At 63.9% G+C, this 111384-nt stretch carries 119 protein-coding genes and 4 pseudogenes (2 of these 123 only partly in view); 57 read left to right on the top strand and 66 right to left on the bottom strand.

Going from position 1 to position 111384, the window contains the following annotated elements:
* Positions 1 to 1873, top strand: partial view of a magnesium-translocating P-type ATPase gene (mgtA, locus tag ACWEFV_RS22545; protein ID WP_450071915.1) — the 3' portion only. Its footprint begins 761 nt before the window's first position; 1873 of the gene's 2634 nt are visible here — the last part of the coding sequence; the start codon falls outside the window, past its left edge; it ends in the stop codon at positions 1871 to 1873.
* A 31-nt stretch (positions 1874 to 1904) separates the two neighbouring features.
* On the opposite strand, the gene ACWEFV_RS22550 is transcribed toward mgtA, so the two are convergent.
* Positions 1905 to 2837: a L,D-transpeptidase gene (locus ACWEFV_RS22550; protein ID WP_450071800.1), complete on the bottom strand. Its 933-nt coding sequence runs from the start codon at positions 2835 to 2837 to the stop codon at positions 1905 to 1907.
* Between the two features lie 380 nt (positions 2838 to 3217).
* Between ACWEFV_RS22550 and ACWEFV_RS22555 the strand changes: the two genes are divergently transcribed.
* From ACWEFV_RS22555 to ACWEFV_RS22565, 3 genes are all read left to right on the top strand, one after another.
* Complete coding sequence (locus ACWEFV_RS22555) at positions 3218 to 4735, top strand: multicopper oxidase family protein (protein WP_450071801.1); 1518 nt, start codon at positions 3218 to 3220, stop codon at positions 4733 to 4735.
* Between the two features lie 122 nt (positions 4736 to 4857).
* Positions 4858 to 5247: a BlaI/MecI/CopY family transcriptional regulator gene (locus ACWEFV_RS22560; RefSeq protein WP_135454656.1), complete on the top strand. Its 390-nt coding sequence runs from the start codon at positions 4858 to 4860 to the stop codon at positions 5245 to 5247.
* Positions 5244 to 6182 carry a M56 family metallopeptidase gene (locus tag ACWEFV_RS22565; RefSeq protein WP_450071802.1) on the top strand — a complete coding sequence of 313 codons (939 nt, stop codon included), beginning with the start codon at positions 5244 to 5246 and terminating at the stop codon, positions 6180 to 6182. The genes ACWEFV_RS22560 and ACWEFV_RS22565 overlap by 4 nt, the downstream gene beginning before the upstream one ends.
* Positions 6183 to 6184: 2 nt before the next feature.
* Here the strand turns inward: ACWEFV_RS22565 and ACWEFV_RS22570 are convergent, their stop codons facing one another.
* Complete coding sequence (locus tag ACWEFV_RS22570) at positions 6185 to 6604, bottom strand: hypothetical protein (RefSeq protein ID WP_450071916.1); 420 nt, start codon at positions 6602 to 6604, stop codon at positions 6185 to 6187.
* 21 nt (positions 6605 to 6625) lie between these two features.
* A complete protein-coding gene (gene ripB, locus ACWEFV_RS22575) occupies positions 6626 to 7360 on the bottom strand; it encodes an NlpC/P60 family peptidoglycan endopeptidase RipB (protein ID WP_450071803.1) in 735 nt (244 codons plus the stop codon).
* Positions 7361 to 7641: 281 nt separating this feature from the next.
* Here ripB and ACWEFV_RS22580 point away from each other — a divergent pair, with 281 nt between their 5' ends.
* Both ACWEFV_RS22580 and ACWEFV_RS22585 read left to right on the top strand, forming a co-directional pair.
* Positions 7642 to 8031 (top strand): hypothetical protein, encoded by a 390-nt coding sequence (locus ACWEFV_RS22580; protein ID WP_450071804.1) that lies wholly within the window; start codon positions 7642 to 7644, stop codon positions 8029 to 8031.
* A gap of 289 nt (positions 8032 to 8320) precedes the next feature.
* Complete coding sequence (locus ACWEFV_RS22585) at positions 8321 to 8722, top strand: hypothetical protein (RefSeq protein ID WP_135454665.1); 402 nt, start codon at positions 8321 to 8323, stop codon at positions 8720 to 8722.
* 27 nt (positions 8723 to 8749) lie between these two features.
* Here the strand turns inward: ACWEFV_RS22585 and ACWEFV_RS22590 are convergent, their stop codons facing one another.
* Genes ACWEFV_RS22590 through ACWEFV_RS22600 form a run of 3 tightly spaced genes read right to left on the bottom strand, consistent with a single transcriptional unit; the run spans position 8750 to position 12003 of the window.
* Positions 8750 to 9868 (bottom strand): hypothetical protein, encoded by a 1119-nt coding sequence (locus ACWEFV_RS22590; protein ID WP_450071805.1) that lies wholly within the window; start codon positions 9866 to 9868, stop codon positions 8750 to 8752.
* 15 nt (positions 9869 to 9883) lie between these two features.
* The gene (locus tag ACWEFV_RS22595) at positions 9884 to 10978 is read right to left on the bottom strand and encodes a phosphotransferase (protein ID WP_450071806.1); all 1095 of its coding nucleotides are present in this window, start codon (positions 10976 to 10978) and stop codon (positions 9884 to 9886) included.
* Positions 10975 to 12003, bottom strand: a complete 1029-nt coding sequence (locus ACWEFV_RS22600; RefSeq protein WP_135454671.1) for an NADP-dependent oxidoreductase — start codon at positions 12001 to 12003, stop codon at positions 10975 to 10977. Before ACWEFV_RS22600 ends, ACWEFV_RS22595 begins: the two co-directional genes overlap by 4 nt.
* A gap of 122 nt (positions 12004 to 12125) precedes the next feature.
* Here ACWEFV_RS22600 and ACWEFV_RS22605 point away from each other — a divergent pair, with 122 nt between their 5' ends.
* From ACWEFV_RS22605 to ACWEFV_RS22615, 3 genes and pseudogenes are all read left to right on the top strand, one after another.
* Positions 12126 to 12806: a TetR family transcriptional regulator gene (locus ACWEFV_RS22605; protein ID WP_450071807.1), complete on the top strand. Its 681-nt coding sequence runs from the start codon at positions 12126 to 12128 to the stop codon at positions 12804 to 12806.
* 38 nt (positions 12807 to 12844) lie between these two features.
* A pseudogene (locus ACWEFV_RS22610) lies at positions 12845 to 12934 on the top strand (phytanoyl-CoA dioxygenase family protein); the annotation flags it as partial.
* 36 nt (positions 12935 to 12970) lie between these two features.
* Positions 12971 to 13333 (top strand): metallopeptidase family protein, encoded by a 363-nt coding sequence (locus ACWEFV_RS22615; protein ID WP_450071808.1) that lies wholly within the window; start codon positions 12971 to 12973, stop codon positions 13331 to 13333.
* A gap of 4 nt (positions 13334 to 13337) precedes the next feature.
* On the opposite strand, the gene ACWEFV_RS22620 is transcribed toward ACWEFV_RS22615, so the two are convergent.
* On the bottom strand, positions 13338 to 14423 hold the full coding sequence (locus ACWEFV_RS22620; RefSeq protein WP_450071809.1) for an SDR family oxidoreductase: 1086 nt from the start codon (positions 14421 to 14423) through the stop codon (positions 13338 to 13340).
* Positions 14424 to 14589: 166 nt separating this feature from the next.
* Between ACWEFV_RS22620 and ACWEFV_RS22625 the strand changes: the two genes are divergently transcribed.
* Positions 14590 to 14976, top strand: a complete 387-nt coding sequence (locus ACWEFV_RS22625; RefSeq protein WP_450071810.1) for a hypothetical protein — start codon at positions 14590 to 14592, stop codon at positions 14974 to 14976.
* A gap of 149 nt (positions 14977 to 15125) precedes the next feature.
* Positions 15126 to 17468 carry an arylsulfatase gene (locus tag ACWEFV_RS22630; RefSeq protein WP_450071917.1) on the top strand — a complete coding sequence of 781 codons (2343 nt, stop codon included), beginning with the start codon at positions 15126 to 15128 and terminating at the stop codon, positions 17466 to 17468.
* A gap of 12 nt (positions 17469 to 17480) precedes the next feature.
* On the opposite strand, the gene ACWEFV_RS22635 is transcribed toward ACWEFV_RS22630, so the two are convergent.
* Positions 17481 to 18056, bottom strand: a complete 576-nt coding sequence (locus tag ACWEFV_RS22635; RefSeq protein WP_450071811.1) for a TetR/AcrR family transcriptional regulator — start codon at positions 18054 to 18056, stop codon at positions 17481 to 17483.
* A 45-nt stretch (positions 18057 to 18101) separates the two neighbouring features.
* On the opposite strand from ACWEFV_RS22635, the gene ACWEFV_RS22640 reads away from it, so the two are divergent.
* The 3 genes from ACWEFV_RS22640 (at position 18102) to ACWEFV_RS22650 (ending at position 19976) form a co-directional block, all read left to right on the top strand.
* Positions 18102 to 18956, top strand: coding sequence for a phytanoyl-CoA dioxygenase family protein (locus tag ACWEFV_RS22640; protein WP_450071812.1), 855 nt, complete (start codon positions 18102 to 18104; stop codon positions 18954 to 18956).
* 222 nt (positions 18957 to 19178) lie between these two features.
* Entirely contained in the window at positions 19179 to 19730 is a 552-nt protein-coding gene (locus ACWEFV_RS22645) for a DUF5994 family protein (RefSeq protein ID WP_450071813.1), read from the top strand.
* A 42-nt stretch (positions 19731 to 19772) separates the two neighbouring features.
* Complete coding sequence (locus ACWEFV_RS22650; protein WP_450071814.1) at positions 19773 to 19976, top strand: hypothetical protein; 204 nt, start codon at positions 19773 to 19775, stop codon at positions 19974 to 19976.
* Positions 19977 to 20145: 169 nt separating this feature from the next.
* Here ACWEFV_RS22650 and ACWEFV_RS22655 read toward each other — a convergent pair whose 3' ends face one another.
* From ACWEFV_RS22655 to ACWEFV_RS22675, 5 genes are all read right to left on the bottom strand, one after another.
* Positions 20146 to 20691, bottom strand: coding sequence for a DUF5994 family protein (locus ACWEFV_RS22655; RefSeq protein WP_450071815.1), 546 nt, complete (start codon positions 20689 to 20691; stop codon positions 20146 to 20148).
* A 189-nt stretch (positions 20692 to 20880) separates the two neighbouring features.
* Complete coding sequence (locus ACWEFV_RS22660) at positions 20881 to 22002, bottom strand: carboxylate-amine ligase (protein ID WP_450071816.1); 1122 nt, start codon at positions 22000 to 22002, stop codon at positions 20881 to 20883.
* A 187-nt stretch (positions 22003 to 22189) separates the two neighbouring features.
* The gene (locus ACWEFV_RS22665; protein WP_450071817.1) at positions 22190 to 22594 is read right to left on the bottom strand and encodes a hypothetical protein; all 405 of its coding nucleotides are present in this window, start codon (positions 22592 to 22594) and stop codon (positions 22190 to 22192) included.
* 130 nt (positions 22595 to 22724) lie between these two features.
* Positions 22725 to 22904 carry a DUF6131 family protein gene (locus ACWEFV_RS22670; protein WP_450071818.1) on the bottom strand — a complete coding sequence of 60 codons (180 nt, stop codon included), beginning with the start codon at positions 22902 to 22904 and terminating at the stop codon, positions 22725 to 22727.
* A gap of 50 nt (positions 22905 to 22954) precedes the next feature.
* Entirely contained in the window at positions 22955 to 23326 is a 372-nt protein-coding gene (locus ACWEFV_RS22675; RefSeq protein ID WP_450071819.1) for a CsbD family protein, read from the bottom strand.
* A 183-nt stretch (positions 23327 to 23509) separates the two neighbouring features.
* Here ACWEFV_RS22675 and ACWEFV_RS22680 point away from each other — a divergent pair, with 183 nt between their 5' ends.
* Both ACWEFV_RS22680 and ACWEFV_RS22685 read left to right on the top strand, forming a co-directional pair.
* Entirely contained in the window at positions 23510 to 24253 is a 744-nt protein-coding gene (locus ACWEFV_RS22680; protein ID WP_450071820.1) for a TetR/AcrR family transcriptional regulator, read from the top strand.
* Between the two features lie 115 nt (positions 24254 to 24368).
* Positions 24369 to 25526, top strand: a complete 1158-nt coding sequence (locus tag ACWEFV_RS22685) for a fatty acid desaturase family protein (protein WP_450071918.1) — start codon at positions 24369 to 24371, stop codon at positions 25524 to 25526.
* 70 nt (positions 25527 to 25596) lie between these two features.
* Here the strand turns inward: ACWEFV_RS22685 and ACWEFV_RS22690 are convergent, their stop codons facing one another.
* The 7 genes from ACWEFV_RS22690 to ACWEFV_RS22720 form a co-directional block, all read right to left on the bottom strand.
* The gene (locus tag ACWEFV_RS22690; RefSeq protein WP_450071821.1) at positions 25597 to 25932 is read right to left on the bottom strand and encodes a hypothetical protein; all 336 of its coding nucleotides are present in this window, start codon (positions 25930 to 25932) and stop codon (positions 25597 to 25599) included.
* 46 nt (positions 25933 to 25978) lie between these two features.
* Positions 25979 to 26710, bottom strand: a complete 732-nt coding sequence (locus ACWEFV_RS22695) for a GAF and ANTAR domain-containing protein (protein WP_450071822.1) — start codon at positions 26708 to 26710, stop codon at positions 25979 to 25981.
* Positions 26711 to 26776: 66 nt separating this feature from the next.
* On the bottom strand, positions 26777 to 27538 hold the full coding sequence (locus ACWEFV_RS22700; protein WP_450071823.1) for a GAF and ANTAR domain-containing protein: 762 nt from the start codon (positions 27536 to 27538) through the stop codon (positions 26777 to 26779).
* Between the two features lie 1425 nt (positions 27539 to 28963).
* Complete coding sequence (locus tag ACWEFV_RS22705) at positions 28964 to 29365, bottom strand: hypothetical protein (protein WP_450071824.1); 402 nt, start codon at positions 29363 to 29365, stop codon at positions 28964 to 28966.
* 367 nt (positions 29366 to 29732) lie between these two features.
* The gene (locus ACWEFV_RS22710; protein ID WP_205265376.1) at positions 29733 to 29912 is read right to left on the bottom strand and encodes a DUF6131 family protein; all 180 of its coding nucleotides are present in this window, start codon (positions 29910 to 29912) and stop codon (positions 29733 to 29735) included.
* A 47-nt stretch (positions 29913 to 29959) separates the two neighbouring features.
* Positions 29960 to 30133, bottom strand: a complete 174-nt coding sequence (locus ACWEFV_RS22715; RefSeq protein WP_205265375.1) for a CsbD family protein — start codon at positions 30131 to 30133, stop codon at positions 29960 to 29962.
* A complete protein-coding gene (locus ACWEFV_RS22720) occupies positions 30120 to 30641 on the bottom strand; it encodes a hypothetical protein (protein WP_450071825.1) in 522 nt (173 codons plus the stop codon). Before ACWEFV_RS22720 ends, ACWEFV_RS22715 begins: the two co-directional genes overlap by 14 nt.
* A 217-nt stretch (positions 30642 to 30858) precedes the next feature.
* Here ACWEFV_RS22720 and ACWEFV_RS22725 point away from each other — a divergent pair.
* The 6 genes and pseudogenes from ACWEFV_RS22725 to ACWEFV_RS22750 form a co-directional block, all read left to right on the top strand.
* A pseudogene (locus ACWEFV_RS22725) lies at positions 30859 to 31062 on the top strand (TetR/AcrR family transcriptional regulator); the annotation flags it as partial.
* Positions 31063 to 32161: 1099 nt separating this feature from the next.
* Positions 32162 to 32616, top strand: a pseudogene (locus ACWEFV_RS22730) (DDE-type integrase/transposase/recombinase); the annotation flags it as partial.
* A gap of 208 nt (positions 32617 to 32824) precedes the next feature.
* Positions 32825 to 33541 carry a hypothetical protein gene (locus ACWEFV_RS22735; RefSeq protein ID WP_450071826.1) on the top strand — a complete coding sequence of 239 codons (717 nt, stop codon included), beginning with the start codon at positions 32825 to 32827 and terminating at the stop codon, positions 33539 to 33541.
* A 110-nt stretch (positions 33542 to 33651) separates the two neighbouring features.
* On the top strand, positions 33652 to 34134 hold the full coding sequence (locus ACWEFV_RS22740) for an HAD domain-containing protein (RefSeq protein WP_450071919.1): 483 nt from the start codon (positions 33652 to 33654) through the stop codon (positions 34132 to 34134).
* 540 nt (positions 34135 to 34674) lie between these two features.
* On the top strand, positions 34675 to 35091 hold the full coding sequence (locus ACWEFV_RS22745) for a hypothetical protein (RefSeq protein WP_450071827.1): 417 nt from the start codon (positions 34675 to 34677) through the stop codon (positions 35089 to 35091).
* Between the two features lie 514 nt (positions 35092 to 35605).
* The gene (locus ACWEFV_RS22750) at positions 35606 to 35944 is read left to right on the top strand and encodes a hypothetical protein (protein WP_450071828.1); all 339 of its coding nucleotides are present in this window, start codon (positions 35606 to 35608) and stop codon (positions 35942 to 35944) included.
* Positions 35945 to 36181: 237 nt separating this feature from the next.
* Here ACWEFV_RS22750 and ACWEFV_RS22755 read toward each other — a convergent pair whose 3' ends face one another.
* Complete coding sequence (locus ACWEFV_RS22755; protein WP_450071829.1) at positions 36182 to 37225, bottom strand: endo-1,4-beta-xylanase; 1044 nt, start codon at positions 37223 to 37225, stop codon at positions 36182 to 36184.
* A 421-nt stretch (positions 37226 to 37646) separates the two neighbouring features.
* On the opposite strand from ACWEFV_RS22755, the gene ACWEFV_RS22760 reads away from it, so the two are divergent.
* Complete coding sequence (locus tag ACWEFV_RS22760) at positions 37647 to 37934, top strand: hypothetical protein (RefSeq protein ID WP_450071830.1); 288 nt, start codon at positions 37647 to 37649, stop codon at positions 37932 to 37934.
* A 417-nt stretch (positions 37935 to 38351) separates the two neighbouring features.
* Here ACWEFV_RS22760 and ACWEFV_RS22765 read toward each other — a convergent pair whose 3' ends face one another.
* The 3 genes from ACWEFV_RS22765 to ACWEFV_RS22775 all read right to left on the bottom strand — a co-directional run bounded on the left by ACWEFV_RS22765 (position 38352) and on the right by ACWEFV_RS22775 (position 40165).
* Complete coding sequence (locus ACWEFV_RS22765) at positions 38352 to 38987, bottom strand: TIGR03086 family metal-binding protein (protein WP_450071831.1); 636 nt, start codon at positions 38985 to 38987, stop codon at positions 38352 to 38354.
* Between the two features lie 104 nt (positions 38988 to 39091).
* On the bottom strand, positions 39092 to 39895 hold the full coding sequence (locus ACWEFV_RS22770) for a ParA family protein (RefSeq protein ID WP_450071832.1): 804 nt from the start codon (positions 39893 to 39895) through the stop codon (positions 39092 to 39094).
* A gap of 129 nt (positions 39896 to 40024) precedes the next feature.
* A complete protein-coding gene (locus tag ACWEFV_RS22775) occupies positions 40025 to 40165 on the bottom strand; it encodes a hypothetical protein (RefSeq protein ID WP_450071833.1) in 141 nt (46 codons plus the stop codon).
* A 91-nt stretch (positions 40166 to 40256) separates the two neighbouring features.
* Here ACWEFV_RS22775 and ACWEFV_RS22780 point away from each other — a divergent pair, with 91 nt between their 5' ends.
* Entirely contained in the window at positions 40257 to 40808 is a 552-nt protein-coding gene (locus tag ACWEFV_RS22780; protein ID WP_450071834.1) for a YaeQ family protein, read from the top strand.
* A gap of 644 nt (positions 40809 to 41452) precedes the next feature.
* Here the strand turns inward: ACWEFV_RS22780 and ACWEFV_RS22785 are convergent.
* Complete coding sequence (locus ACWEFV_RS22785; protein ID WP_450071835.1) at positions 41453 to 41914, bottom strand: nuclear transport factor 2 family protein; 462 nt, start codon at positions 41912 to 41914, stop codon at positions 41453 to 41455.
* A gap of 89 nt (positions 41915 to 42003) precedes the next feature.
* On the opposite strand from ACWEFV_RS22785, the gene ACWEFV_RS22790 reads away from it, so the two are divergent.
* The 3 genes and pseudogenes from ACWEFV_RS22790 (at position 42004) to ACWEFV_RS22800 (ending at position 44893) form a co-directional block, all read left to right on the top strand.
* Positions 42004 to 42582 carry a TetR/AcrR family transcriptional regulator gene (locus ACWEFV_RS22790; RefSeq protein ID WP_450071836.1) on the top strand — a complete coding sequence of 193 codons (579 nt, stop codon included), beginning with the start codon at positions 42004 to 42006 and terminating at the stop codon, positions 42580 to 42582.
* 494 nt (positions 42583 to 43076) lie between these two features.
* A pseudogene (locus ACWEFV_RS22795) lies at positions 43077 to 43990 on the top strand (decaprenyl-phosphate phosphoribosyltransferase).
* A 372-nt stretch (positions 43991 to 44362) separates the two neighbouring features.
* On the top strand, positions 44363 to 44893 hold the full coding sequence (locus ACWEFV_RS22800) for a GNAT family N-acetyltransferase (protein WP_450071837.1): 531 nt from the start codon (positions 44363 to 44365) through the stop codon (positions 44891 to 44893).
* A 354-nt stretch (positions 44894 to 45247) separates the two neighbouring features.
* Here ACWEFV_RS22800 and ACWEFV_RS22805 read toward each other — a convergent pair whose 3' ends face one another.
* On the bottom strand, positions 45248 to 45589 hold the full coding sequence (locus tag ACWEFV_RS22805) for a VOC family protein (protein WP_450071838.1): 342 nt from the start codon (positions 45587 to 45589) through the stop codon (positions 45248 to 45250).
* A gap of 105 nt (positions 45590 to 45694) precedes the next feature.
* The gene (locus tag ACWEFV_RS22810; RefSeq protein ID WP_450071839.1) at positions 45695 to 46558 is read right to left on the bottom strand and encodes a helix-turn-helix domain-containing protein; all 864 of its coding nucleotides are present in this window, start codon (positions 46556 to 46558) and stop codon (positions 45695 to 45697) included.
* Between the two features lie 287 nt (positions 46559 to 46845).
* Between ACWEFV_RS22810 and ACWEFV_RS22815 the strand changes: the two genes are divergently transcribed.
* Positions 46846 to 47349, top strand: coding sequence for a ClbS/DfsB family four-helix bundle protein (locus tag ACWEFV_RS22815; RefSeq protein ID WP_450071840.1), 504 nt, complete (start codon positions 46846 to 46848; stop codon positions 47347 to 47349).
* A gap of 515 nt (positions 47350 to 47864) precedes the next feature.
* On the opposite strand, the gene ACWEFV_RS22820 is transcribed toward ACWEFV_RS22815, so the two are convergent.
* The gene (locus tag ACWEFV_RS22820) at positions 47865 to 48380 is read right to left on the bottom strand and encodes a hypothetical protein (protein ID WP_450071841.1); all 516 of its coding nucleotides are present in this window, start codon (positions 48378 to 48380) and stop codon (positions 47865 to 47867) included.
* A 23-nt stretch (positions 48381 to 48403) separates the two neighbouring features.
* Between ACWEFV_RS22820 and hppD the strand changes: the two genes are divergently transcribed.
* From hppD to fahA, 3 genes are all read left to right on the top strand, one after another.
* Positions 48404 to 49621 (top strand): 4-hydroxyphenylpyruvate dioxygenase, encoded by a 1218-nt coding sequence (hppD, locus tag ACWEFV_RS22825; protein WP_450071842.1) that lies wholly within the window; start codon positions 48404 to 48406, stop codon positions 49619 to 49621.
* A gap of 140 nt (positions 49622 to 49761) precedes the next feature.
* Positions 49762 to 51831, top strand: a complete 2070-nt coding sequence (gene hmgA / locus ACWEFV_RS22830) for a homogentisate 1,2-dioxygenase (protein WP_450071843.1) — start codon at positions 49762 to 49764, stop codon at positions 51829 to 51831.
* The gene (gene fahA, locus ACWEFV_RS22835; protein WP_450071844.1) at positions 51828 to 53168 is read left to right on the top strand and encodes a fumarylacetoacetase; all 1341 of its coding nucleotides are present in this window, start codon (positions 51828 to 51830) and stop codon (positions 53166 to 53168) included. The genes hmgA and fahA overlap by 4 nt, the downstream gene beginning before the upstream one ends.
* 17 nt (positions 53169 to 53185) lie before the next feature.
* Here the strand turns inward: fahA and ACWEFV_RS22840 are convergent, their stop codons facing one another.
* Positions 53186 to 54079, bottom strand: coding sequence for a phenylalanine 4-monooxygenase (locus ACWEFV_RS22840; protein WP_450071845.1), 894 nt, complete (start codon positions 54077 to 54079; stop codon positions 53186 to 53188).
* A gap of 585 nt (positions 54080 to 54664) precedes the next feature.
* Here ACWEFV_RS22840 and ACWEFV_RS22845 point away from each other — a divergent pair.
* On the top strand, positions 54665 to 55459 hold the full coding sequence (locus tag ACWEFV_RS22845; protein WP_450071846.1) for an LLM class flavin-dependent oxidoreductase: 795 nt from the start codon (positions 54665 to 54667) through the stop codon (positions 55457 to 55459).
* A 291-nt stretch (positions 55460 to 55750) separates the two neighbouring features.
* Here ACWEFV_RS22845 and ACWEFV_RS22850 read toward each other — a convergent pair whose 3' ends face one another.
* Together ACWEFV_RS22850 and ACWEFV_RS22855 are read right to left on the bottom strand one after the other, a co-directional pair.
* Positions 55751 to 56224 carry a GNAT family N-acetyltransferase gene (locus tag ACWEFV_RS22850; RefSeq protein ID WP_450071847.1) on the bottom strand — a complete coding sequence of 158 codons (474 nt, stop codon included), beginning with the start codon at positions 56222 to 56224 and terminating at the stop codon, positions 55751 to 55753.
* A 2-nt stretch (positions 56225 to 56226) separates the two neighbouring features.
* Complete coding sequence (locus tag ACWEFV_RS22855; RefSeq protein WP_450071848.1) at positions 56227 to 56958, bottom strand: Type 1 glutamine amidotransferase-like domain-containing protein; 732 nt, start codon at positions 56956 to 56958, stop codon at positions 56227 to 56229.
* Between the two features lie 541 nt (positions 56959 to 57499).
* On the opposite strand from ACWEFV_RS22855, the gene ACWEFV_RS22860 reads away from it, so the two are divergent.
* The 3 genes from ACWEFV_RS22860 to ACWEFV_RS22870 all read left to right on the top strand — a co-directional run bounded on the left by ACWEFV_RS22860 (position 57500) and on the right by ACWEFV_RS22870 (position 60004).
* A complete protein-coding gene (locus ACWEFV_RS22860) occupies positions 57500 to 58708 on the top strand; it encodes a serine hydrolase domain-containing protein (RefSeq protein ID WP_450071849.1) in 1209 nt (402 codons plus the stop codon).
* A 150-nt stretch (positions 58709 to 58858) separates the two neighbouring features.
* A complete protein-coding gene (locus ACWEFV_RS22865; protein WP_450071850.1) occupies positions 58859 to 59668 on the top strand; it encodes an LLM class F420-dependent oxidoreductase in 810 nt (269 codons plus the stop codon).
* Between the two features lie 60 nt (positions 59669 to 59728).
* Positions 59729 to 60004 (top strand): GNAT family N-acetyltransferase, encoded by a 276-nt coding sequence (locus tag ACWEFV_RS22870; protein ID WP_450071920.1) that lies wholly within the window; start codon positions 59729 to 59731, stop codon positions 60002 to 60004.
* 31 nt (positions 60005 to 60035) lie between these two features.
* Here the strand turns inward: ACWEFV_RS22870 and ACWEFV_RS22875 are convergent, their stop codons facing one another.
* Entirely contained in the window at positions 60036 to 60971 is a 936-nt protein-coding gene (locus tag ACWEFV_RS22875) for a ketopantoate reductase family protein (RefSeq protein WP_450071851.1), read from the bottom strand.
* A 207-nt stretch (positions 60972 to 61178) separates the two neighbouring features.
* On the opposite strand from ACWEFV_RS22875, the gene ACWEFV_RS22880 reads away from it, so the two are divergent.
* Positions 61179 to 62864, top strand: a complete 1686-nt coding sequence (locus tag ACWEFV_RS22880; protein ID WP_450071852.1) for a GMC family oxidoreductase — start codon at positions 61179 to 61181, stop codon at positions 62862 to 62864.
* 271 nt (positions 62865 to 63135) lie between these two features.
* Here ACWEFV_RS22880 and ACWEFV_RS22885 read toward each other — a convergent pair whose 3' ends face one another.
* The gene (locus tag ACWEFV_RS22885) at positions 63136 to 63414 is read right to left on the bottom strand and encodes a hypothetical protein (RefSeq protein ID WP_450071853.1); all 279 of its coding nucleotides are present in this window, start codon (positions 63412 to 63414) and stop codon (positions 63136 to 63138) included.
* Positions 63415 to 63501: 87 nt separating this feature from the next.
* Positions 63502 to 63882, bottom strand: a complete 381-nt coding sequence (locus ACWEFV_RS22890; RefSeq protein WP_450071854.1) for a hypothetical protein — start codon at positions 63880 to 63882, stop codon at positions 63502 to 63504.
* Positions 63883 to 63969: 87 nt separating this feature from the next.
* Between ACWEFV_RS22890 and ACWEFV_RS22895 the strand changes: the two genes are divergently transcribed.
* Positions 63970 to 64293 carry a hypothetical protein gene (locus ACWEFV_RS22895; RefSeq protein WP_450071855.1) on the top strand — a complete coding sequence of 108 codons (324 nt, stop codon included), beginning with the start codon at positions 63970 to 63972 and terminating at the stop codon, positions 64291 to 64293.
* A 214-nt stretch (positions 64294 to 64507) separates the two neighbouring features.
* Here ACWEFV_RS22895 and ACWEFV_RS22900 read toward each other — a convergent pair whose 3' ends face one another.
* From ACWEFV_RS22900 to arr, 6 genes are all read right to left on the bottom strand, one after another.
* Positions 64508 to 65038: a GrpB family protein gene (locus ACWEFV_RS22900; RefSeq protein ID WP_450071856.1), complete on the bottom strand. Its 531-nt coding sequence runs from the start codon at positions 65036 to 65038 to the stop codon at positions 64508 to 64510.
* A 65-nt stretch (positions 65039 to 65103) separates the two neighbouring features.
* Positions 65104 to 65670: a dihydrofolate reductase family protein gene (locus tag ACWEFV_RS22905; RefSeq protein ID WP_450071857.1), complete on the bottom strand. Its 567-nt coding sequence runs from the start codon at positions 65668 to 65670 to the stop codon at positions 65104 to 65106.
* A gap of 532 nt (positions 65671 to 66202) precedes the next feature.
* Positions 66203 to 66808, bottom strand: a complete 606-nt coding sequence (locus ACWEFV_RS22910) for an LGFP repeat-containing protein (RefSeq protein ID WP_450071858.1) — start codon at positions 66806 to 66808, stop codon at positions 66203 to 66205.
* Between the two features lie 265 nt (positions 66809 to 67073).
* A complete protein-coding gene (locus ACWEFV_RS22915; protein ID WP_450071859.1) occupies positions 67074 to 67502 on the bottom strand; it encodes a cellulose-binding domain-containing protein in 429 nt (142 codons plus the stop codon).
* A 243-nt stretch (positions 67503 to 67745) separates the two neighbouring features.
* Positions 67746 to 68429, bottom strand: coding sequence for a hypothetical protein (locus ACWEFV_RS22920; protein ID WP_450071860.1), 684 nt, complete (start codon positions 68427 to 68429; stop codon positions 67746 to 67748).
* A 575-nt stretch (positions 68430 to 69004) separates the two neighbouring features.
* The gene (arr, locus tag ACWEFV_RS22925; protein WP_450071861.1) at positions 69005 to 69418 is read right to left on the bottom strand and encodes an NAD(+)--rifampin ADP-ribosyltransferase; all 414 of its coding nucleotides are present in this window, start codon (positions 69416 to 69418) and stop codon (positions 69005 to 69007) included.
* A 221-nt stretch (positions 69419 to 69639) separates the two neighbouring features.
* On the opposite strand from arr, the gene ACWEFV_RS22930 reads away from it, so the two are divergent.
* Positions 69640 to 70095 carry a DUF1942 domain-containing protein gene (locus tag ACWEFV_RS22930; protein WP_450071862.1) on the top strand — a complete coding sequence of 152 codons (456 nt, stop codon included), beginning with the start codon at positions 69640 to 69642 and terminating at the stop codon, positions 70093 to 70095.
* A 225-nt stretch (positions 70096 to 70320) separates the two neighbouring features.
* On the opposite strand, the gene ACWEFV_RS22935 is transcribed toward ACWEFV_RS22930, so the two are convergent.
* The 3 genes from ACWEFV_RS22935 to ACWEFV_RS22945 all read right to left on the bottom strand — a co-directional run bounded on the left by ACWEFV_RS22935 (position 70321) and on the right by ACWEFV_RS22945 (position 73128).
* Complete coding sequence (locus ACWEFV_RS22935; RefSeq protein WP_135454781.1) at positions 70321 to 70887, bottom strand: mycothiol transferase; 567 nt, start codon at positions 70885 to 70887, stop codon at positions 70321 to 70323.
* A 98-nt stretch (positions 70888 to 70985) separates the two neighbouring features.
* Positions 70986 to 71675 (bottom strand): cupin domain-containing protein, encoded by a 690-nt coding sequence (locus ACWEFV_RS22940; protein WP_135454783.1) that lies wholly within the window; start codon positions 71673 to 71675, stop codon positions 70986 to 70988.
* A gap of 70 nt (positions 71676 to 71745) precedes the next feature.
* Positions 71746 to 73128, bottom strand: coding sequence for an alpha/beta hydrolase (locus ACWEFV_RS22945; RefSeq protein WP_450071921.1), 1383 nt, complete (start codon positions 73126 to 73128; stop codon positions 71746 to 71748).
* A 243-nt stretch (positions 73129 to 73371) separates the two neighbouring features.
* On the opposite strand from ACWEFV_RS22945, the gene pip reads away from it, so the two are divergent.
* From pip to ACWEFV_RS22965, 4 genes are all read left to right on the top strand, one after another.
* A complete protein-coding gene (pip, locus tag ACWEFV_RS22950; protein ID WP_450071863.1) occupies positions 73372 to 74382 on the top strand; it encodes a prolyl aminopeptidase in 1011 nt (336 codons plus the stop codon).
* A 152-nt stretch (positions 74383 to 74534) separates the two neighbouring features.
* Positions 74535 to 75296, top strand: coding sequence for an alpha/beta hydrolase (locus tag ACWEFV_RS22955; RefSeq protein WP_450071864.1), 762 nt, complete (start codon positions 74535 to 74537; stop codon positions 75294 to 75296).
* Positions 75297 to 75664: 368 nt separating this feature from the next.
* Entirely contained in the window at positions 75665 to 76156 is a 492-nt protein-coding gene (locus ACWEFV_RS22960; protein ID WP_450071865.1) for a DinB family protein, read from the top strand.
* A 54-nt stretch (positions 76157 to 76210) separates the two neighbouring features.
* Positions 76211 to 76642, top strand: coding sequence for an SgcJ/EcaC family oxidoreductase (locus ACWEFV_RS22965; protein WP_135454795.1), 432 nt, complete (start codon positions 76211 to 76213; stop codon positions 76640 to 76642).
* A 10-nt stretch (positions 76643 to 76652) separates the two neighbouring features.
* Here the strand turns inward: ACWEFV_RS22965 and ACWEFV_RS22970 are convergent, their stop codons facing one another.
* Complete coding sequence (locus ACWEFV_RS22970) at positions 76653 to 77087, bottom strand: VOC family protein (protein ID WP_450071866.1); 435 nt, start codon at positions 77085 to 77087, stop codon at positions 76653 to 76655.
* Positions 77088 to 77377: 290 nt separating this feature from the next.
* Between ACWEFV_RS22970 and ACWEFV_RS22975 the strand changes: the two genes are divergently transcribed.
* A complete protein-coding gene (locus ACWEFV_RS22975; RefSeq protein WP_450071867.1) occupies positions 77378 to 77974 on the top strand; it encodes a TetR/AcrR family transcriptional regulator in 597 nt (198 codons plus the stop codon).
* On the top strand, positions 77971 to 78450 hold the full coding sequence (locus ACWEFV_RS22980; protein ID WP_135454802.1) for a DUF6653 family protein: 480 nt from the start codon (positions 77971 to 77973) through the stop codon (positions 78448 to 78450). The genes ACWEFV_RS22975 and ACWEFV_RS22980 overlap by 4 nt, the downstream gene beginning before the upstream one ends.
* 11 nt (positions 78451 to 78461) lie before the next feature.
* Here ACWEFV_RS22980 and ACWEFV_RS22985 read toward each other — a convergent pair whose 3' ends face one another.
* The 3 genes from ACWEFV_RS22985 to ACWEFV_RS22995 are packed head-to-tail and all read right to left on the bottom strand — an operon-like array spanning position 78462 to position 82677.
* Positions 78462 to 80045 carry a diol dehydratase reactivase ATPase-like domain-containing protein gene (locus ACWEFV_RS22985; protein WP_450071868.1) on the bottom strand — a complete coding sequence of 528 codons (1584 nt, stop codon included), beginning with the start codon at positions 80043 to 80045 and terminating at the stop codon, positions 78462 to 78464.
* Positions 80042 to 80401 (bottom strand): diol dehydratase small subunit, encoded by a 360-nt coding sequence (locus ACWEFV_RS22990; protein WP_135454806.1) that lies wholly within the window; start codon positions 80399 to 80401, stop codon positions 80042 to 80044. The genes ACWEFV_RS22985 and ACWEFV_RS22990 overlap by 4 nt, the downstream gene beginning before the upstream one ends.
* Positions 80398 to 82677, bottom strand: coding sequence for a propanediol/glycerol family dehydratase large subunit (locus tag ACWEFV_RS22995; RefSeq protein WP_450071869.1), 2280 nt, complete (start codon positions 82675 to 82677; stop codon positions 80398 to 80400). Before ACWEFV_RS22995 ends, ACWEFV_RS22990 begins: the two co-directional genes overlap by 4 nt.
* A 366-nt stretch (positions 82678 to 83043) precedes the next feature.
* Here ACWEFV_RS22995 and ACWEFV_RS23000 point away from each other — a divergent pair, with 366 nt between their 5' ends.
* The 4 genes from ACWEFV_RS23000 to ACWEFV_RS23015 all read left to right on the top strand — a co-directional run bounded on the left by ACWEFV_RS23000 (position 83044) and on the right by ACWEFV_RS23015 (position 86735).
* A complete protein-coding gene (locus tag ACWEFV_RS23000) occupies positions 83044 to 84369 on the top strand; it encodes an APC family permease (protein WP_286174992.1) in 1326 nt (441 codons plus the stop codon).
* A gap of 177 nt (positions 84370 to 84546) precedes the next feature.
* The gene (locus ACWEFV_RS23005; protein ID WP_450071870.1) at positions 84547 to 85626 is read left to right on the top strand and encodes a PucR family transcriptional regulator; all 1080 of its coding nucleotides are present in this window, start codon (positions 84547 to 84549) and stop codon (positions 85624 to 85626) included.
* 89 nt (positions 85627 to 85715) lie between these two features.
* The gene (locus ACWEFV_RS23010; protein WP_135454814.1) at positions 85716 to 86045 is read left to right on the top strand and encodes an ArsR/SmtB family transcription factor; all 330 of its coding nucleotides are present in this window, start codon (positions 85716 to 85718) and stop codon (positions 86043 to 86045) included.
* 66 nt (positions 86046 to 86111) lie between these two features.
* A complete protein-coding gene (locus ACWEFV_RS23015) occupies positions 86112 to 86735 on the top strand; it encodes a methyltransferase family protein (RefSeq protein WP_450071922.1) in 624 nt (207 codons plus the stop codon).
* Here the strand turns inward: ACWEFV_RS23015 and ACWEFV_RS23020 are convergent.
* The 5 genes from ACWEFV_RS23020 to ACWEFV_RS23040 all read right to left on the bottom strand — a co-directional run bounded on the left by ACWEFV_RS23020 (position 86725) and on the right by ACWEFV_RS23040 (position 91638).
* Positions 86725 to 87120, bottom strand: coding sequence for a tautomerase family protein (locus tag ACWEFV_RS23020; protein WP_135454816.1), 396 nt, complete (start codon positions 87118 to 87120; stop codon positions 86725 to 86727). The genes ACWEFV_RS23015 and ACWEFV_RS23020 overlap by 11 nt on opposite strands.
* Positions 87121 to 87217: 97 nt before the next feature.
* On the bottom strand, positions 87218 to 88489 hold the full coding sequence (locus ACWEFV_RS23025) for a S1C family serine protease (RefSeq protein ID WP_450071923.1): 1272 nt from the start codon (positions 88487 to 88489) through the stop codon (positions 87218 to 87220).
* A 383-nt stretch (positions 88490 to 88872) separates the two neighbouring features.
* Entirely contained in the window at positions 88873 to 89436 is a 564-nt protein-coding gene (locus ACWEFV_RS23030) for a GNAT family N-acetyltransferase (RefSeq protein ID WP_450071871.1), read from the bottom strand.
* Positions 89437 to 89472: 36 nt separating this feature from the next.
* Complete coding sequence (locus tag ACWEFV_RS23035) at positions 89473 to 89883, bottom strand: transglycosylase family protein (RefSeq protein ID WP_450071872.1); 411 nt, start codon at positions 89881 to 89883, stop codon at positions 89473 to 89475.
* Positions 89884 to 90282: 399 nt separating this feature from the next.
* Positions 90283 to 91638: an alpha/beta hydrolase-fold protein gene (locus ACWEFV_RS23040; protein WP_450071873.1), complete on the bottom strand. Its 1356-nt coding sequence runs from the start codon at positions 91636 to 91638 to the stop codon at positions 90283 to 90285.
* 149 nt (positions 91639 to 91787) lie between these two features.
* Here ACWEFV_RS23040 and ACWEFV_RS23045 point away from each other — a divergent pair, with 149 nt between their 5' ends.
* The 3 genes from ACWEFV_RS23045 to ACWEFV_RS23055 all read left to right on the top strand — a co-directional run bounded on the left by ACWEFV_RS23045 (position 91788) and on the right by ACWEFV_RS23055 (position 93917).
* A complete protein-coding gene (locus tag ACWEFV_RS23045) occupies positions 91788 to 92804 on the top strand; it encodes a TIGR03617 family F420-dependent LLM class oxidoreductase (protein ID WP_450071874.1) in 1017 nt (338 codons plus the stop codon).
* Between the two features lie 68 nt (positions 92805 to 92872).
* The gene (locus ACWEFV_RS23050) at positions 92873 to 93262 is read left to right on the top strand and encodes a TA system antitoxin ParD family protein (RefSeq protein ID WP_135454825.1); all 390 of its coding nucleotides are present in this window, start codon (positions 92873 to 92875) and stop codon (positions 93260 to 93262) included.
* 37 nt (positions 93263 to 93299) lie between these two features.
* On the top strand, positions 93300 to 93917 hold the full coding sequence (locus ACWEFV_RS23055) for a zeta toxin family protein (RefSeq protein WP_135454827.1): 618 nt from the start codon (positions 93300 to 93302) through the stop codon (positions 93915 to 93917).
* Here the strand turns inward: ACWEFV_RS23055 and ACWEFV_RS23060 are convergent.
* The 3 genes from ACWEFV_RS23060 to ACWEFV_RS23070 are packed head-to-tail and all read right to left on the bottom strand — an operon-like array spanning position 93867 to position 95814.
* Positions 93867 to 94220: a thiocyanate hydrolase gene (locus ACWEFV_RS23060; protein WP_135454829.1), complete on the bottom strand. Its 354-nt coding sequence runs from the start codon at positions 94218 to 94220 to the stop codon at positions 93867 to 93869. The two genes, ACWEFV_RS23055 and ACWEFV_RS23060, sit on opposite strands and share 51 nt — an antisense overlap.
* 10 nt (positions 94221 to 94230) lie before the next feature.
* Positions 94231 to 94956 carry a thiocyanate hydrolase subunit gamma gene (gene scnC, locus ACWEFV_RS23065; RefSeq protein WP_135454831.1) on the bottom strand — a complete coding sequence of 242 codons (726 nt, stop codon included), beginning with the start codon at positions 94954 to 94956 and terminating at the stop codon, positions 94231 to 94233.
* A 33-nt stretch (positions 94957 to 94989) separates the two neighbouring features.
* Positions 94990 to 95814, bottom strand: coding sequence for an SH3-like domain-containing protein (locus ACWEFV_RS23070; RefSeq protein WP_450071875.1), 825 nt, complete (start codon positions 95812 to 95814; stop codon positions 94990 to 94992).
* 217 nt (positions 95815 to 96031) lie between these two features.
* On the opposite strand from ACWEFV_RS23070, the gene ACWEFV_RS23075 reads away from it, so the two are divergent.
* Both ACWEFV_RS23075 and ACWEFV_RS23080 read left to right on the top strand, forming a co-directional pair.
* A complete protein-coding gene (locus ACWEFV_RS23075; protein ID WP_167857856.1) occupies positions 96032 to 96670 on the top strand; it encodes an FKBP-type peptidyl-prolyl cis-trans isomerase in 639 nt (212 codons plus the stop codon).
* A 48-nt stretch (positions 96671 to 96718) separates the two neighbouring features.
* On the top strand, positions 96719 to 97324 hold the full coding sequence (locus tag ACWEFV_RS23080) for a class I SAM-dependent methyltransferase (protein WP_135454835.1): 606 nt from the start codon (positions 96719 to 96721) through the stop codon (positions 97322 to 97324).
* Here the strand turns inward: ACWEFV_RS23080 and ACWEFV_RS23085 are convergent.
* A complete protein-coding gene (locus tag ACWEFV_RS23085; protein ID WP_450071924.1) occupies positions 97321 to 97845 on the bottom strand; it encodes a putative immunity protein in 525 nt (174 codons plus the stop codon). The two genes, ACWEFV_RS23080 and ACWEFV_RS23085, sit on opposite strands and share 4 nt — an antisense overlap.
* Before the next feature lie 249 nt (positions 97846 to 98094).
* Between ACWEFV_RS23085 and ACWEFV_RS23090 the strand changes: the two genes are divergently transcribed.
* Entirely contained in the window at positions 98095 to 99456 is a 1362-nt protein-coding gene (locus tag ACWEFV_RS23090; RefSeq protein WP_450071876.1) for a TIGR01777 family oxidoreductase, read from the top strand.
* Here ACWEFV_RS23090 and ACWEFV_RS23095 read toward each other — a convergent pair.
* Entirely contained in the window at positions 99446 to 100003 is a 558-nt protein-coding gene (locus ACWEFV_RS23095) for a hypothetical protein (RefSeq protein ID WP_135454843.1), read from the bottom strand. The genes ACWEFV_RS23090 and ACWEFV_RS23095 overlap by 11 nt on opposite strands.
* Before the next feature lie 190 nt (positions 100004 to 100193).
* Here ACWEFV_RS23095 and ACWEFV_RS23100 point away from each other — a divergent pair, with 190 nt between their 5' ends.
* Positions 100194 to 101411 carry an NAD(P)/FAD-dependent oxidoreductase gene (locus ACWEFV_RS23100; protein WP_450071877.1) on the top strand — a complete coding sequence of 406 codons (1218 nt, stop codon included), beginning with the start codon at positions 100194 to 100196 and terminating at the stop codon, positions 101409 to 101411.
* A gap of 44 nt (positions 101412 to 101455) precedes the next feature.
* On the opposite strand, the gene ACWEFV_RS23105 is transcribed toward ACWEFV_RS23100, so the two are convergent.
* From ACWEFV_RS23105 to ACWEFV_RS23125, 5 genes are all read right to left on the bottom strand, one after another.
* Positions 101456 to 102025: a transposase gene (locus ACWEFV_RS23105; protein ID WP_450071878.1), complete on the bottom strand. Its 570-nt coding sequence runs from the start codon at positions 102023 to 102025 to the stop codon at positions 101456 to 101458.
* 47 nt (positions 102026 to 102072) lie between these two features.
* Positions 102073 to 102531 carry a hypothetical protein gene (locus ACWEFV_RS23110; protein ID WP_450071879.1) on the bottom strand — a complete coding sequence of 153 codons (459 nt, stop codon included), beginning with the start codon at positions 102529 to 102531 and terminating at the stop codon, positions 102073 to 102075.
* Positions 102532 to 102684: 153 nt separating this feature from the next.
* Positions 102685 to 104037, bottom strand: coding sequence for an NAD(P)/FAD-dependent oxidoreductase (locus tag ACWEFV_RS23115; RefSeq protein WP_450071925.1), 1353 nt, complete (start codon positions 104035 to 104037; stop codon positions 102685 to 102687).
* A gap of 25 nt (positions 104038 to 104062) precedes the next feature.
* A complete protein-coding gene (locus tag ACWEFV_RS23120; RefSeq protein ID WP_450071880.1) occupies positions 104063 to 105232 on the bottom strand; it encodes an RNA polymerase sigma factor in 1170 nt (389 codons plus the stop codon).
* Positions 105233 to 105640: a YciI family protein gene (locus tag ACWEFV_RS23125; protein ID WP_450071881.1), complete on the bottom strand. Its 408-nt coding sequence runs from the start codon at positions 105638 to 105640 to the stop codon at positions 105233 to 105235.
* Positions 105641 to 105873: 233 nt separating this feature from the next.
* Between ACWEFV_RS23125 and ACWEFV_RS23130 the strand changes: the two genes are divergently transcribed.
* Positions 105874 to 106110, top strand: a complete 237-nt coding sequence (locus ACWEFV_RS23130; RefSeq protein WP_135454854.1) for a hypothetical protein — start codon at positions 105874 to 105876, stop codon at positions 106108 to 106110.
* 26 nt (positions 106111 to 106136) lie between these two features.
* Positions 106137 to 106985 (top strand): SMP-30/gluconolactonase/LRE family protein, encoded by an 849-nt coding sequence (locus tag ACWEFV_RS23135; protein WP_450071882.1) that lies wholly within the window; start codon positions 106137 to 106139, stop codon positions 106983 to 106985.
* 10 nt (positions 106986 to 106995) lie between these two features.
* Here ACWEFV_RS23135 and ACWEFV_RS23140 read toward each other — a convergent pair whose 3' ends face one another.
* The 4 genes from ACWEFV_RS23140 to ACWEFV_RS23155 form a co-directional block, all read right to left on the bottom strand.
* Complete coding sequence (locus tag ACWEFV_RS23140) at positions 106996 to 108552, bottom strand: threonine/serine ThrE exporter family protein (protein WP_450071883.1); 1557 nt, start codon at positions 108550 to 108552, stop codon at positions 106996 to 106998.
* Between the two features lie 64 nt (positions 108553 to 108616).
* Positions 108617 to 109276 carry a class I SAM-dependent methyltransferase family protein gene (locus ACWEFV_RS23145; RefSeq protein ID WP_450071884.1) on the bottom strand — a complete coding sequence of 220 codons (660 nt, stop codon included), beginning with the start codon at positions 109274 to 109276 and terminating at the stop codon, positions 108617 to 108619.
* Between the two features lie 214 nt (positions 109277 to 109490).
* The gene (locus tag ACWEFV_RS23150) at positions 109491 to 110357 is read right to left on the bottom strand and encodes an alpha/beta hydrolase family esterase (RefSeq protein WP_450071926.1); all 867 of its coding nucleotides are present in this window, start codon (positions 110355 to 110357) and stop codon (positions 109491 to 109493) included.
* A gap of 230 nt (positions 110358 to 110587) precedes the next feature.
* Positions 110588 to 111384: the 3' portion of an alcohol dehydrogenase catalytic domain-containing protein gene (locus ACWEFV_RS23155; protein WP_135454859.1), read on the bottom strand. 217 nt of this gene lie beyond the right edge of the window; only the last 797 of its 1014 coding nucleotides appear in the window; its start codon lies off the right edge, out of view — the gene reads right to left on this strand; it ends in the stop codon at positions 110588 to 110590.

Raw genomic sequence — 111384 nt, forward strand, 5'->3', positions numbered from 1 at the left:
GCTGCTCTACGTGGCGTTGACGCTGACCGTGTTCATCGTGCTGGCCAACGTGATGCTGCGCCGGCCGGTCATCGACTCGGTACTGTTCGCGCTGGCGATCGCGGTCGGCATCACTCCGCAACTGTTGCCGGCCGTGGTCAGCAGCGGCCTCGCCGCCGGGTCGCGGGAACTGGCCAAACGCAAGGTCTTGGTCAAGCGTTTGGTGAGCATCGAGGATCTGGGTGACATCGATGTCCTGATCACCGACAAGACCGGAACTTTGACCGACGGCCGCATCAGCTTCATCGATGCCGTTGACGCCGCGGGTGCCCATTCCGAAGATGGCCTGCGTTATGGGTTGCTGGCGACCGACGTGGACCCGGCGACCGGGGGAGCCAGCGGCAACGAGATGGATGCCGCACTGTGGCAGGCGAACGGTGTCGACGCCGGGGCGTTGACTGCGGGCGTCCGCCAGATCGCGGTTCTTCCCTTCGATCACACGCGACGGTCCACCACGACGCTTGTCGACGACCCCGAGCGCGACCAGCGGACACTGATCACCAAGGGGGCACCCGAGCAGGTGCTGGCCAGGTGCGCCCAGGTGCCGGAGTCGGCTCACGAAACGCTCGACCGACTGTTCGCCCAAGGCCGACGGGTAGTCGCAGTCGCGGTCAAGCCTGCGTCCGGACTGGAGACGGTGACCCCATCCGATGAAACCGACCTCCGCCTGGCCGGGTTTCTGTCCTTTGCCGACAACCCCAAGTCGGCCGCGCGAGAGTCGCTGGCCAAATTGGCCGAACTGGAAATCGATGTGAAAGTCGCCACCGGAGACAATCCGCTGGTCGCCGAAAAAGTCTGTGCCGAACTCGGTTTGGCGTCGAAAGGCACGATCACCGGCGTCGAGATGGACAAACTCGACGACCGCGAATTCGATCGGATGGTCACCCAGGCAACCATTTTCGCCCGCGTCACCCCGGAGCAGAAGGCACGGGTGATCGCCTCGGCGCGCAAACAGGGACGTTCGGTCGGTTTCCTCGGTGATGGTGTGAACGACGCGCTGGCCCTTCACGCGGCCGATGTCGGCATCTCGGTGGACTCAGCGACCGACGTCGCCAAGGACGCCGCCGATGTCGTGCTCCTGGAGAAGGATCTCGGCGTTCTCGCCGATGGTGTGTCGGAAGGACGACGCATCTTCGCCAACACGATCAAGTACGTATTGATGGGCACATCAAGCAATTTCGGCAACATGTTCAGCGCCGCCGCGGCCTCCGCAGTGCTGCCGTTTCTCCCGATGCTGCCCGGGCAGATCCTGCTGAACAACCTGCTCTACGACAGTTCCCAGCTGGCCATCCCCACCGACCACGCGGATCCGGAGCAACTGCACGCTCCGTCACACTGGAACATCGCGTTCATCAGGCGTTTCATGCTGACATTCGGGCCGATCAGTTCGTTGTTCGACTTCCTGACCTTCGGCTTGATGCTCGGCGTGCTGCACGCGGCTCCCGCCGAGTTTCGCACCGGGTGGTTCGTGGAGTCATTGGCCACCCAGACGCTGATCATCTTCGTCATCCGAACCCGGCGCATTCCGTTCTTCCGCAGCGTGCCGAGCGGTCCGCTGGTTGCGACGACCTTTGGTGCAATCGCGATCGGGATCGCGCTGACCTTGTCGCCATTGGCATCTCGCTTGGGTTTCGCACCCCTGCCGTGGCAGTTCTTTGCTGCACTCGTGCTACTGACCGTGGGCTACCTGATCTTGGTCGAGTTCACCAAGAAGGTGTTCTATGCCGATCCGCTGCATCTTGCGGGTGCGCCGGTTCGTACCCGCGGGCGTCTTCATCGCGTCGAACGCCGAGCCTCCAGGTTCGTACACCATCCGAGTTCGGCCACCCGATAATGGGCTGCCGCCCTGGGGTCCGGCACATGGATCAGATCTGCCAGTCTTGCGCGCCGTCCGGCTGGTTGTAGAGGCCGACGGAATTCTTGACGACGACAGGGTCGCCACTGCCGAAGTGGTCGAAGAACCATTGCGCGTTCGCAGGGCTGAGATTGGGGCAGCCGTGGCTGACATTGCGTTTGCCCTGAGCGCCGACCGACCAGGGGGCGCTGTGCGCGAAAATCCCTGTGTTGCTGAGGCGGACAGCATTCTCGACTTTGAGCTTGTAACCTTCGGCCGAGTTCACCGGAACTCCGTACGTTGACGAATCCATGATGATGTCGGCGAACTTCTCCAACACATAGTAGGTGCCGTTGGGGGTTTCATAGCCTGGCTTTCCCAGGGAGACGGGAAACGTCTTTTCCAGAACGCCGTTACGGTGGATCTGCATCTGATGAGTGTCGTCATCGATGGTGGCCACAAGTGCATCGCCGACCCGGAAACTGGACTTCGTGCCTGCGGCATCAATGTTTACGACGGTGCCCGAGGGCCAGAAATCGATTGGCCGCCAACGTACTTGAGTGTCGCTCATCCAGTAGAACTTGCCGGGCACCGGAGGGTTGGAAGAGATGTGAATCGCATCCTCGGCCATCTGGCGGTCGGCGATCGGCCGCTGGAACGTGATGGAGATCGGTTTTGCGACACCGACCGTCGACCCGTTGGCAGGGTTGAACGCCGGTGGCAGAAACGGCGGCTCGCCGCTGAACGGCATGGGGTTCTGTCCGGCCGGGGTGCCGACATTGGCCGCCGCGCCGAACGGGTTGAGCCAGGGCATCGGAGCCGGGTCGAGTTGTGGTGCCGGTTCGACGGGCTGGGGCGGGCCCGCGGGCTCTGCCAGGGCAGAAGTGCCGGCGACCGTTGACGCGGTGACCATCACGGTCGCCGCGATCGCGGTGATCCACAGGTGTCTGGTGCGGTGCTGCACTAGGCCTCCATCGACGATGTGTCCTTGATGACCGCGCCCGGTTGGGCGGATTCATGACGCCGCCCAGTCTACTAGCTACGTACGGGGATAGTAGATAGCGTGGGCCGGGGGCGATTGCTCGCCGTCGAGCCTGTCCGCCGAAAATATTTGTTTGCCATAGCATTTGTGAAGAATCCGTAAAGCTCTGCACGTAACCGCCACGGCTCTGACCTGCTAGATCAGAGCGTACGTAGTTATCCAATACGGGGCTTATGCGTAGGTTGTTGTGTGTTCGATATGAGTTTCGGCTCCCGCACCACAAACGCGATGGGCGGTTTTCTTCAACGAACCTTCACAAGACCCATACCGATTCACTGAGCTCTGTGGTCAGGGTGGAGGACATGCCTGACATCGCCAATCCGCCCCGGCTCAGTCGCCGGGGATTTTTCGTGGCGACCGCCACTCTGAGCGCCACAGCTATCGCGGGGTGTCAGCGCGACACCGGTGCCACATCAGCCAGTGCGGGTGCCCGAGATGCGATCGCCGTGGCCGAAGCCCGTCGTCCGCACAGCGGACGCACCGTCTCCACCACATTGACCGCCCAGCGCACGCGGGTGGATCTCGGCGGCACGATCGCCGACACCATCGCATACAACGACATGGTGCCGGGGCCGCTCCTGCGAGCATCGGTCGGTGATGAACTGGAGGTCACGGTACGCAACAGGCTCGGCCATGCGTCCTCGGTGCACTGGCACGGCCTCGCGCTACGCAACGACATGGACGGCGCGTCGCCGGCCACTCCCGATATTGCCGACGGCCGCGACTTCACCTACCGGTTCTCGGTGTCACATCCCGGGACGTATTGGGCCCATCCACACACCGGGCTTGATGCGGACACCGGCCTGTACTTCCCGGTGATCGTCGACGACCCGAATGACCCGGGCCGATATGACGCCGAATGGGTGGTGACGCTTGATGATTGGACGGATGGCGTCGGTCTGAGCCCCGCTCAGATCTATGACCGGCTACGCATGCCGTCGGGAGAAGGGCACGCGATGCCGGGTATGGACGGTGAGGCGGGGATGGGCTCGATGGGTGCCCACGACCGTTCACCGCTCGGCGGCGACGCGGGTGACGTCGACTACCCGATGTACGTGGTCAATGGCCGTAATGCCAAGAACCCCACCAGCGTCCGGGTGCGCCCTGGCCAGCGGGTGCGGATCCGGCTGATCAACGCCGGCTCCGACACCGCGTTCCGGGTCGCGCTGGCCGGGCACCAAATGACCGTCACCCACACCGATGGATTCGCCGTGGTTCCCGCTGAGGTGGACGCCCTGCTGATCGGGATGGGCGAGCGCTATGACGTGGTGGTCACGGCGCGAGACGGGGTATTCCCACTGGTCGCGGTCGCCGAGGGGAAGGATGCGTCGACGCGGGCGCTGTTGGTGACCGCCGAAGGTTCGACTCCGCCGCCCGACTATGCGCCGCCGGAATTGCAGGGCCGGCTCGGTACGGTCAGTTCCTTCACCGCCACCCCGGACGCCACCTTCGACTCGGCAGCCGCTGATGCCGAACTGCCCGTCGAACTGGGCGGCTCGATGGCCACCTATGACTGGACGATCAATGGCCGCACGTTCGTGAACGCTCAGCCCCTGACCGTGCGCGAAGGGCAACGTGTCGCAATGACATTCCGGAACTCTTCGATGATGTGGCATCCGATGCATCTGCACGGGCACACTTTTCAGGTTCTGGGTGACGACGGGCGCCCGGGTGCCCGCAAGGACACGCTCATCGTGCTGCCGATGCAGCGACAACGCGTGATATTCGCCGCTGACAACCCGGGAATTTGGATGTTGCACTGCCACAACACCTATCACCAGGAGGGCGGGATGATGACGAGCCTCTCCTACGCCACCTGACCGGTGTTGAAGCCGGGGGAGTACTACGTACTAGCCTAAGTAGTAGTTACGGAGCTCGCGTCGAGGCGCGTCACGCGCCTCGACGCGAGGTACGCTCAGTTCACCGATCGTGGAGGGGTGCAGTGCGCGTACGAGGGTTCGGCGAACTCGAAGCCGACATCATGGATCGCATCTGGAATCGCGGTGACGCTGCGGTCACGGTCCGCGAGGTCTTCGACGAGCTCGCCGAGGAGCGCCGGATCGCCTACACCACAGTGATGTCGACGATGGACAACCTGCACACAAAGGGCTGGCTGGAGCGCGACCGCGACGGGCGTGCCTATCGGTACTGGCCGACGTTGAACCGCGAGCAGCACTCGGCTCAGTTGATGCGTGCGGCACTCGACGGCGGTGGCCGTTCCGATTTGGTGCTCGGCTACTTCATCGAGCAGATCGACCCGGAGGATTCCGATCGATTGCGTGCCGCGCTACGTTCATTGGCGCGCCGGTCCGCCAGGGCGAAGAAGCGGTGAACGTCGCCGCGGGCCTGCTGATCTACAGCGTGGCGGTGGTGCTGCTGGCACCGATGCTGCTCAGCGCCCTCACCCGCGGCGGTTCAGCCCCGAGATTCGGTGTGGCGGCGTGGTTGACCGCCATCGCGAGCGTATTGGCGACCTGGATCTTGATTCCGATACTGGTCATCGGCGACGTGGTGTTCCACGGAGGCCAGCGCAGATCTCTGTTGGCGTCCTGTGTGGAGTTGCTCTGCGATATCGCGGCCGGCCGCGCCGGCATCGTGGCGCAGGCGACGGTGGTCGTCGTCGCCGTTGCGCTGATCGTGGCGGTTGGTGGTTTCGGGACGCAGGCGCTACGGACCATCCGGCGGCTGCGCGCCCATGCCCATGGTCACGCTCAAGCTGTTCGGCTCGTGGGACGTCCGGCAGGCCCGCGTGATGTCTTCATCGTCGACGCCGATGAGTGCACCGCGTACTGTGTGGCCGGCGCGCCGCCCGCGATCGTGGTCACGACCGGCGCAATTGCCGCGCTCGGCAGCGATGAGCTGGCTGCCGTGCTCGCCCATGAGCGAGCGCACCTGGATGGGCATCATCTGAAGATCGTGACGGCGCTGCGCGGGTTGGCGATGGTGTTCCCAAGGGTCAAGCTGATAACCCGAGGCGCGCTTGATGTCGCTCGGCTGTTGGAGATGTGCGCAGACGATGCCGCGGCGCGCCGCTTTGGGGAGCACACCCTGCTGACCGGACTGATGGCTCTCGCCGGAGCCACACCTGCCCAGGCACTCGGGGCCGCCGATGTGGCGTTGCTGAACCGCGCTGAACGTCTTGCGCTGCCACCCGCACCGTGGACCCGGCTCGGTTCGCGTGCGGGTCTTTTCGGGGCGATGACGGTGATCGCTCTCGCCCCGATCGCAACGTTCGCGCTGGGGGCATCGGGCCAGTTCTGTCGCTGACGTCAGTGCTCGCGCTCGAACACAACGAGCGTGTCCGCCAGGTGGCCGTCGACGAAATACGCCCGGCAGGTGAAGGGATCCGAAATCGCACTGCCGGCCTCGGTCTGCGCGTCGACCGTTCCTGACACGTTCCATACGGTGATACGTGAGTGCTCGACGCCCTTCAGCGGCTCGTCGGTGGTCAACGGGAACAAGTCCCGACTGTCGGGCTCGAGGTCACTGAGCTTCGACTCCACGTCGGTGAGCTGTGCGGTCGCGGGCGTCACCAGCTTGCCGCGCACATCGGTCTCGCAACGATCCTGAGCCTCGCGACCCGCCGCGTCCACGAGACCAAAGCCATGTGTTCTCACGGCGATCACAGCGACGACGCCCAAAATGAGTGCACACGCCAGTAGCCACAACGGGACTCGTCGACCGGTCATGCTCACCTGGCGATTATCGCGTCAGTATTCAATGATGCGGGTGACATTGGGTGTCATCCCCGATTTGCGGACCGGCGAGATCTTGACCGGGACACCTGTCTGCTGGGCCTCGATCATTTGACCGTTGCCGAGGTAGAGCGCCTCGTGTTGTCCACCGCCGGGTCCCCAGAACAGGAGGTCGCCCCGCTTGGCCTGTGACGGCGCGAGTTGGCGTCCCGCGGTGTATTGGTCGCCCGAATAGCGGGGTAGCAGCACGCCGACACCGGCGAACGCGTAACGGGTCAGTCCAGAACAGTCGAACCCGACGGTGCCGGCTCCAGAATCGACCCCTCGGCTGGGCCCGGTCAAGCTGCCGCCTCCCCAGGAATAGGGCACTCCGAGTTGGGTGCCGGCCCTCCGGATGACGTACTCGACAGCCTGTCTGCCATACACACGGTTGCCGCGGAGTACGGGAGCCGCCGCACCGGTGTCAGCCGGTGCGAGTCCCAGGCTCCCCAAGAATTTTCGCCCCATGTCAAAGGTTGTCTGCGCCGCAAAAGCGCTTGCCTGTAACGACGCATTGGCGATGGCCACCGGATCGCCGGGCGCACCCGCGCTGAGCAGGTTGGGCAGAGTGGGATCCCACTGTCCGGCGTTGGGTTCGGCGTGGGCGAGCGGCGACCCTATCAACGCCAGCGAGGCTGCAGCCAAAACCCCTGTGCGCAAAAGTGTTCGACGTTCGCAGGAGATCTGGTCCGAGCGCGGATTGGAAGGCATGGTCCCGCAGTTCCTTTCCGCCCTGGGTCGGCCGTGGCCGATCCGGTATCGGACCATTCAATAACTACGTAGTAACTACGTACGTACGTACTCTACATCACAATAATCACGTGAGTCCCACTCGCAACAAAATTGCACTTCTGTAATTCCTTGTAGAGGTTGCGGTTTGGTATCGAGCCCGGCGACGGCCGGGTCCCCGAATGGCGTAGTCGACTACGCGGTACGCCGCGGTTTTGGCCAATCAGAATTGGAGAGGAGGCGACACCATTCAAGGGGGAGCGATGAATCCCGATCTATTGCCCGAAGACTTGCGGGATGATCGCCGGCTGCGTGCCGAGGAAGCCGACTACCCGATCAGGCAGGTCAATCCCGTCACCGGATACCGCACCGTGCTGTACCGATCTGGTACCGACGTGGATTTCCTCGGCTGGATCGAACTGGTGAATGAGGACCGCACTGCGGGCTACATCTACATCCGGCGGCCCGTGCAAAGCTGCTACCTGGGGCTCGATCGCTACGTGGTGATGGATGTGGTCCCCGAGTTGCTGGAATCGCTGCTGCGGATCTTGCAGAGTGGGGAGCCGCTTCAGCTCAAGTTCTTTCACGGGGCGGCCGAACTCGAGCCGGCCGCGTTCCTGATGCACCGGGGCCAGGTGGACAGTCCCCGATGACCGGGTGCCCCAGAACAGGTAGCGGAATACTCATGGCACCTGCACCGCCGGTCCATACGCTTGTGGACATCGGGATGCAGAAGGGACGCCGGTGATGATCGTCTTGACGGATACCGTCCAAACCTGGGGCCATACGGCCACCGTTCACTACTCGCACGCGCCGCGCTCCGTCGTCGCTCAATCGAACCTTGCGTTGCACATGGAGTTCAACGTAGATCTTCCGCCCAAACCGATTTTCCGGAGCTTCGGGTTCTTTCGTACTGCCGTTGTCGGTGGATCAACCGTCACCGTGAACGGACCGTCTCTTGTCGCGGTCGGCGTGACCGAGCTGCATTTCGACCTCATGACGGACAACGGCGCATCGGTGTCGGTCGTCAATCAGTTCGATACCAGCGGGACCTTCTCCGGCCCGCCACTTCCGGCCGTCAGTGTCCGGAGGATCTCATTTCACCGCCCGGTGAACGGAACAACTGCGTACGCGCACACGACCAAGGTCTATTCCGGTGGGCGCGACATCAGCGAGCACGAAGCTGTCGAGACCGCAACGGCGACACTGAAATCGCTCGGTCTCGACCCCGCCGAGCTGATCATGAAAGTGACGACGGATGCCGATGTTGTGTCTCGGTTGCAGCGGCTCGACCCCGCGACGAATGAACTGGTCGACGAGGTGACCGATCCGCGAATCAGCTAGCGAAGTTCCGCGACGACAGTAGGTGCCTCAGGATCGGTGGCCGTCCAGGAATCCGGTGAGCCCGGATGGCGCGTGCGGGCCGATGGCGATCTGCTCGACGACGCCGATTCCGGTGCGCTCGCCCATCGTTGCTTTGACGACGTTCTGTAGGTGGATCGAGGCGAAGTCGGTCGGGTCGAAGTCGTCGAGACGGATGGATTCCCGGCCGATTTCGAGTTGTCCGTGGTTGGAACCGTGTCCCCAGTGCGGATGCCAATAGCCGATGCCGCGCATCCGGAAGGTGAACAGCTTCTCCACCTCGATATGCGTCTCGCCCTCGACGGGATCGGTGAACCACAGGTGCGCCCGCCGGATTTCGCGTCGCCCCGGCTCCCAGTCGAGTTCGTAGCCGATGTCGTAGCACTCCCGCACACCGACCCGACTGCACGGTGAAGCCCCCGCCGGCAGCGGATCCAGGATCTGCGCGGTCTCCAACCATCGGCGCCCGTCCTCGTGCTCGTGGAAGGCGTAGTGGGTGAAGCGATCTTCGAAATGCAGTGGTGCCCAAAGCCAGAACACCTGGAACGGCATCGGTTGCCGGAGCACCGGCACCTGCTCGCCGACCGGCCGAACTCCCCAGGAACGGTCCCGGGTCCCGGGCACCGAACCCGCGTTGACGGCGGTGTCCTCACCGTCGACGCTGATCGTCCCCTCCCAGGTACCCCATTGGGTCAGGCGGGTGTGGTCGGTCAGGATGATGCCCTCGGCGGTTCGGCGCGTTTGTCGTGGTTCCTCGATAGCGACCGTGGTGGCGCGGAACGTCAGGTCACAGGCGATGTTGTGTTCATTCGAGTCGACGATGTACCGGATGGTCCGCAGCGGTTCGGCCACCTCGATGCGGAACGGGCCGACGGTTGCCGACCTGTCCAGCGGCATGGCCCCGGAGGCGAAGATCGAGTGTTCCACGCCGTCTTTGACCAGACTGAACGCCGCGTCGATGACCCCACGAACCGGATAGTGTCCCATCGCCGCACCGAAGTAGAACTCGCCGTCGCGCTGATGACCGTTGAACCAGTAGCGGTCGTAGTGGTTGGGGTCGGCGCTGGCCGGCGTCGCGACCGGCTCAGCCGAGGAATGGATGGGGAAGTCGTCAAACGGTGTGAGCATCGGTCCTGTTTCTGTTCAGTTGCCCAGCAGGGAGAACGCGTCGAGGTCGGTGATCGCGGTGGCCGACCGTTCGGCCATGACCGTGAACATCCGGTCGCCGCGCTCGGAGGGCTGGCCTACCAGCGCACCGAGCACCGTGACGAAAGGCCCCTGGAACTGCGCGTAACGATAATCGTCCCAGCAACTTTCGAGGCTGTATCCGGTGACGCCGAGTTCGACCAACCGTCGGTGGTAGGCCTCGATGATCGAACGCTCGCCGGCGCGGCGGTCGGGTACTGACAGCCCCGGCGCGACGAGCAGCGCGACATCCCGCAGGGGTAGGCCGGTCGACATGACCTGCCAGTCCACCGCCACCACGGGATCGGCGGCACCCGCCTTGGCGAACAGCAGGTTGTCCAGGCGATAGTCACCATGCAGCAGTGCGAACGGTTCCCGGCGTCCGGCCGCCCAGGACATGAACTCGTCGGAATACCGCCGCAGTACCGTGGCGGTCTCGGGCTGCAGGGTGTACCGCTGCAGGAACTGGTCGGTGGCGTTGGCCAGCAGCTCGGCTGCGAACTCGGGCATCGCCGTCAGGTCGGGGATCAACCAGTCCAGCTCGCGCACCGCGGGGTCGTTCCAGGTGGAGGCGTGCAATCCGGCGGCGTTGACCGCCGCGGCCAGGGCTTCATCCACTGTGCAGCCGGCGATCTGATCACCCTGCTCGGCCGGGGCCAGATCTTCCAACAACAGCGTGAAGCCGTTGGCCTCCGCGTCGGAGGCCACGTAGTAGCAGCGGGGGAGCCGCGCACCGACCCGGTGTGCGTAGTCGCGGTAGAAGCTGGTTTCGCAGCGATAGCTGAGCGTGCCGGCTGCCCGGCTGTTGGCGTCGGTAGCCGGCAGCTTGATGATCAGCCGGTCGGGCCCGGTCCCGTCGGAGTAGTCGATGAACAGTCTTGAGCAGGAACCCATCTGACCGGTCCCAACGCGTTCCGCGGTCACCTGCCGCACGGTCGCAGCGATGCCGGACGAGTTCAGTGCCGCGGTGAGCCAGTGCGTGTCGACCTCGTCGGCAGTATCGACAACTCCCGGTGCAGGTACCGCGCTCCGGTCGGGATCCGTCGTCGTCACGCTTGGCCCGGTTCGTTGATCTTCACCAGCATCTTGCCGATGTTGGCGCCGTTGAACAGGCCGTTGAGGGCCTCGACGCTGGATTCCAGCCCCTCGTAAACGGTTTCGCGGTGCACCAGCAGCCCCGCTTGTTCCCAACCCTGCAGCGCGGCGAACGCCTCGTCGAAGCGCGCCCACTCTTCGAGTGCGATGAAGCCCTGCATCGTCGAGGCCGTGGCGAGCAGGTTCACGTAGTTGGACGGCCCGGGGTGATCGCCGTTGAGATAGCTGGAGATGAGGCCGCACATCACCACGCGCGCCTTGTGCGCAAGGTTGGCCAGCACCGCATTGAGAACATCCCCGCCCACATTGTCGAAGTAGACGTTGATCCCGTTGGGGCACGCTTCCTTCAGCGCGGCAGTCAGGTTGCCGGCCTTGTAGTCGACGCAGGCATCGAAGCCGAAATCCTCGACCACGACCCGGCATTTCTCCGGGCCTCCGGCGATACCGACCACCCGAGCACCAGCGATCTTGGCGATCTGGCCGGCCACCGACCCGGTGGCACCCGCGGCCGCCGAAACGACGACGGTCTCGCCCGCCTGCGGATTGCCGACACCCTTCATGCCGAAGTAGGCCGTCGCGCCGGTCGGTCCGTAGATCGACATCACGGCCAGCGGATCGGTGTATCCGACCACCAGCGTGCTGAACAGGTCATCGCGGATGATCGCGTAATCCTGCAGTCCGGTCAGGGTGGTCACGAGATCACCGACTTTGTAGGCATCACAACGTGATTCGACGACCTCGCCGATACCTGCCACCCGTACCACCTCGCCCAGCTCGAGGGGTGGAAGATAGCCGGGCTCGCCGTCCAGCCACGTGCGAGCGGCGGCGTCGATGCCGACATAGGTGGTACGCAGCAGCGCCTCGCCCTCCGCGGGTACTGGAGCGGGCACCGTCACCATCTCGGTGTCATCGGGAGACACCAGGCCATTGGGGCGGCGGCGCAACAGGACCTGACGGTTCTGGCGGTGCGCGGCGTCAGTCATGTTGCTGCTCATTTCTGTGACAGATCAAGGTGGTCGACTGAATTTTCATATTGATTCTTAGAACTCATATGGATTAACGTCAACCCCCAGATCGAGAGTGTCCCGCCTGGTAGGAGGATTCCGTGACCTCCAACGACCTAACGCCGCGGCGTGGCCGGCCGCCTCGAATCGACCAGAGCGCCATCGTGGCGGCGGTGTTGGAGATCGGTAGCGAGAACGTCACCATGCGCCGGGTCGCCGAGCATCTGGGCATCAGCCTTCCCGGGCTGTACCACCACGTGAAGAACCAGGACGATCTGCTGCGCCTCGCCGCCGAGAGCGCACTCGTCATGTCACCGCCGCCGCGGTACGCCGGCGAGCACTGGGCAACCTGGATGCGCAGTTACGCGTCCTACATCCGGACTGTGCTGGCGTCGGAGCCGGCATTGGTGGAGAAGTTCGTCACGGGCGGGGTGCGCGACGAAATGGAGATGGAATGCAACGGCGATGCGGTCGAGGCGCTCGCCGGGCACGGACTGGCGCCCGATGACGCGATGGCTGTGTGGGCCGCGGTGAGCGCGATGGCGATCGGCAGTGTCACCGAGGCGCATCGCGAACACCTTCACGCCGAAAGCGGACAGCCATGGCTGGCCCGGATCTTCAAACTTCTCGCCAAGCGTCCCGCCACCGATTATCCGACGTTGCGCGCGGTCGCCCAGTCCGGTTATGACCCGTTCAGCGAAGTCACCTTCCAGCAGCGAATGACCATGTTGCTCAACGGCATTGCAGTGCAATATGGACTACCGCCGGAGCCCGCGGGCTAGCTACCAGGCATCCGGCGGACCGGCCCGTCGTCGAGCATCTGGGTTACAGCATCCAGCCGCCGTTCATCGGCCAGGTCGACGGCATGTACCCCAACCGACTGCCCGAACCGGGAGCCCAGCCCGTCTGATGTGATGGTTGCCGCGATTCTGGCACCATTGGAGAGATGGACGCGGATTCGAGACTGGGTCTCAATGACCTGTTCGATGAGGCGATCAACGCCGCGCTGAGGTCGCTTCCGGCCGATCTGCGTGCGGCAATCAGCAACGTCGAGATCGTCGTCGAGGACGAGCCTCCCGACGGCCAGCCGCTGCTCGGCCTGTACCGCGGCGTACCGCTGTCACAAAGGACCAGCACCTACAGCGGAGCGCTCCCCGACAAGATCAGCGTCTTCGCGGGGCCGATCACGCGACTCGCCGCCGGCGACGCGGATCGTCTACGCCTCGAGATCAGGCACGTCGTGCTCCACGAGATCGCACATCACTTCGGAATCAGCGACAAACGACTGATCGAGATCGATCGCTACTGATGTGTCACTGGCCACCGGGCATGCGGCGGACCAGCCCGTCGTCGAGCATCTGCTGGAAGTGCTCGGTCACGGTCTGTTCGGCCGGCCGGTAGGCCAATCCCAGCTCGTCGCGGCTACGACTGTTGTCGAATGCCAACGGGTATCCGATGTTGCGATCGACGAACTGTCGAGTCAGCCCGGCTGCCGGGGCAATGGCTTTCACGAGCAGCTTGGGTGCGGTCATCCTCGGGAACGGATAGAACGGTCCGAACCGGCGGCGCAGCACCTTGCCGATCTCCAGGAGGCTCAGCGAATCGGCGTTGACGATATAGCGGTCGTGGGCCTCGGGGGTGAACCCGGCGCGCAGGTGGGCATCGGCGACGTCACGCACGTCCACCACGCCCATGGTCAACGCGGGAGCGCCGGCGAGCAGGGTGCCATCGGTGAACTGTTTCATCGTGCTCAGGCTGGCCGAATCGCTGGCGGTGGTGAGGGAAGGACCGAGCACCAGGCCCGGGTGGATGGTGACCATGTCCCAGCGGTCCTGCGCCTTTTGATACCGCCAGGCCTCCTGCTCCGCCACGGTCTTGGAATAGGGGTACGGCTGGTGGTCGACACTGCTGGTGGTGTTCCAGTGTTCATCGGTGAAGACACCGCCGGGGACGTCCCGTGTCTCACGGGCATCTCCGTAGATCGCGACCACGCTGCTGGTCAGCACCACACGTTTGACGCTGTCCGTGCGGTTGACCGCGTCCAGCACGTTGCGGGTGCCTTCGAGCGCCGGGCGGATCAGTGCTTCCTGCGCGTCCTTGTAGCCGGAGAGCAGGAACGGCGACGCGGTGTGCATGACGAGCTGACATCCGGCCATGGCCTCGTCGAAGCTGCCGGGCTCGAGCAGGTCCGCCTTGAACAACTTCAGCCGGCCGGGATGGTCAGCCGAAAGCTTGTGTAGGTGCTCGAGTCCGGACGTCTTCTGCGGGTTGCGCACTGTGCCGTGCACCGTGTGGCCGGCCTCCAGGAGATACCGGACGATCCAGCTGCCGATGTAACCACTGGCGCCTGTCACGAGCACCGGTGCGTCCGGGTCGATCGGGGTCCGGGGTGTGCTCATGGGGGTTCCTTCCGTTCGGACATCCGGGCGATATGCGGCCGCTGGCGCTGTCAGCCCCGCGGTGCCATTGGTCAAGTTTGCCCTGCGGCGAGCGCAGGGTGACAACAGTGCTCAATGTTGCTGGTTACTGGCCACTGCGTGGCCGATGTGGGGGACAGTTGCCAGTATGAGTAGCTCGAAAGTTCCCAAACCCAGCGATCTGAAATCAGCCGCTCAGGCGGCGGTCGGGACGGCCCAGTCCGCCGTGGAAGCCGCACAGGCCGTGGCGAGCGGTGCGCTGCGCATTCCACCCGCGTCGGCTCAGCTCGCCGCGCAGTTGCCCGATTTGCTGGAGAATCTCGCCGTCGCGACCGAACGGCTCAACACCACGATCGATCGGACCGAACGGTATATGGCCATGGCCGACCCGATGTTCCGTACGGTGGACCGCCTCCTGCCACAACTCGAATCGTTGATCAACACGGGCAATGATGTCTTCCGGATGTTGACCAACATCCCGGGCATCTCCACCCTGAACCGACTTACCGGCCGCGGTCAGGACGACCGGGGCTGACTGCGGTGGGTGCACCGATTCCCGGTTCACACGAAGACAATCCGCGCCACCGCCATAAGCGACCTCGACACTTGCCAACCTCGTAGCATTCTGGACCAGAGCGCATGCCATTGGTCGGACGTTCAGCGAGGAGGATGGTCGTGGACCAAGTGCAGCAAGGGCGTCAGGTGCTTCCGATTCCTGATGCGAAACACGTCGGCCTGACGACATACGATGCGAAAGATCCCAATACCAAGTACCCGCCGATCGTTCCGTTGCGTCCGCCCGCAGGTGCGCCCAATGTGCTGATTGTCCTGCTCGACGACGTCGGGTTCGGAGCATCCTCGGCGTTCGGTGGCCCTTGTAGCACCCCGGTAGCCGAGCGCTTGGCGGCTGGTGGCCTCAAGCTCAACCGATTCCACACCACGGCATTGTGCGCGCCGACCCGCCAGGCGCTGCTGACCGGGCGCAACCATCACTCGGTGGGGATGGGTGCAATCACGGAGATGGCAACCTCGGCGCCAGGTAACAACAGCATCCGTCCCAAAGACAAGGCCACGATCGCCGAGACGTTGTGGCTCAACGGCTATTCGACCGCCCAGTTCGGTAAGTGCCACGAGGTTCCGCTGTGGGAGATCACCCCGGTGGGGCCGTTCCATCAGTGGCCTACCGGATCCGGATTCGAGCATTTCTACGGGTTCATCGGCGGCGAAGCCAACCAGTACTTTCCCGGCCTGTACGAGGGCACCACCGCTGTAGAACCGCCCAGGACGCCGGATGAGGGCTATACCCTCACCGACAATCTGGCCGATCGCGCCATCACATGGGTCCGTCAGCAGAAGGCGTTGATGCCGGATAAGCCGTTCTTCATGTACTTCGCGCCGGGCGCTACCCATGCACCACACCACGTGCCGAAGGAATGGTCGGACAAGTACCGGGGCAAGTTCGACGACGGTTGGGATGCCCTGCGGGACAAGACGATCTCCCGCCAGAAAGACCTGGGTGTGGTGCCCGACGACGCGGCGCTCACCACGCGGCACGCCGAGATCCCTGGCTGGGACGACATGCCTGCGGAACTGAAGCCGGTCCTGGCCCGCCAGATGGAGATCTACGCTGGCTTCTTGGAGCAGGCCGATGATGCGGTCGGCCGAGTGGTCGACGCCATTGCCGATCTCGGTGTCCTCGACGACACGTTGATCTACTACATCCTCGGCGATAACGGCGCATCCGCCGAAGGGACCGTCAACGGCTGCTTCAACGAGCTGAGCACACTCAACGGAATGCCCGGCATCGAGACCACCGAGTTCCTGCTGTCCAAGATCGATGACTTCGGCACGCCCGACGCCTACAACCACTACGCCGTCGGTTGGGCACATGCGTTGTGCGCGCCTTACCAGTGGACCAAGCAGGTGGCCTCGCACTGGGGCGGGACCCGCAACGGAACGATCGTGCATTGGCCCAACGGCATCTCCGACAAGGGGCAGATCCGCAACCAGTTCCACCACGTCATCGACATCGCGCCGACCATCCTGGAGGCCGCGGGGTTGCCGGCGCCGTTGTCGGTCAACGGTATTCAGCAGGCGCCGCTGGAAGGGGTCAGCATGCTTGCCACCCTGCGCGAGGCGGCCACGCCCGAAACGCATGACCTGCAGTATTTCGAGATGATGGGCAACCGCGGCATATACCACCAGGGCTGGACTGCCGTCACCAAGCACCGAACACCATGGAAGGCCGATACCCCGCCGCCGTTCGACGCCGACGTGTGGGAGCTGTACGCCCCCGGTGACTGGACCCAGGCGCATGATCTGGCGGATCAGAATCCGCAGAAACTAGCTGAACTACAACGGCTTTGGCTGATCGAGGCGGTCAAATACAACGTCGTCCCGCTCGATGATCGCGGGTTCGAGCGGATCAACCCCGATATCTCGGGCCGCCCGCAGCTGATCACCGGTAATTCGCAACTGTTGTTCTCCGGGATGCGGATCAGTGAGGCCGCGGTGTTGACACTGAAGAACAAATCGCATTCGGTGACGGCCAACATCACTGTGCCGGAATCCGGTGCGTCGGGCGTGATCATCACCCAGGGCGGCAGCGCCGGTGGCTGGACGTTGTACGTACATGAGGGCAGGCTCAAGTACTGCTATTGCTTCTTCGGCATGGAGCACTACATGACCACGGCCGACGAGCCGATACCCACGGGAAGCCACCAGGTGCGAATGGAATTCGCCTACGACGGAGGCGGATTGGCCAAGGGCGGCACCGTCTCGTTGTTCTACGACGGCAAACAGGTGGGCAACGGTCGGGTCGAACAGACCCAGCCGATGGCCTACTCCGCAGACGAGGCATGCGATGTCGGAGCCGACACCGGCTCACCCGCCTCCCCGGACTACGGGCCGACCGGAAACAAGTTCAACGGGGAGATCGATTGGGTGCAGATCGACATCGGCGACGACAGCCACGACCACCTGATCACCGCTGCCGACCGCTTCAAGATCGCCATGGCGAAACAGTGACGACCTGTCGGGCTATCTGATGCCGAGGACGGCAGCGGTGAAGCGCCAGAGTGTCTGTGTGGCTTGGTCAGAATTCGGTGTCGGGGTTATTCGGAGCTGTTGTGCGATGCCGTGGCGCAGGCCGCCGATGACGTAGGCGCCTGCGCTGTCGGGGTCGAGGTCGGCCGGCAGTTCGCCGAGTTGCTGGCCGTGGCGGATGTTGGCGGCGGCGTTGTCGATGAGGTCGTGAATGTAGGCGGCTTCGAGTTCGGTTAGCTGCGGGTCGCTGGCGGTGCGGTTGAGCAGGATCGGCGCCAGTGGGTCGGCGAGGTGATAGGCGACGAAACGGTGAGTGCGGTCGCGTTCGCGAGTGGCCCAGTCGCCGGTGGGTAGGTGGGCATCGGCGATCGCGTGGCGCAGTCCGTCGTAGAAGCCGTCGTAGATCGCTGTCAGCAGACCACTCTTCGATCCGAAATGGTGGTAGAGCGCGCCGGTGCTGAGTCCGGCCCGGCGCGTCAGCCCGCTGAGTTCGAAGGCGCCGTTTCCGTGCACGAGTTCGTCGCGGGCTGCATCGATCAGCTGTTGACGTCCGACCGGGGCCCGTGCCATAGTCCGAAGAATAACAGAAGTCAGTTATGTTTCGGTGAGGGCGATATGAGCACTGAAGTGACATCGTTGGCGGAGTTGGCCGGCGACCTGGCCGGTACCTATCGGCGCACCCGCAGCCGCGGTGAGCGGGTTGACCCGGCGGTGGCCGAGGCAGACCTCGCGGCACTACTTCGCGACGGATACGTGATCCTGCCTGATCTGCTCACCGCGGCCGAACTCGACGCGATTCGGGATTCTGTTGGGCCACTGTTGGATCGGCTGGGCCGCAACGGGTTCGAAGGTCACGCCACCCAGCGGGTGTACAGCGTGTTGAACAAGACCCGCAGCTGTGACCGGATCGCCGACCATCCACGCGTGCTGGCGCTGCTGGATCGACTGTTCATGCCGAACTACCTGTTGTCGATGTTGCAGGTGATCAAGATCCTGCCGGGGGAGCAGGCGCAGATGCTGCATACCGACGACAGCTTCTATCCGCTGCCCCGACCGCGAAAAGCGCTGGGTGCAGCCACTATCTGGGCGATCGATGATTTCACCGCCGACAACGGTGCGACCGACATCGTCGCTGGCAGCCATGAATGGGGTGATCGGAAGCCTGAGCCCGCCGAACGCGAACCGGTGGTGATGAGTGCCGGGTCGTGCGCCTTCTTTCTCGGGACGTTGTGGCACGGCGGTGGCGCCAATCGATCCGCGAACGCGCGCCTGGCCCTTACGGCGCAGTATTGCGAGCCGTGGTTGCGCCCGCAGGAAGCATTCACCTTGTCCATGACCCGCGACACCGTGCGGGCGGTGTCCGAGGACATTCGGCGCATGCTGGGCTACAGCATCCACCCGCCGTTCATCGGCCAGGTCGATGGCATGCACCCCAAGCGGCTCCTCGAACCAGGCGCCCAATCGGTCTGATGTGGCCACCAAACTTGTTCGATCACTTTATGATCGACGCGCTTTCGCTGCAGGCATCGAGGGATGCCAGTGCGCCAGCTGAACGCGGTCATGGCGGTCGCTTTTTTGTGTAACTGCGAGTATCGTTAAACGTGTTGGTGTTCCGTCATACAGATTGCCCGTCCGGGTTTGGAGCATCGGTTCAATAGGCCGCTTGGCTCGGCCATAGATGGGAGCGTCAACATGACGCTACAAGCGGTTGAGAATTCGCACCGGGTGCAAGGCCCGTCCCATACTCCGAGATTGCGGTTGAAACCGAAGGCGCCACGCAATGGGTTCGTCGATGGGGCGTGGTGGCCTCGCGGCGATGACCTCAGCGATGAGCTTCCCGACCTACTAGCGGTGCTGTCCGTCAGGCTGGGACACGTCGAACGGGTACTCTACCGATTGTCTGACTGGCGGCCCGCGCCTCGAAAGCTCGACACCGGTGGCGTTCCAGTCAAGCTGGACGGGTATGAACGCCAACCGATTTCAACAATCAGTCTGATAGGCGCTGGTTTCCGTCGACTCGATTTGCTGGTCGTAGCTGTGCACGCGGACGCCTCCGATGCGCACGCGACGATGATGAGGGCTGCACATCCCAGCGACGAGACCCGTGTGGACCGCCTTCTCGGGATCGAACCGCGCGTCCGGATCAGCTTGGACCGAGCCAGCGTTGCCCAGCAGCGCTGGGATTCAGAGATATCCAAACCACGCCGCGCGTTCACCGGATGCCCATCCGGTGACGGCTTCTGAAGAACAAGACGCTGGCGATATCGTCAGGGATCGGATTTGACCATGACTGTACAAGTAACCCGCAACGACGGCGTCACTGATGAGTTTGCACGCTTCGGCGACCGCTATGTCAAACACAACGACGGGTCATTAGAAGTTATCCGAGCCGAAACAATGCCGGCCACGACCTATCCGGTGGGCGGCTGGACTGAGGTGTCCGGAGACGAAAAGCGCAAGCCCCACCGGCTATTTCATCACCGCTCATAGTGCAATCACTACCAGGTGAGCCTTGAGTCAGGTTCGAGATTCGCTCGCTCCTTTGACCGACCCTGATCCTGGTCAGAGTTTCGACCACCAAACCCGATGCGTCACAACGCATCCGTCGCCGGAGGCAATTTGCCATCAGGTGAATGCCGGCCGCTGGGAAGTTTCGGTGTCAGCCGCGTAGCTGCGCTAACTTTGGGGGAACCGTAGTTCCACCTTCTGATTCCCAGCGTTCTTGAGCAGTGGAAGCTTGGGTGCGTCTGTCCCGGTCTCGTTGGCTGATCATGAGCAATCCGTCGACGGTTGCGGCGTTGTGGGGTTGCGCCGCGGTCATCATGGTGCGGTGTGCGTCGTCGGCGTCGGTGTGGGGCGGGATCACCAGTAGCGTGAGCCGGTCACCGTCGAGCCCGAGAACTTCAACGGTGTTGATCGGCTGTCGCCGATACCCATCCAGGCGTACCGCCCGCCCTCCGGTGATGAGCTTTCGTGGTGCTTTCGCCCATGCGCTCAGGTGATACAGCACCCGGTCGATGCGGCCCAGGCGCACCGAGAGCACGGCCAGCAGGTCTGGCAGCTCTGCGCTGAGGTCATCTGTGTGCGGCCACCACGCCCCGTCGACATAGCCACTTTGTGGTGCTTTGGGCTTCAACCGTAGGCGCGGCGTACGCGCCGGCACGATGGAGTTCTGATCATTTCTGCGTGTCTGCTGTGGCGTCATGGAGACGCTCCCGTCTGGACCGCGTGGCGCGGCCCTGTCCTTCAAATCAGCGATGACACACTCGAAATGGTTGCGTGTACGAAGTACCGCCGATAGTTGTGATCCTACGCTGATCCAGTCTGAATGCGGGCCGCGGTCAAGCGATCGTTGGGAAAGGCGAGCCGAAGACTCTCACCACTGTCAGTCCTGTCATGCCGTGTTGCCCAACGCACCTTGGGCACGGGGCGCGATGTCTGCCGTCTCAGCGATGAGGTGATCCACGACGTCGAACAGGCTGTTGCTCATGCGCATGACGCGACGTTGGCGGGCCGCCGAGCTGCCGTCTGCCAGCGCCTGGCGCGCCAACTCCTCAACGGCTTGCCAGTCTCCGGATGCCTGCAGCTGTGGTCGGAGCATCTGCACCAAGTCGGTAACCACATCGCCCGCGGGGCGACTGGCCGGATTTATCAAGTCCACCAGGTCGCCTTCCAATCCCGATCGGGCAGCTCGCCACAGCGCGGCGCGGCCGAGCGGGGGCACCACTATGGCGGCAGGCACCCCGGCGCGTAGTCCCTCGATTTCGCGTTCGACGAGCGCGCGGAAGAGAGCCGCGATGAGCACGATGGTGTCGGCGCGCGGACAGCTATCACACACGCGCAGCTCCAAGGTGGGCGTTCGCAGGGCCGGGCGAACGTCAAAGTATGACATCCCCGCATCGCTGATCACTCCGGTCGCAACCAGATTGGAGATCAACGTGTCGTACTCCGCGGCTGACGTGGCCGGAGGCGCCAAACCAGTGGTGGGCCATCGCTGCCATACCAGTGTGCGAACACTGCTGTAGCCGGTATCAGATCCGTCGGACCAGAATGGCGAACTCGCGCTCAGCGCAAGCAGAGTGGGAACATAGGCGGCCACCCGGCCGGCCACCAGGACAGACTCGTCACGGTCGTCGATTCCAACGTGTATCTGGGTCCCACAGATCAGTTGTTCGCGTGCCAACAGCTGATAGTCGGCAAGCATCTGCTGATAACGGGAAGTCTGGGTCACCTGCATCTCGCTGGGCACCGACAACGGAACCGCGCCTGCGGCAACCACTCCCAACCCGAGAGTGGCGGCGGTACCGACGAGGACTCGGCGCCGCGCTGTCAGATCGGCCCGCAGGTCCGGAAGAGTACGGACAACACTGCCGTTCGCCTCCACGACACAGCTCTGCAATTCGGCCACATAACCGTCAGGCAACAGGTGCAGCACCTCTGGTGCCCGCGTTGCCAGCCGTCGGGTTGTGAGGTCGACAAGGTGGAACTCTTCCTCTATGCCGACCGTCCGGGGCATCGCCGCTCCTGCCTACGCAACGGAAATGACGTTGATGACATCCCATGGGATAGCCGTTGCGCGCGGCGATAAACCAATATCGGGCCGCGGCAGGCGGCAGGCTCAGGCCGGGGGATCAGCCAGTCGCTGCGCGGCCAGGGCCCGGAGTTCGACGCTTGTTTCATGCGAGGCCCGGGGCCGGAGACTCTCAATTGTCTTGGCGTTCCTTGCTGTCGGCATTCATATGCGCGTGCGATGCCTGGGGGACGGTATCCATCGTGTCCGCCCGGTCCCACTGGGTCGTTGAGCTGCTGAGGGGAGTTCGGTGCCTCGTTGCGCTGGAGACCGTCCCGCCGTGACAGACCTCGTGCTGGGGCCGCCCAGACGTTGGCTTCGGACGGCGCGGAGCGTTACGGGCGGCGGTGGCCTCGTCAGCCCACCCCTCGCGCTGTCGAAATTGCGGTGGGCCCTGTTCGACGGATTGGTCGATGTTGTCGGGCGTCGCAGATTGATCTTTGTCGCGTTTGTTGCCCGCCACCCACGCGAAGACAGCGATGGGCACCATCGTCGCGAACACTACGAGGGCGACGAAAACGATACTGCTGGTAGCCATATCGGCTCCTTGGGATTAGTGAGACGTGAGTACTGCACGCAGCCTCGAAGTGGACATGCCCTCGACCATCGGGGCATGTGGCCGATCACGGCCGTCGGCCCAATGTCGTCGGCTATGACCCACGGGCCGGTCAGTAGTAGTGACGCCGGCCGCCGATGGCGTGACCCGTTCGCCCCATCAGCATCATGAGCAGACCGACGACCAGCAGGATGACCCCGATGACCAGGACAACGTGGGCGAAAGCGAATGTGGGGACGAGGCTGGGGAGGAGGAGCCCCAGAACGATCATGATGATTCCGAGGATGATCATGGTATTTACCTAGTTTCGGTATAGATGTTTGGGGGCGGGTTTGCCCGGGATCAGTGTTTGAAAGCGTCTTTGAGCTTGTCGCCTGCCTGTTTGGTGTTGCCTTTGATTTGGTCGGCGCGTCCCTCAGCCCTTCGGCGGGTGTTGCCGGTCATGCGGCCAAAGACTTTCTTCGCGCCGCCCATGGCGGCTTCGGCTTTGTGGGCGGTGCGCCGTACACCGGCCGACAACGCGCTCAAGCCGAGCATCGGAACGCGCCGACGAAGACGTCGAAGAGAAGCGGTGTGCGTCGGCCCGGTTATGTCAGCGCCGCATACGGAGAGATTTGCGGTCGATAGGTGAGTGGGCCCCGTGCTTGTCAGCACCCCGGTGAACCCCACGACCACCGCGGCGAGCAAAACAACCGATCCAACGATCACGATCATGGCGGCGCCTCTACTGATGCTTAGAAGTTCAGTACACGCTCGATCAACGAGGTTGTCAACAGCGTATATCTACGGCATAGTCCTACTCTGTTGACAGCGCGAGTGCTTCGCCATTGTTATGTCTACAGCGTAGGACTACAGTGGAGGTCCACACTGAAGACATACGGAAGGTGGCAGTTTTCCATGACCCAACCGACAGCGGGTCCGTCAGGTCCCGCGCCCGCCGCTCGAAATATCGACGCAAACGGTGACAGCGGGCCGATCACCCGCGCAGCGGTCCTAGCCAGCGCCCTCGCGATTATCGACCGCGACGGCGTCGACAAGCTATCGATGCGGCGGCTCGGCGAGGCGGTCGGGCGCGACCCGATGGCTCTCTATCGGCATGTGCCCAACAAAGCAGCGGTGCTCGACGGGGTCGTCGAGATGGTCTTCGAACAGCTTCCGCTGGACACCACAACGCCGGATTGGGCCACAGCATTGCGCAAGCTCGGCCACGAGTTCCGCGATCTGGCGCGCGCGCATCCCAATGTGGTGCCGTTGTTGGTCACTCGTCCGCTGGCGACACCGCTTGGGATGCGGCCACCAGGAATCCTGCGGCACCTCGAAGAGGTTCTCACTCTGCTCATCGGTGCCGGGTTCACCGGAGCGGATGCGCTGCACGTCTACCGGGCGTTGTTCGGGTTCCTGTACGGGCACGTACTTACCGAACTGCAGGAAATCGTCGAGCGGCCTGAGGAAACCGACCATGTACTGCGGCTGGGACTGCACCGACTTCCGATCGACCAGTTTCGGCACCTTCGTGAGCTCGCGCCAACCTGGGCGTCCTACGACGGCCTGGCCGAACTCGACCGCGGACTCGACATTCTGCTCAGCGGACTGGCCGCTCGACTCGCCGTCCCCAGCGCCGCTCCCGCGCCTACCCCATAGAACGACGGCGGACGGACGTGACCTCGATACCGCACTCGGAGCTTTCCAAACTCACCTTCGTCCTGTGCGAATAGGTATGGACTCACAGGCTCTCTACGGACTTGGTAAGACGACGATGGCAATAACGGACGCAGCCGAATACGCCCACCTTTGCGAGGCCGACGTCGAGCTGCTTGGTGTCGAACTCGAGGCAATCCGTCGCGACATCGAGAATTCGCGCGGTGAACGAGATCGGGCATACATTCAGCGGGCCATCGCGTTTCAGCGCTGCCTCGACATCACGGCACGCCTCATGATCGCCGCCAGCCGAAGCAGACCCGGCTGGGCACTCGGAACCGCCGCGCTGGCCACCGCGAAAAGCATCGAGAACATGGAACTCGGTCACAACATCTGCCACGGTCAATGGGATTGGATGAACGATCCGGAAATCCACTCCAGCACCTGGGAGTGGGACATGGCCGGCGTCTCCTCACAGTGGCGGTACGCCCACAACTACCGCCACCACGTATTTGCGAACGTCATCGGCATCGACGACGACCTCGGATACGGCATCATGCGGGTCACCCGCGACCAGCAGTGGCGGTTGGGCAATCTGCTGCAGCCGCTACGAAGCATATTGCTGGCCATCATGTTCGAATGGGGAATCGCCCTGCAGGGGTGGGAGTCGCAGCAGAAGCGCGCGGCGACTCGCATCGACAAATCCGCGCTCACCCGAGCTTTGGTCCGCAAGGTAGCGCGGCAGGCCGGCAAGGACTATTTGATCTTTCCCGCGCTAAGTCTTCGACGATGGCGCCGCACGCTCACCGCGAACGCGGCCGCCAACGTGCTGCGAAATGTGTGGGCCTATGTGGTGATCTGCTGCGGACACCTCGTCGACGGTACGCAGAAGTTCGCGCCCGCCGCACTGGAGGATGAGTCCAAATCCGAATGGTATCTACGACAAATGCTTGGCACCGCGAACTTTCGTGCCGGGCCGGTGTTGGCGTTCCTCAGCGGAAACCTCTGCTACCAAATTGAACACCACCTCTTTCCGGATCTCCCGAGCAACCGCTACGCGCAGATCGCCCCTCAAGTTCGGTCGATATGCGCCCGCTTCGACCTGCCGTACACGACCGGTCCATTCGCACGCCAATACCTAGGGACCGTGCGAACCATTTTCAAGCTCGCTCTCCCAGATCGGCTTCCTGCGAGGGATTGTGAAGGAATGGCCGGACGCAAACGTGACCACCCGGTTGCTGAGTCCTTCATTCCGGGTATCGGCAATATCGTGTGACAACTCATCGCGAAATCCGTTCCAGCTCAACATAATACGTCACGGTGACGATTGTCTGGCCTCTGGCTGTTCACGGAAAGGGGATAGGCGGGATCGCGGAAGGCAATTGAATCTGGGGAATCGCGGCCGGCATCTCAACTTGCGGCACGTCAGCTGGAAGTTGCGCCCGCGGAATCTCGTTCGGCAGCTGCACAACAGGGACGGCACTCGGCAACGGCACTGGTGGGATGTCGCTGGGCAACGGAAACGGCGGAACATTGGCCGGCATCGGCAGTGTCGCCGTGGGATCGTCGGATGCGGCGGGCTGGTCCGAGTGGGCGTTGCAGCTGACAATCGTCGTCAGTACGGCCACCGCCGACAAGAGCGTCACGGTTCGGCGCCGCGTCCGTTCCGTCTCGATGGGCATTTGGCCGACTCCTCGGGATCTGGAATTACGACGCTTCCAGCGGCGGTTATTGTGCAGGCCCAGGGCTGAGAATCACCGTGGTGTCTGCGCCGCCAACTATTCCACGCGCCAGGTCGGCCAATCTCTGGTTGGTGCGCCTGGCGTGCCCACGTAGCAGGGTGAAAGCCTGGTCCATCCCGATTGCCCCCCGTTCGGCGAGCACACCTTTTGCCTGCTCGATGACCGTTCGGGTGTTGAGAGCATTTTGCAGCTGCTGATTGATGACCTCAGAGCGGGTGAGAATCCGTTGGTGCAGTATCCCAACCGCAGCGACGTCTGACAGCCCTTGTCCGACTGCGATGTCGGTCTCCGACATCCCACCGGGTTCGGCGCGGAACAGATTCACGGCGCCGACACACTCGTTTCGTAACCGTAGCGGCAGCGCGAAGGCCGCTGCGAACCCGTATTCGGCGGCGCGCTCGGCGAACGCTGGCCACCGTTGCCGCTCCTGGTGGATATCAGGTACCAGCACGGGTTCCCGGGTGAGGTAGGCCTCCAGGCAGGGGCCGGCGTTGGCTTCAACCTGCAGTAGTTCAAGTAGCCGGGTGTGCTCGCTGCTGGAGGCGAACACGTGCAGGCGGCCTGTTGCGTCACCGAGCATGATCCCTGCGGCAGAGACGGGCAGCAACGCCATGACGCTGTCAACGAGCCGTTGTGCAAACTCGACTACGTCATAGTCTGCAACGAGCGTGTCCGCTAATCCAACGAATGCCTTGGCAAGTTGTTCGTAGCGGTCCATCACGATCCCTTTCTCCTCTCCGCGATATGAATTCTTCCGTCTCGACCCATGCTGGTCAACGTTTGCTCACGTCGTCACGGATGGGTTCGGATTCGCGCCAGCCTCTGGGTCGGGGTCTGGGTCGGGATTGAACCGCAGTTGGCGGTGAACGATGGCGTGGGCTACTTGGCTCAGCAACATCCCGTGCGAAAAGGCATACGCCTGCAGGCGCACGTAGGCCTCGCGGGCGCTGACTCCAAGTTGCACGACGACCATTCCGGTTGCCTGGTGAACTTCGCGAGTGCCCAGGGGTTGGTCCCATAGAGACCCGAGCGACTCGAGGGGCAGGTCTCCTCGACCTGAGCCCAGCAGAATGGCGGTCACGATCTCTGCTATTGCAATCGCATTGGCGAAGTCGACAGCCGCCAATTCGGCCGCACCATCGCGGTACAGGTCGAGAACACCCACTTGGATCGCGCCCACCTGTAGCGGCAATGCATACATCGCCGCTACGCCGGCGTCGACGGCGTCATTGGCGAACATCGGCCAGCGATCGTGCGCGGCGGCGATGTCCGCCACTATCACGGGTGCGCCTGAGGCGATAGCTTCCATGCCTGGCCCCTCGCCCAGGGTGACCTGAGTCCATTCCACTCGTTCTGCGATGCGATCGCTCGCACACAGTACTTCGATGCCGACACCCTCCACGCTTACCGAGATGCCCGATCGTGTCACCGGGAGGACGGCTACGCACGCCTCGCACAGCCGCGACGGTTCATCCTTGTGGGTCGAGGTTCCCCGGAAGGCTTCGAGAAACCGTGCGCCCACACTCACCGGATCCGATGGGTTCACGGGAGCTCCGCTCTATCCATGGTCGGGCCTGGCCGCGCGCGCCCGAACACGGACGGTGTCCTACACCCTGAACAGTACCGCCCGCAGCGACGTGCAATTGACCATTGCACTGTGTCGTGCACCGAAATTGACGACTCACGATAGTTGTCAGTACAGCTAATTAGCTAACGCCGATGTAAAATATTTCGCAGGCAAGAATAGTGTTAGCTACATGACCGTATGGAAAAGGCGACAGGCAAGGCGTCGCATACTTCGCGGCTGGCGATCCCCGGGTGGGTGCTGACCGCGAACGGCGCAGCGGCGGCCCCCCGGGTACTCCAGGTGGCGCTGTCAACTGGATGCTATTTGACCTGCTATGCCCCTTGCTCTGCAGCGGAATTGGTGGCCGGTTCGTGGCGCGAAACTCTGAGTTGGTGGCCGCCCTGGCGCATTGGACCAATGTTCCTTTGGGCATCGAAGGACTGTCACTGGCGCTCGTTCCGCGAGCGATTGGCAACTATTGAACAATGTGCTAGATTCGCATCAGCCGTAGCTATTTCGTTGAACAGTATTAGCTATAGCTAACCTAATTCGTTTGTCGCCGAGACCCCGTGGCAGGCTCGTTGTCGAGCAAGTGGGGTGGGAAATGGCAACTGAATCCGCATTGGTGCGCGCTTGTTGCGCGCTGGTCTTCGAGCGCGTTATCGCCGCGACGTCGACATGTGCGAGCTGGTACCGCACCGATCCTAATCTCGATCCCGGGACGGATCCATGGTCCAGGGCAGGCGACGACATGAAGTGCTCGCATGGACGAATTCGCTGACGACCCGATCCCCGCCTCACTACCTGGTGCGGTAGCTGTCGAAGCGGGGGGACCGACCATCGATGAGCTCGTCAGGCGACTCGCCCGAACAGGTATGCGGTCTGTCTGGGAACGGTCACCGAACGCCCACAGCGTGGGCGTTCTCGGCCGGGCTTGACCGAACATTCGACCGATACATGCCGCCCGTCGCCGGGAGCAAGGCCGCGCCGTACTGGGATGGTGTCGACGGCGTCGGCATGCTCCATGACGCGAGGATTCTCATCGTCGATGACTGCACGCTCTCAAATGGTCTATGTACCAATATCTCTCGGCCATCCATAGTGCGGCGACGCTAGCTGCCCTGCGCGTCGAGCCGGACTACATCAAGCCGACATTGCCGAAATCGTGGGGGGTCAACCGAGCAACCGTGCCCATCCTGAATTGCCCGCCGGGCAGCGCGGCCGTGTGGGTTGTCCCGGTGGCCGACGTCTTTGCGAATCGTGTTACACCACCGGGTTGATTGCGTCAGGCGGGGATCTAACGACTGTTAAGCGCTGCGCTGCGCTGACGGCTGATGGCACCCCGACACGAAGTATGAGGTCGATCAACGGTTGAGCAGTGCGCTGTGAGGTTTGTTGGAGACGTCAGTGGTCTTGGTGTTCCTTGCGATCTGCAGCCGTGGGTGTTTCGGGTGTCTGAGAGGCCGGGTCCAGCGTGTCCGCGCGGTCCCATTGTTCGTTGAGCTCCTGACGGGAGGTCGCCGCTTGGCTGCGGTGGGTGGCGGCCTGCTGCTGCAGACCGGACGCTTGGGCCGCCTTGACGTCGGACTCGGCTTGAGCAGCACGGGCCCGGGCGGCAGTCTCGTCGGCCTGTGCTTCGCGCTGGCGAACTTGCCGCGTTTCGTCCCTGGCGGACTCGCGAATTTCTTCGGCTGCCACGTGGCGATGTTGGTTGCGTTTATTGCGCGCCACCCACGCGATTGCGGCGATCAGCAAAGCGGCCGCGAACACGATGAGGAGGATGAAAACGATACTGCTGGTGGACATGTCGACTCCTTGGGATTGGTTGAACCTGGATTTTGATCGCGCCAGAGGCTATTGCAGTGCTTCTGGCGACGTGGGTGTGGCACTGGGGTGCAGCCACATTGCCGTTCGTCACTGTGTGGTGGACACCTCCATAGTTGACAGGCTCGGCGATCGCGGTCGACTTCCCCTCAGTGCCGCACGCGGAATCTCCTTGACATTCAGCACTATCGGGGCGGCGGCCCCGTGCCCGAGTCGATGCTGGGGCGCCGGCGCACCCGAAGACTCACAGTGCACGCCGGCGATGCCGGCCCTCCCGCGCCACGGGTGTTGTATTCGCCCGGCGGTCAAGTCGGTCGAGTTGTGTCGTCGAGGTTTGGCTGTGAGGGGCTCAGTAGTAATGGCGACGGCCGCCGATGGCGTGACCCGCTCGTCCCATCAGCATCAGCAGCAGGCCGACCACTAACAGGATGACGCCGATGACCAAGACAACATGGGCGAAGGCGAACGTAGGGACGAGGCTGGGGAGCAGCAGCCCCAGAACGATCAGGATGATTCCGAGGACGATCATGGCGTTTACCTAGTTTTGGTGTCGATGGTTTTGGGCAGGGTCCCCGGTCAGTGTTTGAACGCATCTTTCAACTTGGCCCCTGCTTGTTTGGTGTTGCCCGTGGCCTGGTCGATGCGTCCCTCGGTACGCAGACGGGTGTTGCCCGTGGCGCGGCCGAAGAGTTTCTTCACGCTGCCCTTGGTAGCTTCGGCTTTGTGGGCGATCTTCTTACCGACGCTCATTGCGGACTCCTTGGTTTTCGGTGTTCATGGCCCGCGAGCGCGGGCTGAAGGTATCGACCCGGTTTGGCCGACTAGCCGTGTCGACATTCGTGGTGGGCGTCGGTTGCCGATTGTGCGACCAGCGGCTGAACAGAGAATCTCTCTTCGGATCCGCGATGGCGCGCTGTGTGCCCGCGGGTGCGCCGTCCTGGTGGTGTTCGAGCCGCTGCGCGCGCTCCTGGTTCAGAAACGCCGCCTCGCGTCGGGATCTGGCGAGTTCGTTCCGGGCATCTCGCCCGCGTCCCGCGGTGCGCCGGGCACCAGCCAGCAGCACGCTCAAACCCAACATCGCGGCCGCGCCGACCATGATTCCCAAGACGAACAGCGTGCCGGTCGACCCGGTGATGTGGTAACCGAATACCGAGAAACCGTCGGTCAACGGGTGAGCCGGCCCCGAATTGGTGAGTACCCCGGCGAACCCCACGACCGCCGCGACTAGTAGAACGACCAATCCAACGATGACGATCATGGCGGCGCCTCAATCCGGTGCTAGATGTTCATTACACGCCCCATGGACACCAATGTCAACGATGTATATCTACAGCATAGATCTATGATGTTGAGGTGTGCTGGACACCGTCGTTACGCCTGCAAAACATCCGCACACGATTGCTATGTCTACACCGTAGGTCTACATTGGAGACGCATGGTCAGAGATTCGCGCTCAGAAGGTGGCGTTTAACCCCGTGACCCAACCGCCAACAGGGCCATCAGATTCTGGGCATGTTGCCGAGGCAGCCGACTCCAGCGAGGAGGACGGCGACGGCAGGCCAATCACCCGCGCAGCAGTGCTGGCAAGTGCGCTGGGCATCATCGACCGTGAGGAGGTCGACGCGCTGTCGATGCGGCGGCTCGGCGAGGCGGTCGGCCGTGACCCGATGGCGCTGTACGGATTGTGCTGGTGTGGCGGTGTGACCGGTGGCGCGGTCGTAGTCGGCGCGGTGGGCGGGGTCGCGCAGCAGGGTGTAGGCGGCCAGGAGCTGTTGGAGGAGTTCGTCGTCGCTGTGTGAGGACGGTGTGTGACGGGTGTCGGGGTGGTGGGCGCGTGCACATACTCGCGATCGGCAAGGCGCTGACCGGCCAGGCCGCGTTCCGCTCGGCCTACAACCTGATTGGGGCTATCGAATAATCATGCACACACATGGTCGTTTCTAGAGCATGCCTGGAGCGCGGATTCGAGGTCTTGCATCGTGAGGAAGGCAGCGTGCTCGCAGGCGCGATACCTGATCGCGAATCCACACAACGGCTCATCGAACTCGCCGCCGGCCGAAATCACCATCGACGAATACACAAGCCGAGTTCCTAAAGCGGCTGACGCCGACTACGCCGCCGGCAACACGGTCGCCTCAGCGATCCCGCCTCATCGCCGGTTCGGCCAGCTGCCCGACCTCGTCGTAACCCAACAACTTCGATGATCCGCTTCCTGGCTTGGAAAACCCTACACAGGAAGGCAATTCGGCCACCTAGCTCCGAACTACCGCATCCAGCCACCACACAGGTGCGTCACAGTGACGATTATGCAGGGTATTGCCGATCCTGTTGCGGGGGCGCACGTCTGGCACTCTCAGGTAGTCGCGGACGATCCCGAAGCGCTCAGTCCGACACGGTTCAGATCATCGCGGATTCGGCCGGCAAGCACGGCGGCAACGCGACCACCGCAGATCGAAATCGCGGACTACGCTGCAACAACAGCACTCTTCAGATAGTTCCGGAAAACAGGGCCGTAATCGGGATTACTCGCACGTTTTCCCGGACTAATGTCCGATCCGGAACTAGTTGACAGTAGGGCAATGCGCTGACGTGGGCGCTCTCAAGTAGTTGCGGACGGCCCTGAGCAGATCTGTCCGCGAAGACATGAGAGTGTCGGACGGAATCCGGAAAGGCTTGAGAGTGTCGGGCTGTCAGCGGTTGTTGCCCGGTGCCGGCCCTGGCTTCGTCAGCGTCACGGCTGTCGGCTCCGGTCGAATTTTGAGCAGTTTCTTCCGGAACTTCCTCTGCGCGATCAAAGACGTCTACTCCAACCGTGGGCTACTCGATCGACTCGCGCATGAAGTCCTCGCTGGCGGTGGCCGCGCTTGATCATGCCGTGGCCCTGCGCGTACCGGCCGCGACGATCGTTCATTCCGACGCGGAAGCCGATTCAGGTCACAGAAATTTGTCCGAGCACTGTCGCGCAATGGGTTACGAGGATCGATGGGCTGCGTTGGCGCCTGTGCGGACAACGCGCCCATGGAATGTTTCTCCGCACTTCTCCAACACGCAACGTCCTCGACCGACGGCGCTGGTCCACCTGTCCGTGACAGTCCACCCGAGCCCAACTACGCCTGGCAACAGTGACCTGGATCGAGCGCACCTACCACCGACGCCGCAGGCAACGCGCCCTGGGCAAGCTCACCCCGATAGAGTTCGAAATGCTCCGGACACCTGTCGCAACCGCGGCCTGAAATGCGACTCAACTGAAGTCGGGGCAGTCCCCTATCCATGTGGCCAGGCGACTATTTGAGGCGTGTCGGGCAATCAGGGTCGAGTAGTCGACTACTCACTCATGTCGGTCGCTCCAGTCGTATTTTGTTGTCAGTCGCGCAGATGTGGGGGAGGCGGGCCCATCACATCAATTCCGGCACGCGATCATGACAACCATGGAGGCTTCCAATGAGCGCATCAGGGCACCTCGGCCGCATCGTTCATCACGACCCCAAGTCGCGAGACCACGCATTCATCCGAGCCGCGGGGTTGCCGACCCGGCATGTCCGACACGCAATGAACGCCCCACACGTCGACCAGTTCTTTCTGTCGGGCTGCGTCGGCTTCAGCGGGACGAACATGCTCAACACCGCCCACGCGATTCGCAGCCGTCGCAAGTTCAATGCCGCGGTTCCGATCGGTAATGCAGGGACGAGTTACCTCGGAAACGACGACGGCATCCGCAACTATCATGAGGCCACCTTGCGTGACCCGTACCCCGGCCATTATCCGCCCGACGACGAAGGTTCGAGCGCGATCGGGTTGATGAAATGGTGGAAAGCGGTCGGGGTGATCTCCAGCTACTCCTGGACATTCACATTCGACGATTTCCTAGGCGCCCTGTCCCGCCAACCGGTCCTGTGTGGGACCAACTGGTACGACGACATGTCGTCCACCGGACCGGACGGCATCGTGCAAAGCGCCGCTTCCGGTGAATCCGGAGGGCACGAGTACCTCGCCACCGAGATCATCCCATCCAAGAAACTGCTTGGCTTCGAGCAGAGTTGGGGTCAGCACCCACACGGATTCGGCAACGGCAATGGCCGCTTCTATATGTCCTATGACTTGGCCGAGGAGCTGATCATCCAGCAGCAGGGCGATGTCGCCGTACCCGAGTTGCTCTAAGCCCCTAGACCTCTCGGGGGAGACGCCGGCGGCGTGGCGCACCTAGATGCAATTCCCCGGCTAGGTGAGCTGGCCGAGCTTGATAGGTTGTCGTGGTGGTGGGCAGTGCGATGTTGTTCCTGGACGTGGATGGCACCCTGCTGCCAAGCGGCGGAGCGAAACTCGATGCGACGCTAGTCGATTGGCAGGAATGGCAGAGTCACCGCAACCCGCAGCTGGCGCGAATGGACCGCGCGCATGGTCGACGTCTGCTGGCCCTTGCCTGCGATCTGGTCTGGGCCACGGCCTGGATGCACGACGCCAACGAGGTGATCGCCCCACTGCTCGGGCTCCCACCGTTGCCAGTCGCTGATCTGCCCGATGCGCCCCTGGAAAATCCGATCGGTGCGCTGCACTGGAAGACGGCGGCGCTGGTCGAAGCTGCAGCGGGGCGCCGCTTCGTCTGGCTCGACGACGAGATCTCCGACATCGATCGTGCATGGGTGGGCGCACATCACGGAGGGTCGGCTTTGCTTCATCGTGTCGATCCGAGGTCGGGGTTGACCGAAGCTGATCTCGCCGTGGTCGGCGACTGGCTTGCGTTCGCTGATTGAGCGCGCATGTCCGGTAACAAGACCTGAGTGAAATGAAACTTGTTGTGCTACAACGCACCTCGACGTAGTTTAGCCGACGCGAGTCCGCGCTCCTGGAAGTGCGAGTGGCCGCGCTCGGGGAGCAGCTGTGGCGTGAGCTTGCCATCGAAGTGTTGCGGAGCTGCTCTGGCGACGATGGTTCAGAGTCTGGGCCACGTCCTCCGGCGCGCCAACTGAAGGGATGAGACCAGGTGTCAGTCCTGGGGTGCGGTACGTTCGCTTGTACTGAGTCGGGATTGAAACTGCGCCAAGGCCAGCCGAGTTCACCTGCTGACCGGTCGACTCGAGATTTGGCCAAGATCGTGAATGACGGTGGACGCGAGGGAGTTCGATTTGGCCCACAAACCTGCGAAACCAACTGGACGATGCCTCGGGCCGGGACGATCGATCAGGAATGTGCACGAGCGATGGGTGGGCGTTGCGCCCAGCGAGATCTGGTCGTACTTCGAGTCGCTAGGCAGCGACGCGGACCGAGTATGGCCGGCACACGACTGGCCTCGGATGCGTCTGGAGACAGCCCTGGCGGTCGGTGCGGTGGGAGGGCACGGCGCGGTGAAGTATCACTGCACCCAGTTCGTGCCCCAACGATTGATCGAATTCACCTTCGACGAAGTTGCTGGCCGACAGGTTGATGGCCATCATGCATTCGAATTCCTGTCGCGCAGCGGCGGCACACTCGTGCGTCACACGGTCGACGCTGAGGTGCCCGGTCGCATCACGGCATGGTGGTTTCGAGTGTTTGTCGAGCCCACTCACAACGTCGTTGTTGAAGAAATCTTCGACACTGTCGAGGAACTCGCGACCGGGCGCGTATGCCGACCGTCCCGGTGGTCGCCTTGGGTGCGCTTGCTGAGGTACCGGCGGGGCTTGCCCACACGGCCCACACCGTACGGGCTCGACAGGGAGCGTCGCAGCTGAGCTGACTGCCACCGGCACGGCTTCCGAACTTACGAAATCGATCGCTACGCCAGCGAGGATGCTGCAGTCCGGCCATCATTGTCAGCTCGGAATACCGCTTCGCGGAAGTTTATCGGTTCGCAGGTAGTAGTAACGAACACCGCTTCCGGGAATCCGGTGGATCGTGGTCTGCACGAAACGCAGCTATCGTCGCATCGATTGCCGAAGCGCATCACGGTTCAGTGAGCGCCGATCGGAGCGTGGTCAGACAGCGTTCCGGCTAAAACTACCTCTGATCAGGCCTGACTGAATGAAGCGCACAAATTTATTGGTGTTCGATATGAGTGGATTTATGTGAATTCTGTGCGTTAAACATGGGGCCGCTTTCATCTGATACATGTGAATTCTATGTGTTGAATAGTTCCTGATTCGTATGCATCCGGTGTGAATATCTTGCCGATGTCCGTGCGGCTTCTTAGCCTGGAATCAGCCGCCGAATAAGCGGAAAAACAAAAATGCACACCGACGTGTTCTTGTGAGGGATTTCAAAGTGCCGCGTATATCGGTAACTACTGTGAAGGCTTTAGCCGTCACGACACTGATCGGTGCGTCCGGTCTCGGTCTGGCAGCACCGGCCGTCGCCGCGCCGACAGCGCAAGCGTCGGCCCAGGCGACGATCGCCGAACTCGAAGCTGATGGATATCGTGTCATCCTCAACAAGGTCGGCAATGGGTCCATGGACAAGTGCAGCGTCACCGCAGTGCGTCAGGGGACTTCGGTCAAGCACTCGTGGATACAGCGTGGACCCGCAGGAAACGCTAATCCTCTGGTTCGCTACAAAACCGTCTACGTGGACCTCATGTGCAAGCGTTGACCACGACCGTGTTGACTCAGGCCGTCGCTGGCGCGAGTAAGGATTCGGCAGCGGCGGTCTATCCGTCGCCGACGTCAACGATCGTCTGGAGACACAACCGCGCGGGTACCGATGACGGCAACATTGGACAGTCGCCGCCGTTGCCGCAGGTGTCCGATCCGCAATTAGTTGAGAGTGGGGCGCACAGCAGCGCCATATTGTTCGTCGACATTGTCAACAAGCGGCTTGGCCAGGGGCCTAGCGGTTCTCCAGAGCGTCGATGATTCCTGCCCAGGCAGGTTTGCGCTCATATCTCTGCGAGAGGGGCAGCGCGGCCCCGTAGCCGGAGAATGACTCGGGGTAGTCGGTGATCCACGACCGTTTGTCGGTGAAACCCCAGAGCGTGATACCGGTGCATTTGGGCTGGTCTAAGCAGAGGTCGGTCATGGTCTTGTAGACCTGGCGTTGACGTTCCTGATCGGCGGGATCAGCCTTGCCGTTGACGACGGGAATGCGGACGTCTAGTTCGGTGAACCGGATGTCGAGTCCGAGTTCGGCGAACCGTTGCAGGTTGCTCGCCATGTCTTCGGTGCTGGGTCGCTGGTCTTTGCCGCCGAGCATGTGGCCTTGAAATCCCATGCCGTCGATGAGCGGCCTGGTGGTGGGCTGTCCGTCGATGTCGACGTCGACTGTCGTTTCGCGCAGTCGTTTCACCAGGTCGTAGATGGCGTTGGATTTATCGCTGTGGGTCTCGGCACTGTGGTCGTTGTAGTACAACAACGCTTTTGGATCGACGAGCCGGGCCGCGCGGTAGGCGTCGAAGATGTACTGGTCGCTGCGGGTTGTGTCCCACCACACGGTGGGTTGGAGGTTGCCCATCTGGTCGAACGCCTCGTTGACCACAGTGACCGTGCTTGACTTGCCGGCGTAGCGGCCCATGACGGTCGAGATTGAGTCGAGCATCAGCTCGTGCCGCTGGGCCAGCGGGAGCCCTTTGATAGTGTCCGGCACGATTTTCCACTGCTGCTGGTCGAGTGGATCCCAGATCAGCGAATGGAGCTGGAAGTCGCGTCCGGTGCGTTCGGCCAGTGCTGCGACGGCATCGGCTTCTCGGAAGTCGAACCGCTTCGGGTCTGGCTGCACCGTATTCATCATCGTGCCGATTTCAGTTGTCAGAGAGTTGAACTCGGTGGCGGCGACTTGCTCGTAACACGGATCGTTGGCGGCGTAGGTGCTTCGATACGCGGTGCCGAACGTCTTTCCGCGGTCGGCAGCCAGGTCGGCGATCGTGGGGTCTGACATTCCGCAGGCCTTGTTCTGGGTGGCTGCTTGCTGAGTGAGGTCGGGAGGGGATGGCGGACTGACGCACCCGAGGGGGAGTCCGATCACCAATGCGCCGATGAAAACGCCCGCTACCCTGAGTGTTTTCCTCGCGTCGATAAGCCTCACACCAACCGATTGTGCCGCACTTTATCGACGCTGGGGGGTGCGCCGATTCGCTCGGAGGTACAAAATGTGTCCAAAACCGAAGTGCATCAGTGATTTTCCCGTAAGGCCGCAACCCCGGGGGAGAAGTGTCACAGTGACAAAACCACGCGCTGGGCCACACGCGACATAGACTCTCGGACTGAGTGGCGATGCCGCCGACGATGAACCCGGCGACTTGGCCACCTAGCCAAGTCGCTGCGCAGCAGTGGCTTGTCCAGCAAGGAATCAACAAGTTGTGCATGCCGCCGTCGTCGACAGCATGACCGAAGGCGCGGCACCTGACCGAGACCTCGTACACCGGCTTATCGAACTCGACACCGGGCGGATCGCCATCGTCGAATACAGAAGCGAAGTACTCAAGGCGGCTGACCGCATCGCCGGTTCGGCCAGATGCCTGACCGCGTCCTATCAGACAGCTTCGACGACCGGCTTCCAAATCTGGAAAACCCCGCGCGGGAAGACAATTCGGCCAGTAACCTCGATCTGCCGCATCCGGCCAGACCACATAGATACGTCACTGTGACGATTATGCAGGGTATCGCCGAGCGTCGGAACCCGTTGCGGGAGGACATATCCGGCACTTCTCAGGTAGTCGCAGACGGTCCGGAACGCTCAGTCCAACAGTTCCGATCATCGCGGATTCAGCTGGCGAGCACGGGCGGCCAAGCGGACACTGCGGGTCAAAACCATCGAACCCTGTCAGATGGTGCCGGAAAACAGGGCAGTCCGGAATTACTCTCAACTAGTTCCGGATCGGACAAGAAATCGACCGTGCGCGTCACTCGGAAGCATATCCCCAAGTTGACTAAGTGCCGATAAGCTACATTATGTCAAGTAAAGTGCTCCGTTTTAGATTGTGGCCCAAAGGTTTTGAAAGTCCGCTCGCCCGCCCGTGGCGTCGCGGGCCAGCCGCGATGTCGAACCGCATCTATCCGCTCCGTCAGGATCGGCGGAGCGGATCCCGGCCATTCCAGGCGACGAGGCGGTCGATGGCGGGCGCGTCGTCGGAGATCGGAACAGCCTCGGCGAACGGGACGGCGACTTCGTCGAAACCCCTCGCGGCCGAGATCTCTTCGTAGAGAGCTCGGCGGTTCGCGGCCGGGAGGATCTGCCGCGCCCCGTCGAACGCCGTGGCGACGACTGTGTCGTCCCAGTCGGGCTGCTGACCGGCCGCCGTCGCAAGGTCCCACGTGTGGACGGTCAGCTCGGAGAAGTAGGACACCAGCACCTGGGCGCCGCTGCCTTCGATCCACGGCAGCGCCATGGGTCGTTCGAGCACGGCGTCGTCGCTCCAGGCATCCGCGGCTCGTCTCCCCGACTCCCGCCACGCGTCGGGCCAGCGATCGTCGGCGACAGGTGTGTCGATGACTGCGAAGGGATCCTCGCCGTTGCCGAGTGCGGCTACTCGGTCAAGCACGCCGATGAGGTGGGCGAGCAGTGCTCGCACGTCCATGTCTGTGCATGGCGTCGGGTCCGTGAGTTGCTCTGGTCGGACGCCGGCAATGACGGCCCCTCGCAACAACTTGTTGCGATCTCGCACATGACACGTGGCTGTGCCCGAACCCCGTCGGTGCATCTCTTACCGGGTGAAATACGGCGGAATCGAATATGGTGGGTTACCAGTCACGCACGGCATACAACACTCGTTATCACGTTGTTCCCCAACATATTTCGCCGCCGTCACTGGTCGCTCGTGTTCCGACCCAGCAGGTCGTGTTCCAGGAAATCTCGGAAGATTCGCGCGAGATTCTTCTCGGTTGCGTCGGAGTAGTCACCGAGTCGGTTTCCGAGTTGAAAGGCTTCATTAATGACGGCCCGCCGTGGCAGTTCAGCACGGACGTCATCGCCAAATTCCGTCTGTACCCGTTCCCTGATCGACTGGTCGATGCCGTTTCTACTGTCGAAACCGGATAAAACCACGCCACACCACTTGAGTGGATGCGTTCGTTGGATACGCTCGACTCTGTCACGGGCCTCGCGGGCTTTGCGTACCGCATCAAGGGTCGGAGTGATCGGCGCGTACGCAACATCACCTAGATGCATTGCCAGGGCTTCCAGAGAGCCAGTGCGGCCGCCTGTGTCGATCAAAACAATGTCATAACGGCCAAAGATGCCGGCAGCGTCAAAGATGGCCCGCAACAATCCGGTGTCCGGTACGCCGAAGCCCGCAACACGGCCTAAGGAAGCACCTGCAGGCAGCAAATCGATACCGGGCCATCTAGTTTCAATGATCTCCTCATCGATTCGCTTCGCGCCCTTGTCGGGATTCCCCCAAAAACTGATATCGGCATCCTCAAGCACTGAACCCAAGCCGGTCGAATGCTGCGACACTCCGAAGTGGTTAGACAGATTTCGCTCTGGGTCTGCGTCGACCAACAACGCGGAGATCCCGGCCCGCGAGGCCTCCCCCGCCAGCATCATCTGCCATAGCGTTTTCGCTGTGCCGCCCTTACCCGAAAGCACCAGCGCCGACACAGCTACCATTGCGAGCCTCTATGCAAAGCCTGACTCACCTCGCTGTATTCCTCCATCGTGTTCGCGCTGTTGCCAGACACACCGCAGGGGCCTCGTGTCCTTGACACTGCGCCCGCCGACACCGGTGATCAACTGACCTTAGCCATCGCCGATGACGACATCGACGACGGCGCCTCCCCAGCCAGTCCCGCTCAGGCTCTCGTCGACACCCTTGATGACGCGGCGGACGTTGCCACACGGGCACGGGCCGTCGCCGCAGCCGCAGCGGACCTCGCACACGCTGTGCTCCACGCCGACGGATAGCGCGGCGGCCTGACCACTCAAAGCGGCCCGATTGCTCGGGGTACTCCCCCTGGGTGGACACTATGACGTGGCCCTTTCTGCAACAGTGTTCAAAGTCGAACTTGGCGTCTCCGATGTCGATCACGGTTACTACGCCGATCACACGCTGACCGTGGCCCGTCATCCCAGTGAGACCGATGAGCGGATGGTGGTGCGGTTGTTGGCGTTTGGGCTGCGCGCACACCGACTCAGCAACGTCGACGGCGAGTTGGCGTTCGGGGCGGGCCTGTCCACTCCAGGCGTACCGGACTTGCGGCTCGCCGACTACACCGGCCGGATCCTGGAGTGGATCAACGTCGGCCAGCCCGACGAACGCGCCTTGGCCAAGGCGGCCAGCCAGGCCGACCAGGTGCTGCTGTTCCCGTTTGCCGCCGGCGTGGCCACCTGGTGGCGCACCGTCGGCCCCAAAGTGGCGGGGCTGCCGAACCTGTCGGTGGTGCAGATACCGCACGCACCCGTGCAGCAACTGGCCCAGACTGTCGATCGACGAGTCTCGGCGCAGGTGATGGTGATCGAAGGTCAGGTGACGATGACCGTAGGCGGAGTCGACGTCACCTTCACGCCCGAGCCATTGCAGTGAACGGCTGAACCCCGAGGTGCTAGGCGATGGCGGTAGGGCCCGTTCTGGAATATATGGATCATTGAAGCTCCCCCGGACTCGGACCGGCAGTTGCCATTGACCGCAGTCATCAGCGGGCGAACAGCCGCCTGGCCGGCCAGGCGTCCTATGGGTATCGATCCTGTTGCCAGGACCGCTCCCCCGGCATCCGGTCACACCAACATCCGACAACGGACAAAAACGGCGGGATCGAATATGGCGGGTTACCAGTAGAGGGGGGCTCCGTTTCCATCAAATGAATCATCTCCAGCTATGGTGGTCGCCCCCGATCGGCGCAGGCGCAGCCACTTCGACGCTTCCAGACGAAAGTCGTTGGCCCAGTGCATTTGTTGTCCCGCTCGACCGAAGTCGTTACGCCGGCCGGTGCGACTGGTCGACTCGACGTATCGCACTAGTTTCGGCACGCCCGGTAGGTTTTCCAACCGGTGCCGACGATTGATTTGGCGTGAGCCCGCCGCAAGCCTTTCACCGCTTCCGAGGGTTACTGATCCTCGCTGCCACGGGCCCCAGTAATACCGCGGAATTGCATGCGGCGGGTTACCAGCAATCCAGCAGTGGGCGGCATAACCGCACTGCCGCTGCTGGGCTAACGAAACCAACTCGGGTTACTGAATCGGGAAGTCCACGCCGTGTTCCCGCAGCGGACGCCGGCCGACGATACGTCGGTCCGCCTCCGTGATAGCCACGTCATTGATGCTCGCTTCGCGGCGTGCCATGAGTCCTTCGTCGGTGAACTCCCACAATTCGTTGCCGTAGCTGCGCCACCACTCCCCGGCATCGTCGCGCCACTCATACTGAAAGCGCACAGCGATCCGATTCTCATGGAAGTCCCACAGGCTCTTGCGCAGCGCATAGTCACGCTCGCGCCGCCACTTCGCAGCCAAGAACTCCACGATCTCGGCCCGACCGCGGATGAAGACTCCTCGATTTCGCCAGACCGAGTCGGGCGTATAGGCCAACGACACCAGCTCCGGATCGCGGGTGTTCCAGGCATCCTCTGCAGCTTGGACTTTCTGCGCCGCAGTCAGCGCAGTAAACGGCGGATAGGGCGGGCGACCTTCAGGCATGGCGATTCCTCTCAATGTAGAGAACCAACGTTCTCCATCTAATGGGGTAGCGTAGAGAACGCCTGTTCTCGATGTCAATGGGAGTCCACTTGCCTGCAGCGCTCACCGTCGAACAGAAGGCCGACAACCGCGAAACGCTGCTGGATGCAGCTGAAGCCCTCATCTACGCCAAGGGTGTCCAGACCGTCGGAATGGACGAAATTCGCGAGGCATCGGGCCTACCGCTGAAGCGGATCTACTCGATGTTCCCCACCAAGGAAGACCTGGTCGTCGCGATGCTCCGCCGGCGCGATCAGCGTTGGCGCGCCAACCTGGCCGCATACACCGATGGGTTCGACAACCCAACCCGGCGAGTCCTTGCAATGTTCGACTGGCTACACAACTGGTTCAGCGAACCACAGTTCCGGGGATGCGCGTGGATCAACATCCACGGCGAACTCGGCCCAACCTCCCCAGCAGTGCTCGACGAAGTCCGCGCACATAAGGAAGCATTCCGCCAGCAGATCGCCGCGATAATGGGATCCAACCCGGCGGCCGACATCGCAACCGCCATCTACCTGCTCGCAGAAGGCGCCATCGTTACGGCCGGTATCGACGGTAACCCCGAGAACGCGCACCGCGCCCGAAAGGCCGCCGAACGCCTGCTCGACACCCAACATTCAATCTAGACGTCCGGTCCTCAAGAACTGATCGCGCCGAAATCAAGCTACGTACAAACGATTAGAACAGCGAGGAACCGAAAACCGCACCTCAACGCCACGCGAACTCCAAAGGTCGCACAGCGAAGAACAAAGCCCGGTGGCAGTCGTCGAGCCCCCTTGCTTGTGCGTCAGCGAGTTGACGAACCCCAGGCCCACTGGAAATGCCACAACAAGTGAAACGACCCACGCCACGACCGTCTCATACCCCTGGCATAACCGACGGTGGTACCTGCCAAGTCAATTGAGACCGGACAGACGAGATCCATCTCGTACCCCCCGACACCACTTTCGATCGAACAAACTTGTTGTGTCCGCCCCCGCGTGTTCACCCACGTTTACTACCGACACGAGGCGCGGTTGTCAACGAAACAACGCTCGCGCCGTCGAGACAACCAGTGTCAATTCCACATGATTGTCGGGCGCGCCGGTACGACGTGCGCTGAAATCGCTAATCACGACTTGTGAGCGAAGAAGCATTGACCCACGTCGGGCCGCCTCCCAACCTGGCCGTCGGCATTGTGAAAGCGCTGCGACCTAGGCAATGGATCAAGAACGTCCTGGTGGTGGCTGCACCTTTGGCGACTCTCGGCGGCAATGTCCAATACGACTACCGTGAACTCTTCTTCAACGTAGGTGTCGCGTTCGTGGCGTTCAGTTTGGCTGCATCCTCGATCTATCTAGTCAACGACGCCCGTGATGTGGATGCCGACCGCCAGCATCCCACCAAACGCTTCCGGCCTATCGCCGCCGGGGGGCCTCCCCTGCCCTCGCCTATGCATTGGCAATCGCGCTCGCTGCGACCGCGCTGGCGATCTCGGCGGTGATTGCCCCAACCCTTGCGCTCGTGATCGGGGTCTATCTGGCGATCCAGCTCAGCTACTGCTTCGGCCTCAAACATCAAGCCGTGCTTGATATCTGTGTCGTCTCCTCGGCTTACCTGATGAGAGCGATTGCTGGTGGTGCGGCAACCGGCATCCCGCTGTCGCAGTGGTTCTTGCTGGTGATGGCGTTCGCATCGCTGTTCATGGTTGCCGGCAAGCGCTGTGCCGAACTGCAGCTCGCTGAGCGAACCGGCGCGAAGATCCGCAAATCGCTGGAGAGCTATACCAGCACGTACCTGCGGTTTGTGTGGACGATGTCCGCCACGGCCGTCGTCGTGTGCTACGGGCTGTGGGCGTTCGAGCGCGATGGGCATTCCGGTTCGTGGTTTGCCGTCTCGATGGTCCCGATCACGATCGCAGTCCTGCGCTATGCCGTTGACGTCGACGGTGGCATAGCCGGCGAGCCGGAAGACATCGTCCTGCAAGACCGCGTGTTGCAGGTACTCGGCTTAGCCTGGATCGCAATCATCTGCGCTGCAATCGCTTTCGCTTGAGTTGGGCGTCGGCGCAAACTCGCTAGCCAAGGACTAATCGGCCTCGGTTTCCCCAGGGGTGCGCGTCTGTAACCCGATGTACGTCGGAGCCCTGTTGATCATCCTGGGGCAAGCCGTCTTGTTCGGCAGTGCCGGCCTAGCCGTTTATGGCGTTCTGTTCTGGGCTTCCGCAGCCGCCTTCGTCCACTGGTACGAAGAGACTCTCCTCCACCTCGGACCTCGGCTGACTCGGCGAAATGGCTTGGATCGCTCTGCATCGAACTCCATCGTGGACGCGGGTTAGGCACAGGTCCGCCGTCATCAAAACTGGCAAGAGTTGAGTGTTCAGTTGTCACTAGGGTGAAGGGCAACCAAGAAGGCGGGAGCTGAGCAATGCGCTATGCCGCCATGCAGACCTCACTTTCCACCGCGCGCTTGAATATGGAGCTTCGTGACGAGCGCGACGCCGGATGGAATTACGAACTACTCGGAGAGCATGAAGGCGGAGTATCCGAGTCTCTGCAGAGTGTCCGCGACCGGATGATCGCGCAACGGATCCTGGCCGAACAGAACGGCATCGGGCTGCTCACGATTCGCCGGCGGGCGGACGATGAACCGCTGGGCTATTGCGGTCTCATCGTCGGCCGTTGCACTCTCGATGAGCCTGAAATCGCCTGCGAGATATTCAAACGCTTCCACAGTCAGGGCTACGGGACCGAGGCCGCCCGCGCCGTGATGGACGCGGCCTTCGCCACAGGTCGCCGCCGGATCTGGTCGACCGTCGGTGGGTGGAACACACCTTCGCTGCGCGTCTTGGAGAAGATCGGATTTGAACGCCACCACGAAACCATCGACGATCGCGGCCGTCCGCTGATCTATCTCATGCGACAGGCCAACACCCTGTCGCAGCCGACCGATGGGTGAACCGGCAGGTTGGCCAGCCAGAAAACAATCAGACCGTCTCGAGGCGGTACTCCTACGGCCAAACCGGCTGAAGGACTGCTAGGTCCGCTCTCCTAACAGCGCCGACCGTTTCGATGCCAACAAACGCCGCGATACGCCGAAATCGAATATGGCGGGTTACCAGCAAAGGGTCGCCGTTTTCATTGCAGCACCAAGTTCTTTCACGCACTCGTGGCGTGCCAAACCACCACCGTCGGGCCGCTATGAGCGCACCGCGCGCTAACTGCGGACGCAACCTGTTGCCCGGCCAGGTGATTCACTGAGGTTCCACTACCGAAATCCCGTCTGCTGACGGACACCTTCCCCCAGTCTTGGCTAGCTTGCTGCTTGATGGAGCCCGAACTGCACGCCTTGGTCGTCGGTGCAGGCAGTGAATCGTCCGAAGCCGGGTTCTTCGGGTCGGGCGTCCTCCGCTGTACCACCGAGTGCCCGAACTGATCGCACGGCGGCGTCGATGTCGTCGACGGAGAAATACATGGCGATGCGGGCTTCCGCGTCCTGGTCGTGAAGGCCGCCCTTCGTACTGGGCGTCTTGATCCAGACCTGATCGCCCTCACCAGTCGGCGGGAACTCCCAGCCGAAGAGGCGGCCGTAGAAGATTTGCGCGCGAGCGGAGTCTGGGACTCCGATTTCGAAGAAGGTCAATTCGCCGTGCATGGTTGCTCCTGAGTGTCGATGGGTGAGCGGACGATTTCGACGTTAGGGGCAGCCGCTGGTCATGGTCTTGGACGTTTGTGCCGCCGAACCCGGTGGCGTTGACAGTCAGTTGCCGGCCATGGCCGTGCCGGCGACGTCGATGTCCTGGCTGATAAGGAACTCGGTCGGCGTGCAGCCCGCGAGTTCGCGGAACTCGCGGTTGAAGTGAGCCTGGTCGTAGTAGCCGCAGGTCAGTGCTACCGCCGCCAAGGATCTACGCCCAGGGCGCCGCAGCAGGTCCACCGCATGCTGAAACCGCGCCAGGCCCGACATCGCCTTGGGTGGGAGCCCGACCTCGGCGCGGAAGTTCTCGGCCAGGCGTTTGCGGCTCCATCCAGTCTGCTCGCGCAGGACTTGCATACCGAGGTACCCCCGGGAATCAACGATCTCCCGCCACGCCCCCGCCAACACGGGGTTGAGGCCCGGCCCCTCGTCCGTCCGGGCGGTCACGGCCGCCTCGATCAGCTGGAAGCGATCCGCCCAGCTCACGACCGCCCGCAGCTGGTCGAGCAGCTGCGACGTGTGCGACCAGAGCTCAGCCAACTCGACGATCTGGCCGGTGAGTTCTGCTGCCGTCACGTCGAACACGGCCATCGCTGCCAACGGAGAGAGCTCAACCTCCAGCACGCGTTGGCTGCCGGAATGCGTCGCGACCACGCCTGTCCGGCTGACGCCGATCAGGGCCGCCTGCGCCCGAGTGGGTCCCGATCCCTCGCCTGAACGAGAAAGACAGAGCGGTTCGCCGAGGCTGAGCAGCAGGACAAGGCGCGCTGCGGGCAACTCTTCCCGGATAACCGGCCAGGGCGCTGCCTCGAAGAATCCTCCGTAGCCGGTGACCAATCCGGCCAACCGGGCATCGGGATTAGCCCTGGCAGCTTCCCACCGGACTCCCGCTTCCTCACCATGCTGTGTCCGACTCAAGCTGACCACGCAGCAAGTCTCATGGCCTCGTCTCCCATGAGCAACACCGGTACAGGCCCGGCCGGCAAGCATGCACGGCGCTCGCGTTGCGCACGATCACGACAGTCTCGCAGTCACACCACCGGCTTCCTGCTGCTGGAGCAGCTCGACCCTGCGTAACTCCCCGACGATTTCGATTTCCCCTTCCTCGCCACAGGCCGCCAGCTCACACCGCCCCAGCGTCACATTCGTAGAATCACAACCGAAAACACACACGGCCCGGTTCGTCATTGCATCGCCGGGCGAAGGAGTGGTCAATGGGCGTTCCTACGTCAAAAGCCGAACTGCTTCACGCACTAAACAAGACCTTTATGCAACTCAGCGCCGACCTCGACCGGGTTCCGCCCGAATTAGCCCGGGAACCGCTTCTCACAGGTCACGTCAAGAACAATATGATCAGCCCAGCCGATCTAGTCGCCTATCTCATCGGGTGGAACCAGCAGGTGCTGACCTGGCATCAACGTCGGGCCGCCGGACAGCCTGATGAATTTCCTGCTCCTGGGATTAAGTGGAACAAGCTGGGAAGGCTCGCGCAGCGCTACTACGCCGAACATCGGGCCGACACCTGGTCACAACTTCGTACTCAGCTCACCGATTCCAACGAGCACGTTGTCGCCATAATCCAGAAGTGCTCCGACGCCGAACTCTACGGCTCTCCCTGGTACGGCAAATGGACTATGGGACGCATGATCTCGCTAAACACATCCTCGCCCTACGCCAACGCGCGTCGCCGAATCCGCGCATGGCTGCGCACACTCTAGGCAGCACCGGACAGGCCGCCGTGTAGCACTTCGCCTACGGCGACGGGGTGAGGACGCCGCAGTGCGCCGAGGCATCGGTGTTTGGCCTGAAACCCAGCGAACAGATCGGTCCGTTCGCCGCTGCACGATGACGCATGACGCATGACGGTTGTACGGACCGCTACGAAACCCATAAGCGACGGTGGACCGTCGGCTGCTGCGGCCCGGAATTGCCGCTTAGGCGAGTGTGTTTCTTCCTGTGGGCCAACGTGTTTCGACCGCTACTGACCCGACGCAGGGCGTCACTGATCGGTATGGTCGCACTTATCTGCATTAGCGAGTTCGACCGCATGACGCGCTGACGATTGGAGCGACCGCAGCTCTGCCCTCAGCCCCTACGGACACTCGACTTTGGAGGCTTGAACGACGCGGCCTGTTCAGGCCATGCATGAGGTCCATCCTCGCTTCGGCGTCCTCACGATATTCGAGCAGCCGGCGATCAGGTTGCTGCTGCGAGACCGTGTACTACACGTGGGTCATCGTCGCTGTGCGGCAGCGCGGTGCACAAGCTCTAGGACCAGACTTGTCCAGTCCTGTTCGTTGAGCGGTTTGCCGCGATCTTCCGCCTTCAATTTCCAGGCGATGAGCGTCGCAAGGACGTCGTCATCTCCGCGGTTGCGGTACTCGCCAGCGCCGGTGGCATCGCCTGCGGCTTCGGCGAGTAGCCGATCTTCGTGTTCGAGATAGGCGTCGATGAGGTCGTCGGCGCAATGGGCCGGGGTGAATGTTGATGGTTGTGCGCTCATACCCCACGCTACCAGGGCATTTATCGCAATGTCCCACACGCGACCGAGGATGCAACTGACCTGGCACCACGGCCAATGAGTCTGTCCCCTCCACCCCCACGCGTGATGAAGCGCGGCCGCCGGACCGCCCGGCGGGGGTTTGCCGTTGACCGCGCGGTCGCTGACCACTTGGTGGAGATCGTCGGGGTGCACGGCGGTGTGCTCGCGCAAAGCGAAGTCGTCGAGCAATCCCGACATCGGGATCATGAACAAGAGAGAAGAATGTCAACATGACGAACCAGATCGCCCTGACTGACGAGGAGAAGCAGGCCCGCCTGGACGTCAATCAGCTCAAGCAGCTAGTGGGCCTGGTGGATTACGACCTGACAAACGACCCGTTTCCCGTAACCGGCTGGGATTCCATTGTTTTTGTGGTCGGAAATGCCACCGAGGCCGCGAGTTATTTCCAATCCACGTGGGGCATGGAACTGGTCGCGTACTCGGGACCGGAGAACGGCAACCGCGACCACAAGGCGTTCGTGTTGCGTTCGGGCTCCGTCCGGTTCGTCCTGAAGGGCGCGGTGAGTCCCGACAGCCTGCTTGTGGCTCACCACGCCAGACACGGTGACGGCGTTGTCGATATCTCGTTGGGGGTTCCCGACGTCGACAAGTGCATCTCGCAGGCCAAGCTGGCCGGCGCTACGGTCCTAGACGAACCTCACAACCTGTCTGATGAGCACGGCACCGTGCGAGTAGCGGCCATCGCAACCTATGGGCAAACGCGACATACGCTCGTTCAGCGGTCGGTCAACGGCACCCGCTACGACGGTCCCTACCTGCCGGGCTATCAGCCGGCGACGAGCGGCTACCTCAAACGCGAGGGTGCCCCCAAGCGTCTATTCGAAGCTTTGGATCACGTCGTCGGCAATGTCGAACTCGGCAAGATGGACGAATGGGTCGGTTTCTACAACCGGGTCATGGGGTTCGTGAACATGGCTGAGTTCATCGGCGATGACATTGCCACCGACTACTCGGCGCTGATGTCGAAGGTTGTGGCCAACGGCAACCACCGGGTGAAGTTTCCGCTCAACGAACCGGCGGCCGCCAAGCGCAAGTCTCAGATCGACGAGTACCTGGAGTTCTACCGCGGTCCCGGCGTTCAGCACCTGGCGCTGGCAACCAACGACATCCTGCGCGCCGTCGACGAGCTACGCAAAGAGGGCGTGCAGTTCCTCGATACCCCGGATGCCTACTACGAGGACCCGAAACTCCGTGCCCGTATAGGCGAGGTGCGAGTATCGGTGGAGGAACTGCAACAGTGCGGCATCCTTGTCGACCGCGACGAGGACGGGTATCTGCTGCAGATCTTCACCAAGCCGTTGGGAGATCGGCCGACGGTCTTTTTCGAACTCATCGAGCGCCACGGTTCGCTCGGTTTCGGCAAGGGCAACTTCAAGGCCCTGTTCGAGTCGATCGAGCGTGAGCAGGAAAAGCGCGGCAACCTGTGATGCACGCGGAAACCCGGCTACCGGCGGCGCGGATCCTTACCGACCGCATCGTCGACGACGCGGGTCTGTTTCCGCCGGAGGCACTCGATATGGCTTCCGCGCTAGCTCGGCACCGCAGTGACCAAGCAATCTTGAATCCCGTGTTGTCCCAACGGTTCGTGTGCCCGGCCGCCCGATTTGCCGAACTGCACCAGCAGCTCGACGACGGCGATCGGATCCAGGTGATAGCCCTGGGACCTGCCGTGCCGCAGACCGAGGCTGACGTGGGGTCGCTGGAGGCCGATGACCGGACCCCGGTTGTGGCACTGGAGACGTCCCTGCCGGTTGATAACCACCGCAAAAAGCAGGCGCTCGAGGTCATCGACCAGATCGCTGCCACCAGACCCCACCTCGGTGTTTTCGTCGAGGTGGGGCTTGGCCCGGCCATGGAAGTTGACCTGGATCTGCTGCGGCGCCACGGTCTCGCCGCCAAGGTGCGCTGCGGCGGGGTGCGCCGTGAGCTGTTTCCGCGCCCGTTCGATCTCGCCCGGTTCGTCCACCACGCCATAGCCCGGGAAGTTCCGTTCAAAGCGACGGCAGGCTTGCACCACGCGATCGCCCACCACGACGGGTACACCGGGTTCGATCACTTTGGTTTCCTCAATCTACTTCTGGCCGTTGCCGCCGCCCAGAAAGGCGCCGGCACAAACGAAGTCGAGCACATCATCGCTGAGCGTGATCCGAACGTTGTGCTGCAACACATCACCGGCCTGACCACAAGCGACGCACGTCAGATCAGGGCCGCCTTTCATTCGGTGGGTAGCTGCAGCACCAAAGTGCCCATCGACGATCTGCGGCGGCTCGGCCTCATCACCGACCCCCACCTGACCTCAACGACGAAGGAGGAGAAGAACGTGATGACCGATTATCTGTCCGGCTTTGGCAACAGCTTCGAAAGCGAGGCTCTGGCCGGCGCGTTGCCGGTCGGCCGGAACTCCCCTCAACAGTGCGCCTACGGCCTCTACGCCGAACAGCTCAGCGGTTCACCGTTCACCGCGCCCCGCGCCAGCAATGAACGGTCGTGGCTGTACCGGATTCGGCCGAGCGTGGCCCATTGGGGCCACTTCACTCCCGTTGACGCCGAGGGAGTTGCGTACTGGCGCTCGGCCCCCGACGACGCCCTGCCCGTGCCGATCGCCCAAATGCGGTGGAACCCATTGTCGATGCCGAATCCCGCGGTCGAGGACACCACGTTCATCACCGGCGTTCGCACGATCACGACCGGCGGGGACGTCGGGACCCGCACCGGGTTTGCCTGCAGCATCTACACCATCACATCGTCGATGGTGGATGCCTACTTCTACAACGGCGACGCCGAGATGCTGTTCGTCCTGGAGCGCGGCGACGTTCGGTTCTGGACCGAGTTCGGGATCATCGACGCCGAACCCAGCGAGATCGTCGTCATCCCCCGTGGCGTGAAACTTCGCGTCGAAGTGCCCGGCGGTCCGGCCCGCGGCTACCTCTGCGAAAACTACGGTGGCTCTTTCACTCTCCCCGAACGCGGCCCGATCGGCGCCAACTGCCTGGCCAATCCGCGCGACTTCCTCACCCCGGTCGCGGCCTACGAGGACCACGAAGTCCCGTCCACGATGTATGTGAAGTGGGGTGGCACGCTGTGGCAGGCCGAGGTGGGCCATTCACCGCTGGATGTTGTTGCCTGGCACGGAAATTACGCGCCGTACAAGTACGATATGCGGCGCTTCTCCCCCGTGGGCCCACTGTTGTTCGATCATGCCGACCCGTCCATCTTCACGGTGCTCACCTCGCCCAGCGAGACACCGGGAACCGCCAACGTCGACTTTGTGTGCTTCCCCGAGCGGTGGATGGTCGCCGAGGACACCTTCCGGCCGCCGTGGTACCACATGAACATCATGAGCGAGTTCATGGGACTCGTGCACGGCGTCTACGACGCCAAACCAGGCGGCTTCGTGCCGGGCGGCTTCAGCCTGCACAACTGCATGACCCCACACGGCCCCGACGCCAACGCATTCGAAGCCGCCAGCACCGAAGAATTGAAACCGGTCAAACAGGAAGACACCCTGGCCTTCATGTTCGAAACCCGGTTCCCGCAGAAGGTCACCACCTACGCCGCGAATCTTCCACAGCGGCAGCAGGACTACGCGGACTGCTGGAGCGGTCTGACCAAGCGATTCCACCCGGACAAGCCATGACCTCGCCAATGCCTGCATTGGACATCACGCATGACCCGCGCTCGCGCAGCTGGGTTACCTCCGCCGATGCCACCAGCGACTTCCCGCTGCAAAACCTGCCGTTCGGCGTGGTGACCGGCACGACCGGCGTCACAAAACACGACGCGCCCCATGGCGCCGTCCGTATCGGAGATGCGGTCCTGGACCTGCGAGAACTCGCCACATCGGGGTTGCTCACCGGTGAGGCACAGGCGGCGGCGGAAGCTGCCGCGCACGGAACGCTTAACGCCCTGTTCGCCTTGGGATCCGGCCCGCGGATCGCGCTGCGCAGGGCACTGCATTCGCTGCTCGCCGAGGGAGCACAGCACCAGCAGACCATTGCCAGGTTCCTCACCCCACTGTCGGAGGTCGACGTTCTGCTGCCCGCCCGAATCGGTGACTACACCGATTTCTATGTCGGTATCCACCATGCCCGCAATATCGGTGCTCTGTTCCGGCCGAACGACCCCCTGCTGCCCAACTACAAATGGGTTCCGATCGGCTATCACGGACGTGCCTCCAGCGTGCGTGTCAGCGGCACTCCGATCACCCGCCCGCACGGGCAACTGAAGTCCGGCGATGCGCCGGCACCCGTGCTGGCACCAACTCGGCGGATGGATTTCGAGCTGGAGCTCGGTGTCTGGATCGGCCCCGAGAATCGCCTCGGCGAGCCAGTGAGTCTCGATCACGCCGAATCCCACATTGCCGGTTACTGCCTGCTCAACGACTGGTCTGCCCGCGACGTGCAAGCCTGGGAATACCAGCCGCTCGGTCCCTTCCTGGCCAAGAACTTCGGCACCACGATCTCCCCCTGGGTCATCACCCCAGAAGCGTTGGCGCCGTTTCGGATTCCGGTTGATCGACCCGAGGAAGATCCCGACCCCCTGCCGTACCTCGACAGTCCCCTGCACCGCGCGCATGGCGGACTCGACCTTGAGCTGTACGTACTTATCAGCACGGCGCAGATGCGCAAAGACGGCGAGGCGCCGCACCCGATCTCCCGCTCGTCCAGCCGCCACATGTACTGGAGCGTTGCGCAAATGATCACCCACCACACCAGCAACGGATGCGACCTCCAGCCCGGCGACTTGCTCGGCAGCGGCACCATCTCCGGACCCACCGTGGGCTCCGAAGGCAGCCTGATGGAACTTAGCCATGACGGAAAAGACCCGGTCACACTGCCCAACGGTGAAACCCGCACGTTTCTCGAAGACGGTGACGAAGTCATCCTGACCGCCAAAGCCCATCGCCCGGACGCGGCCACCATCGGATTCGGCGAGTGCGTCGCCGTCGTACAACCAGCGATCACCTACCCATGATCTGGCTACGGGCTTGCTTACGCTGGTGTCGAAGCGTCATGCACCAAGCGCTCCACAATGTCGTCATCAGCGTCGGCGAAAAACGCCCCGACCACGTCTTCGATCTCGTTGAATCCGTCGGCGCAGAAGAGCACCGGCTGGTAGTGCGTGATGTCGTATGGCTGAACACCCATCCGGCCGACGTTCAGCGGCCGGAGTTCGGCCGCTTCGATCTGCTGGATCTCCCCGTATGAGGAAAGCAGGCCGGCGCCGTAGGCGCGCACTTCGCCATGCTCACGTACCACCCCGAATTCCAAGGAGAACCAGAAGACCTTCGAGAAGAATTCCAGCGCCTCAGTCGTTTGCACACGCCGAGCCGCCTGTCCGGCCAGCCGGTACAGAGTCGCGAAACGATCATGAGCCAAGCAATTGCCGTGGCCGACCACCTCGTGGATCAGATCGGGCTCTGGCGTGTAGAGCGGCACGGAGTGGTGCCGGATGTACTGAGTGGAGTGGAAAATTCCGTCTGCCAGGAATCCGTAGAACTCACGTAGGGGTACCAGCCCGGCCGCTGGCACGTACTGAAAGCCGGTGAGCGGCCTGAGCATCTCGTTGACCTCGACCAGTTGTGGGATCCGGTTCTCGGGAAGCTGGAGCCGTTCCCGGCCCTGCAGGTACACGGCGCAGGCCAGCCGCTGGTGCAGCCTGTGAAGCTCGGTGCAGACGATGCGCCAGACCTCCTGCTCGGCGTCGGTATAGGTCGCGATTGGTGGTGGTGTGCCAGGCTGCCAATCCATCGCGAGGGCGGCCAACGCGTTGCGGCGGGCGCGGTATTCCGGGTCCACCGCACCCGGGTGGTCGGCAGCCAGGTGGACGGTGACGTCATCTCCGGAGCGCGTCACCGGTGCATAGAGCCGAACTTCTTCGAACATCGCTGCCTCCGGATGTCCGGGCGTCGCATAGCGCGTCGTCGTTCATGGCTGGCCGTCGCTTTGGGATGTTGTAGCGGCAGCCATTTGGGCCGGAATTGTGGTCCCAATATCAGGATATGCGCCCTGGGCCAGTAGATGAACGGGCATCAGCCGTGCCCCGTGCGCTCCCCGCGTCGATGAACAAATCGGCGAACATCGCGTCCGGAAACCGCTCGAAGCAGTCCCGAGCGACTCGCTGAAAAGATCCGCCGGCGCCGAGAGCCACGACCAACTTCCCGCCGCAAGCCACCATCAACCATCCCCTGTCACGTCCCACGCTCGTCAGGAATGCGGCGGGATCGAATAGGGCGGGTTACCAGTAGAAGGCTCCGTTTTCATCTGATGAATCACCGGCACCGCGAGGGACTCTCCTCCCGCTCGGACTTCGGCTGGCTCGGCGAAATGACCTGGATCGCTGCATCCATCTCGGTCGACGGGCTGCGTTTCGTCAATTGATCGGGCCCGTCGTCGTCATGAATTTTGGCCCGCCATAGTGGTCGGTGATGTTGGCGTGGAGGGCAATAGGCCCACCGTTACGGTGGGTTGATGCATCACGCGATCTATGTGCCGTTGTTCGGAGCGTTGTCCGATCCGTCTGCGATCGCTGACATCGCTGCTGCAGCCGAGCAGTCCGGATGGGACGGGCTGTTTGTGTGGGATCACGTGTTGAGTCCGGTCGAGGGGCGGTGGGAGATCGCTGATCCGTGGATCGCACTGGCCGCGGCGGCGATGGTGACGGACCGGATTCGTTTGGGCCCCATGGTGACTCCGCTGCCGCGGCGACGCGTGCTCAAGCTGGCGCGTGAGACGGTCACCCTGGATCGACTGAGCCGAGGACGTCTAATTTTGGGGTTGGGCACTGGCGGTGACATCGCGCGGGAGTACTCGGCGTTCGGAGAGGACTGCGACGCACACCGGCTCAGCCGGGTGCTCGATGACGGTACCGCTGTGCTGACGGCCCTGTGGGCGGGCGAAACGGTGACCTCCCAGGGAGCAGTGGTCGTTGAAGATGTAGCGGCGATTCCCGCCCCGGTTCAACGGCCTCGGATCCCGCTGTGGTTTGGCACCGCACGCACGGCCGGTAGGCCGATCGACCGGGCCGCCCGCTACGACGGCATCTTCCCGCTCGGAGCTGACGCCGCGAGAGTCGCGGGCATTGCAGAAGCCATCGAGCAGGTACGGGGAAGCCGTGAAGGCTTCGATATCGCGGTAGCGGCGCGACCGGGTGACGATCTTGACGGGTTGACCGCTGCGGGTGCTACCTGGGCATTGCACGCCTTTTGGCCCGGCCATCGACCAGATCAGGTGCTGCGGGTCATCGGCCGAGGCGCACCGGGTTAAGGTGGCCCACGCCCGCTACTCTGGGCAGGTCAACTTTCAGAAACCCTTAAAGGGTCAATTTTCAGAAACCGTGGATAACAGGGAACACGCAACACGGCTCTGCAGGAACGTGTCTCGGAGTTGCCCGCTCCCCTCCCCTAGTCACCGAAATGCTGGGCTACAGCTACGAAGTCGCCCACAGGCAGCCCGACGCCGCTGGCAACACCTGGGCGCAGTACGTCCGGTACAACCTCAAAGTCGGGACGCTACTGAACAACCTGGACCTTGATAATGCTGACTGGAGGGCATCTGTTAACCGGGTGCCGTTGGATGCGCCAGCATTTCGATGCGTTGATGCGATGTGCCGCTCACGCCGGCGACTTCCTCTCTCGCGACTTCGATGAAGCCCAGCCGACTGTAGAGGCGATAGGCGCCGGCGTTCACTCCCAGCACGTTGAGCCGCACGCACTTTCCTTCAGCAAATGCGTCCTTGAGAACGTTGCGCAGGATGTGGCTGCCAATACCGAGGCCCTGCATGGGGCGGTTGATCTCGATTAGGCCGACATACACCTCCCGGTCGCGATGCTGGACGGTTAGCCTGCCGGCGTCCACGCCATCGATGACGATGACCTGACTGTTCTGTACGCTGAGGGCGCGACCCAGGTAGTCACGCTGCTCCTCGTCCACCCACCCCCAAACGGCATCGACATAAGGTCCCAAAGTGGCCTTGTGCAGCTCGAAAATGAACTCGAAGTCCTCATCGATGGCGGGCCGGAAACCGATCATGTTCAGCACTGCAACCGCCGGACATCGAGGGCGGTCTCGATCACCGCAGCGCCACGTCGTTCGACGAAATACGCTCCCGCTGTGTCTTTTTCGGCGACGGCTTCCACGAACTGAGTACCGCGGTAAACAAGGCCCGCGCCGTCATCGGTGGCAAACGCTGACGGCAGAACTCCGGTACCAACTAGCTCATGCAGTAGCGGCCGGCGCTGATCCTCAGAATCGTAGTGCACGCCGTTGGCGTAAGGCAGGAACCCCAGCCCGTTGGTAACAGGCTGTAGTTGCGGGCCGAACGAATCGGTGGTGCCGCCAGCATGCCAGCAGATGGAGCCGGCCGAGATGCCGGTCAATACCACCCCGGCGTGCCACGCAATGCGGAGCGCCTCATCCACGCCATGCAGCCGCCACATCGCCAGCAGCCCCGCGACGCTGCCGCCGAACACCCACACCACATCCTGCTCCAGTAGATGCGTGGTGACATCGTCGACCGTGGGCATCGGGAACAACGCCACGTGCGACGGGACAAAGCCACGGACCTGCGCCGCCTCGGTGAGATAGTGCAGCACCGCTTTGTCGTCACCCATCGCCGTCGCCAACAGGCAGACGCGCGGAGGCCGCCCGGTGACACCGGATAGCTCGACCGCGTAATCGGTCATGGCGGTGAACTCGAACCGCGTGCGCTGGCCCATGCCAATTCCGCCACTGGTCGCCAGAATGGTGGGCGCATCCGCGGGCATAGGTTCGACGGTAAGCGCACCGTCCGCTGGTGGGCAATCCAGTTTCAGTTGGCAACGTCGGCACGCAACCGAGGCTTGCTCCGCAGGGCCGTCACTTGAACAAAAGCTCCAGCAAACTATCGACACCTTCAGCGGTGCCGAGACATGCAACCCACAGACCCGAACAGCAGGACCCAAGTAGTCTTCCCCAGCCTCCGCTAAGAGATGCCGCTACACGTCACGTTGCCACCACTAATACGGCGGATTCGAATATGGCGGGAAACCAGCAGATGTCGCCGTTTTCATCAGATGAATCATCTCCAGCCTGGTGGTCGCCCCCCCCGATCGGCGCAGGCGCGGCCACTTCGACTCTTCCGGACGAAAGTCGTTGGCCCACTGCATTTGTTGTCCCGCTCGACCGAATCCGCTACGCCGTCCGGTGTGACTGGTCGGCACGCCCGGTAGGTTTCCCAATCGACGTCCAACGATCGATTTGGCGTGAGCCCGAGTTTGTCGTTGAGCTGTTCGTTGAGGGCGGCCACGGCGCGCCGATTCGCGGCTGGTGTGCGCGATCAACACTCGACCAAGACTAGAACGTGTTCTAATTCGGCGTATGTCCAGTTCAGCGGCGGGGCACGCTGACCCCGCTTTTGCGGAAGTGAAAGCCGTCTTTGAAGCAGGTTTAGCCAACGGCGACGATCTCGGCGCCGCGGTTGCGGTATTCGTCGACGGTCGTGCGGTGGTGGATCTGTGGGGAGGCATCGCCGACCGACGGACCGGACGCCCATGGACGCGCGATACGGCTTGTCCGACCTTTTCCTGCACCAAGGGTGTGACGGCGACCGCGGCCCTCATGGTCGCCCAGCAATGCGGCCGCAGCGCCGACGAACCGGTGAGCGCCTGGTGGCCGGAATTCGCACAACACGACAAGCACGAGACCACACTGAGCGACCTGATGGCCCACCGCGCCGGGTTGCCCGTCTTGGAGCGCCCGGTTTCGGTGGCCCAAGCCTCAGATCCCGCGGCGATGGCCGACCTGTTGGCGCGCCAATGCCCGCTCTGGCAGCCCGGGACCGAACATGGTTATCACGCTTTGACTTTCGGATGGCTGGTCGGCGAATTCGTGCGCCGCCACACCGGTATGACGGTTGGCGAGTTCACCCGGCGACACTTGGGCGATCGGCTGTTCATCGGCGCTTCCGGAGCGGCGGTGCGCGAGGCCGCCCGGATCAGTTCGCCACCGCCCGAGCAGCGTGCCTGGAGCGCCGAGAACGCGCCGCCGATACCGGACGACACAGTCGCCGAGATGGTGGCCGCGATGTCCGATCCGGAATCGCTGTTCATCCGGGCAGCATCGAATCCCGTTGCAGCCTATAATGATCCAGAAGTATTGGCGGCCGGCTGGCCCGCGGCCGGCCTAGTCACCACCGCTCGTGATCTGGCCAAATTCTATGGCGACCTGATCAGCGGAACCCTGGTCGCGCCGGGTCCTCTGCGGGAAGCGATCACAGAACGCGTACGCGGCCGCGACCGGGTGCTGCGCTTGGAAAGTGCATTCGGGCTCGGCTACATGCTGCCGTCGCAGAACTTCGTGGTGCCCGAACCTGCGCAATCGACTGTTTTCGGCCACCCTGGAGCCGGCGGCTCGGTGGGACTGGCGGATCTCGAACACAAGGTCGCTTTCGCCTTCGTGCCCAATCTGCGCCGCGACTGGCTCGCCGGCGATCGCCGTGCCTATCGGCTCATCGCCGCGGTGTACGACGCGCTGTGACACCGCGACGCAACTGACACGCCCGGCGCTCCATCCCGGTCGTTAGCTCGACGGACGCTCTACCGGCATTGATGTGCCGCTCCGGAATAAACCCGCACCCGGGTGAACTTGGCTCTGGAGTCACCTCCTTTCCCCGACCCAGGGAGCACCATGACCCGTCCCGTCCGCGTTGCCGTGCAGATCCAGCCCGGCGGCACGCCCGACTACGCCACGTGGCGCGAGGCCGTCCTGGCCGCCGACGACCTCGGCGTCGACGTAATCTTCGGCTACGACCACTTCCACCGCCCGGCGATGGAGGCCATCATCGACGGCAAGCCCGTCCTGAACGATGAACAGCCCGACGTCGCCAACTTTGAGGGCTGGACCGCGCTCGCGTCGTGGGGCGAGATCACCTCACACGCCGAGATCGGGCTCCTCGTTACCGGCGTCGGCTACCGCAACGCGGACCTACTCGCTGACATGGCGCGCACCGTCGACCACATCAGCGGCGGCCGGCTCATCCTGGGCCTCGGCGCGGGTTGGTACGAAAAGGACTACACCACCTACGGTTACGACTTCGGCACCTTCGGCTCCCGCTTCGACCTGTTCGACGAGAGCCTGATCCGCATCGAGAACCGGCTCGCCGCACTGATTCCGCCGCCAGTGCGCAAGCTACCGATCCTCATCGGCGGCACGGGGCCCAAGCGCTCGCTGCCCGCCGTTGCCAGGCATGCCGACATCTGGCATGCGTTTCAGGACCTCGACGCTTTCCGCAGGTCCAGTGATCGCGTCGACGAGCTGGCAGCAACCTTCGGCCGCAACGGTGCCGATATCGAACGCTCCACGCTCTGGGAGAACGCCGATAGCGCCGATGCCTTCCGCGAGGCAGGCGTCACGCTGTTCCAGACCGAGCTCACCTCCGACGACGGATACGACCTCACGCCTCTCAAGCAGGTGGTCGCATGGCGAGACAACGGGTGACTATGACCAAGACTTGATCTCTCTCCTCGGCATCAGCCTCGGACGATCGCGCAACGGATCCTGGCCGAACAGAACGGCATCGGGCTGCTCACGATTCGCCGGCGCACAGACAATGAACCGCTGGGCTATTGGGGTCTCATCGTCGGCCGTTGCACTCTCGATGAGCCTGAAATCGCCTACGAGATATTCAAACGCTTCCACGGTCAGGGCTACGGGACTGTAGCCGCCCGCGCGGTGATGGACGCAGCCTTCGCCACGGGTTGCCGCCGAATCTGGTCGACCGTCGGCGGGTGGAACAAACCCTCGCACCACAGATACGGCGGAATCGAATGCTGAGGGTTACCAGCACATGGCGCCGTGTTGCGGATTATGTTCCCCCCGAGCCGCTGGCCAACGCCTCCAGATCCGGTGCGCACCAGCCGCTCGCCCCGACGGCGGCGTGCAGGGCCCCGGCGAGTGAATCCAATTCCTCTGGCGCGGCGCGGGTATGGGCGGCGAACCACAACTCGCCGCGCTGGCTGGCGAACGTCTTGCGCCAATACCACGCAGCGAAGCGTTCAGGCATGAGGAGATACAGCGCACGCAGGTTGCGGGGAATCTCGGTGTTGCCGCCTGCCTCCAGGGCGCGAAAGGCCTGCCGGGTGGCCCGCACCATCGTCGTTAGCAGCGCCTGGTCAGTGGCCAGCCGCCGCGGCTGGATGTCGACACGGCGCAGGGCCAGCTGAATCGGCACGACGAACGCGGCGTGAGCGGTCAGCCACCCCTCGGGATCGGTGCTGATAGTCACCGGAAATCCGGAGGACTCGAACATCTGGGCGATGCTGTACATCCGCGCGGATCGCCGGCGATCGGAGTCAGCCACCATCGTCTTCTGCGCGCGGATCAACACGAACCGCACTCCCGCATCCTCGCGCACCCCGCCGACGGCGGGAAAACCGAACAGTGTCCGCTTGCCGATTGCCCTCGCCAGGGTATCGGTCAGGCCAGCAGCGTTGCCGAAGAACATCACATCCGCATCCACGTTCGCCAGCAGAGGCAACGTGCCGACCATCTGGTCGCGGCGCACCGCGACCAGTACGAGGTCACATGCAACACCGTCCGGTGTCGCAACCGCAGCCACCTCACAAGCGGTGCGACAGCCGGTTTCGACGTCCTGCAGAATCAGGCCGCAGTCGCGCAATTGGGCAAGCCGGCTCCCCCTGGCGCACAACGTAACCGTATGCCCAGCCTCCAGCAGGCGCGCGGCATACACACTGCCGATCACACCGGCCCCCAGCACCAAAATCCGCATCTGAGAGTACACACCGCCTCACTGCCGACCGCACTTCATTGTGCGGCCGACGGGCTCCATTCGGTGCCCGCATTCTGTTTGCGGCCCGGGCACGTTTGTCGTCGAACAGCCACTGGTGACACGGTGAACCGCGACAGCACGCGCGGGAATGTCCTCCTACCTGGCGGTCATCGCGCACACTAGGACACGCATCCGACGCCATGGAGGAACGATTCCGGAATGAGCCCCGTCGCCGAGTTCGACTTCGTCATCGTGGGAGCAGGCAGTGCGGGCTGCCTGCTCGCCAATCGGCTGAGCGCCAACCCTGACCACCGTGTGCTTCTGATTGAGGCCGGCGGCAAAGACGACTGGTTCTGGATCAAGGTGCCGGTGGGCTACCTGTACACAATCGCCAATCCTCGCACCGACTGGTGCTTCACGACCGAGGCCGACCCAGGTCTGGCCGGCCGCAGCATTCACTACGCGCGGGGCCGCGTGATCGGCGGGTGCTCATCGATCAACGCCATGATCCACATGCGCGGACAGGCAAGCGATTACGACCTATGGGCACAAGCCACCGGTGACGACCGATGGCATTGGGGTGGCCCGGACTCTCCCGGTGAGACGCTGGCGATCTACAAAGAGTTGGAAGACTACTTCGGCGGAGCCGACGATTGGCACGGCGCCGGTGGTGAGATCCGCGTCGAGCGGCCAAGGGTGCGCTGGAAGATCTTGGACGCCTGGCAGGACGCCGCCGCCCAGGTGGGCATTGCCCCGATCGACGAGTTCAACCGCGGCGACAACGCAGGCAGTGCGTACTTTCATGTCAACCAACGGCGCGGCCGGCGCTGGTCGATGGCCGATGCATTCCTGCATCCGATCGCCCACCGCCCCAATCTCACCGTCTACACCCACACCCAGGCCCTGCAGCTGCTGATGGATGACCAGGTCCACGAGGTTCAGCGTCGCGGTGCCTGGACCACGGCTCAGCACCGCGTCACCGGCCTGCGGCTGCTCAAAGACGGCCAGATCATCGACGTCCATGCCCGCCGCGAGGTGATCCTGAGCGCTGGATCGATTGGCTCGCCGCATCTAATGCAGGTCTCGGGTCTGGGCCCAGCCGGGCTGCTTACTCAACATCACGTACCGGTCGCCGTCGACCTGCCAGGAGTCGGCGAAAACCTCCAGGATCACTTGCAGCTACGAACGGTCTACCGAATCCAGGGCGCCCCGACCGTCAACACGCTGTACCGCAATTGGATCACTCGGGCGGGCATGGGACTTCAGTACTTGACGCTGCGGTCTGGGCCCATGACCATGCCGCCTTCCACACTGGGAGCCTTCGCCAAGAGCGACGCCGCGCTGGCCAGTCCCGATTTGGAGTGGCATGTACAGCCCTTGTCGTTGCCCAAATTCGGCGAACCCCTGCACCCATTCGGGGCGATCACTCCCTCGGTCTGCAATCTGCGACCCAGTTCGCGTGGCCATGTGCGCATGGCCGATGCAGATCCGCTGACCAGCCCGAAGATTCTCTGCAACTACCTGTCCACCGACGGCGATCGTCAAGCCGCGGTGACCGGCCTCCAGATGACTCGGCAGATCATGGCGGCGCCGGCTCTGGCCCGCTACCACCCGCAGGAATTGCTTCCCGGCCCACAACTGGTGAGTGATGACGAGCTGCAGAAAGCGGCTGGAGAACTGGGTACGACTATTTTCCACCCGGTGGGCACCTGCGCGATGGGATCCTTTGATGCACAAGGTATCCCGACGTCAGCCGCTACGGTGCTCGACACCGATTGCCGCGTGTACCGCGTCGCCGGCCTTCGAGTGGCCGATGCTTCCGCGATGCCGACTATCACTTCCGGCAACACCAACGCACCGGTCATGCTCATCGCAGAGCGCGCAGCTCGGGCGATCCTGGGATAAGCCGGCCAACACTGAGCGGTCCCCCGGCCTGGTTGATTTCGCCGCGACGGAATACAAGATCAGCACCTACGGCGACACCTGCTAACTGCACCCCGGCGATCACTCCAGATATGGTTGGCTACCAGTAGAAGTCGCGCTGTATTGCACTGCCCACCAATTACTTTCGTCCGATGTCGCGGGCGGCGCGGTTCGAGCGCCGCGGCCTGCTCGGCAAGCACCCGGGTGTATACCTGCCGCCGACCGGGCTTTCAGGCCGTGCACTACCGGCGGGTCATCGCCGCTGCGCGGCAGCGCGGTGCACAAGTTCGAGGACCAGACTCATCCAGTCCTGCTCGGTTAGCGGTTTGCCGCGATCTTGGGCCTTCTTCTTCCAGGCGATGAGCGCGGCCAGGACGTCGTCATCGTCGCGGTTGCGGTATTCGCCGGCGCCGGTAGCGTCGCCGGCGGCTTCGGCGAGTAACCGATCTTCGTGTGCGAGATAGGCGTCGATGAGATCGTCGGCGCAATGGGCGCAATGGGCGCGATGGAATGCCGATGGTTGTGCGCTCATACCCCACGCTACCAGCGCATCATCTCGCACGACCGGGAATTCAACCGGCCCAGCGCTACAAGTCAATCAGCCCCTCACCGACACCGATCACCGGTCGAATTCCTCGCTCTCTTCGTCATATCGTCCCCGCGTCTGCATGGTCTCGAGGGTTCTGCAAGCAACCGCGGCGATGCGGACCGGCCACCCTGATGCGATCAGCTCGTCAGCGTCCATCGCGTTTGTCGCCTGCAAGGACAATTTCAGCAAGTCATGGAGGGATTCGAGTTGCCGGACCTCCACAGGCGTCAAAGTGCTTAGATCACGCCACGTCGCGGTGATGTCGTCGTCGATGAAGTCGAAGAAATAGTTGTAGTAACAGCAGTCGCCGACCGTCCGAACGCCGCCGTCTCCGTCGGCGAGGACCTCCACTGCTTCCATGACACGGTTACGCACGCGTTGTTCGATGATCCGCTCACTGGGTGCGCCCATGGTTGAAACAATATGCGGCAGGGTGGGTAATCGACCGAGTCGCGACGTGTGCGGAGTGCGGGTCCGCGGTCACATGAGAGGACGGCGATGGGCGGCTTTGTTCGTTTCCAGGCGGGTGACTGGTCCTGGACCAGCTCCATGACCAGCTTCTTGTTCGATTTTCTTGAGGACACGCTGCCGGACGGCCCGGCGCGACGGGAGATTCACGAACTGAACGAACACAATGTGCTGATCCTTGATCTGCGCGATCCATCGCGCGGGGAGATGGTGAATCTCATTGCCGACCAGCTTCTTTCGTGGGTAGCGAGAAACGCTGCGGACCCCGCGGCACTGCACAAGGGTTACGTTGAACTGGTTGACCTCGCCAAGATGCAACAGGTTTGCAATCAGGCGGCAGGATCCGGGCAGTGATCCGGGGGGATCTTCCACCTCGAGCGCACCCACCCTGACGCACCAAGACACGGTTGCCGACGCGCCTCCGGGGCCGCTCCCCTGCACGGCAACCTCAATGGACCGTCAAAATTTCAGACGGCGCCAACAAGGGATTTGCATCAGCCACGCGTTCGGGCCGCGCAGTAGCCAAGCTGAGGGCAGATGAGGCATCAACGACCTGCCGGACGCGCAATCAACGGGGCTCAGCCGCCCACGCCAAAGCGGAGGCGCGCAGCTCGTCGACGAAATCTCGTTTGTGGTTCTGGTATCTCAGCATGCTTGTCCCAGCTGCTGCCGCAGCATCCAACTTGGCCTGCCCATACCGTTCGACCCAGTCCGGACGGGCACGAAGAAAGTCGCGGACCGCGAGATTGCTCACCCACAACGCCCCGAGGTGCGGGACCGCGCTCACATTGAACGCGGTGACGCCTCGTTTCCGCCAGAAGTATCGTCCCGGACGGCGACCGTCTTCGCCCAGGTACTCGTACCCGAGGTGCCCCAGGGCGTCAATCGCCGTGTGCGGTTCTCCGCCGGGCTGGGTGCCGACGAGGATGTCGATGATCGGTTTAGCGAAAAGCCCGGGCACTGCAGTGCTTCCGAAGTGCTCGACTCCAAGCACGTAATCCCCCAGCTTGGCGCGAATCACTGCGGCCTCCGCCCGGTATGACTCAGCCCAGCCGCCGTCATGCGCGACCACCTCAACCCACGGCTCATCGGCGCTCACACCACAAAGTCTGACATCACCCACAATTGTTGCCATCACGATCTCGCTCGGCTGTGTGCGTCCGATCAGTCGCGCTTCGCCTCGTAGCGCAGCAGGACCGTGCCACCCGGGAAGGTGCGGTTCTCCAACAGTCGCAGCGAGATCCATGACGGCAGTGTCGGGAAGAACGGGATGCCGCCGCCCACGGCGGTAGGTGCGACCACGATCCGGTATTCGTCCACGAGACCGGCCTGCACGATCGGTGCGGCCAGCGTCGCGCCGGCCACCTCCAGCCTGCCGTCGGTTTCGGCTTTCAGTTTTGTCACCACCTCGACCGGGTCGCCGCGTTCCAGTCGTGAGTTCCAGTCGACAGACTCCAGGGTTTGCGAGAATACGACCTTGGGCATGTCGCGCCAGATGCGGGCGAACTCGACGATCAGAGGGGTGGCGTCCGGGGCCTTGTCGGCAGTCGGCCAGTACGCGGACATCAGTTCGTAAAGCCGCCGCCCGTAGAACGACAGGGCGGTCTCCCGTTCGAAGTCGTTCCAGTACTCGTGCAGTTCTTCGCTTGGATCCCCCCAGTCGATGTTGCCTTGTGCATCAGCGATGTACCCGTCCACCGACACGTTGAAGCCATAGATGAGTTTGCCCATGCAGATCGGACTTCACCAGAGGGAAAAACTCATCGCGATGTCACACCGTTCACCGTCTAGTGCCTGACACCCAGGCCGGCCTCCAACTACCGTCGCCCGGATTCGTCGCACAATGCACCGATCGGCGCCACCACACGGTCACTGCGGTCGACCCAAACAGCCTCACCGCCCCTGAGGTCCGGGGCAAGCAACTTCCAACCGTCCGAAGGCCACTGCACGAACTCGTAGCCGGCCAACTCATCCTGAACCACTGATGCGACCCATACCATCGCCTGCGCGGGGCTTGTCTCGAGTGCGAAACCGCGGCCGATGGAAAATGCGCCCAGGTCTGCGTCAGCCGTCAACGTCGTCATTCCGATCGCTACCGAACGGTCTGAGTGCACGGTGAGCACCCATTCGACGCCGTCGAGGCTGACGGCTCTCCCCTGTCGCCGACATCGAAGATCACGCGCGACTGCTGCCAGGGCTGCGACCCATTCGCCTGGCACTTCAGATGGAGCGCCACCGACGAACGGAACCCGCCACTCGTGCACTACAGCCCGGACGGTACGACCTTGTCGTTGACCGTCACATCGACCTGGCCGGTCTTCGCGTTGTACTCGATCTTGCCGTGCTCGAACGTCGTCACGACGAGATCGCCGTCGGCGTTCTCGTCGCTGGTGGGGGCGCCCAGTGGACCTGCCGAGCCGTTATCGCCGGTGACCACAGGCACGCCCTCCGGGTCGCGTGGGATGTTCCAGGCCTCCCGGATCTTGCCCGAGGTGATGTAGGCAGGCGTGCCTGCCTCGTCGTTCTTGGCGACGATCACGCCGCCCTGGAACTGCTGGAACACCACTCCGCTATCCCGCGTTCCCGCGTTGCGATCACCCGTCAGCGGCTTGCCGAGCGTCTCCTTCTGGCTCTCGGTTGCCGACGAGTATTTCGCCGCGATCGGGCCGGTCAGCGTCACCTCGACGTCTCTGTCCCCGATGAGCTTGACCTCGGGCTGCCCCGGGATTTCAGTCGTGGAGGTGGCGATCAAGCCGACCTGAGGCGACATCGATGTATCGACGCTGTTGCCGTTGCTGCATCCCGCAGCGACCAGCGCGACAGCGACCAGGCCGACTGCTGCCGTGTGGCGGTTTGCGATCGTCCTCATGGTTTCCTCTCGCGTCATCCTGTGGTGTGGGTCAAGTTACAACTGAACCCTCGCCCGGCCGGGACTATAACCGAACCACAGAAGTGGCGCAGGCGATAGCGGTCCATTGAGGGCGAGCCAGAGCACTTGGGTAGAGGCCGCGGTCGCGGCGGCTAGGGCGAACGCCGCTCGAATCGCGCGACACCGCACCGCACCAACTATGCGATCACGCGTAACTCACTGCGCAACAACAGCTTCAGTGTCGATCATCGGTGCGCAGTCGACGTTAGGTGCAGAAATACTGCCTGTTGAGCACACAATTCAACGGTGGTGTGTAAGAACCGCTCAGCACGCCTCTTAGACCACCTTTGGCTGAACCGCCAGGTGGAATGATGCGATTCCAATTTACGGGCGTGAGAACATAGTGCGTGCCAGATTGGGTCAGGGTGCTACTCCACGTGCGCGAGACGGATTCGCCCACCGGCAAGTCGAATTCAAGCGTCCAATCGGATAGCGGCATCGAGCTCAAGTTGGTGATGGTGAAGCGGGCGATGAAACCGGTCTGCCATGTCGATGTCACCGATAATGTCGCCACGGCCGCAGCCGCATGCGCCACGGGCGTGATCGCGAGTCCGAGTGTGGCCACTATCAGTGTCGACACGGTGAGATGAAGCGCTGTGCGCCAACGTTTCACGAAATTTCCCAGTTCGGCCACGGCAGTCGACGCTAAAGCCAACCAGGCGATGTCGGCGCCCGCGTCGCCGGGACGCTGCAGAACGTTTATTCAAATGAAACCGTCACGATATTTCCGCACCAAGCCTCCGCACCGTGACCGGCCCGTGCGAATCATCGGCGGAGCATCACTCTGCCGCCCAACAACTTTCAACCGCCATGTGACCAGAGCCGGCTCAGCTTGGCGGCTTTCGCATCAGACGGAACGCCGCCGTCACATCCGGCGTCAGGTCACCGGTTGCAGCGTGGCACCGACCGCCCGGCTGTACATGTCTGCCGCTGCGGTCATCGCGGACTTCACAGTGTTGTAGTAGTGCGTTCCAACCCCACCGTGGTACTTGAGCAGTTGCGGGTTCTGCGCGAGCGTGGCTGCCAGCACCGGGTCGCCGGTAATGCCGTATTTGTTGAACGCCTCAGTGAATCGGGCAATGAACCGGGCGATCGCCATGTTGGGGTCTTGACGCTCGGCAAGGGTGCCGAAGCTGGCTTTCTCCTGGAACAGGCCGATGACCTCATCGGCGGCTCCCCCCGGCCCTCCGTAGGCCTGCACGCCACCGGACGCGGTCGGGCGGAAACTGGATTCGATGTTCGCTGTGGCGATGACGGTCTTGATCTGGTCTTCACTCAAGCTGGCGGCCCTGCCCTGGCTCACGATGGCGTTGACGATGTCCTGCGCGTTGGATTCCTTGGTCACGACCACCGGCCTGGGGATGGTGACTGCGGGTGCGGCCGGTCTGGTGACGGAGTCGTCCGCCGGCCGTTGCTCAACGGCGATCGCTGGATGCCGGTGCATCGGCGACGAGAGCAGTGTGGCACCACCGAGGCCGGTCGCGACGAGAAGGGTGGTGATGATCTTCTTTACGTGTCGCGGGTTTCCGAACGTCTCCAGTGGTCGGGCGGCCTTCGGCATGGTTGTGCTCTCCTCTGTGGGGGTTTGAACTTGTGGATCCGTGCGTCGGACACGAACACCCCCCTCCAACCCCGCTGTCGGCGTGAAAAACAGGGTTGAACTGCACACCGGTCACAATGCGGCGACCAGCACCGCCCGACAAGATGTGTGCCGGCAAGAGTTTGCTGCGTGAGTTACAGCTGCTGCGAAGCAGGGGTTAACCTGCCGCCGACCCGTCACATCCGTGGCAACTACCACCCCGGTTTGCCACGATGTGATGCGCGTCACCTTGCCTGGTGCTACGGCATAATAGTAATTAGCCGAGCACTCTATTGGATCATCCGTTATCTGGCAAAACCCCAGTACAGCCACGACCACCAGAGGCTCCTGCAGTCCTGATGGTTCATTGGTTTTGTGTTTGCCAACAGGCTTGTCGTGACGGTTTGCGTCACCGACGTCTCAGGCATCCAGGCCGGAGTCCCGGTTGATGACTCGGTGGGTGAACTCGACAGTCCGAATCGCCAGCGTCAGCATTCCGCGTGCCCCGCCTCAGGTTGTCCGGCGCTTCTCGCAAAATATCTGGCGGACTTCCTCTTTCAGTTGATGATCTCGCCTCGTTCGTCGGCACGGATCGAGGCCAGCCGGTCCTTCCACATCAGTAGTGCCTCCGGCGTCAGCCGCGCCCAGTCGGTGACTTCGCGCACCACACGAAGTGGTGCTTCGCTTCGAAACGATCGCGTCGGGTTGCCCGGGAACTTCTTGTCCGTGACATTCGGGTCATCCTCAAAGGGCCCGGTGCGAACGACCTCGTAGACGTGTGGTGTCGATTCCTCCAGTGCTGCAACCTCTGCGGCGAGTCCGGCGCCGTCGCGCAAGGCAGTGAAGTAGATGTGATTCATCACGACCTCGGGTCGATAGTTCGAGTTGAAGCCGGCCGTCAGGTGGTCACCGGGGCGCAGTCCTGCCTTGGTGCCATGAAAGAACGGCCCCTCATCGAGTACTTCACTCACGAGCCGATTCTACGATTTGCCGTCGCCCGGACAGTCGCCCCGACAAGCCGCGGCCGCCCGCACGACCTGTGCTCCCGCGGCATGAAAGGAGGGCTTGCTGACAGAAAGCTGGCCGCCGGCCGGAAACGGGCAGGTTTGAAATCCCTGAGTTCGGATACGCACTCAGCGGAACAGAACGTAGTCATTCCTGGACAGCAGGAACCTGGCGGAAGGAGCATGACATGACGTTCTCGCACATCGCATTGAAAACAACGGCAGCTGCCGCTGGATTCGCGGCGGCCGGAGTCTTCGCGGCCCCACTAGCGTTCGCCGACCCGGAGGTGCTCCAGTTCGGCCAAACGGCGGAGATTCCCAGTTCAGGTGGCGCGATCGACTACACCGTGAGTAGCTTGCAGCCCAGCGGTCACAACGACGGCATCTGGTACTCCGAGGTGACGGCCCGAGCCGTGAGCGGCTCCCCGACCCCGAACATTTCCGATTTCAACGCGCGAGCTGTCAACAGCTCCACCTACGCGGACATGAAGGGAAGCCAGACGGACGGCCTTGCCAACCAACCGATCGCGCCGGGCACCCAGACAACCGGGCGGATCTACTTCGACGTACGCGGGGGCACCGTTCCCGACAGCGTGGTTTACCGGGACTCCGGCGGCACCGACAAGGTGGTCTGGAAGGGGTGATCCCGGTGCGCCCACATGGGGAGGGGATGCGGGCGGAGTCGCCGCTCATGAAGGTGTCGTGCGCCGTGATCGAGGGGCACGGCGGCTGGTTGTTCAAACACACCGGTGAGGGCGTATGTGCCGCGAACTCGCCGCCGCGGCAGGCGCGTTCGTCGAGACAGTGCCTCCCGCCACCATCCCGCAGCCTTTTCGCACGTGCCACGCGACGTCGACACCTCGATCAGATCACCCCAACTCAGCCGGCCGCCAGCCAGCGGGCGGATCTTCGCCCACCAAACCGTCAACACTCTCGCGGATCAAATCTGCATGGCCGGTGTGGCGCCCGTACTCCTCGATCATGTCGCAGACGCTGCGCCGCAGGCTGGCTCGTCGACCGTCAGGCCATGCGAGGTCCACAAGCTGGTTCAAACCATCTGCGACAAGCACAGTTTGGAGTTTGTCCCTGGATCGTGCCACGGTGCCATCCCACAACGCATAGAGCTGTTCTGGGGTGTCATCGGCGGCCGAATTGAAGTCCCAGTCCGGATCGGTATCCCAGTCCGCGGTATCCCATGGTGATCCAATCGGCGACCCGTCGAGCATGGGGCCGAAGCGCTCCGCCTCGGCCCGCGCCAAGTGCTTGGTCAACCCCCCAAGAGTCAACGGGGACACGCCGACCCGAACCTGTAATCCCGAGGAGTCCAGGCCGCCCACCTTCCATCGGAAGGTGGCTCGCAGCCGCTCCAGCGCACCGATGAGGTGCTCCGCCTCTGTTCCCGCCAGTGGCGGCTCCCACGGACAATCATCGACCATCGCCTCAGAGTATCGACCGGGTTGCTGATTCTCAGCCGTCGATACGTGATCGTTCTTCAGTTGCTACAGATCCCGGCGTCCATCGCGATGAGTTTCGGCTACGGCGATCGCAAGATGACGATGGCGTTGTCGATCTTTTTGAAGGAGCTGAATGTCTCTGCGGGAACGCCGAATACGGCGGACAGCACCCGCGGTGGAAGCCTGCTGAGGGACTCACCGATACCGATATTGTCTTTGTCTTCGGGCGCACTGGTGTTCTGGATGATGATTATTGTCATGTCGTCGGGGCCGCGGTTCTCAAAGTAGTGAAATGAACCTTGGGGCGCGAAAACGATGTCATTGACATGCTGCTCGAACTGCTCGTAGTTCCCGTTCCCGTCGATGACAATCCAGGTCGCCACTCCGCTGGTAACGATGTTGAGTTCCCACGCACTCGGATGCCAGTGCGGCTCGCGGATTCCCCCAGGCTGCAATGTGAGCAGCAGGAGGCTGGCCTCCTGCCCCTTGAGGATCGGAAAGTTGTCCTCGTTGGCTTGTTGGTACCAGCCGCCGTCATGCGTGCTTTTGGGCGAAGCGCCAAGATGGAACAAGTGTGATTGCGAGGTGATCGTCTCGGCGGGTAGGCGGGGGTCGCCAAAGCGCGCAGCATCATCGGACATTGGGGTTTCCTTGTCAGGGCCATCGCCGGTGCCGGTGGAGATGATCAGGCGGTCAACGCCCACACCGGTTGCGGCCGCGGCGCCTGCCAGGCCCGCTCCGCCCAAGATTTTGCGACGATTAACCGTCACGCTGGGAGATTACCGTCGACGCTGACGGGCCGTGAGCGAGTTCGAGGAAGTCGCCCGCACCGGAGAACGTCTAAGCGCCGGGGACATGCACGCGATGCGCCAGCCACGGCAGCGCATTGGCGAACGCCGTGGCCGCGAATTGCCATGTGTGGTAGCCGGGATACACGCGCAGCGAACAACCAATGCCGACCGCGACGGCTGCCACGCACAGATCGGGTAGGGCCCCCTTCTCTCGGAACTCGTCGGCGTCATCGTGGCCACCGAAACCGACAGGCGCACGATGTTGATCGGGACGGTTCGGCAGATTTTTCGTCTTGTCGTCGGCCGGCTCCTGCGAGTCGTCGAAATACCCCGCCACTCCCACGTACGGCCCGTGCTTGGCCATGACCGTTCGCGGGTCGAATGTCGCCCACGCATCGGCATTGCCACCGTAAAGTCGGCTGATCGTCTGCTCCTCGGTGCCCGAATTCGGTCCCCGGTCACCCCCTATGTCGTCGAACGTCTGGAACATGTCGGAGTGCATGACCGTCAGGTCGATCGCACACGTGCCTCCCATCGACCACCCGACCACGCCCCAGTTCGCAGCGTCCGATGAAGCGGCGAAGCGCGAGATCACGTACGGACGCACATCCATTGTCAAGTGGTCGGCGGCGTTTCCGCGCGGACCGTTGACGCACTCTGTGTCGTTGTTGAAGCTCCCGCTGGAATCGACAAAGACGAAGATCGGCGCCGCTCCCCCATGTCCTCTGGCGAAGCTGTCGATCACGCCGATCGCGTTTCCGGTGCGCATCCAGTTCGTCGGATTGCTGAACTCCCCTGCGATCATCATGACGACTGGTAGGGACGGTGGAGTGGCACCGCTGAACCAGGCCGGTGGCAGGTAGACATACTCACGTCTGTGCGTGAATCCGCTTGCGTCGGAGGGAATGTCAATCGGCACAACCTTCCCCGTGTCGGGCTGGGTATTGCGCATGCCGGCAAGCGCGGCTGCATCTGTCTCGTCCGGAAGGGCGCCCGAAGTGAGATCTCCCCACGCACGCTGCACTGTCGGGTAATAGCCGACCCACCCGTTGAGCACGAGCAACGTACAGATCAACGTCAACGGGACGGCCGATGCAGACAATGTCCGCCGCCACCATCGGGTGCCGCGAAAACCCACGATCGCCACCGCCACGGAACCGGCGAATACCGCAGTCCACACCCACAGTGTGATCGGTGCCGGGTCGGAGGCCAGCCCTTGCGAGTTCATATACGCGCGAGCCGCGAACGCGGCGAGGGCAGCGACTGCCACACAGATAGGTATCCAGAGTGTCCGCCAACGTCGCGTCCGCCATCCGATCGCCACGAGCAGCACCACGAGCGTCGCGATCTCGACGCTCAGCGGCAACCAACCGCCAAGCAGCGAGATCCCATGCCCAAAACGGCTGAAATCGGGATCCGGGATCGGAGGCATCGGGGTCGGAACTGGCGGCTCGGTTGTCGCTGAACCGATGGGCGGCACAGCATCAGTATGCGAGCGTTGACTGAGAGACACCTGGCTGCCGGCAACCGAAAGCCTTGTAGCGACCTACATCTACTTTCTCGGCTCACACCGCATCGCCGCCGCTGGCCGGCGAACAGTCTCACCACCGGTTGACCCGGTCGGCGAGCCAGGCGAGGTCACCCCGGGGCTGACGGCGCAGTACCGTCACAACTTGTGGCTGCCGAATCGTTCCGTGAGTTCCCGGTCCATGACGAGGGTCTGCTCGATGTCGGTGACGGCAACCGCATGTACTGGCAGTGCAGGGGCAATCCGGCCGGCCGCCCGGTGTTGATTGTTCATGGTGGGCCGGGGTCAGGACGATCGCGCAACGCTCACAAGTCATTCGATCCCGAACAGTTTCGCGTCATCTCGTTCGACCAGCGAGGATGCGGCGACAGTGTCCCCAGCGCTGCCGATCCCACTACCGACATGGGGTGCAACACCACCGAACATCTGCTGGCCGACATGGAACTCCTCCGTGAGCATCTGGGCGTTGACCGGTGGCTGCTCTACGGCGGATCGTGGGCATCCACGCTGATCCTTGCCTATGCGCAGCGCCATCCCGAACGCGTTACCGGCATCATCCTGGTCGGAGTAACCATGAGCCGGCCACAGGAGATCGACTGGCTCTACGGCGGCCTCCGTCTGCTGTTGCCTGCCGAATGGGAACGTTTCCGCTCTGGCGTGCCTGCCGAAGCGCGCGACAGCAACCTCGTCGAGGCGTATCGACAGCTCATGGAAAGTCCTGATCGCGCTACCCGCGAGCAGGCCGCCGTGAACTGGTGTGCGTGGGAAGACGCCGTGATAGCACACGAAAACCTCGGTAAGCCAGGACAATACAGCGACAAGCCGGGCACGGCGAAGTTGGCGTTTGTCCGTATCTGCGCGCACTACTTCGCTCACAACGCGTGGCTCGACGACGGACAACTGTTGCGGGACGCCCACCGGCTGGCCGAGATTCCGGGAGTGCTGATTCACGGACGTCTCGACCTGTCAGGACCGTTGCTCACGGCGTGGGAACTCGCGCAGGCTTGGCCAGCGGCGAAACTGACGATCATCGACGATGCGGGTCACACCGGCAGCCCTGCCATGGCCGAGGCGATCGCTGATGCAATCGCCGGCCTGACCGCAGCCGGTGCGCCGAGCGACGAGAAAAACCGTTGGACGGGCCCACCTTCACGTTGATACCGTGCGCCGGAACCGTGAGATGACGCGAGGAGGTGAGACCCATGTACGCAGCAACCATGTGGGTGCTCCCCACTCGTGTTCACGGTTGAGGGATCGACGAAGGTGTCGCCGGGAGCGCCTGACCAACGGCAATCCCGAAAGGCAACACCATGCATTTCACCTCGCAGACAACCTCGAACGGCGTCATTGAACGCACTTTTACCCTGGACGGCGTCACCGGTGTGCTCTGGTCACCGGACTCCGATACTCAGGGCGCTCCCCTGATCCTGGCCGGCCATCCCGGCGGCATGGACACGAAAGCCCCGCAGCACGTAGCCCGGGCCCATTCCGCGGTGACCGCTGACGGTTTCCACGTCGTCTCCATCGACTTGCCCGGGCACGGTGATCGGCCGCGAAGCCCACAAGACCAGCGCCTGATCACCGATTTTCGCCAGGCACGTGACGAAGGCAGTCCCGCGTTCGGCCGGATCCTCGCCGATTACTGCCAATCGGTGGCCGAGCGCGCTGTCCCGGAATGGCAGGTAGCCATCGACGCCGTGCAAGCGCTGCCCGAAGTCGGTGTGCAGGCACCGATCGGCTACTCCGGAGCGTCACTGTCCGGTGCGGTCGGGATAACGCTGGCAGCGACCGAGCCTCGGATCGCCGCGGCGGTCTTCGGTTGGGTGTCGGCGCACGACGCTCTGCTCGACGCCGCAGCACGGGTAACCATCCCCATCGAGTACCTGCTCCCGTTGGACGACAAGGAAATCCCGCGCGAATTCGGTCTCGAGTTGTTCGACGCGTTCGCCTCGCAGGACAAGGCGTTACACGCCTTCCCGGGCGGGCATCACCAGGTGCCAACTGATGGCCGGATAGACACTCGGTTCTTCCCCCGACACCTCGGACAGACGGACAGCGCTTCTCCGGTGTGACGTGAGAGGGTATCGGTGGCCGGTCCACACCAGGTCGCCGATACCCTCTCACCACGAGCATGGTGGCCGGCCCCGGACTTCGCGGTGGTGCTCAGGTGCCCTGGCCTCGGAACATTGCCAGGACGCCGGCGGACCCACATACTGACCTAGACGGCAGGTCTTCCTGACGGGTCGAAGCTGCCATACCGATGCAGCACGCATCGTCCATGCTCGGTCCGCAATCCTCGCGGCGAGCGCTCCTGGGCCGTCCCCTGACGCGGGCACCTCTTCCCCCTCCGACACCGATCGCCGTACCCGCGGTCCGCAGCGTTCGGCGGACCGATGTCGACCGCGCCTGCCCAACACGTTGCAGAACGGAGTGAAATCACATGAGTACCAACCGAATCACCGATGGAGAAGAGCGAGCGATCATCGAGAACATGCTCGACCGCAACCGCGAGGCGCTGGTCGACACCGTACGCGGCCTGTCCGATGCGGACGCCCGCCGACGGCTCGTTGCGTCGTTGACGACGCCGATCTCGTTGATCAAGCATGCCGCCGCCGCGGAACGGATCTGGTTCCAACGGTTCTGGGCAGGACTCGGCGAATCTCAATGCGACGGATACTCGAACCGCGACGAGGGCACCTTCGCCGTCGCCGACAACGAGTCACTGGCCGACGTCATCGCCGAGTTCGAGCGCGCAAGCCGCCGGTCACGCGCGATCGCCTCCCAGTTCGACCTCGATGACACCAAGGACAATCCCCGCGAGGGCCGGGTCAGCATGCGATGGACTCTGCTTGCCATGAGCGAGGAATACGCCCGGCACGCAGGTCACGGCGACATCCTGCGCGAACAGATCGACGACGCCACCGCACGGTAGTCGAGCCTTGAAACTCCTTGACCTCAAGTACGCTTGGGATTCTACGGTTGAGTCATGACGACGCAGCGTCCATACCTGAATGCCCCAACCGTTGACGGCGATCAGGCGGTGCGCGATCTGATCAACCATCTCCAGCGCGGTGGTGAAACCGGAAACGCTGACGTGTACGACGAGATGTTCGCAGCCGACATCCTATGGGGCACACCAAAAGGGATGGTGCTCCAGGGCTATTCGAATCTCAACCCGATCCATCGTCGGATGATGAGTGGTCCCCCGGTCGTTCCTGCTTCGCGCTTCGAACCGGCACAGGTCAGCCATCCCGCACCGGACGTAGTGGTTGCCCAGATTCGCCGCAGCGCGCTGGACGGTGGTTTCAGCGAGATGGCGATGTACGTCTTGGTCCGGCAAGGTGGGAAATGGTGGGTCGCCGCGGCGCAGAACACGCCCGTCGTCGATACTCTCCCGCCGGCATCGGCTCCGCTGTGAGTTGGAGGTGTCAGTCGAGACAGAACTCGTTGCCCTCGACGTCCCGCATCACGATGCACGACTCGTTGATGCCGTCGGCGGCCAGCAATCGCACACGCGCCGCGCCCAACTCGACCAACCGCTCGCACTCGGCCTCAAGCGTCTCCAGACGCTGCTGACCGACCAGTCCGGTGCCCACCCGCACGTCAAGATGCACGCGGTTCTTCACGACCTTGCCTTCGGGAACGCGTTGGAAGAACAGTCTCGGACCGATGCCTGAGGGATCCACGCAGGCGTACATCGAACCCTGACTCACAGGGGGCAGCGTTCGATCGAAATCCGCCCATGCGTCGAACCCCGGTGGTGGCGGCGGGACGACGTATCCCAGGACGGCACACCAGAACCGAGCGACACGCTCCGGATCTGCGCAGTCGAAAGTGACTTGGAACTGCTTGACCGAGGCCATCATCCGACCATATCGATGCGTACCCGTTTCCGGCCAGTGAATATGCAGGCACCCAGAGCCGGATTCGCCCGACTTCTCTCACACCGTGCGTACCCGCTGTCTGGAATCACTGATCGTTCATAGTGGTTGGCCCATTCGTTTTTGACATGCACGTCAAAATTCAAGCGCCGTTGCAGTTTTTGCTGCGTAGCGCATCCGCCGACGTCAGAGACCCGGTCGCGGCGCGAGGTGGATGCGCAGCTCGCCAGGCAGAGGTAGGCTATGACTACATTCTAGAAAGAGTCATAGCCATGGCGACAGCGTTCACGCAGAACGAGAAACAACGAATCAACGACGCCCTACTGGACGCCGGCGAGCAGCGGTTCATCGCGCAGGGCCTGAAGAAGACGTCGCTCGACGACCTCGTCGCGGCAGTGGGCATCGCCAAAGGCAGTTTCTATGCCTTCTTCGACTCGAAGGAGTCGCTCTACCTCGCGGTGATGCTGAAGCGGGCGCCGAGCGTTGCCGCCCGCATCGCCGCCACGCTCGAGTCCCCGGTGAGCGAGGACGGACTCGTGAAAGTCCTGCGCAGTGTCACCGACGCCCTGGCCGACGATCCCATGTACCGACGGCTGATTACCCGACCCGAGGAACTCGACGCCGTGACCGACCGGCTCGGCAACGATCAGATCGCTCGTGTCACACCGCATCTCGTGACGCCGCTGCTCGACTATCTGACGACGGGACAACGTGAGGGCGCCCTTGTCGACGACATCGAACCGGCCGTACTGCTCCAAGTCATACGCGCCATCGGCCTGGTGGTCGTGCACCGCGACCGCTTCGAGCCCGGCTACGACGCCGTGCTTGACGCCACTATCCGCACACTGGCGAGAGGAATGCGCCGATGAGCCTGCTGGACAGGTACGCCCGCATGGCTGGAATGAGCGACGAGGCGTGGCGGCGCCATGCCAATCCGTGGAGCGTGTGGACCAGATTCGCGGCCATCCCCCCGGCGATCCTGGCGATCTGGAGTCGCACGTGGATCGGCTGGTGGGCACTTGTCCCACTGGCGGTGGTCGCGCTGTGGCTGTGGTGGAACCCGCACGCGTTCGCGCCGATCGACAAGCCGACCGCCTGGTCGTCGAAGGGCATCTACGGCGAGCGGATGTGGATGCGCGATCGGAGCCGAATTCCACAGGGATTCAAGGTCGTCCAACGCATTTGGACCTTGAACGCGCTCGCCGGATTCGCCATGCTCGTGTACGGGTTGATTGCCCTCGAGCCGTGGCCGACAGCATCGGGTGCCGCGTTGATCGTCCTCGGTCAGCTGTGGCGCATCGACCGACTCGGCATTCTCTACGAGCAGTCCGACAAGGATGCCTAGGGACTTTGCGTCTACTCTCGCGTCGCCATGACGACGAGCCCGTAGGCCACCGCAAAGCGATGGCCTAGCTGTCCACCCACGTTGCCCCGCCCGACGCTGACCTCATGGCCGAGTTGTTCACTGACCGCCCTGACGAGTTCATCGTCGCTGGCTCCCCCGCCGACCAGGAGCACCCCGGTTGCACCGGCCGACACCTGTTCCAGTCCCCTCATCACATTGCCGCCGATGACCAGCCGTTTGGCCGCGAGTCGCCAACTGCGCCATTCTGTTCCGGACATCCGCGACGTAAACGGCAGTAGGCCGCTGGGAGCCGAGGTCAGCAGCCACCCCGTGCACCGGCCGCTGATCGGCTTGTCGAGAAACTGGCGACGGCCATGCTCATCCTCGACGAGTTGGACGGTGACCGCCGTGACCGCCTCCGCGCGTTTTGCGTACTCCGCGGCGCTTCTGGAGATGTCGAGGGCGCTGGCGGTGGCGGTGGTGAGCAGTTGCCCCGCCCCAGGCAGGACTACGCGGGATCCCTTCGTGACGACGTCCACCGTGCCGCCGCCGACGTCCACCACCACGACGCCGTCGGTGACGCCGGGCGTGGTCAGGGCCCCGACCCGCGCAGCGGCTGCCTCCGAGTCGATTTGGGTTACATCAACCCCGAGAACTCCCCCGAGCACATCTGCGCCGGCCGGCGGGGCCTCCGCACCACCCATGGTGGCCATCACCACACTGTCGACGGCGACCGATCCCCGTCGTGAATTTGCCTGTGCCGCAATATCAGCCAGATGGATGGCATGAACCAGGTCGGCCGGTTCACTGGCTTCGGAGGCTGGGTCGGTCGTCCGCAGAGTTGTTGTGTCGAGCGCCGGTGCAGAACTGTCGAGCGAAACGACCGCGCATGCGCTGTCGAAGAGCCGATCCGCGACGACCCGGGCGTCGACCCGTTCGTCGTCGCGCAGGCCGAACACATCGGCCAGCCAGAACGGGTCGGTGAGGTGCTGCAGTGGAGCCACGCCCTGGCGCACCTCGACGGCGATGAGCGTTGCCGAAAGCAGTTGCCGCACATCGATATCATCAACCACCGGCAGTGCGGCCCCGAGCCGGTTCGACACCAGCACGGCCTCGTCGTTCTCCGTCAGCACCGCAACGACGTTCCGACCATCCTCGACTGCCGCATTCACCGCGCCGGCCACCTCGCGGTAACCCCAATCCCGGGTCGCGCAGGCAACGACCGGGCGACCGTCGACCGTGCCGAGACGGTCAACCGGTACGGGAACACCGACCCCGACGGCATCGCCCGCGGTTGTTGCCGCCGACCGGGTGGCGATCGTGAGGCGCCCGGTGCGCCGGGTCTCCAGCTTGACCCGTTCGACGGACGACCGCACGGGAGCGGTGGGGGCGAACGCGGCCCGTTCGATCGCCAGCCCGTGCGCTTCGGCCAGCCGTCGTGCCAGCTGTGCGGCTCCCTGGACCGCCCGCACCGACCCCTTGCCGCCGCGCGTCGGCGTGCGCGCGCTGGTCAACACCTCGAGTTCGGTGCCCGCACGGCAGAGCACCACCTCGGTGGTGGAATTGCCGATGTCGACGCCGGCCCAGATGGTCATCGCAGCAGGCCGCGCCGTTGGTAGACCTCGGCGGCCTCGCGGACGAATTCGGCGCAGATGTGCGCCTGCTGTCCGGCCAACTTCTGTGCAAGATCCTGCAACTCGGCGAACGTGGAGCGACCCGGTCGAAGGGCCTCGTACGCCGACAGCATGTCGTCAGAGCTCAGCGCGGTCATCTCGGCCGCTCGCCGCAGATTCATGGCCAGCTGTGCCGACCCGGTGCGCTCGGCAGTCGCTGCCTGAACGAGCAGGGTCTCTCGGCTGATCCGGATGTCGTCAAGGGCAAGGTCCCCGTTGCGGGCAGCCTCGACGGTCACCTCGGCGACGCTCCGGCCGGAGTGTGAGGAGACGGTCATTGCGTGAACTCCAGTTCGATGTGGGGGTTTCGGTTCTCGTCGCGGTGTTCGGACTGCTCCCGCTCGATGGCGACCATCGACACCACCCTGGTGTGGTATCTCGCGGTGATCGCCTCCTCCGTGTAGGCGTTGCGCATCGGGGCGGGAGTAGCGCCCTTGGCGTGCCGGCCGGCATTGATCCCGATGAGCCGGTACATCTCCGGTGTGATGAGCGGTGCGACGCTGAGCAATTCGAGATTGGCCAGCGGTGTGAGGTCACGCCGGTGGATGATCGTCGTGCCCTTGGCCTGGAGTCCGACCGCGATGCCGGATCCGGACAGCTGAGCCGCGGACTTCCCGATCGCGCCGAGGTCGATGCTGTCGGTGATCCGGACCAGTCGCGGCACGCACTGCTCCTCCTCGAGCCCGGCCAGGATCTGTTCCAGCACGTCATAGATGGTCAGGCCCGAAAGTGTCCGAAACAACTTGGTGCCGAACGCCGGTGAGACACCGATGACGACGTCCCGCGGGTCGTCGCCCACCCGCGCGGCGCCGACCGAAACGAGCCGCTCCGGCTGGGCGAAGGTGGCCTGCTCCTTGACCAGATCGGCCACCGACCTCGCCTGCCGGACGGCGTCGATCTGGGCCTGCCGTTCCGGTGATGGCCGATAGCCCGTCCCGGGTCCGCGGTAGTCGTTCGGATCCTGCAGCGCCGACAGCACATTCATCTCCTCGTCGAAGATGGCGGCAGTCTGCAGGTAGTCGCCGGTGACTCTGGCCTTGGCCATGCCCAGCACACGGTCGGCGAGGTCGGTGAAACCGGTCTCGGCGAGCGCGGTGACGATATCGAGCACGGTGAGCCCTGACTGGTCGATCATCCTGGCCGCGCTGAGCACCTTGACCCCGTCGGTCTCCGGCAGATCCTTGGAACCTTGCGCTCCCACAACGGCTTCCACGTGATCGTCGTCGAAGTCGGCGAGGCCGAGATACTCGAAGACCGCACGGGTGGCTTCGGCGGCCAGCCGCCGCATCGCCTCCAGCGTGGTCGGGTCGACGGACCGCAATCCCCCGTCGACGCCCCAGTCCCGCTGCAGCACCAGGTAGTCGTCGAGATCGTCGGCATTGAAGTTCGAAGGCCCGAACATGTTGTCGTAGGCGGACACGGACCCAAAGCCCGAGAAGATGAAATCCGACCCGGACAGCAGCACCGGTAACGTCCGGCTGGTCCGGCGCATCGTCGACTCGGACATCAAACTGTCGTTGCCGCTGCACGACTCCAGCCCGCGCAGCATGACCATCAGGTTCTCGGCTATCAGTTCGCGAACACCTCCGGGCACCGAGGCCGTGATGCCCGCACCGTCGATACCGCCGTTCTGCACGCCCTGCGCTCCGATGCCCTTGGCCAGCGCCACGCACCGAGACTCCAAGTAGTTCATGGACTTTCGCTCGGCCTGGCCCATGAGCACCTCGGACCCGGCCCCACTGGACAACCGCATCTTGATGCCGCGCGAGGCGTACGACGAGGTCAGGAACGCCTTGGACCACGGAGTGTCGTCGCCGTCGGTGAAGACCTGCTCGGTGCCGTACACCGACACCGTCTCGGCGTAGGACACCAGGCCGCGCACACCCAGCTCCAGCTCGCGGGCCTCCTCGACAGAGCACTGGGTCAGGGCACCGGGCGCGGGCACCTGGGAACCGATCAGCAGCCCCACTGCGACGGCCGGGGCATCGTCGAGCACCGGCACCGTCGCCTCCAGTTCCCGGAACCCGTAGACCACGGCGGTAGCCGCGTCGGCGGCGATCAGCAACGGATCGTCGAGCCGATTGGTGACGTGGGCCTGATTCGCCGGGGTCCGGCGCGCGCGCATCTTCATCATCGCCATCTGGATCTCGACCGGTTGCAGCATCGCGACGACGCGAGCCATCTTGGCCGGGGTCAGTCCCGCGCAGACCCGCAGCACCTGCTCGCGGGGCACGCTCGAATCCACGATCATCCGCGCCAGATCGGTCTCGTCCATGGCCATCGACCGCGGCGCCTCGGAGTGGTCGATGGCGTACCGCACGATGAACTCGTCGATTGTGTCGAAGCTCGCGGCCGGGGTCGAGTCCATCTCCAGCACGCTGCCGTCGTCGGCCACGACCCAGGACGGTGCCGGGTCGTAGGGCGAAAGGTGCGAGATCATCCCCAGGTCCGGGTCGGGCTCGGCGAACCCGTCGAGATTGACGCGCTGCTCGTCCAACAGCCGAATGCGTCCCAGCCGATGATCCTGCTCGATGTCGGTGCTGTTCAAGTGCATGCCCGTCGCCGTGCCTCTCTGATTGCCTGACGGGCACAGCATTGACCGAACGTCAGGGTGCGAACAACGACGTAGGCAGTCCTTCCAACAAGTTGTGTGATGCGGGCACCACATCCGGATAGTGGTGTGACCTGGCCTACAACAAGGTGTTGGAAAGAGCCGTCCCACCCCTGGCCCACGAGACGTCCGTCTCGCAGACTTCACCGGTACTCGACGGAGCCGGCGATCTGCGGCCCCGGTGGCAGTGGAAGGGATCCGCGCATGACCCAGGTTGTCGACGCTGACAACTCACGAAGTAGCGAACCATCACCGGACGGTCGCCCCGCAAAATTGCGGGGAAGACTCGGCGTCCCCTCGATTGTCCTGATGGTTGTGGCCGCCGCAGCACCGCTGTCGACCATCGGTGGCAACGTGCCGATCGCGATGGTGCTCGGCAAGACGACGGGTATTCCGGTCGCGTTCCTGGTGGCAGGGGCGATCTTCCTGCTCTTTGCCGCCGCCTTCGTCGCGATGTCGAAGTATGTGACCAATCCCGGTGCGTTCTACGCGTACATCCAGATGGCACTCGGCCGTGCGGCCGGAGCCGGCGCCGCCGTGCTTGCCCTTCCCGCCTACATGGCCACCCTCCTCGGTGTCTCGGCGTATGACGGGGTCATCCTCAACGGCCTCATCACCCGGTTCGGCGGACCGGACATCCCGTGGTGGTTGCTCACCGCGCTGGTACTCGCGGTTGTCGCCTGGCTGGGTTACCGCGACATCGACCTCAGCGCCAAGGTCCTCGGCATCTTCCTGGTGTCGGAGGTGGCCATCCTGGTCGTCCTCGACCTGGTCATCGTTCTGCGGGGCGGTGAGCACGGGATCACCGGCGACTCGTTCAACGCCCAGGGCATCGCCGGTGGACTCGGGATCGCCCTGCTGTACGCCCTGTGGGGCTTCGTCGGTGTGGAGGCGACCGCGGTCTTCCGCGACGAGGCCAAGGACCCGGACCGGACCGTCCCGCGGGCGACCTACTGGGCCGTCGGCATCGTGGCGAGCTTCTACGCCTTCTCGAGCTGGGCACTGATCGAGGGCAACGGTGGCCCGGACGCCATCGCGGCGGCCGAGGCCGATCCAGACAACTTCATGGTGAACACCGCGCAGCAGTACCTCGGCATGCTGGGGCGCGACCTGACCACAGGCTTCTGGTTCATCAGCGTCTTCGCGTGTGCCCTGGCCTTCCACAACATCGCGTCCCGATACGCCTTCGCACTGGGCCAGAGCGGTGTTTTCCCGAAGCGTCTGGGCGAGGTCCATGGCCGCCATGGCGCTCCGTCGAACGCTTCGATCGCTATCACCGTGGCCTCGTTCGTGATGATGGGCATCTTCGTCGCGCTCAAGCTGGACCCGGTGCTGCAGATCTTCGGGCCGCTCGGTGGTCTGGGCATCCTCGCGCTGGCGATCCTGTGGTTACTGACGACGATCTCCGTGGTGATCTTCTTCCGCCGCCGCGGTGACTCGACACGCCAGGTGGTGTTGGGTTCGGCGGCCACACTCGCCCTGGCCGGGGCGCTGGTGCTGGTTGTGTCGAATCTGACCCTGATCGTCGGTGGCAGCTCCACCCTCGCGGTGATCTTCGGCGTGATGCCGCTGGTGTTCTTCGGAGTCGGGATGCTTCTCAGCCGACGGTCGACCGTGGACCTGTCCTCGGTGTGATCGATGAGGGCATGCTCGCGGACTCTCCGGTCCGCGAGCATGCCCGTCACGTGCTGCGAGAACGCCCACGATTCGCTGGTACCGTCGAGCTCGGGGGGTGTGGGTGTGCCGCCGCGGTCTCGCCGACAAGAACAACGAACAAGCGGGCCGCAACGGTAGATCAGGAGAAGGCGCGACATGTCCCAGGACTCGCCGCTGAGCGTGGCGGCGGCCTTGACCGTGGCGCCCTTGGACCGGGGCTCCGTGGTCGCCGGTCATCGCGGCCTTACCCGTGAAGTCGCCTGGGTGGACATCATCCACGCGCCTGCGGAGTCCTTCATCCGCCCCGGCGACCTCGTGCTGTGCACCGGTGCCGATATCCGGCAGCCGGGCAACCGGGAGTTCCTCGCTTATCTCGTGTCCTCCCATGCGGCGGGGCTCATCTTGAGCCCTCCCCCCGAGATCACTGTCCGCGAACTCCTCAACTCGCTGGTTCCGCTCGCCGATCGTCACGAGTTCCCGGTGGTACTTCTGCCATGGGAGATCGCCTTCGCCGATGTTCAGAAACGCCTGCTCCCACTGTTGAGTCCAGCAATTCCCGGCTCACAGGTGGAAATGGCCATCGGACGGCGCCAACATGAAGACGCCGGCTGGAACGACCTTGCCGCGGCGTTCGGCGAAGCCCTCGACGAGTTGGCGCTCAAAGCCGGTGTCTCCGTGCATTCTTCGGTCACCGATGACCTCGTGATGTGTCACTTCTCCTCGGCCCCGTCGGCATCCACCGTTTCCGTGTTGGTCGCGTCCGCGCAGCGGCTGAGTGCGCTTCCCGAGAATCTCGTGAATTGGGCGTTGCTTCCTCCTGTCGACGGACAGTCCGTCCCGGTGACGGCATCGGTACCGCCGGCCCTGCCCGGCCGGCCGGCCGGCTCACGTCAATTCGCTGAGGTGCTGCGCCAGGATCCACAATCCATGGCGACCATCCTCGAGACCTTGCAGCCGCTCATCGACTACGACAAGACGCGCCGAGGGCAACTCGTCCATACGTTGGAGATCCTCCTCAACGAGGCCACCAACATCAGCGCCGCCGCGCGAGCGCTCTACCTCAATCGGCACTCCCTGATCTACCGGATCAAGCTCATCGAGGAACTCACGGGCCTGTCGCTCAAGGACCCCGCCGACCGCTTCCAGTTGGAGGTCAGCGTTCGCGTCCACCAGATCAATGAGGCCCGCACCGACGGTCAACGTCCCGGGCCTGTGACAACTGCTTGCTTTCCCTGACGGTCCCGGGGCGCGCACTCCCCTCTGACGTCTCACACCGGTGATGATTCATCCTTTTGTGAATACACATCACGATGTACAGTCAAGGCGTGGAGACGCTGACTCACGTGACGGTATTGGCTCGGTTCGGACACGCCCTGTCGGATCAGACGCGGTCCAAGATCCTGCTGGCGCTCAAGGATTCTCCCGCCTACCCGGCCGATCTGGCCGAGGCGGCAGGAGTGTCCCGGCAGAGCATGTCGAATCACCTTGCCTGCCTACGGGGTTGCGGTCTGGTGGTAGCGGTGCCCGAAGGCCGGCGCACCCGCTACGAACTGGCCGATCCCAAGCTCGCCCACGCATTGAACGATCTGCTGCAGGTGGTGCTGGCCGCTGACGCCGAGCACTGTCCCAGTGCAGTCTCGGACGAGTGCTGTTGACGGCGCCCGGCCGAAGATGACTGTTGCCCGAACTGCAGCGACTGACCACCTGAGGAGATGACGACCATGGCCGTGACCGCGCTGATTCTCTACCTGATCTTCGCGGTGCTGGGGTTCGGCTGGCGAAGTTGGCTCCAGTACCGGCAGACCGGGTCGACGGGATTCCGCGGCATTCACGGAAATCCCGGCTCGCTCGAATGGTTGGCCGGTGTCGGATTCATCGCTGCGATCATCGTCGGCGTTGCCGCTCCGGTCGCGCAACAGCTCGGCTTCGTCACACCGATCGCCCTCCTGCATGCCCCGTGGATCCAGGGTCTGGGCACACTGCTGGCCGTTGCCGGAATCGCCTTCACCGTCTATGCCCAACTGGACATGGGCGACTCCTGGCGAATCGGTGTCGATCCCAGCGAGACAACAACATTGGTGCGCACCGGGGTTTTCGGGACCGTGCGCAATCCGATCTTCGCCGCCATGCTCGTCTTCGCCGGCGGAATCACCCTGATGACGCCCAATCCGGTCGCACTCTTGGCCTTCGTCGTGTTGTCGGCCACGATCGAACTGCAGGTCAGGGTCGTCGAAGAGCCCTACCTGCTACGCACACACGGCCAGGCGTATCGCGACTATTGCGCGACGGTCGGGCGATTTCTGCCCGGTGTCGGACGTCAGAAGAACTCCCAGTTCAGACGTTGACGTCGAAACCCAGGTCGATATCGCAGGCCGCCCGCCCGCCACGAACACCCCAGTTCTCCAGTGCGCTTTCACGCAGGACGATCGTGATGTGATCAGCCGGGATGTCCAGCGTCTCCAGACGAGTGACGATCTCCCGGTAGAGATTTCGCTTGGCCTGCACCGAGCGGCCGGCGAAGCAGTCGATGGCCACAAGCGTGTACAACTCGGGGCTGGTAAGGCCCGGCGAACACGAGAACCGATGTGGTTCATGGGATACCAGCCGGACATGCTTGTCGCCGGGAGGTATCTGGAACGCGGTCACCAGCGCATCGTGCACCGCATCGATGATCGCCACCTCTTCTGATTCGGTGTACGGGCGCCTGACCTCGATGAGTGTGCTGGGCATCCAGGCATCGTCACACATGTGGCGCGCGACCGTCATCCCATTTTCGCTGTGCGGCCCCAGCCCGGAAACACCAGGCTGGGGCCTCGCACCGCGGTCGTTACGCCTGCACCTGTCCCAGGGTGACGTCCACGGTGCGCGATGCTCCGGACGGGTCCTCATAGGTCAGCGTCACGGTGTCGCCCGGTGCCTTGGAGCGCACAGCAGCGACCAGCGCATCGGGACCGTCGATCACCTTGTTGTCGAGCTTGGTGATCACCGCGCCTTTGGGCAGGCCTGCGGCTGCCGCCGGGCCACCGTTGACGACTCCGGCGACCGCTGCGCCGCTGGTGTCGGTGCCGGAGAGTTGAACACCCAGCGAGGCGTGCTGAACGGTTCCGGTCGAAACCAGCTCGTCGGCAATACGTTTGGCCTGATCCACCGGGATGGCGAAGCCCAGACCAATCGACCCGGCCTGCCCGCCGCCCTGCGAACCTTGGCCGCCACCCAACGATGCGATGGCCGAATTGACCCCGATGAGGTCACCGTTCATGTCGACCAGTGCGCCCCCGGAGTTGCCCGGATTGATCGCCGCGTCCGTCTGAATGGCACTCATCACCGACTGCTGGCCAGTCTGCCCGTCGCCGGTCGCGACCGGGCGATCCAACGCGCTGATGATGCCTGTCGTCACCGTTCCCTGAAGGCCCAGCGGTGAGCCGACCGCAACCACGTTCTGCCCCACCTTCAGATCGTTCGACGAACCGATCGTGATCGGGGTGAGCCCAGAGATGTTCTGCGCCTTCACCACCGCGATGTCGTCGGCCGGGTCGGTGCCCACAACAGAGAACGGCACGGTACGACCGTCGGACATCGTCACGGTCGCCTTCATTGCGCCGCTGGTCCGTCCGGAGCTGTTGGCCGAAGGTCCGTCCGGCGAATACTGCTCGTCACCGGGGAACTGACCGCCCGGCATCCGTCCGCCGGGGAACAGGCCGCGCGGGAATCCCGGCGCCTGGTCACCGGGTGAAGCCTCGGCGGCCATCGGCCCCTGATCGCCGGTACCTCTGGCGGCGGCGGCCACGACGTGGTTGTTGGTCAGGATCAGCCCGTCTTCGCTGAGGACGATGCCCGAGCCTTCCTCGCGCCCCTGTCCGGTCTCGATCTGCAGTTTCACCACGCTGGGCAGCACCTTGGCCGAGACCTGTTCGACCGATCCGGCCGGTGCCGAACCCTTCGGCTGCGCCGGAACGGCTCCTGTGGCAGGCGACTGTTTGCCGATGCGGTCGGCGGTCGGCGCCTGGGCAACCGGCATGGGCTTTCCGGAATGGTCCACCACCGCTACTGCTGCGACTGCTCCAGTAGCCATGGCGACTGCGGCCGTGCCGGCGACCAGCACGCCAACACGGGACTTCTTCTTCGGCTGTGAAATTTCCTGTGCGACAGGCATGTCGAACTTCTGGGTCATCTCAGGATGCAGCCCATAATGCGGGTACGGCTGCTGGTAGCCCCTCCGGCTCCACGGGCTCGGATTCCGTTGATCCGCCGCCTGGTTCGCTTCCCATTCCCGATTGCTATTTTGCGGCGACATCCCCGACCACTGGTTCATCCACTTGCCTCTTCCCTTGCGACACCGACATTTATGCGCCGTGCCGGCGCCTACCTAGATGTTGCCGCCCCGTACTGAGGGTTTGCTGAGAGTGAGTTCGGCGCGGCCCAAGACTTTGCCTGACCGCACGTGGGCACGGTCACACGGCGTAGAGGCGACACGCGAAAGCGCTACTGCGGCAGGAACGTCCCCAGCCGGACGGTCGCGAGCACCTGTTCGGCCCCGAACTGCTCAAAGGTTCCCACTCGTGTGAAGCCGAGGCGGTCGGCCAGGCGAAGCGCGGACGCATTTGCCGCCTGGGTGACGATCACGATCGGCTGGTCAACGAGTTGCTGTGCGGCGCAGCGTAGTAACGCACGCGCCGCGTCGGCCGCACAGCCCCTGCCCCACGCATGTGCCCGAAAGACATAGCTGAGCTCCAACTCACCGCCACCGTCCTGCACATGACCGGGCAATTCCGGATCGCGTCGGCCGAGTGTCACCATGCCGAGCATGTCGTCGGACTCCCGGTCGGCCACGACGTAACAGCCATCGGCGGCCAACAACGTTGCCGCCCCGATTGAGGTCACCACAGCGCGGACATCCTCCTGGGCACGGGGACCGCCGAGGAAACGGCGCACCCGCTCATCGGTCTGCGTCTCGATGAGCCCCTCGGCGTCGTCGTCGCGTCCCTTTCTGAGCCGCACCCGCTCGGCCTCGATGCGGGCAGCGGTGAGTATCTGCTGGTCGTCCATTCGCGCTGGAACAGTTCCGGGGGGGCGAAGGGGCGATCAGCCCAGCGGATTGAGCACCAAGGTGCACAACCGTGGCAGGTTTCTCAGTGGGATCCAGACCATCACCTGCCGGCAGGTTCCGGTGGCCTGGCCGATCGGTCCGCCGCACACCGGCCACGCTCCGAGGCCTTGAGTTTGCATCACGTTGCGGGCCACGCGAATCTGCTCCTCGCGACTCGCCGCGGCAGGCGACCCCGTTCCCCCATGGGAGGCCCACGTGGCCGGGGTGAACTGCAGCCCACCATAGAAGCCGTTACCGGTGTCAGCTGACCAGTTCCCGCCCGATTCGCATTGCGCCATCGCGTCCCAGTTCGGTTCTGCGCCGGCGTGCGGGACTGTCAGGAGGGTCTGAGCCAAGGCGATCGCACCGATGAACCCGAACACGGTGACGACCTTGCGCACGCGCATGTCGATCCCTTCATGGCGGCATGCACTGTCCGTGCACGCCGATAATGGCGGGGCGAAAGGCCATTTTCAGCCCATCGTGATACGGAGTTTACCGATGAGGCGAAAGTAAAATAGCCGTGCTAGAGAGTCTAATTATCTTCTTTGAGTTTATTTAATAGTTATGCGGTTCTTGAGGCCAATGGGGAAGGCGATACTTCACCCCTGGAGCGTGATAAGTACAGGTCACAGGCCTGACGTCGCACACAGGGCAGGCCGGAGGCGCGCGACGCCCGTCTCATAAATTTCGGCGCCGACCGCTGTGACAATTGGCTACTGCCGTGAATTTAGTTTCTGATGCGTTGGCAGTGAAAGAAATGAATTCTGGTGCAGATGTGACAGATGAGATAGATGTGATTGTAGTTACAAGACGCTGCTGACGACACTCGCCGGGCGCAGGCGGGCGATGATCCCGTCGAGGTCGATGAAGAACATGTCGGGACGGAAGACGTGACCTCCGGGCACCTCATGTGCTTCGAAGGGGATACCGGCGCGGCCGAGGAGATCACGGAACTCGCGCTGACCGGCGAGCACCTCGGTCTCGTTGGCGCTGTCGAACCAGTTGACCGGGTCTGGGCTGGTACCGGCGACAAGGAAGATCCGTTTGTTGCGGTAGCTCTCGATCCGCTCGACCGGGTTGTCGGCACTGACCCTGGCCTGGTCCCAGAATGGGGCGCCGTAAACGGTTCCGCCGGCCAGATCCAGAACCGCCGACGTGATGTTCGCCCAGTGCACCACGAGGCCGAAATCGCGGCGCAGGCTGGCCGGGCCCGAATGGGCACTGACTGAGGCGAAGTGACCGTAGTACTTGGCCGCGTACTTCAGCGCACCGAAACCGCCCATCGAGAAGCCACCGACTGCGCGGCCGTCGTACTCGGCATACGTCCGGAAATTCGCTTCGATCCACGGCAGCAGCTGGGCGATGTGGAACGTCTCCCAGTTGCGCGGTCCGACGAATGAGGTGACCGGGTTGGAATACCACCCGGCGTGCCCGCCGTCGGGCATCACCACGATGATCGGCTTGCCGGCCGTCCAGTCGCGGATACCCATAAAGTCGAACGAGCGGAAGTCGTCGTTGCCGCCGTGGAACATGTAGAGCACGGGATAGGTGCGGCCGCTCGTGTGGTAATCGTCGGGAAGCAGAACGTTGACGCCGGGGTTCCAGCCGATGGCGGCGGTCTGGAATCGGTAGTACCACAGCCGCGGATCGTTCTCGTTGCGGTCGACGATTCGCAGGCCGAATCCGTCGCTGCGACCGCTGAAGATGACCAGCGCCTGCCCCGGGTTGATGTGGCTAGGGTCGGGGATGCCGTTGACGCCGGCGATCGGCGGATAGAACGAGGCGTCACCGTAGAAGCGTGAAGCCAACGCCGACAACGTATCTCCGGGGGCGACGATGTATCTCTTGAGTTCCGGGACGATGAGCCGCTGCCCCGGATTGAGGGCGTCGCCCTCGGCGATCCCGCTGGCGGCTGCGATCAACCGGGACAACTCCGGATGCCCGTAGAAACGCGAGGCCACGGCCGGCAACGTGTCCCCGGGTGCCACGGTGTACCGCGCATAGTCGGGAAAGACCAGTTTCTGTCCGACGTTGACGACGTTGGGGTTGGGAATTGCGCTGGCCGCCGCGATCAGCCGGTACAGGTCCGCGTCCCCGTAGAACCGCAACGCCAATGCTGACAGAGTCTCCCCCGCCACGACCGTATGAATCCTGACCATGGGTCCCCTCCTTCAGTTGCAACGAGCTCTGGTTGACGACGAGTCCGATTGCCCTGATCTCCCACAAGTCTAGGCGCCCAGCGGCGTGAAACGGTTGACTTCAAAGGCATTACAGGTACGCGGCACCAACGCTCACGTACGCTCCCCACGTGTACGTCGACGTGATGACCGTTCCGCAGCCGCTGGCAAAAATCGGCGACCTTGCCCGTCGTACCCAGTCCGCCGGATTCTCCGGGCTCCTACTCACCGAAACCGGCCGCACCGCGTACCTCAATGCGGCGGTCGCGTCTCAGTCCGCTCCCGGCCTGGAGCTCTCGACCGGTGTCGCCGTTGCCTTTCCGCGCAGTCCGTTCATCACCGCAGCGTCGGCCTGGGAACTCCAGGAGGCAACGGATGGCAGGTTTCGGCTCGGCATCGGCACACAGGTCCGCACGCACGTGGTCCGGCGCTACGGAATGCCCTTCGAGCGACCGGGCCCACGCCTGCGCGACTACGTGCTGGCCGTGAAGGCCTGCTTCGCCGCATTCCGCACTGGCAAGCTCGATCATCACGGGGATTTCTACGACCTCGATTTCATCACCGCCCAGTGGAGCCCCGGACCGATCGACGCACCCGATCCCAAGGTCGACATCGCCGCCGTGAATCCGTGGATGCTGCGCATGGCCGGCGAAGTTGCCGACGGCGTACACGTCCATCCGATCGGCGAGCCGGGCTATATCGCCCGCCACGTGCTGCCCAACCTGGCCGCCGGCGCGGCCAAGGCGGGCCGCTCCCCCGCCGATATCGCCAAGATCATCCCCGTGATGACGATCGTCGGCGACAGCGACGAAGAACGCGCCAACGAGCGCGAGTTCGTGCGGGCCAGCATGAGCTTCTACGGCAGCACGCCGAACTATGCCTTCATCTGGGACGAGGCGGGTTTCGACGGCACCACCGCACGCCTGCGCGAAAAGCAGAAAGCCGGTGACATCGCCGGCATGGCGGCCCAGATCACCGACGATCACATCGCCGCCTTTGCCACCGAATCGACCTGGGATGGACTCGCGGACGCGTTGACGGCCAAATACGCCGGAATCGCCACCCGCATCGTGCTCTACAACGCGCTCGGCGGGCCCGAACGATTCGAGCGGTACGGCGAGATCGCGAAGCGATTGGCGGCGATATAACATCAGGACAAGCCAGCTTTGTAGCATTCTGCTACGCTGGTTTCAGACTGCTACAACGGAGGTCCATCATGACCGAAACCGCAGATCGGGTAACCCGGTTCGCCGCCGACCTGATGGACAGTGCCGCCGCGGAAGGCGCACGTCAGAGCCGGTCGGCCAAGCAGCAACTCGACCACTGGGCCCGTGTGGGCCGGGCCGTGTCGAGCCAGCACAGTGCGGCACGCCGCAAGGTGGAGTCCGCGTTGGCAGGCGATACCCCGCTTCGGGAGTTGACGGCCGAGGAAGGCGCGGTGTTCGACGCCGAGATCACCGCCTCGATCGAGGAGAGCCTGGCGCGCGCCGACTACGGCAAGACGCTGGCCGGACGCGGGATCACCACCGTGGCGCTCGACGAGAATGGCGAGATCGTGCAGTACCGCCCCGACGGCAGCACTGCGGTACTGGCGCACCAGCGGTGATCGTGGCTTGCGCTGATCTGGACCGTACCGCCGCACGGTGAAGCGCCTCGACCTCGTCGTCGGCTGCAACGGCGCCGGCAAATCCACCTTCGTCGAACTCACCCTCTCACCGCTGCTCCCCGGCAGCGCATTCGTCAACGCAGACGAAATCGCCAAACGACGCTGGCCCGAAGACCCGGCCCCGCACTCCTACGAGGCGGCGCTGGTCGCCGCCGAAACCCGGGCCAAACTCATCGAGCTCGGTGAGTCCTTCATCGCCGAGACGGTGTTCTCCCACCCGTCCAAGCTCGAGCTCATCGACACCGCACACGCGGCGGGGTACACCGTGATCCTGCACTGCGTCCTGATCCCCGAAGACCTGGCTGTGCAACGAGTGCACCACCGGGTGCGGGCCGGCGGCCACGACGTCCCCGAGACGAAGATTCGTGAACGCTACCAACGACTTTGGAATCTTGTAGCGATCGCCGCGGTGCGGGTGGACTCGGCGATGTTCTACGACAACAGCACCATCAGAGGCCCGCGGATCGTCGCTCAGATCGCCGGCGGATTCGTCGTCGGGTCACCCACGTGGCCGAAATGGACACCGCCGGTACTGAATTCCCGGTCAGTCCGCCTCGAGTCGGGCCCGGACCTCCCGCATACGTTCGGCCAGTGACTGCTCATCGATGATGTTCCTGGCAATCAGCGAATGCGTCAGTGCGGCAAGCTGGTTCTCCGGGTACGGCAGCGTCACATACACCTCGTTGACCAGACGGTCCTCATCGTTTCGGCGGGTGAGCAACGGCAGAGTCACTCCCTCGTGGTCGAGTGCGTCGCATATCCCGTCCAGACTCGACTTCCACGGCGGTACCAGGTTGGAGACGCCATACTTCTGCGCCATGCGGGGCCACACCTGCCCGCGCCCGACAAGCTCCTCCAGCGTCCGCACCCTGACTGTCGTCACGTCGTCGTCTGCCATCGGCTGTCCCTCAGTACCCTTCGGCCGGCCGGACCGCTGCATGCACCGGACGCTGCGCATTCGTCGTCACGCCTGGCTTCGGCAGGGCAACACCGATCATGCAATCGCGGGTGACGATCTCGGCGAGTTGCTCCTCGGTCCAGCCCTCGGTTCCGGCGGGCCGGACCGGCATCACCAGGAATCGGCGTTTGGAATTGGAGTCCTCGATACGGATCTCGACGTCATCGGGCAGGAAAAGGCCGAATTCCCCGAGTACCTGACGCGGCCAGCGCACGATCCGACGCCGGTAGTTGGGCGTCCGATACCACTCAGGAGAGTTGCCGAGAAGCGGCCGCGGATAACACGAGCACAAGGTGCAGACGATCACGTGATGCAAAGTCGGCGTGTTCTCGAGCACCTCCAGCGCCGTGAAGTCACTGGGCGTCCCGAATCCGGTCGGGTGCAGCCAATCGATTCCCACTTCCTTACTGGCGGCGATGGGATCCGTGAGCGCCAGCTGCTTGAAATCCGGATCGACCCAGGCCTTCGCGACGAATCGCGACCCCGGCGCCGGTCCGATCTGTTCGACGAACTCGGTGTAGTGCCGATGGTCTTCTGCGGTGAACAGGCCCTTTTCGATAGCCAATTCGCGTAGCGCGATCTCCAGGACCTCGAAATCGGTCACTTCCTCGACCATCGGGGCCGCGTGCCGCTCAGGAGCATCGTGATGTGAATGTGCGGCGTCGTCGTGCGTCATTTCGCATTCCTGTTCGTCCGTCGAATGAGCGGTCTAACCGAGCGGCTGCAACCACAATTCGGAGATCTCGGCCTGAAGGGTGTCGCCTTCGGCGCCCGCGTACGGGTCCCAGACATCTGTCATGTTGAAGCGCACGATGTAGAACCACTGAGGCTTCTGCTCTTCGCGGTCGAACGCCTCGTCCTCGGGCACCAGGCTCTCGTAGGACACCTCGACGACCGTCGCCGGTTTGCCGCGCAGATACTCCTGGGTCCGGGTGTAGAAGATCGTCGGGAGATCCCGCACACGCACCCGATCACCGACGGCGAACCGAGGAGTGCCGGCCTGGCCGGCGAACCGTTGCGGATCGCCCTTCCCCAGCGCCTCGATGTGATGGTGGTTCCTCGAGACCGTCGTCGGATCACCGACGCTGCGCGGTGCGGCCGACAGCGCGTCCACGGCACCTGCGGCCACGCGGGCGCGCACCTCATCGACTCGCTCCAACAACTCGCGAAGCGTGATGTGGTCCTTCTCGACCAGGAGTCGGGCGATAGCCCACACCCACCGGCCGTAATAGGGGAAGCCGTGGTAGATCGTCCGCCCCACATCGACGTTTCCCAGCCGCCGCCGTTCTTCGGACGTCCAAATACCACGCCAGCCGAGAACCTCACACGTGACAAAGGTATTGAGTTCCCACGCCTCTTCTTCTTTTTCTTCGAAGATCGCCGGGGCGTCAGGATCGCCGCCGACGTCGTGCGGGTTCTTCATGAAGGCACCGAAGAGGGTGTGGTCTATCTGATCGGGATAAGGCCAGTCCTGGAGCCGATGTAGTGCTGGGCGCAACTGGCTGACAAAGTCACCCATGGAATTGTTGGCCATAATCCGTGTCCTCGGGTGTGGATAAACGGTCTGCCTGCGGCGACGCTATCACGGGCAAACAGCATCCGGTGCCTATCGATGAATATCTCGACCGACCCGTATCGAATTGTTGCATTTTCACAATTCCGACAGAATTCACCGATCCCGACGATGAGGGAACCGGCGAGTGCCCGGCTATCGGCGGGCACCACTTCCCGTCGCTGTAGCGTGACGAGGCATGAACTCCTTTCGCGTGCCTTCCTCCGTTGCGCTCGTGGCCTGTGCCGCGTCGTTGACCATGGCGCTCGCCGCGTGCGGCTCCGACACGGAAAAGTCCTCGGCCACCTCCTCGCCGAGCACGCCGTCGGTCGCCGAGGTGCTCACGCCCTCGATCGCCGAGACCGCAACCGAGGCCAGCACGTGCCCGACCGCAGCGCCCCAGAACGCGGGCGCCCCCGAATGGACGATGTCCGGGGCGACCGGCAGCGTCGCGGTCACCGGCTCCACCGATACCGCGGCGCCGGTGGTCAAGGTCGACGGACCGTTCAGCGTGGCCCAGACGCAGGTGCAGACCCTCAAGGCCGGCGATGGGCCCGTCGTCGCACCGTCGGCCAACGTCACCGTCTGCTACATGGGCGTCAACGGACGCGACGGATCGGTGTTCGACAGCAGCTACCAACGTGGCGAACCGGTCGACTTCCCGCTCAACGGCGTCGTGCCGGGCTTCCAGAAAGCCATTTCAGGACAGAAGGTCGGTTCCACCGTGGCGGTGGCGATGACCTCTGCCGACGGTTACCCCCAGGGGCAGCCCGCTGCCGGTATCCAGCCGGGCGACTCGTTGGTCTTCGCGATCAAGATCCTCGACGCCCAGGGCTGAGCCACACCGCCCGGCCCGGGCCCGGCATCCGCTTGCAACAATGCTCACATGGTCGAGCGGAGTATCTGGATGCAAAAGGTCGCGGCCGATCCCGGGCATTCGAACTGGTACATCGAACGCTTTCGTGCCATGGCGCGCGCCGGTGAGGACCTGGCCGGGGAAGCTCGCCTGATCGACGCGATGGCGTCGCGCAATGCCCGCATCCTGGATGCCGGCTGCGGTCCCGGCCGGGTAGGCGGATATCTGGCCGCGGCCGGACACCAGGTGGTCGGCGTCGACGTCGACCCGGCATTGATCGAAGCAGCCAAGAAGGACCATCCCGGACCGCGGTGGCTCGTCGGCGACCTTGCCGAGCTCGACCTGCCGGCACGGGGCATCGCCGACGCGTTCGACATCATCGTGTCGGCAGGCAACGTGATGACATTCCTCGCCCCGAGCACCCGGGTCCAGGTCCTGACCCGACTGCGCGCCCATCTCGCCGACGACGGCCGTGCGGTGATCGGATTCGGAGCCGGCCGCGAATACGAGTTCGGTCAGTTCCTCGACGACGCGGCAACGGCCGGGTTCACCCCGGACCTGTTGTTGTCGACGTGGGATGTGCGCCCCTTCACCGAAGACTCGGATTTCCTCGTCGCGATCCTGCGCCCCGCCTAGCTCGACCCGTTCGCGAAGACCGACCAGCAGATGTCATTGCGTAGGCGCTGGTCGTCGAGGACCAGGTCTCGAATCGCATCCGGGAGCTGGTCACGCTGCCACTGACATTCGAGCCGACCCGCGGCGTCAGCATCTCCATTCGAGGCCGCGGCGCGCACGGCTTTGATGGCGTACGCCGCCGCACCGAGTTCGTGCGCTGCCACATGGGCCACGGCCCCGGCCTGACCGGCCGCATACGCCGCGTGCCGCGCCGGCCCACGCAGGTCTCGGGCCGCCCCCATGGCGTGACCGCCCGCTGCACGCGCCTGCATCATCTTGACCTCGCCGCGGACCCAGGCCCGGGCGTGATCGATGGCCTGACGCGGTCGAGGATCCCCGGGTTGAACCGACTCGAAAAGATACAGCACGTGCTCTGCACACGACGCCGCCCACAAGGCGAGGAGGCGATGATCCGGATCGGTCAGGGTCCCGCCGCGTCGGATGGTGATGAAGCGAGGATCGCGGATCTTGGGAAGGATCACCGCCGGCCCACTCGATCGGATCGCCCAATCGCCATGTGCCAAGGGTGCCACGGGTAGCGACCGCCTTGCTCGCGGCTATTGCCACAGGTGCCCCGCATCAATGTCACCTGGTTCTCCTGGGTGACAGCCCTTTCCGAGATCGGTACCGGACTGTTGTTCGCCTATGCCGGCATGCGGGCGAGGCGGGCTACCCCGTAAAGGCGGTCGCGGAGCCGCCCCCGGCTCGGATCCTGCAGGTAACGTCGTCCGATGGGATTGGTGTACTCCAGCATCGTCGACGCCCCGCAGGACGAAGTCTTCGCCTGGCACAGCCGACCGGGCGCGTTCGCCAGGCTGTCACCGCCGTGGCAGGCGATGCAGCTCAAGTCCGAGGCCACTTCACTGCGCGACGGCCGCGCTGAACTCGCGCTCCCCGGCGGGCTGCGCTGGGTGGCTGAGCACCAGGCCGACGAGTACGACCCGCCACGACGCTTCGTCGACCAGATAGCCCGCGGTGGGCCGGCCTCGCTGCCCGCGGCACTGGCGGTGCGCTGGAAGCACATTCACGAATTCGACGCCGTCGACGCCACCCACACCCGGATGACCGACCGGGTCGAGACGCCCGTGCCCGGCCGTTTCCTGCGTCCGATGTTCGCCTACCGTCATCGCCAACTCGCCGACGACCTCGCGGCCCACCAAGAGGCCCGAGCACACGGACTGGCGCCGCTGACGGTCGCGGTCACCGGGGCGTCCGGGCTGGTCGGGTCGGCGTTGACCGCGTTCCTGAGCACCGGCGGTCACCGCGTCATCCGGCTGGTCCGCCACGCGGCAACCAAACCTGCTGAACGGCCATGGAACCCGACCGATCCCGACCCGGACCTGCTCACCGGGGTCGACGCCGTCATCCACCTTGCCGGTGCTTCGATCGCCGGTCGGTTCACCGATGGGCACCGCCGCGCGATTCGCGACAGCCGCATCGGGCCGACCCGCCGGCTCGCCGAACTGATCGCCGACACCGATCCCGGGCCGCAGGTGGTGGTCAGCGCGTCAGCGGTCGGTTTCTACGGGTACGACCGCGCCGACGAGGTTCTCACCGAGACCAGTGAGCGCGGCGATGGGTTCCTCGCCGATGTCGTGGCCGACTGGGAGGACGCGCTGGCCCCGGCGGAACAATCCGGGGCGCGCGTGGTGCGGATCCGTACCGGGATCGTGCAATCTCCGAGCGGCGGCACGCTTCGACTGTTGCGTCCGCTGTTCGCCGTCGGGCTCGGCGGCCGCATCGGCGACGGACAACAATGGTTGCCCTGGATCGGCATCGACGACCTGGTCGACATCTACTACCGCGCGTTGTGGGACGAGGGACTGTCCGGCCCGATCAACGCCGTGGCCCCGGAGCCGGTGCGTAACGCTGAATACACCGACACGCTCGGCCGCGTCCTGCACCGCCCGACAGTTCTGCCGGTGCCCGCGCTGGGGCCACGGGTACTGCTGGGCGATCAAGGTGCCCGCGAACTGGCCTGCGCCAGCCAGCGGGCCGTTCCTGCGGTTCTTACCGCCGCCGATCACCGCTTCCGCCATCCCCACCTGGATCAGGCGCTGCGCCACGTATTGGGACGCGCGGTTACGGCGTAGGGGCCGCAGGTGGTGCCGGGGGGCGCTGACCCGGTGCGTTGTACTCGTATCCGGGCGGAGGTGGGCCGTTCAGCGAGTAGTAGCCAGGTGGCAGCGCCGGGCCGGCCGGAGCGCTGCCGGGTGCCGGCGCCGTGACCGGTGTCTCCGAGCCGGGAGCGTTGATCGATTTGTAGCCGGGCGGCAGCGGCGGAGCCGGACCTGCGCCGGGAGGCGGTGCGACACCCTCGGGCGCTCCCCCGCCGCCCTGGAAGCCGCCCGGGTCGTGGGCCTGATGCCAGAGATCCCTCAGCGTGCCGACCGGGCCCGATCCGTACTGCCCGGAGCCGTACACCGGGTTCGCGATCTCGGGCACCTGCGGCGGACCGACCGGCGCGGGCGGCGGCGGGGCCGCCAGCGCCGGATCCGACGGTGCCGGTGCCGGGTCGGGCACGACAGGGTCTGCTGCCGCCTGACCGGCGGTGGCCAGCACAGCACCGACGACGGTCAAGCCTGCGATCGCGAGCTTCGCCCCTTTGACGCGGAGCGTGGCCCGATGCACTTCGGTCATCTATCCGGCGGTCCTCTCTGTCTCACCCGCTAGAACTCCTGTTCGGCAAACAGGGCGGGTACCGGGCGGTCCGTGCATCGTCGCACACCCCACCGGTCACGCGCTGTACTCGCGCGACGAACAGGTCGCGTCTGGGCAGCCGGCGCGCTGATCGGCGACCCCGATTTGTCTCGCATGGCAGGCTGAACCAGTGGGGCGAGTACTGATCGTCGGATCAGGTTTCGCCGGGTTGTGGGCGGCGCTCGGTGCGGCCAGGCGCGTCGACGAACTCGGACCAGCGGCCGACGGCGTGCAGATCACGGTGGTCAGCGAGCGTCCCTTCCACGACATCCGCGTCCGCAACTACGAGACCGATCTCACCGACTGCCGAATCCCGTTGGAGAAGCTGCTGGATCCCGTCGGCATCGTCCATGTCCTCGCCGAGGTCACCGCAATCGATGCCGGGGCCCGGAATGTCACGGCGCACCAGGATGGACGAACGCTGACCCTCGGCTACGACCGACTGGTGTTGGCCGCCGGCAGCCGGGTCGCACGACCAAATATCCCCGGACTGGCCGAGTTCGGTTACGACGTCGACACGTTCGCCGGCGCCAGCCGCCTCGCGGCTCATCTGGATACGTTGTTTGCAAATCCGCAGACATCGGGTGCCGGCACGGTCGTTGTGGTCGGGGCGGGACTGACCGGCATCGAGACCGCCTGCGAATTGCCCACGAGGCTGGCCGCGATCTTCGACGGCTCCCCGGCGCCGAAGGTCCTGCTCGTCGACCACAACCCGCAGGTCGGCTCGGACATGGGCACCTCGGCGCGCCCGGTGATCGAAACCGCATTGTGCGACAACGGAGTTCAGGTCATGACCGGTGTCAGCGTGCGCGCCGTCGATATCGGCGCAGTGACGTTGTCATCGGGCGACACGATACCCACGGCCACCGTGGTGTGGTGCGCGGGAATGCGCGCCAACGCACTGACGGCGCAACTGCCGGTGACACTGGACCGGTTCGGTCGGCTGCCGGTCGACGACTACCTGCGCGTCGAGGGCGTGCCCGCGGTGTTCGCGGCCGGCGACGTGGCCGCCGCGCGGGTCGACGATGGCCACCTGTCAGTGATGTCGTGTCAACACGGCAGGCCGATGGGCCGATACGCCGGATACAACGTGATCGGCGACCTGCTCGGTCGGCCCATGCGCGCGCTGCGAATCCCTTGGTATGTCACTGTTCTCGATCTAGGCCCGGCCGGTGCGGTCTACACCGAGGGCTGGGATCGCGATGTCGTGGCGACGGGCGCGGCGGCCAAGGCCACCAAGAAGACCATCAACACCGAACGGATCTACCCGCCGCTGACCGGTGACCGACAGGCCCTGCTCGCGGCGGCCGCCCCCGACCTTCAGGCCCGGCCGGCCCGAGGCGCGTAGCGCACCTCAGCCGGTCTGCGTGTCCAGGATCTAGGGCATGTCTCCTAATCGGCAAGGAGCCTGAGCCAGGTACAAACTGCTGAGAGCATCACGCCGGCTCGGTAGGTAAGCGCGAGTTTGTCGTAGCGGGTGGCCAATGCCCGCCACTGCTTGAGGGTGCAGAATGACCGCTCAACGACGTTGCATCCCTTGTACTTCTCTGCATCGAACTGGACCGGACGTCCCGCGCGACTGCCTCGTCGGACGCGATTGCGTTTCTGGTCGTCGGGTTCGGTGATCACCGCCTCGATGCCCCGTGCCCGCAGATGCCTCCGGTTGGCTTTCGACGAGTAAGCCTTGTCGCCGAGCACCGCGTCCGGCCGGGTCCGCGCTGCCAAGATCGTGTCCCAGGTTCCGTCGCCGGCATAGCGACGGTGACGCTTCCAGATCGTCTGCCACGGACCGAATTCCGCAGGCACGTCGCGCCACGCAATACCAGCGCGGTACCGGTACACGATGCCCTCGACGACCCGGCGATTGTTCCGCAACGGGCGACCCCGCAGGCCGTCAGAAGACGGCAACATCGGTTCGATCAGCGACCACTGCGCATCGGTGAGGTGTTCGGTGCGAGACACGATGCCCAGTGTCGCCAACGCAGGCACGCCTATCTAGGAGACACGCCCTAGCGATTTCCTTGCTGCTTGATCTCTTCGAATCTCTCTCTGAGGAACGGAATGAACGCAACGGCATCAAAGTCTTGGAAGCGGTCCCTGTACTTCATGAGGGATTGCTCAAGATGACTCACGATATCGTCGCAAAGATGTGTCCTCGTCTCCCATTCCGATAGCTCCTCATACTCGTCTACGACGAGCATCTGATCGACCAGAAGCTTGTCGTCTTTCTTGATATACCGAACAAGCGACCTCAGGTCGCCCTTCTCGACATTGACCTTGTGATAGAACCGCAGGATCAGGCCGAGCGCAATGTGGCTGAACTGGGCATCAAGGTTCCGCAATTGGGGAGCAATTCGATCCTGCCAGGCGTAGTCATTCAGGCTATTGAGAACGTCGTCCAGGATGCCCTGGTTTATGGTAGCCTTTTCCGCCGTTTTCCCTCCTTGTGAATCATAAGTGATCTTCAAGAAGATACCCATAATCAAGACGCCCTTCTTCTTCGCCGCCTGCTACGAACCGCGCACTGAACGCGGTGCCCTGTCGACCACTCCAGCACCCCTGACTGCACAGCGGATCACTCACCGCAACAGCCATATTGGTCACAAACTGTTGTTGCTGTACTAGCCGTCGCTTCCGCCCGGAGGCACTTCGGGCGGCGGCGGTGTCAGCGCGTCCCATGTGGTCCACGTGTAGCGCTGCTCGGGGAGGCCGGTCGCTCCGAGCATGAACGCCCGGTGCGCGCGACGGGCCCGCGCGATGGTGACCAGCCAGGTGCCGACCGTGCTGACCCGGTTACGGATGCCGGTCAGAAACGCGATGTGGAGGAAACCCCATGCCAGCCATCCGAAAACACCGGCGACCTTGACCGGCCCGACTTGCAGAAGTGCCTGTCCCCGAGCGATATACGCCGCTGAGCCGAGGTCCCGGTAGCGGAACGGCCGTCGGGGCTTGCCGGCGAGTTCCCGACGGATGCACGAAGCGACGTGCAGCCCACCCTGCATCGCGTTCTCGGCGACCCCGGGCAGATTCTCGCGGCCGGCCAGATCTCCGATCACGAAAATCTCGGGATAGCCGGCAACCGAAAGATCAGGCCCGACAGCGATTCTGCCGCTGCGGTCGGACTCCGCCCCCAGCACCTTGGCGACATGCCGGGCAAAGGGCACGGCTTCCACTCCGGCCGTCCACAACACGGTGCGTGCCACGTACTGCTCGTCGGGACCGCCGGCCTTCGGGCTGACGGTCACGCCGTCCCGGCCGACGTCGGTGACGTGGACACCCATGTGCAACTCGACGCCCAGCCGCTGTAGCGACCGGGTCGCCTTCTCGCCCAGTTCCGGACAGAAAGCCTTCAAAACCCGTTCGCCACCGTCGAACAGCAGCACTCTGGCTTCCTCGGGCTCGATGCTGTGGAACTCGTGCGCCAGAGTGCGGGTTGCCATCTCTCGTATCTGCCCGGCCAGCTCCACCCCGGTGGGGCCACCACCGGTGACGGCGAACGTGAGCCAACCGTCACGCTCAGGTCCCGGCGGCAACGTCTCGGCGATTTCGAAGGCGGTGAACACCCGCTGACGGATGTTGGCCGCATCGTCGAGCGTCTTCATCCCCGGGGCCCACTGCGCGAAGTGCTCGTTGCCGAAGTAGGACTGCTGCATCCCCGCGGCCACCACGAGCACGTCGTAGTCGATGGTGAACGTCGTCTCATCCGGCCGTCGGGCGGTCACCTGCCGCAATTGCGGGTCGACGTCGACCGCCTCGCCGAGCAACGTGGTCACGTTGCGGTGTCGCTCGAACTCCTCACGCAGCGGACGGCTGATCTGTCCGAAGCTCAACGTTCCGGTGGCGCACTGGTACAGGAGGGGCTGGAACAAGTGTCCCGCCGCCCGGTCCAGCAGGGTCACGTCAACGTCGGTTCCGCCCAGTCGGCGCGCACAGAACAGACCGCCGAATCCCCCACCGATGATCAACACCCTCATTCGACTGCTGCCCACAACTAGGAGGTTAGCCGTCCTCCCTGGAAATGCGACCGTGCAGAACAGATGCCCGCAGGGTGAGATGGTTGCGCTCGGCCAGCGATTGCGCCTCGGCCGCCGCCTTCACGTAGAGCCGTGCCGCCATCGAGATGTCGCCTGCACGCTCGTGCAGATAGGCGGCCGCCGCGGTGTGGCGCGGCAGTGCCGGGTCGAGTTCGGCGAGCGCGGCCAACCCCGCCTGCGGCCCGTCGGCCTCACCTACGGCGACAGCGCGGTTGAGTCGCACCACCGGACTGTCGGTGAGCGCCACGAGTTCGTCGTACCACTCGACGATCTGCACCCAGTCGGTCTCCTCGGCGGACTGGGCGTCGGCATGCAGCGCCGCCACCGCCGCCTGCGCCTGGTACTGCCCGAGCCGGTCGCGTGCCAGCGCGGCTTGCAGCACGAACACACCCTCGGCGATGAGGTGGCGCTGCCACAGCGTGCGGTCCTGCTCCGCCAGCGGAACCAGGCTCCCGTCGGCGCGGGTGCGAGCCGGGCGCCTGGCATGGTGCAGCAGGAACAGTGCGAGCAGGCCGCTGACTTCCGGATCGTCGGTGGTCCTGGCCAATTGACGGGCCAACCTGATCGCCTCGGCTGCCAGGTCGACATCGCCGCTGTAGCCCTCGTTGAACACCAGGTACAGCACGCTCAGCACGGTGCCCAGGTCCCCGGGACTGTCCAGCCGCACCTCGGCCACAGTGCGCTTGGCGCGGCTGATCCGTTGCGCCATCGTCGATTCCGGCACGAGATAGGCCTGCGCGATCTGGCGTGTGGTCAGGCCGCCGACCGCGCGCAGCGTCAATGCGACGGCGGACGACGAGGTCAGGCTCGGATGCGCGCACAGGAAGTAGAGCTGCAGCGTATCGTCGGCCGCGGGCGCGGCTCCGGCGGCCGGTTCGGTCGAGACCCGGACCTCACGGTCACGCCGCGCCGCGTCGGAGCGGGTGACGTCGAGGAAACGCCGCCACGCCGTGGTGATCAGCCAGCCCTTCGGGTCGTCGGGTTGGCGGCGCGGCCAGGTTTCCCAGGCCCGGACCAGGGCTTCCTGCACGGCGTCCTCGGCCGTCGCGAAGTCGGCCCCGCGGCGGACGAGGGCAGCCAGGACACCGGGAATCAGATCGCGGAGTTGCTGCTCGTCCACCGCGCCGGCGGCCATCTACTCGGTGACGGTCGACGAGGCCGTCAGGAACGGGCGCACCTCGAGCCACTCGTGGATCGGCTTGCCGCCGGCGCCGGGCGCCGCCGACAGTTCTCCGGCCAGCGCGACGGCCCGCTCGTAGGAGTCGACGTCGACGATCATCCAGCCCGCGATCAGGTCCTTGGTCTCGGCGAACGGGCCGTCGGTCACCGGTGGCCTGCCCTCGCCGTCGTAGCGGACCCAGGCGCCCTCCGGGGCGAGGGCCTGGCTGTTGACGTACTCACCGCTGTCCTTCAGCCGGTCCGCTAAGTCGTTCATGTACTGGAGGTGGGCCTGGATCTCGTCTGGTGTCCACTGGTCCATCGGGATGTCGTTGACGGACGCGGGCGCGCCTCGGTAGTGCTTGAGAAACAGGTACTTGGCCATGTGATTCTCCCTTCAGGTTCGCGACCCTAGTTGGTCGCTCACATCTGGGACGGAGCCATCGCGGCGTTCTCGACATCGAAAACCGAAATCTTTCTGATCTCGGTGTCAGCCCATGTCGCGCTGGTTCAGGATGACGTATGACCCCGTCGCCGACCTCAAGTGCAGACTCAATCACTTCGTTTGGCTAAGCTTCGGGTATCCAAGTTCAGAGTCAAGCACCGAGGTGGACATTCATGTTCGGAAGCAAGGCAACCCTGGCCACCATCGCGGCCACCGGCCTGATCGGGGCCGCCCTCGGCCTCGGCACCGCCATCGCGAGCGCGGAACCGGACCCGAGCCTGCCGCCACCGCCGAACGCGCCGAAGAAGCCGGCTGAGACCTGGCAGGGCAAGCCGATGGTCTGGTGGAACCTGCCTGCCGGCGGCCACTGGGGCGTCTGGGTCAACGGCGACTTCCTCCCGTTCACCTGATCGGTTGAACCGGACCTGAGGGCCCGATGACATCCATCGAGGCCCTCGCCGCAGTCCCGTTCATCGACGGGATCGTCTACGGCGAGGGGCCCCGTTGGCACGGTGACCGCCTGTGGTTCACCGATGGCCTGGCCGGCCGGGTCTACTCGGCCGGCGCGGCCGGTGACCTCGCAGTCGAGGTCGAGCTCGCGCGTGCTTCCGGTCTCGGATGGCTACCCGACGGAACCCTCGTGGTGTCGACGCTCTTCGCAGCACAGCTGCACCATGCCGACGCGCGCGGGAGCGTGACGGCCACCTACGACGTCAGCGACCTGGCGTGGTCCACCAACGATCTGGTGGTCGCGCCGGACGGCCGGGCGTACGTCGACCTATACATCGCCGACGGCGGCGGCCTGACCGGCGGGATCGGCCTGGTCGCCCCCGACGGCACCGTGCAGGTGGTCGCCACCGGGTTGTCGATGCCCAATGGCCTGGCATTCCTACCCGATGAGTCGACCCTGGTGGTCAGCGAGACACACGGCTCGCGGCTGCTGGCGTTCACCGCCGGTCCCGACGGCAGCCTCAGTTCGCCGACCGTGTTCGCCGACCTCGGTCCGCACCGGCACCCCGACGGGTTGTGCGTCGACACCGCGGGAGGCGTCTGGGTCGGCTGCTATGACACCGGGGAGTTCCTGCGCGTGCTCGCCGGTGGCGAGATCACCCATCGCATCGAGATCGACAGCGGATGGGCGGTGGCCCCGGCGCTCGGCGGCCACGACGGACGAACGCTGTATCTCGTGGTCGACGAAACAACTCACGAAGGTCTTCTGGCCGGCTCCTCGACGGGTCGGATCCTGCAGGCACGCGTCGACATTCCCGGTGTGGGATCGCCCTGATCGCCTGATTTCAGTGGCCCTGGTCTTCGCTCTCATCGGCGTCGGACTCTTCGGCCGGTGCCGCTTCCAACGGGACACTTTCGCGTTGGGCGCCGACAGCGGGGGTGTTGTCAGCGGGTTGGAGCCGGACCACCTGGCCGACTGCGCGGCGCAGCCCAGGCGGTCCTTCTTTACGGAAGTACTCACCGATGCGTCCGGCACGGTACCGAAGTGGCGAGCCGAGCAGCTCACCCAACACCACGCCGCTGCCGAGGGCCAGCGCTGTCGCTGCCGCGGTCAGCAGGTGCGCGAGCCCCTCACCGAACTTCTCGTCCACGGCGAAGGCGAACACCGCCCAGAACACCGCGAGGCCGGGGAGCATCGGCATGATGCCGGCCGTCGCCGTCACCAGCGCCGGAGACTGCCGGCGAATGGAGATCAACGTGGCCAGGAAACCGACACCGACCGCCGCGATCCCGGTGGCCGCCCACTGGCCGAACCCAGCTGTCCCCAGCCCGATCAATGTCAGCTCCGCCAGCCCGGCCGCCAGCCCGGCTGTGGGCAATGAGCGCAGTGGTGCATAGCTGGCCATGGTCAGGCAGATCCCGGCCAGCGCGGCACCCACAACCGCCAGGATTATCGGCAGCGGTCCCCTCGGGGTAATGAAGGTGCCGGCCGCGTTGACGTGCAGTTCGATCTCGACCCCCAGCAGCGTGGCGGCCTGCAGTGCGCCGGTGATGCCGACGACGATTCCCGCGGTGAGAAACACCGCGTCACCGAGCCGCGCGACTGCAGTGACCATGTAACCGGTCAACGCGTCCTGCACGGCACCGACCAGGGTCATCCCGGACAACAACAACACGATCCCGGTGGCGACCAGGGCGCTGAGACCCTGACCGGTGTAGCGGTAGGCAGCCAGAGCGATCAACGTCGCGATCGCCGCCCCGACCGCATGCTGGAAGAAGAACGGTGTACCGATTCGGTTCAGCAGCCGGCCGACCCGGTCGATCAGCGCGGCGGTGAGGCTGGCCAGCAGACAGGTCAACCAGTTGCCGCCCAGCAACATCGCGATGCCGAGCGCGAAACCCGCCCACCCGGCGGTCGCGAGCCATCGAGGAAACGGATGCGGGCTCTCGGTCAGCTCATCCATGGCCTCGTGCGCCTCGTCGACGGTGATACCGCCGGCCGTGATGCGCCGAACCAATCGATCGAGATGAGCGAGCCGGGTGTAATCCGTCGACCTGGTCCGTACCGCCCGCATGATCGTTACCGGCGGGCTGTCCGCGGTCGGCAGTGCCGACACGATGATCGTCGCGACGGTGATGTCGACGACACAGTCGGTGAGCCGGTAGGCCTGTGCGACGTCCTGGGTGGTGGCCACGACATCGGCAGTACCCGAGCCCGACGACAGCATCACCTCCGCGAGCCGGATGGTCAGGTCGAGGACCTTGCGGGTGTGCACGTCACCCATCCCCGCCGACGCGCGACTGCGTCGGCCGGCGACCGGTGCCGGGTCGCGGCGCCCTCGCAGGGCCATGCGCAGCCCGCCGCGCAAGCGGTCCCTGCCGTTCAGACCTTCCTCAGCCATCGTTGAAAAGCGTACTGATGAACGGTCGGCTCCCGGTGGAACTACGCCTCGGCCCGCGGTGTCGTCAGCGGGCGCGGTCGGCGGCCCGGATCACATCGGAGCCGACAAAGGTGAAGATCTGCGCGCCCGGCACCAACGGTTCAGGGGACCCGGTGAAGCGATGCGCTCCCACGCCATAGCTCACATCCGGTGGCGACACCCAGACCAGGTCGAAACCGCGCTCGTCAAACCAATTGAGGATCAAGGGAACCCGGTCGGGAACGGTGCGCCCCCGGGTCCACAGCACGGTGCCGCCGGTCTTCGTCAGCTGCGGGAGGAAGCCGATGGCCCGTTCGATGTCCTCGTCGGTGATGTTGCCGAAGATGCCGCAGGCCACCACGACGTCGGCAGGGACCAGGTCCGCGTAGTGGTCGATGAGCGCGGCATCTCCGGTCACCACCTCGACGCCGGTCAACCCATAGCTGCTCACCTTCTCGGCGGCGACCTCGGCGTTGCGGGGATCCAACTCGACCAGGCGCGCCCGGACATCGTCGCGCCGCGGATGCCCGGCCAGTACCTCGAGCAGGTCGCGGCCTTGGCCGGCGCACAAGCTGACGACCCGAAGCGGGCCGGCCGGAGCGTCGTCCAGCGATTGTCTGATCAAGGTCTGCACGGCGCGAAGCCGGTGCGCCAGCGCCGAATCGGGTCGGTCATAGTCTTCATGCCAGCTGTGCCAGTCCACCACGGGAGAAACCCTATGGCCGGGGGACGATCCGCCCCGGCGTTGCAGGTCGGCCCGACCCGGCCGCACTTGACTACGCACGGTCGCCCCCGCGTCGTGAATTCATTTGGCGCAGAGCGCTATTCGATCAGCACTGGTCGACTGATCGGACCAGGTGGCGGGTTTATCGCGGCGTGATGAATATTGGCGGCCAGCGCTGGAACCGCAGGGCCGGCGACTATCTGCCGTGAGCGGCGAAGAACTGCGCCGAGGCGTCCGAGGCATCGAAAGCCCGACTGGCCGCTCCAACGGACTGCACCGGAAGTATCTCGGGCACGCCCGGCCAGGTGTGCCCGCCCCCGTCGACCCGCATGAACACCACCGAAGTTCCGGCGGCACACCCATCCGAGGCGATGCGGTGGGTTTCGGTGCCGTCGCCGGTGCTGGGCAGCACCTCGTCAGACGGAGCCGGGCAGCCGTTGATCTGGCGCCACCGGTCCACCATCGCGGGTCCCGACACCACCGTGCTTCCTCCCCCACGCCCCGTCATCGGTCCGCCGTTGAACGGCACAACGGGGTCCGCCGTCCCATATGTGGCCAGGACCGAAACCGGCCTCGACGGATTGCAACCGACATTCGTCCCGAGGGTGCCCGCCACCGGGGCGATGGCCGCGAACAGGTCGGCCCGATCACAGGCCAACCGGTTGGCCATGAATCCGCCGGCCGACAGACCGGTGGCATATACCCGGCCCCTCGGGATCGCGTTCTCGGCCACGAGACGATCGACGAGGGTCGCGATGAACCCGACATCGTCGACCCGCTGACGGTCCGGCACAGAGGCGCCGCGGCCGTCGGCCCAGCTGTAATCGATGCCGTCCGGGTAGACCACGGCCAACCCGTAGGCGTCTGCCACCGCGTCGTAATGGGTGAGCGCGGCCTGGTCGGCTCCGGTCGCACCGGCGGCATGCAGGTTGACGACCAGCCCGGAGGGTGGGCCACCGGCAGGTAGATGGAGCCGATACGTACGCATCATGCCGCCGTAGTCGATCTGCGCCGACGGAAGGGGTACTGCCGACGCCGGTGCGGCCGCGGACCAGGAGAGCACGACAAGTGCGGCGGATACCAGCGCTCTGAGACGTCCCGGGGTGAAATGCACCGGGGCAGAGTAGATATCACGGGCGAACTTCCGGGCAACGCCACGTGACCTACCGGAGAAGATCCCCCCGGCAACCGTCGTCATCCGCTTCCACGTCATCCCCGGCCCCCACCGATTCGTCGTCCAGCAAACGAAGTACCGACGCTACCTGCTCGCAGCGACCGGCGGGGTGAGAAAGATCAGATCGTCAGGACCATGCGGTAGCGCGCCTGCCCGTGCTCCATCGCGGCATAGGCCTCTGCCGCGTCGTCGAGCGGGCGCTCCTCGATCAGGGCCCGAACACCCGACAACACCGCGAAATGCATCGTCTCCTCCACGTCACGAGCGGTCCCCGAGGGATGCCCGGAGATGCTCAGGGCAGGCTGGATCAGCTGCACCGGGCTGATCGGCAACGGGTCCGCCGACACCCCGATCGCCACCAGCTCGCCACGCGGGGCCAGCCCGCCCACCGTGTCGGCCATCGCCTGCGAATTGCCCACGGTAGCCAGAACCACGGCCGCACCGCCCAGGTCACGCAGTGCTGCGCTGACGTCCCCGGCGGTCGAATCGATGTAGTGCCTGGCGCCCAGCGAGCGCGCATCCGCCTCTTTGCCGGGGCCACGGGCGATCGCGACCGTCTCGAAGCCCATCGCGTGGGCGAACTGCAGACCGAGGTGGCCCAAGCCGCCGACGCCGAGCACCGCAACGAGATCACCCGGAAGTGCACGGGTGTGGCGAAGGGCGTTGTACGTGGTCACCCCCGCACACCCCATCGGGGCAGCTTCGGCGAAGGAGAGTTCGTCGGGGATCCGGGCGAGCGCATTGGCCGGCACCGTCACCGATTCCGCGTAACCGCCCGGGTAATGCAGGCTCGGAATCTGCCCCTTCTCACAATGAATGAACAGGCCCTTCCGGCACTGGATGCAGACGCCACAGTGGCCGCCGAACCAGCCGATCGCGACACGGTCGCCCACCGCGAAATCGGTGACGCCCGGGC

Source organism: Mycobacterium sp. NPDC004974, from assembly GCF_053600815.1.

Coding starts and splice junctions, on each gene's coding strand:
- ACWEFV_RS22620 (WP_450071809.1), bottom strand. CDS start 14,423: ATGAGCACACCCCGGACCCCGATCGACCCGGACGCACCGGTGCTCGTG.
- ACWEFV_RS22920 (WP_450071860.1), bottom strand. CDS start 68,429: ATGCCGAAGGCCGCCCGACCACTGGAGACGTTCGGAAACCCGCGACAC.
- ACWEFV_RS23140 (WP_450071883.1), bottom strand. CDS start 108,552: ATGGCTGAGGAAGGTCTGAACGGCAGGGACCGCTTGCGCGGCGGGCTG.
- ACWEFV_RS23030 (WP_450071871.1), bottom strand. CDS start 89,436: ATGGACGACCAGCAGATACTCACCGCTGCCCGCATCGAGGCCGAGCGG.
- ACWEFV_RS22910 (WP_450071858.1), bottom strand. CDS start 66,808: ATGAGGACGATCGCAAACCGCCACACGGCAGCAGTCGGCCTGGTCGCT.
- ACWEFV_RS22990 (WP_135454806.1), bottom strand. CDS start 80,401: ATGACCGTCTCCTCACACTCCGGCCGGAGCGTCGCCGAGGTGACCGTC.
- ACWEFV_RS23020 (WP_135454816.1), bottom strand. CDS start 87,120: ATGCCCAGCACACTCATCGAGGTCAGGCGCCCGTACACCGAATCAGAA.
- ACWEFV_RS22985 (WP_450071868.1), bottom strand. CDS start 80,045: ATGACCATCTGGGCCGGCGTCGACATCGGCAATTCCACCACCGAGGTG.
- ACWEFV_RS23015 (WP_450071922.1), top strand. CDS start 86,112: ATGGCCGTGACCGCGCTGATTCTCTACCTGATCTTCGCGGTGCTGGGG.
- ACWEFV_RS22735 (WP_450071826.1), top strand. CDS start 32,825: ATGAGCGCATCAGGGCACCTCGGCCGCATCGTTCATCACGACCCCAAG.
- ACWEFV_RS22895 (WP_450071855.1), top strand. CDS start 63,970: ATGGGCGGCTTTGTTCGTTTCCAGGCGGGTGACTGGTCCTGGACCAGC.
- ACWEFV_RS23000 (WP_286174992.1), top strand. CDS start 83,044: ATGGTTGTGGCCGCCGCAGCACCGCTGTCGACCATCGGTGGCAACGTG.
- ACWEFV_RS23130 (WP_135454854.1), top strand. CDS start 105,874: ATGTTCGGAAGCAAGGCAACCCTGGCCACCATCGCGGCCACCGGCCTG.
- ACWEFV_RS23040 (WP_450071873.1), bottom strand. CDS start 91,638: ATGGTCAGGATTCATACGGTCGTGGCGGGGGAGACTCTGTCAGCATTG.
- ACWEFV_RS22635 (WP_450071811.1), bottom strand. CDS start 18,056: ATGGCACGGGCCCCGGTCGGACGTCAACAGCTGATCGATGCAGCCCGC.
- ripB (WP_450071803.1), bottom strand. CDS start 7,360: ATGCCTTCCAATCCGCGCTCGGACCAGATCTCCTGCGAACGTCGAACA.
- ACWEFV_RS22625 (WP_450071810.1), top strand. CDS start 14,590: ATGAGTAGCTCGAAAGTTCCCAAACCCAGCGATCTGAAATCAGCCGCT.
- ACWEFV_RS22675 (WP_450071819.1), bottom strand. CDS start 23,326: ATGATCGTGATCGTTGGATCGGTTGTTTTGCTCGCCGCGGTGGTCGTG.
- ACWEFV_RS22905 (WP_450071857.1), bottom strand. CDS start 65,670: ATGGGCAAACTCATCTATGGCTTCAACGTGTCGGTGGACGGGTACATC.
- ACWEFV_RS22815 (WP_450071840.1), top strand. CDS start 46,846: ATGGGCGTTCCTACGTCAAAAGCCGAACTGCTTCACGCACTAAACAAG.
- ACWEFV_RS22710 (WP_205265376.1), bottom strand. CDS start 29,912: ATGATCGTCCTCGGAATCATCCTGATCGTTCTGGGGCTGCTGCTCCCC.
- ACWEFV_RS22745 (WP_450071827.1), top strand. CDS start 34,675: ATGCGTCTGGAGACAGCCCTGGCGGTCGGTGCGGTGGGAGGGCACGGC.
- ACWEFV_RS22890 (WP_450071854.1), bottom strand. CDS start 63,882: ATGGGCGCACCCAGTGAGCGGATCATCGAACAACGCGTGCGTAACCGT.
- ACWEFV_RS22720 (WP_450071825.1), bottom strand. CDS start 30,641: ATGATCGTCATCGTTGGATTGGTCGTTCTACTAGTCGCGGCGGTCGTG.
- ACWEFV_RS22690 (WP_450071821.1), bottom strand. CDS start 25,932: ATGCCCATCGAGACGGAACGGACGCGGCGCCGAACCGTGACGCTCTTG.
- ACWEFV_RS22840 (WP_450071845.1), bottom strand. CDS start 54,079: ATGTTCGAAGAAGTTCGGCTCTATGCACCGGTGACGCGCTCCGGAGAT.
- ACWEFV_RS22885 (WP_450071853.1), bottom strand. CDS start 63,414: ATGAGCGCACAACCATCGGCATTCCATCGCGCCCATTGCGCCCATTGC.
- ACWEFV_RS22960 (WP_450071865.1), top strand. CDS start 75,665: ATGAGTACCAACCGAATCACCGATGGAGAAGAGCGAGCGATCATCGAG.
- ACWEFV_RS22970 (WP_450071866.1), bottom strand. CDS start 77,087: ATGGCCTCGGTCAAGCAGTTCCAAGTCACTTTCGACTGCGCAGATCCG.
- ACWEFV_RS22665 (WP_450071817.1), bottom strand. CDS start 22,594: ATGGCTACCAGCAGTATCGTTTTCGTCGCCCTCGTAGTGTTCGCGACG.
- ACWEFV_RS22685 (WP_450071918.1), top strand. CDS start 24,369: ATGGCAATAACGGACGCAGCCGAATACGCCCACCTTTGCGAGGCCGAC.
- scnC (WP_135454831.1), bottom strand. CDS start 94,956: ATGACGCACGACGACGCCGCACATTCACATCACGATGCTCCTGAGCGG.
- ACWEFV_RS23050 (WP_135454825.1), top strand. CDS start 92,873: ATGACCGAAACCGCAGATCGGGTAACCCGGTTCGCCGCCGACCTGATG.
- ACWEFV_RS23075 (WP_167857856.1), top strand. CDS start 96,032: ATGAACTCCTTTCGCGTGCCTTCCTCCGTTGCGCTCGTGGCCTGTGCC.
- ACWEFV_RS22965 (WP_135454795.1), top strand. CDS start 76,211: ATGACGACGCAGCGTCCATACCTGAATGCCCCAACCGTTGACGGCGAT.
- ACWEFV_RS22650 (WP_450071814.1), top strand. CDS start 19,773: ATGACTGTACAAGTAACCCGCAACGACGGCGTCACTGATGAGTTTGCA.
- ACWEFV_RS22590 (WP_450071805.1), bottom strand. CDS start 9,868: ATGCTCACACCGTTTGACGACTTCCCCATCCATTCCTCGGCTGAGCCG.
- ACWEFV_RS22670 (WP_450071818.1), bottom strand. CDS start 22,904: ATGATCATCCTCGGAATCATCATGATCGTTCTGGGGCTCCTCCTCCCC.
- ACWEFV_RS22980 (WP_135454802.1), top strand. CDS start 77,971: ATGAGCCTGCTGGACAGGTACGCCCGCATGGCTGGAATGAGCGACGAG.
- ACWEFV_RS22805 (WP_450071838.1), bottom strand. CDS start 45,589: ATGCACGGCGAATTGACCTTCTTCGAAATCGGAGTCCCAGACTCCGCT.
- ACWEFV_RS22740 (WP_450071919.1), top strand. CDS start 33,652: ATGTTGTTCCTGGACGTGGATGGCACCCTGCTGCCAAGCGGCGGAGCG.
- ACWEFV_RS23125 (WP_450071881.1), bottom strand. CDS start 105,640: ATGGCCAAGTACCTGTTTCTCAAGCACTACCGAGGCGCGCCCGCGTCC.
- ACWEFV_RS22850 (WP_450071847.1), bottom strand. CDS start 56,224: ATGATCGGTTTCCGGCCCGCCATCGATGAGGACTTCGAGTTCATTTTC.
- ACWEFV_RS22945 (WP_450071921.1), bottom strand. CDS start 73,128: ATGCCTCCGATCCCGGATCCCGATTTCAGCCGTTTTGGGCATGGGATC.
- ACWEFV_RS22645 (WP_450071813.1), top strand. CDS start 19,179: ATGACGCTACAAGCGGTTGAGAATTCGCACCGGGTGCAAGGCCCGTCC.
- ACWEFV_RS22715 (WP_205265375.1), bottom strand. CDS start 30,133: ATGAGCGTCGGTAAGAAGATCGCCCACAAAGCCGAAGCTACCAAGGGC.
- ACWEFV_RS23095 (WP_135454843.1), bottom strand. CDS start 100,003: ATGACCGAAGTGCATCGGGCCACGCTCCGCGTCAAAGGGGCGAAGCTC.
- ACWEFV_RS23035 (WP_450071872.1), bottom strand. CDS start 89,883: ATGCGCGTGCGCAAGGTCGTCACCGTGTTCGGGTTCATCGGTGCGATC.
- ACWEFV_RS23080 (WP_135454835.1), top strand. CDS start 96,719: ATGGTCGAGCGGAGTATCTGGATGCAAAAGGTCGCGGCCGATCCCGGG.
- ACWEFV_RS22880 (WP_450071852.1), top strand. CDS start 61,179: ATGAGCCCCGTCGCCGAGTTCGACTTCGTCATCGTGGGAGCAGGCAGT.
- ACWEFV_RS22570 (WP_450071916.1), bottom strand. CDS start 6,604: ATGACCGGTCGACGAGTCCCGTTGTGGCTACTGGCGTGTGCACTCATT.
- ACWEFV_RS23090 (WP_450071876.1), top strand. CDS start 98,095: ATGGGATTGGTGTACTCCAGCATCGTCGACGCCCCGCAGGACGAAGTC.
- fahA (WP_450071844.1), top strand. CDS start 51,828: ATGACCTCGCCAATGCCTGCATTGGACATCACGCATGACCCGCGCTCG.
- ACWEFV_RS23060 (WP_135454829.1), bottom strand. CDS start 94,220: ATGGCAGACGACGACGTGACGACAGTCAGGGTGCGGACGCTGGAGGAG.
- ACWEFV_RS23135 (WP_450071882.1), top strand. CDS start 106,137: ATGACATCCATCGAGGCCCTCGCCGCAGTCCCGTTCATCGACGGGATC.
- ACWEFV_RS23120 (WP_450071880.1), bottom strand. CDS start 105,232: ATGGCCGCCGGCGCGGTGGACGAGCAGCAACTCCGCGATCTGATTCCC.
- ACWEFV_RS22580 (WP_450071804.1), top strand. CDS start 7,642: ATGAATCCCGATCTATTGCCCGAAGACTTGCGGGATGATCGCCGGCTG.
- ACWEFV_RS22640 (WP_450071812.1), top strand. CDS start 18,102: ATGAGCACTGAAGTGACATCGTTGGCGGAGTTGGCCGGCGACCTGGCC.
- ACWEFV_RS22820 (WP_450071841.1), bottom strand. CDS start 48,380: ATGATCCCGATGTCGGGATTGCTCGACGACTTCGCTTTGCGCGAGCAC.
- ACWEFV_RS23005 (WP_450071870.1), top strand. CDS start 84,547: ATGTCCCAGGACTCGCCGCTGAGCGTGGCGGCGGCCTTGACCGTGGCG.
- ACWEFV_RS22615 (WP_450071808.1), top strand. CDS start 12,971: ATGGACGCGGATTCGAGACTGGGTCTCAATGACCTGTTCGATGAGGCG.
- ACWEFV_RS22855 (WP_450071848.1), bottom strand. CDS start 56,958: ATGCCCGCGGATGCGCCCACCATTCTGGCGACCAGTGGCGGAATTGGC.
- ACWEFV_RS22955 (WP_450071864.1), top strand. CDS start 74,535: ATGCATTTCACCTCGCAGACAACCTCGAACGGCGTCATTGAACGCACT.
- ACWEFV_RS22995 (WP_450071869.1), bottom strand. CDS start 82,677: ATGCACTTGAACAGCACCGACATCGAGCAGGATCATCGGCTGGGACGC.
- ACWEFV_RS22765 (WP_450071831.1), bottom strand. CDS start 38,987: ATGCACCGACGGGGTTCGGGCACAGCCACGTGTCATGTGCGAGATCGC.
- ACWEFV_RS22935 (WP_135454781.1), bottom strand. CDS start 70,887: ATGGTCGATGATTGTCCGTGGGAGCCGCCACTGGCGGGAACAGAGGCG.
- hppD (WP_450071842.1), top strand. CDS start 48,404: ATGACGAACCAGATCGCCCTGACTGACGAGGAGAAGCAGGCCCGCCTG.
- ACWEFV_RS22975 (WP_450071867.1), top strand. CDS start 77,378: ATGGCGACAGCGTTCACGCAGAACGAGAAACAACGAATCAACGACGCC.
- ACWEFV_RS22655 (WP_450071815.1), bottom strand. CDS start 20,691: ATGACGCCACAGCAGACACGCAGAAATGATCAGAACTCCATCGTGCCG.
- ACWEFV_RS22660 (WP_450071816.1), bottom strand. CDS start 22,002: ATGCCCCGGACGGTCGGCATAGAGGAAGAGTTCCACCTTGTCGACCTC.
- ACWEFV_RS23115 (WP_450071925.1), bottom strand. CDS start 104,037: ATGAGGGTGTTGATCATCGGTGGGGGATTCGGCGGTCTGTTCTGTGCG.
- ACWEFV_RS22755 (WP_450071829.1), bottom strand. CDS start 37,225: ATGTCAGACCCCACGATCGCCGACCTGGCTGCCGACCGCGGAAAGACG.
- ACWEFV_RS22785 (WP_450071835.1), bottom strand. CDS start 41,914: ATGCCTGAAGGTCGCCCGCCCTATCCGCCGTTTACTGCGCTGACTGCG.
- ACWEFV_RS22845 (WP_450071846.1), top strand. CDS start 54,665: ATGCATCACGCGATCTATGTGCCGTTGTTCGGAGCGTTGTCCGATCCG.
- ACWEFV_RS22705 (WP_450071824.1), bottom strand. CDS start 29,365: ATGTCCACCAGCAGTATCGTTTTCATCCTCCTCATCGTGTTCGCGGCC.
- ACWEFV_RS22930 (WP_450071862.1), top strand. CDS start 69,640: ATGACGTTCTCGCACATCGCATTGAAAACAACGGCAGCTGCCGCTGGA.
- ACWEFV_RS23070 (WP_450071875.1), bottom strand. CDS start 95,814: ATGGCCAACAATTCCATGGGTGACTTTGTCAGCCAGTTGCGCCCAGCA.
- ACWEFV_RS22695 (WP_450071822.1), bottom strand. CDS start 26,710: ATGGACCGCTACGAACAACTTGCCAAGGCATTCGTTGGATTAGCGGAC.
- ACWEFV_RS22600 (WP_135454671.1), bottom strand. CDS start 12,003: ATGACTGACGCCGCGCACCGCCAGAACCGTCAGGTCCTGTTGCGCCGC.
- ACWEFV_RS22680 (WP_450071820.1), top strand. CDS start 23,510: ATGACCCAACCGACAGCGGGTCCGTCAGGTCCCGCGCCCGCCGCTCGA.
- ACWEFV_RS22865 (WP_450071850.1), top strand. CDS start 58,859: ATGACCCGTCCCGTCCGCGTTGCCGTGCAGATCCAGCCCGGCGGCACG.
- ACWEFV_RS22800 (WP_450071837.1), top strand. CDS start 44,363: ATGCGCTATGCCGCCATGCAGACCTCACTTTCCACCGCGCGCTTGAAT.
- ACWEFV_RS22770 (WP_450071832.1), bottom strand. CDS start 39,895: ATGGTAGCTGTGTCGGCGCTGGTGCTTTCGGGTAAGGGCGGCACAGCG.
- ACWEFV_RS22555 (WP_450071801.1), top strand. CDS start 3,218: ATGCCTGACATCGCCAATCCGCCCCGGCTCAGTCGCCGGGGATTTTTC.